We start from the raw sequence: 113,767 nt of genomic DNA, 5'->3' as shown, positions 1-113,767 counted from the left end.
GTGACGGACATGGAGCACGTGGTGACCGGGTATGCCGGGCTGCCTCCCGGCGTACAGCCCACGGAGGCCGGCGTGCTGAAGACCCGCATGCGCTACGTGATGAAGAAGAACGGCAAGCGGTGGGAGATCGTCGCGGGTCAGAACACCGACGTGAAGCCCACGCCCGCGCCCGGGACCTCGCGGCCCCAGGGCACTCCGGCTGGCCAGTAGTCCCCGCCTGGCCATGCGCACCGTCCGCGCGCGCGTGACTACTCGACCCAGTGGACCTTGCCCAGACCAGCGGGGATCAGGTCGCACACGTAGACCATGTGGTCGTACGGGTTGTTGTCATAGACGCCCCGGGCGGTGATGCATCGCGCCGCACCGGGATTCGGGGCGTTGAACTCCGCAGCGAGCTGCTGGCAGTACGCGTTGTCACCAGGGCCACCGCACTCCTCGGTGCAGCTGTCGGCGCTGATCCACGCCGGGTTGTAGAGGGGATACGAGTCCTCCACGGTCCAGCACAGCCCCGTCGAACACTGCGCGTCGGAGGAGCAGCCGGTGCCCACGGCATTCAGGCCCTGCTTCTGCTCCGACAGCACCTGGGCCTGCTCGGAAACCGTGCCACCACAGGCCACGGAGCCGAGCAGGGAGAGTGAGAGGAGGGACACAGACGCCGCGAGGATGTTCCGCATGGAGGAGAACCTTTCCAAGGTGAAGGAAACAGCGGAGGCAAGCACTTCCGCCATGCGGAGCCAAGTCACTTCGTCGTGACTCGACTGGCTCCTCGACACCCTGAGGCTGACATGGGGTCCTCTCGACGAAAGAACGGCGGCCCCCGGAAAGAGGGCCGCCGTCATGAGAACCACGAAGCGCGGAGGGCCTACTGGATGGTGTAGGCCACCGTGCCGCTGCAGCTACCGGTGGAGTAGCACCCGGCGCGGATCTGGTACTTGCCGCCCGCGCCCGCCGGGACGGTGTAGCTCAGGTACGAAAGCCTGCTGCACGAATCGTCGTTGGAGCCCACCTCGGCGCCGGCGGCGGTGAAGAGCCGCAGGTACGTGTCACCGGTGCCGGAGGAGCCCGCCACGGTGCAGGTGCCGAGCTTGAGCGTCTGTCCCGCGGCCACCGTCACGTCGTAGTTGGTGGTGTTGCGGGTGGCGCTCTGGGTGTCGCTGGCGCTGAAGTTGAACGAGCCGGACGTGGGATTGGGAGGCGGCTGGGTCGTCCCCGGGGTGATCTTCCACACCACGGTGCCGCCGCAGGAGCCGCTCGAGTAGCAGCCGGCGCGAATCGCGTAGGTGCCGCCCTTGCCCGCGGGCACGGTGTACTTGAGGTAGGACGAGTTGCCGCCACAGGAGTCGTCGTTGGAGGCGGCCTGGACGCTCGAGCCATCGAACAGGCGCAGGTAGGTGTCACCGGAGGCGGTGGCGCCGGTGAGGTTGCAGGTGCCCACCTCCACCACGTCACCCTCCTTGACGGTGATGTTCTGGTTCACCGTGTTCTGCTGGGCGCTGTTGGTGTTGCTGGCAGTGTAGGTGAAGGACTCGGCGGGAGGCGGGGGAGGAGGAGGCGGCGGCGGAGGCGGCTCGCCGTTGGCGCCCCACGGGTCCGGGCACGCCTCACTGCGGATGGCGCACTGCGGGAGGCTGCTGCCCAGGTGGCTGATGACCGACTGGATGGGCACGCCTCGGTTGGGGCAGTTGGCGCAGTGGTGCAGCGCCACCACCTGGTGGTCGGCGTAGCCGAGCACCGGCGAGCCCGAGGAGCCGCCCTGGGTATCCGCGTAGTAGCCCACGTCATTGGGGCCGCCGCTCTGGCAGGCCGCCGCGTCGAGGCTGTACACCTCGGCGTAGCCGGAGGCGTCAGACGCGGCGGTGGAGGTGACGGCGATCTTCTTGCCGTACGCCGACGGGTGCTGGGGAACGTAGATGCGCTCCTCGAGCACCGCGCCGGTGGAGCGCAGCTGGAGGAAGCCGTAGGTGCCGGTGGGGTTGGTGGGCAGCTGCAGCAGCGTGTAGTCCCGGGGGGCATCCGTCTTGATCAGCGTGGCGCTGGTGGCCACCACCGTGCCCGGGCAGGCGCCCCACGAGGCGCAGCTGGTGGAGCAGGTCGTCCCCTCGGCCATGAACTCGTAATCGGTGTTCTGCGCATCCGCGGCCGCGCTGATGCAGTGGTTGTTCGTCAGCAGGTGGCCCTGGTTGCCCACGAGCCAGCCGGTGCACGCGCTGGTGCCGTTGATGAGCAGGCGCGCCACGGCCCGGGCGTGGTTGTAGATCTGCGCCTCGCTGGTCTCGTAGCAGCGGGCCCAGCCGGAGTCATCCGCGCCACACAGGGCCTCGGTCTCGAAGCTGGCGGTGCCCAGCTCCTGCGCCGCGTAGCCGCGCGCGTACTTGTCGATGCGGTAGCCGTACTTGTTGAGCACACCGCGGCGGTCCACCGCCTTGCTGTGCAGCTCGATGATGGCGGTGTCTCCGGGGATGTGGATGCCCCAGAAGCCATCTCGCGCGCGAGGGTGCGTGTTGTCATAGCGCCAGGAACGCGAGCCATCCGGTGAGCGGACGACGACGTAGTCCCCTTCCTCGAGCTCGAGCGTGGCGAAATGCGGGGCGATGTATGAGGCCCCGGGGTGGGTGATGGTGTCCTTGTGGAGCATCCCCCTCAGGCCACGCTGCTCCACCGCGGCGTACGGGTGCGGGGACTCGAGGCGGCGCACCACCTCCTCGCCCACCTTTCGGATGCTCTGTGACGCCGGTGACGCCTTGCACACCGCTTCGCTCTCCGGCGCCGCGGCCTGCGCGGTGGCGCAGAACGCGAGGCTCACGGCGAGACACGCCAATCGGATGTTCTTCATCAGGGTTCCCGATCTCCCATCATCGAGGAAGTTGTAAGTGCAACAGTAACTGTTGTAACAGATAACCCCGACATTTCCAGATCCTAAAATACCAGGAATAGTCGCGAACCGCTTCGACCTTCGCACGTGGGTCATCTCTCACCCGCCACGCTGCGAGTCGAAAGCAGCACGAACCCGGCTCAATCGAAGTCAACCGGGGCCGATGGGGCGAGCCGATACCCGGTCATGGGAGTTTGATGGGGGTTGGTGAGGGTCGGTCCTGGTGCAGGGTGCTCCGGTACACGACCAGGTCCACGGATGTGGATGGGACCGGAGCGAGCCAAGGGCGGTCCAGGGGCGGGAGGCCGACGCAACAGACCCGGATCGGCCGAGTACGCGCGGTGTGTTCCAGGTCGTCGAGGACGCGCTGGAGCCGGTCTTGGCCGAAAGGACAGTACAGGAAGAAAACAGTGCCGATGGTGATGAAGCGGATCAGGTCCACGGCGTCGCCCTCGACAAAGCGCACGCGACTCAGGTTCAGCCACGCCGCGCGTCCGCGTGCGGCCTGCACCAGTCCAGGCTGGAGCTCGAGGCCGATGCACCCGGCTCCCGTGAGCAGGTGCGTCAGCACGACGGCCCGTCCCAGTCCAGATCCGACGTCCACGAAAACGTCGTCGCTCGTCACCGCGGCTTGCTGCACGGCTTCGAGCACCGTTGCCACGGGACAAGGCAAGTACGGCACGCACCCGCGCGGGAGGAGGGGATCGTCCTCGGGCAGCTCGTCGATGTCCCACAGGAGGTCCAGCCAGGCATCGCGGTCCTCCGCGCGAATCCCGGTCAGCGCCGCCCTGAAGGTCGCAGGCGAGGGCCCGTTGCGCACGAGTGAGCTGCGCAGCACCTTCGCAGCCTCCAGGGCGGTCTGTCGCATCGAGCGGACCATAGCGAAAGAGCTTCTGATTTCAAAGGAGCCCGGAGGGATGGGTCACGACGACCCGGAATCCTCATCAAGGCCGGTGCTTCTCGAGACAAGCGTTCAACGCCTTCTGGGTCTTCTCGATCTGTTTGTTGAGCTTTCTGATCTGTGCGACCAGACCTCCTTTCGAGGTGGTGGCGGCGCCTTGTAACATCTCCTGCAAGCCATCCCGCTCCGACTCCAGCCCGATGAGCGTGTTCTGCAAATCCTTGCATGGCTTTGGAACCAGCGTGCTCACGGTAGACCTCCTTCCTTGGTTCGTGGGTTCTTTTCACCCGGAAGGAGCGGCTGTGTGCTGGATGTGACGGGCAGGCGCCCAGTCCAGTTGGAACAAGTCCTGGGATGCCCTGCTCGCGAAGCTTGCGCGCGGCGACCCCGGTGTCCGCAAGGATTGCGGGGACGCTCCGCCCCCCTCCCCCACTCCGCCTCGAGCGGGCCCCCCACGAAGTGCGCACTCCGCCAAGGGCCCGTTTCTCCTCGGGAATGAGGCCCCTGCCTCTCGGCAGGGCAGACGAGCGGACAGCGGGAAACCCTACGAACCTCTTCTGCTCTCTTCGAGTACATCGAGGTCTTCTACAATCGCCAAAGGCGGCACTCGTCGCTGGGCTACGTCAGCCCAGTGGACTTTGAGCTTGCGGCCTTACCGCCGAAGTTGGCAGCATAACCCTACTGTCCACGTAACCGGGGCAAGCCCACTCCTGGAGCGCTCCCCTCCAGCCCCGAGCAAAATCCAAGAGCCTGGAAAATCCGGACGCAACTTCGCGACGGCCGCCGCGACAATCGTTCAAGGAGATTCCGCATGTCCACCTACCTCATCCGCAAGGGCGACACCCTCTCGGCTCTTGCCTCCCGTTTCAACACCAGCGTCTCGACGCTGGCGAAGCTCAACAAGATCGCCAACCCGAACCTCATCTACGCGGGCAAGACCCTGCGCATCCCCGGCCACAGCCAGAGCGACAGCTTCGAGCCGTCCAAGGGAACGAAGCGTCCCGGTCGCAGCAGCGGTACGAAGGGCGGCAATCAGGTCGAGGAGAGCCGTGGCACCGCGGGTCCGGGCCAGGCGACCGCCGCGATGCGCAAGTTGGCGAGCGCCGGCCGCGCGGCCGCGCTGAGCATGGGCGGATACAACAGCCAGGGCCTGTGCGCCACCGGCGTGAGCAAGGCCATCCAGAACGCCTTCGGCTTCAAGGTCTGGGGCAACGGCAACCAGATCGACAACAACCTGCCGCGCGACAAGTTCAAGCAGGTCAACATGTCACTCGAGCAGGCGCTGAAGATTCCGGGCCTCGTCCTCACCTGGGAGAAGACCTCCTCGCGCCTGGGCAGCATCTACGGCCACACCGCCATCACCACCGGCGACGGCCGCTCGTCCGTGAGCGACTTCATCGAGCGCAACACGCTGGGCGCCGGTGGCCGCAGCGGGTTGAAGATCTTCATGCCGACGATGTAGCGCCCGCCGCACGGCGGAACACCCCGGAGGGAGGACTCCCGCCCTGCTGCGCCGAGGGGCTCCTTCCGGTGGTGATGTGCTAGATGGCCGCCTCCAGGGCGTCGCGCTGGCGGATGCGCTCGCCCACCCGGGCCGCCGCCTCGCGGCACGCCCGCGCGCGCCGCCGCGGCCGTCGTCCCCGCGCCTGCGTGGTGGAAGGCCGCCGCCAGACGCGGGAAGAGCCGCCAATGGGACAGCGGGCCCACGGCAAGGAAGTCCGGGCCCAGGTCCGTGGCTCCCAGCTCCGCCCACCCCGAGGAGAGCACCACCCGGCACCCCACGCGCCGCACCGCCTCGGCGATGAGGCGCGTGGTCCGCTCCGGGTCCGAGTCCGGCATGCTGCCGAAGCCGATGTAGACCAGGGGCTCGCCCGCCGCCAGGAAGCGCTCCAGCTCCGGCGGCAGCGGGCGCTCGTCCGCCAGGCAGAAGGCCCCGAGCTGCGGCGAGGAGATGTCGGGGGGAAGCGGGAAGAGCTCCGGGTCCGCCGCCACCAGCGCGTGCTCCGCCGGGAAGAGGTGCGTCACGGAGTCCTTCACCGGCACGAGCCCCAGCGCGAGGCGCCGCTCGTTCAGCAGGGGCAGGACGAGCGGGTTGTAGAACCACCGCATCCCCCTCCAAGCCAGCCGGTAGAACCAGCGCGGCGCGCGTGTCAGCGGCAGCTGGCTCCGGCGCAATCCAGGGCCGCTTCCTGGATGCCCAGGGTCTCCCCGGCTGGAGTCAGCCCCACCTCTTCGGGCATACCGCCACAGGCGGACAGCATCGAGCCAGACAGCAATGCACAGAAGACAGAGCGGAGCTTGGGGTGGATTTCCAGGATGGAGATGGACTACGGATTCCAGCAGTTCGCGGGCTGATCGCTGATGCGGACCCAGAAGCGCATGTCATCGCGCACGTTGCCGTACGCATAGAAGTTCCACCCGCCGCCGTCGTGGAACTGGGCCATCCGCCAGCCGCTTCCGAAGTTGGCGGCGCAGATCTGATCGGCGACGGCCGCGCTCGTCAGGGTGATTCCCTGGACAGGGGGAGTCGTCGTGATGTGCCCGGACGCCCACCCGGTGTACCAGTCCGGCGGCAGGCCATTGGGCGCGGGCGAGAAGTCCTGCTTGATACAGAGGATCGGCAGCGACGCGGTGCAGGACGTATCTCCAGAGTAGGCATTGCAAAAGATGCCATTGTCGCAGCCCACCCAGTCCGCACCATTCGAGGCGAAGTGACTCCTCTTGATCCACGTCATGCCTCGGCCGCCCGAGGCCTCCGCGGGAAGGGCAAAGAAGACAGCGACCAAAGCTCCAGCCAGCATTCGATTCACGCCAATCCTCCGTGTTGGGGAGGTATGAGATAACACGGGAAGTGACAGGATACAAATGAACTCAGGCAAAACCTCTTCATTCCTGATTTCGGGCAAAATCAGCAGTGACGGGTCGAGGGAGTGTCTACTGCGTTGGCCCCTTCCCAGCCTGCGGCGTCCCGAACGAGTTGCTCGCAGGCCACGACGCGGCGGCGCTCGGCTGGTGGGTGCGCGCCCGCGACCAGGAGCGCTACCTGGCCCTCCACGCGCGCTGGCAACGTCTGGCGCGGACGCGCTGAGTCAGCAGCCCGCGCCCAGCAGCCGCCGCTCCGCCTCGCCCAGCGGGTCCACCACGAAGAAGAGCACCTTGCGCGCAGCGCCCGGGCTCTGCCCGCCGCCCTGCACCAGCGCCCGGTGCAGGCGGTAGCGCCCCTCGCCCAGCAGGGCCCCGGCCAGCGGCGTCCAGACCAAATCCACCGCGCTGGGGCGCTGGTGGAAGGCCTCCAGCGTGTACTCCCACGCCGTGGAGGCCAGGAAGGTGGCCAGGAAGGCCGCCGCCGGAGACTGACCACAGTGGCGGGCACGGCTGTAAATCTCGCTGCCGAAGAGGCCATGGCCCACGGCGTTGAGTAGCCACGGGTCCCCATCCGACTCGAGCAGCGGCAAGTCCCGGTGGAACTCGGGCGGCCGGGTGTAGGCCTCGCGCAGGTGCGAGAACCCCTCGCGCAGCCGGCTCGGGTCATAGTGGCGCGGCCAGAGAAGAGAGAGCGAGGCGCGCATCCCCACCACCAGCCCCGCGGTGTGGGCCAGCGGCACGTCCCAGCGGCGGGCGGGTAACGATGGCACAGGCGATTGCGGCGCGGGCACCTCTGGCGCAGGCCCCCTCATGCCCTGGAAGTTCAGCTGCTGCGCCAGGTGCTCCGAGTAAAAGTCAGAAACTTCGGGTGAAACCTGGATGCCGGTGAGTCCGGGCAGCGCAAGCCGCACCGGTTCGGCCGCGAGGCTCGCGCTTGCGCACAGGCAAGCGGCGAGCACGGTGAGTCGAAACATGGAGTCCCTCGCCCTGATTGGCGAAGACACCTTAGCACTATTGCGTCAGGGCCCGGATGGCGAGCCGGGCGGTGATGAAGCTGTCATGGAAATGGCGCTCAGGCCGGGAGCGGCTGCGGCTGAGCTTGTGACGTCCCTCGGGTCGAGGGGGAAAAATGCCGCACGCGTTCGGCGATGATGAACGCGTAGCAGCAAAGGGCGACGGAGACGTGGTGGTGCCAGCCCGGAAAGCGGCGGCCCTCGTAGTGGTCGAGCCCGAGCTCTCGTCCGCACGTCGAGGTCGCTCCCCGGACACCTTCTTCGTGAACGCGGCGCGCCCATTGACCGGCTCTCTCCACATGTTATGTAGGCACCTACGCATGAGAGGGGTTGGCGATCATGGATTACGTACGAACGAAAGCGGGCGCGGCGCTCGGTGCACGTCTGCGCCGGCTTTCCGAGCGGCTCGACAATGACGCGGCACGCGCCTATGCGGCCCAGGGTGTGGAGTTCGAGCAGCGCTGGTTCGGCGTGCTGAACCAGCTTGCGCTGAACGGGCCCATGAGCGTCGGCGCCCTGGCGGAGGCGCTGGGCATCACCCATGTCTCCGTCAGCCAGACGCGTGTTTCACTGGAGAAGGCCGGCCTCATCCGCCAGGAGCCCGACGCCTCGGACGCCCGTCGGCGCCTCTTGTCCTTGAGCCCCAGGGGCAAAGCCCTCGCGGCCCGACTCGCGCCCTTGTGGGCTGCATTCGAGCAAGCCTCCCTCGCGCTCGACGTGGAGGCAGGTGGCCTCGGCGATGCCCTCGCTCGATTGGAGGCGGCATTGGAGCGGCAGTCCCTCTTCGAGCGAATCACCGCTGCTTACGATGCCAGAGGCAGGCGATGAGGTGGTCGAGACGCGAGCTCATGGCCGCCTCGCTGATGCTCGCCTGCGTTCCGCGGTCCGAGCATCCGGTGCAATCGGCCGTACCGGTTGCCGCGCCCGGAGACTGGCTGGAGAGGTGGCTCGCCGCGTTCAACGATGCGCGTGCGTCGACCTATCCGGACTTCGTGAAGGCGCACATTCCCACCCTGGTCCCGTATCTGGACGACGACCTCGGGCTCCGCGAGGCGACGGGTGGCTTCACCCTGTTGCGTCGAGAGCAGACAGCGCCGGGGCAGGTCACAGCCTGGGTCCGAGATCGCAACTGGGAGCGCTTCTCCAAGGTCGTACTTTCCATCGGCGATGGACGCATCGACGATCTCTCCTTCCTCGGTGCGCCTCCGCCCGACGACTTCGCCATTCGCCGGCTCGGCGAGCACGAAGCGTTGACCCAGCTTCGTCAGAAGCTGCGAGTGGAGGCGGCCGCCAATCGCTTCTCCGGTGCGGTGCTGGTCGCGAAAGATGGGGTCGTTCTGCTTCGGGAGGCTTACTGCTCGCGGGATGTCGAGAAAGGACTCGCCGCGACGCCTGCCACACGCTTCTGCATCGGCTCGATGGGCAAGATGTTCACGGCCGTTGCCGTCCTGCAGCTCGTACAGAACGGCCGACTTCGCCTGACCGACACGGTTGCGTCGCTCCTGCCCGCCCATCCAGACACGGCGCTCGCGCGGCAGGTGACGGTGCAGCACCTCCTGACGCACACCGGCGGCACGGGGGATTTCTTCGGTGCCGATTACGATGCGCATGCCGCGGAGCTCCATACTCCGTCCGACTTCATCCGGCTGTTCGGGACACGGCAGGCCGCATTTCCACCCGGCTTGCGCTGGGGCTACAGCAACTTCGGCTTCATCCTGCTCGGCGCGATCGTCGAGCAGGTGTCGGGTCTGGCATGGGATGTCTATCTGGAGCGGAATGTCTTCCGCACCGCGGGCATGTCGTCGACCTCACCCCTGGCGTCCGCCGGTAACACGGCGTTGCCCTATACCGGCGCCGCGCGGACGGGGCTCAAGCCGCTGCCGTTCTACGTCGGTCTGCCCGCCGGTGGTGGCTACTCGACGATTGACGATCTGCATCGCTTCGGCACCGCGTTGAGGGAAGCCCGGCTGCTCGACGCCAGGCACCTCGCCATGCTCACGACCGCCAACGTCCAGGCAGGGAATGCGCAGTGGTCGCTCGGCCTGCGCGTGGCGGTTCGCAACGGTGAAGCATGGTACGGCCACGGAGGCAGCGCACCGGGCGTGAACGCCGACTTCGCCATCTATCCCCAATCGGGGTACGAGGTGATCGTGCTGGCCAATCGCGGGCATCCTCACGCCTTCAATGTCGCGGACTTCATCGGCACCCGGCTGCCGCGCGTGAATCGTTAGAAGCCGAGCTGGGCCAACAGCTGAAGGTTCAAGGCGGCCCTCGGTGTGCCGAATGGCCTCAATCCAAGGTGAGACTCTTGATCAGGAAATCCACCGTCGCGCGGACGCCGGGCAACTGGCCGCGCCGGTGGGGCATCAAGAGGGTCGTCGTGACGGTCCCCGCATCCCACTCGGGTAGCACCCGGACCAACTCGCCCGATCGCAGGGCCGCACGACAGAGGCTCTCGGGCAGACAGGTCACGCCGAGGCCGGCCTTGGCGGCTCCCAGCAGCACGGTCGATTCGTTGGCCACCATGACGGTGATCGGGCTGAGCTCGACGCGCTCGCCCGCGGAGCCGCGCAGGCGCCAGCCGGTCGAGCCCGGCGCGGTCACGAGGCCATCATGGCGCCCGAGATGCTCAGGCCGCTCCAGCGGCTCCCGCGCCGCCAGGTAGTCGGGGGCGGCCACGAGGATGATGGGCTCGCTCGCGAGCTGCCGCTGTACCAGAGCCGAGGCCGGAAGCGGTGCGAAGTGGGAGCGCACCGCGATGTCGTATCCCTCCTGCACGACATCCACGAAACGGTCGGTCACATCCAGATGCACCTGCAGCTTGGGGTAGGCGCGCGCGAGCTTCGGCAGTTGCTCGGCCAGGTAGAGCTGTGCCGTCGGCACGCTGGCGGTCAGCCGAACGGTACCGCTGGGCTCGGCGACGCGCCTGCGCACCACCTGCTCGGCGGCCTCCGCTTCGATCAGCACCGCGCGCGCGTGCTCGTGGAAATCACGCCCGACCTCGGTGAGCGTGAAGCTGCGCGAGGTGCGGTGGATGAGCCGGGCATCGAGGCTCGCCTCGAGCTCCGCCACCCGCTTGCTGATGGTCGCCTTCGGCACGCGGAGACGTCGCGCCGCCGCCGCGAAGCCGCCGTGTTCGACTGCTGCCACGAAGAGAGCCAGGTCGTTGAGGTTGAGCATCGAGGTCCCAAAGTACACAGGCGTAGACGCTGAGTCACCGCTCCGGCCTCTACCCGGTCGAAGTCCACGGCAACAGAGTGATGGCACCCGAATCAACGGGCTTTCGACCACGGAGAATCTCGTGACCCCCATCCTCTTCTACGGTGTCCCGTCAGGCTGCTCGTTTGGCTCCATCGTCGCGCTCGAGTGGCTCGCGCGGCCCTATCGGCTCTGCCGTATCGAGATGCCGAGCGTCGTCACGAGCGACACGTACAAGCACATCAACCCCGTCGCGGAGACGCCCTCCCTGATGAAGGCCGACGGCAGGGTCATCAACGAAACCATCGCCATCATGAATCACCTCGGCACGCTCGGCATCGACCGGCGGCTCGCCTTCCCCCAAGGCACCCACGACTTCGACCGCTGGAACCAGATGTTGGCCTTCCTCAACACGACCTTCTTCGGCTCGTTCAGCCCGCTCTGGTATGCCTACGAGCACGAGCTGGAGCCGGAGGCGAAGAAGACACTGACCGACTACGGTCGGGCCAGGGTCCAGAAGGCCCACGCCAGGCTCGAGGCCCTGCTCGGCGACGGCCCATGGCTGCTCGGCGAGCACCGCACCCTGGTGGACGCCTACTTCATCGGCATCGCCCGCTGGACCGAGTACCACGACGTGGTCGACCGCCGTGCATTCCCGAACCTGCAGCGGCTCGTCGAGAAGCTCGAGGCCGATCCGGCCGTGAAGTTCGCCCACGCGATCGAACAGCAGCGGCCGGCCGTCTCGGCGGGTGGCTTCGAAGGCGAGGTTCGTCTCGAAGAAGCGGTGGCGTCCATCCGACGCGCGGCTGCCTAGGACGAGCCGTCAACTCCGCCGCGCCTTCACCGCGTCCGCCAGCAGTTTCACGGCCTCATTTGTCGGAGTGAGAACAGCCGCGCACCGACAGGACGGCGGGGGGCGAGTGTCATGTTTATCTGCCCCCCGAGAAAGCCCCATGCACACCTTCCTGAAGACCTTGATCTGTGCGGCCCTCCTGTCTGCCTCGGGGCAGGCATCCGGCCAGAGCCCCCGCCCCGCCTCGGACCAGAGCGGGAACCTTGCCCCCGACCGCGCGGGCGACAGCCAGCAGTCGGTGCCGCGCAAGGGGCCCAACCCTCGAGGCGCTCCGGTCGAGACGGCTCCCCCCAACGTGCCCGAGTTCAAGCCGGCCTTCCCCGGGCAGACGCGCGCCCCGGCCGTCCAGACACGCACGGCCTTCCAGGTCACCGAGGTGGCTTCCGGCTTCAACAAGCCCTGGGCCATCGCCTTCTTGCCGGATCGTCGCATGCTCGTGACGGAGAAGCCGACCGGCTCCCTCTATATCGTCACACCCCAGGGCGCGAAGTCCCCGCCCGTCGCGGGTCTGCCACCCGTGGATGGCCGCAATCAGGGCGGTCTGCTCGACGTGGAGATCGGTCCGGACTACGCCCAGAGCCGCCTCATCTACTGGACCTATTACGAGCCGCGCGAGGGCGGCAATGGTCTGGCGGTGGCTCGCGCGCGGCTCGTGGAGGGCGAGAAGCCGCGCGTGGAGGACGTGAAGGTCATCTTCCGCATGCAGCCCACGCTCGAGTCGACCCTGCACGCGGGTGGACGCCTCGTGTTCACGCCCGATGGCAAGCTGTTCGTCACGCTCGGCGAGCGCTCCATCCGCGAGGGCCGGGTCCAGGCGCGAGATCTCAAGAGCCACTTCGGGAAGATCGTCCGCATCAACCCCGATGGCTCGGTGCCCAGGGACAACCCGTTCGTCGGTCGCAAGGATGCCCGGCCGGAGATCTGGTCCCTGGGACACCGCAACGTGCTGTCCGCGGCGCTGGACAAACAGAAGCGCCTCTGGGTGGTGGAGATGGGGCCCCGCGGTGGCGACGAGCTCAACCGCCCCGAGGCCGGCAAGGACTACGGCTGGCCCACCATCGGCTATGGCGAGGAGTACTCCGGCGAGCCCATCCACGAGTCCACCCAGGGCCCGGGGATGGAGCAGCCCGTGTACTACTGGGATCCGGTGATCTCCCCCTCGGGGATGGCCATCTACTCCGGGGACCTCTTCCCCGAGTGGCGTGAGAACATCTTCATCGGAGGCCTGTCCAGTCAGGCCCTGGTGCGGCTCGTCATGAAGAATGACCGCGTGGTGGGAGAGGAGCGGCTGCTCACCGACCTGCACGCGCGCATCCGCGAGGTCGTCCAGGGCCCCGAGGGTGCACTCTACCTGCTCACCGACGCCGACAACGGACGGCTGCTCAAGCTCACGCCGCGCTGATCCGCCCCGGGCCCGACAATCGAGACAGAAAGGATGCGCGGGCGGAACGCGATGGCTAGCCTGCGCGCACTCACACCACACTGGAGGATGAGATGTCGCGTCATGGGATGGCGGTACTGGGACTCGTAGCGGCGCTGGGCACGGCGGGTACGGCGGCCGCCAAGGAAGCGGAGCCGACCGGTCAGGTGAAGGTCTTCCTGCGCGGCGGCGTGGGCAACTACACGGGCACCCTGGGCGACATCGCCAAGACGGGTCCGAGCTGGGGCCTGACGGTGAACCTGCAGCCCATGCGCTTCCTCGGCTTCGAGCTGGGCTACGAGGGCGCGCACAACGTCATCAGCGATGCGGGCGTGTTCGACCTGGCCCTGACGCGCCATGGAGGCTCCGCCCTGGTGAAGCTGTCCCCGCCCTTCTTGGAGACCGTGCGTCCCTTCGTGGGCGCCGGCTTTGGCGGCTCGTACGTCTTCGCGGAGGGCACGCTGCTGGGCGGCTACCAGTCGGGCCTGGTGGGCGAGGTGCCGCTGGCCGCGGGCGTCGAGTTCAACGTGGGCAAGTTCACCGCGGGAGCCCGGGCCACCTACCGGCTGCTGCTGGACGAGGATCTCTCGGAGCAGCTCGACAATCCCAGCGGCGGCTTCTTCGACGTCGTCGCCACCCTGGGCCTGCGCTTCTAACCAGAAGGGGAGCGCGGGCCTGAACGTCCTCCAGGCCCGTGCTACGGGCCGTCCGCGGCCGGCGGGATGGCGGCCGCATCGGGGACGACCCGGCAGGGGAACATGTTCCCGCGGTCCCCGGTCGTACACACCAGTCCGGGACGCGTCGGTGCGCCGGGCGCGAGTGGTACGGTGTCCGAGTCCCATTCACAATCTGGGGCATCCGCGCGACTCCAGTCGCAACGCCCCCGGGGCGGAGCTTCCACCGGACCCCACGTGGCACGGCGCGTGGCCTTTTCATCACAGAGTGGCTCCTCCTCGGAGACGCCCGTACACGTCATGCGGGCCCCATGCCCCAAGGGCTTCAGGGTCAGCCGCTCACACCTTCGCCGGAGCACGCGCTGCTCGCAGGCCTCTTCCGCTCCGAGGTACGGCCGCTGCACGAGCTGGAACGCCCGCCCGTCCAGGCCCACACCGAAGACCCTCCGATCCTTCCAGGTGTCTTCTTTCACCGCGATCTCCCAGAAGGGGCGGCCCTCGCGCAGGGCGTCTTCCGAGGTCTTCCCGTTGCTCGGCTCACAAGGCACCTTGCTACCGCACACCAGGGTTCGCGCCACGGCCTCCACCTCGCACCGGGTGCAGCTCAGGTGCTGTCGCCGCATGGCCACGGGGCGGCGGGGGAGGATTCCCGAGCGCAGGGACTCCATCTCGACGGAGGCCCCACGCACGGGCTGGGTCCGCGTGCAGACGGAGGTCCCGAGTCCCTTCTTCTCGTCTCCGTACGCGTAGACGAGGTACTCGACGCCCTTGTCGAAGCCGTACTCACACATGATCTCGGACTGGTCGAAGACCTGCTTGGGAGCGGCCTTTCCCTTGAACGTCTCCAGCACCGTGAGCGTCACCCGGCGGACGTACGGACCCTGCTCGTCCTTGCCGAAATCCTCGTGGATGTCGTCGACCCGGCCACGGAAGATGAGAACCGCCTCCTCACGTGCCTCCTTCAGGGCATCACGGACATCCAGCTCCAGGGGACAACTGCACGCCCATGCCCCCGAGGGCCAGGCCAGCAGTCCGAGGACGAGCAGCACCGCGATGCGTGAGAGCATGTGCAGAACGTACACCCTCAGCTTATACGTGAGGAGAAATGATGAGGCCCCGCGCCGTGAGCGGCTCGGGGCTCATGCGAAGAGGATTGATCCGACGCGACCGTCATGGATCGAAGCGCAGCTTCGCGGTCAGCGGCGCCCCCGGGTCACGGCGTGTACAGCTCGACGGAGGACAGGGCTCCATCGGGGCCAGCAAAGCCACCCGTGATCAGCACCTTCCCCTTCGTCGGCAACATGCTCGCCGTGTGCCACGCACGACCTTTGGCCATGCACCTGGCCGTGTCCTCGGGCGTGCACGGCAACGTGGACCAGCGATCCTCGACAAGGTCGTAGAGCTCGGCGGTGTTGCGGTATTCGGTGGGTCTGCCGATGCTCTGGAAGATCCCTCCCAGGACGAGGATCCTCCCATCCGGGAGCTCGGTCGCCGTGTGACCCCGACGCCCATACGTCATGGTGGTGCCCGTATCGCCGCCCGCCGGGACCGTGGAGCCGTCACGACCATCGCCCTTGGCACCATCGTCGACATCGAGATCGGTGGGATCGTACAGCTCCGAGGAATTCAAGTCGTTGGACAGCGCATCCCGGCCACCCGTCACGAGCACCTTGCCAGTCGACAGCAACGTCGCCGTATGGCCCACGCGCTCGGTTGACAGGGGCGAGAGCGAGGTCAACCTGCCCCTCGGGGCCGACGTGTCTTTCTCGTAGAGCTCCACGCTGGCGACGTTGTTGTAGAAGCTGTTCCCCCCCATGATGACCACCCTGTCTTCCGACAGCAGCGTCGCCGTGTGACCGGAGCGAGGCGTCGCGAGGTGTATATTCTCGAGCAACGTCCAGGTCCCATTCCCGATGTCGTAGATCTCCAAGGTGCCCGTGTCATCGCCATACGCCCGTCCGCCCACGACCAGCACCTCGTCTTCGTTGATCAGCGTCGCCGTATGACCCGCCCGGGCGCTGTTCATGGAGCCTGCCGGAGTCCATCTAGACCCTTCAGGACTCGTCGGGTCGTAGAGCTCAGCTGTACTGTCGGTGTAGCCGTCAGTCTCTCCACCCGTGATCAGCACCTGGCCAGTCGGCAGAAACGTCGCGGCATGATCATACCGGGGCGTGCTGAGCGAGCCGGCCGCGGTCCAGCAGCCGGTATCCGGATCGTACAGCTCCGCGCTGGAGAGGGGCGTGCCGTTACTGTCCACCCCTCCCACCACGAGCACCTTGCCATCCCCGAACACCGTCACCGTGTGATGGTGACGAGCGTTGTTCAGGGAACCGGGGGTGCTGCATACCTCGAGCGTCTGCGTCTGCCGGAGGGAACCCAGGGACCGGACCGCCTCTTCAGGCCGCGAGTCGCATCCGGACAGCGCCACGGAAACAAGGCACAGCAGGATTTGTGATGTCTTTTGATACATGTCTTCCTCTGTTTGAAGAGCCAGCGCACGAGACGCACGATGGCGAAAGATGAGGGTGAGGTCTGTTCAATCTCTGAGAAGGTGTGAATCCATCCCAGCGTCAGTCACACTTCGTCTTGTGGTTCGAGCGGATTTTTTCTTTGAGATGCCTTGTCACGTCCGCCCGTGGTGGATTTTTGGGTGGTTTGTGCCAGCGAGAGACTCATCCACCAGGGGCCGCCTCCTGGACGAAAAACCTAAAGTTGCCCGAGTGACTGATGCGTGACTGGCGCCCCAGCTCGGAAGCATGCTGCGCCTTCGCGAGGAGTGATTCGAAGACGCATGGAGCACGACGACGAAACCGGGACGGGCTGGAGGCTGGAATTGCTCGGCGGCGCGCGCCTCGACGGACCGGAGGTACGGCTGGAGCGGTTGGAGCGAAAGACAGCCGCGCTCCTGGCCTATCTGGCGCTGCGAGGCGCCACGGCGCGCGCCCCGTTGGCCGAGCTGCTGTGGCCCGACTCCAAACGCGAGACGGGACGCAACAACCTGCGCCAACTCCTGCGCCGTCTGAGGGAGGCCGCTGGCACCGGGCTGGTGGATACCTCGCAGGACACGCTGCGGCTCGTTCCCCGGCTCACCTGCGACGCGGCCCGGCTGGTGGAGGTCTTCTCCAGCGGACGCTACGCCGAGGTCGCGCGCCTGGAAGGAGAGTTCCTCCACGGCTACACCTATGACGACTGCGACGAGCTGAGTGGCTGGGTGCGCGGCCAGCGCGACCACCTGCGCGAGCTGCGCCTGCACGCTGGCGAGGAGGAGGCGGCGCGGCTCGAGCGCGAGGGCCAGCAGCGCGCCGCCCTGGAGTGGAACCTGCTCGTGCTGGAGAAGGAGCCCACCCGCGAGTCCGCATGGCGCCGCTCGATGCGCCTGCATTGCCTGCTCGGCGACCGCGCTTCCGCGCTGCGCGCCTACGCCCGCTGCTGCGCCGTGCTCGAGCACGAGCTGGGGATGTCCCCCATGGAAGAGACGCAGGCGCTGGCACGGGACATCGAGAGCGGCGCCCCAGCGCTCCTCTCGGAACGGCCCGTGCGGCGGGAGCTGCCCCTCTCCGTCCTGCATCCGCGCGTACTGGCCGGACGGGCGCGGGCGTGGGCACAGCTGGAGACGGCGTGGAAGGCACGCATCCCGGCCTTCGTCGTGGGCGAGCCGGGTCTGGGCAAGACACGGCTGCTCACCGAGTTCGCCGCCACCTGCGGCCGGCCCCTCCTCTTCTCCTCGCGGCCGGGGGACACCACCGTGCCCTTCGCCACCCACGCGCGCTTCTGGCGGCGGATGCTCGCGCAGCGGCCAGACGTGGTGCTGCCGGCCTGGGTCCGCCGCGAGCTGACGTGCATCCTCCCGGAGCTGGAGGACGGGAGCTTCACCCCCACCGGTGAAGTGGACAAGGTCCGCCTCTTCAGCGCCATGCTGGAGCTGCTGCGTCTCACGGGCGAATCCTTTGGCTCGGTGGTCGCTGACGACCTCCAATACATGGACGCGGAGAGCTTCGAGGCCGTCTCCAACATGGTGTCCGCCGCCATGGACGCCGGGATGATGCTGCGGTTGCCCCACCTGGTGGCGGGCCTGCGCCGCGGCGAGGCCCCGCAGGCCGAGGCCCTCATCCGCCGCATGGTGGAAGCCGGGCTGGCGGTACGCGTGGAGCTGGAGCCGCTCTCCACGCCCGAGGTGGCCGAGTTGCTGGGCGGCGTGGACGTGCCCGAGGCCTCGGGACTCGCCGAGCCCCTGGCGCGCTTCACCGGGGGCAACCCCCTCTTCATCATCGAGACACTCAAGAGTCTCATCGAATCCGGCGAGCTGACCCAGGGCCTGCCCCGAGCGCTCCCCCCTGCGGGCCGGGTGGGCGCCATCCTCGAGCGCAGACTCGAGCGGCTGTCCGCGCGGGCACTCCAGCTCGCGCGGACGTTGGCGGTGGCCCGGCAGCAGTTCTCGCTGGAGCTGGCCGCGCAGGTGCTGGACGCGCATCCCCTGCACATCACGCAGGGGTGGGAGGAATTGCTGGCCGCGCAGCTCGTGCGCGACCACTGGTTCACGCACGACCTCCTCTACGAGGCCGTGCTCCAACACCTCCCCGCTCCGGTCGGGGTGTGGTTGCACCGGCGCGTCGCGGAGCACCTCTCCACGCTGAAGGTTCCCGCCGCCCTCCTCGCCCACCACTGGCGGGAGGCGGGAGACGCCGCACGGGCCGCGCTGTTCGACGAACGCGCGCAGCAGGAGGCGCTGGTCGTACGCGCTTCCTGAGCTGAATGGAGGCGGTGGGCCTTTACCTTCGCCTCCAATGGGGGCGAGCGAGGGTCCGCGCGAGCCCTGCACGGCATCCCTGGTGAATCAGGCATCGGAAATTCACCGGTGATAATGTCAACCGCGCCACGCGGTGTTCCGCCGGACAATTCCCAGCAGGGACTCCATCGCGTTGGGCTCAGGGTCTCGCCACGGGCACCGCAGGTCGAATCCTCTCATGCCTCACACGTCTCCACCCCGCGCTCCCCTCGCCCGATCGACGCTCCTCAAGATGGGCGCACGCATCGCGGTGGTCATCGTCCTCTCCACGCTTTTCAGCTACCTGCACATGTTCCGCATGCTGCGCACCGAGGCGCTGGAGAGGTTGGAGCGGCACGTGGTGGAGCGCACCACCCGGGAGGAGGCCATCTTCCTGCTCGCCCAGGACAACCACGCCGCCTTCAATCGGGCCTTGGAGGAGCGCATCCGCTCCCTCTCCCAGGAGGAGGTGGACGCTCGCTTCGAGCGCTTGTTCGCTCGCCTTCCCGACGGCAGCATCCGCAACCGTCCCGAGAGCTTCGATGGCACGCGTCAAGTGGGACTGTTCGTTCCCCGAGGCGTTCCCATGGATGGCTGGATGCGCCGCCGGCTCGTGGCCGGGTATGAGGTACTCAGCCAGTACGGGCCCGCCTTTCGCGTCCGCTTCAAGAGCACCTTCATCACCCTGCCCGAGCAACCGGGCCTCATCTACTGGCCCGAGCGCCCCACCTACAGCCAGGATGCCCCGGCGGATGCCTCGGTGGCTTCCGCGGAGTACTTCCTCGGCAGCCTGCCCGAGAACAACCCGCAACGGGAGACGCGCTGGACCAGCGTCTACCAGGAGCGCATCAGCTCCAAATGGCTGACCACGGTCACCACGCCCCTGGACATGGATGGGCGGTATGTCGCGGCCATCAGCCACGACATCCTGCTCGAGGAGTTGATGGCCCGCACCCTCGGAGACCATCTGCCCTCCGCTTACAACGTCCTCTTCAGCGAGGACGGCGAGATCATCGCCCATCCCAAGGTGGACCTGAAACGCCCCCCCGGACAGAGCAACGCCGAGGCGCAGCAGGTCCACCTGCGCGGCATCCTCGAGCGCATGAAGACCCAGGGGCCCGGGCAGGGCGCATTCGCGCTGCCGGAGTATGGCGAGTATGTCGCCGTGTCACGCATGCGTGGCACCGGGTGGTTCTTCGCCACGATCCAGCCCGAGCACGTAGTGACCCAGGCCGCCCTGCGCGCGGCGCGCATCGTGTTGCTGCTCGGTGTGCTGTCGCTGATCATCGAGCTGGCCCTCATGTACTGGGTCCTCCGCCAGCAGATCACCCGTCCCCTGTCTGGTATCACCCAGGCCACGGCGCGCATCGCGGCTGGCGAATTCAAGGTCGAGCTGGACATCCAGCGCCAGGATGAGCTGGGACAGCTGGCCCGGGCCTTCCGCGTCATGGCCGATCGGATCCAGCACCGCGAGGAGGAGCTGCGCATGGCCAATGAGGGGCTGGAGCAGCGGGTGGAAGAGCGCACCCGGGAGCTGAAGGACGTCCACCAGCAGCTCGTCCAGACGGCACGGCGCACGGGCATGGCGGAGATCGCCACCAACGTCTTGCACAACGTGGGCAACGTGCTCAACAGCGTCTACACCGCGTCCCAGGTCGCCAAGGAGCGGGTGATGAAGATGCGCGTGGAGCATGTGACCCGGGTCGCCACCATGCTCCAGGACCGACAATCCGACCTCGCCACCTTCCTCCAGGAGGAGCGTGGACGCCACCTGCTGCCCTTCCTGGACAAGCTCGGCGAGAACCTGGTGGACGAGCGCCGGGAGGTGGTCTCCCTGCTCGAGGATGTGGGCCGTCACGCCGAGCACATCGGGGAGATCGTCAAGGTGCAGCAGGATTATGCCCGGCAGCCCAGGATGCAGGAGCCCGTCCTCCTGGAGCAACTGGTGGAGGACTCGCTGCGCATCAACTCGGCGGGGCTGTCACGGCATCAGGTGAAGATCGAGCGGCAGCTGGAGTCGCTACCGCAGGTGCTCACCGACAAGCACAAACTGCTGATGATCCTGGTCAACCTGATCAGCAACGCCAGGTACGCCATGGACCACGTGCCCGCGAATGAGCGGCTCCTCCGCATCAAGCTGGAACGTGCCACCCACGACCGCGTCCGCATCGAGCTGCACGACAATGGGATGGGCATCGCCCCGGAGATGCGCACCCGCATCTTCCAGTTCGGCTTCACCACCCGTGCGGAGGGACACGGCTTCGGGTTGCACTCCAGTGCCCTGGCGGCCCAGGAACTGGGGGGCACCCTGATGTGCCACAGCGACGGCCCCGGCAAGGGCGCCACCTTCACGTTGGAAATCCCTTATCAGCCTGCTCAGGCGGGGGCCTGAGCACGCCCTTCGCGTTACAGGAGGGACACACGCCGTCTTCTAGGCCCGGCTCGCCTCGACGGCCCTGACGGTGCCCCGCAGCCGCGCAATGAGCCCTCGGACGGCGGCCTGGAGCACCCAGCCCAGCGCCACCAGCCCGGAGAGCAGACCCACCAGGTCCCCGATGCGCGCATAGAGCGTGGGCACCCGCCCCACCGGCAGCTCCGCGCGCAGCACCCGCTCCTCCCCCGCCGTGAAGTGGTCCAGCTCGCCGTACACGCGCCCGTAGCCATCCACCGCCACCGAGAGCCCCTGGTTGACCTGGCGCACCATGCTGAAGCCCCGCTCCACCGCGCGGAACACCGCCTGCCGCGTGTGCAGCGGGCTGATGCCCTTCCAGTCGCTCGACGGCAGCAGGAGCAGCTCGAGCCCTCGCGCCGAGGCGTCGGCGAACACCGCGGGGAAGTCCCCGTCGAAGCAGATGGCTCCCCCCAGCATCCCCACTCCCTGGGCCTGGATCACCGGCAGCTCCGTGCTGCCCGGAATGGAGTGATCCGCCTCCCAACCCGGCACCGGCCGGGACTTCACGTAGCGCCACGCCACCGCCCCGTCCGGCCCCACCAGGATGAGCTCGTTGCGCAGCATCCGCTCCACCGAGGGCGTGAGGCTCGCCACCGACATGCCGAGCCACACGCTCCGCTCGCGCGCCAGTGCGCTCCCCCGCGCGATGAGGGCCTCCAGCTCCCCGGCCAGCACCACCGCGTTCCCCTCGGACCAGAGGATGAGCTTCGCCCCGCTCACGGCCTCCCGCTCCGACAGGCGCAGCAGCTCCTCGTTCACCGCGCGCGAGGCCTCGGCGAAAGCGCGCCAGTCCTCGTCGCCGAAGGCCTCGCCCTTGATGAGCCGGGACAGCCCCGCCTCGCGGCCCTTGGCTACCTCCCCCGCCACGGTGATACCCGCCACCCGGACGCGCTCGCCCACGCTCCCCGCCCCCGCGAGCCGCAGCGCGCCGAAGGCGAGGATGCCCATCAACACTCCCGCGTACACCGCCACCCCGGGCAGGACGCGGCGCCACGTGTCCCGGTGCTCGAAAGCCCAGTTGGCCACGGTGGCGAACCACGCCATGACGAACGTCAGGCCCCACAGCCCCGTCACCGACACGAGCTGCACCAGCACCGGCGCCCGGGCCTGGGTGTAGGCCAGCACGCCCCAGGTGCCGAACGGGTTGCCCATGCTGCTGAAGAGCTCCAGCCCCGTCATCGCCGCCGGCAGGAAGAGCGTCCCCAAGAAGGACGCCCGCGGCCCCACGATGAGCCGGTCCGCCAGGTACACCAGCGCGACGACCACGGCTCCACCGAAGGCCATCCCGAAGGCGCTCGCGGCGGAGCCCGGGAACACCTGCAGGTTCGCCACGCCGACGGCGACGGTGTTCGCCACCAGGAGGCTCACGAAGCCAACCGCCGGACGACGCTGCCGGGAGAAGAGGAGAAACAGGGCTCCCATCAGCCAGCCGGGCAGCAGGGCCCACTCCGTGTTCAACAGCATCAACGACCCGGTTCCACCCAACAGGGCGAGCCACGGCACGAACGCGGGCAGGCGCCGCGAGCCTTCATCCGGATGACCACTCATCGCATTCCCTCTTCTCTCGTCGAAACCTTCGTCCGGGCGAGCCGCTGGAGCGCTTCGCGCGCCTCGTCACACCAGCGCAGGTGCGCCTCCAGCCCGAGCAGCCCCGCGCGGATGGACAGGTGGCTGTAGAGCAGCTCCGGGTGGCCCTCCCGGGAGTGGCGGACGTCCTCGTCGATGCGACGCAGCGCCGCCAGCAGCCCCTCCGCCTCGGCGCGGCTGCGCTCCACCTGGGCCAGTGAGTCCTCAGGACCCACCTGGGCCCCGAAGAAGAGCTTGAGCAACAGCTCATTGCGCTCGACGTGGGGAAGCACCGGCCGCCTCAGCCACTCCGCGAGCGCCTTCCGCCCCTTCGCCGTCACCCGGTACACCTTCCGCACCCGTCCGCCCCGCGAGTGCTCCTCCCGGTCGAGCTCGACCAGGCCCTCCTCCTCCATCCGCTCCAGCGTCGGGTACAGGTTGCCGTAGCTCTCCTGCCAGAAGTGCCCCACCGACTGCTCGATGGCACCGCGCAGGTCGTATCCACTCATCGGCTCCCGGCACAGCATCCCCAGGATGGCGAACTGACAGGTGCTCTCTCTCGCCACGACTGCCTCCTCCCCCCCTATATATCAGGCTGATATATCGGTGGCTACCCCCATCGGTGGCCTGGGGCTGGCGGCGGTGCGTGGGCCCAGCGGGTTCTCCGAGCCTCTCAGCGCGCTCCGACATGGAAGCGGCGGGAATCGAACCCGTGCCTTGTGCTGGGTCGGTTGCAGGGGACCTCTATATCTTGGGCCTGCCTACCTCTTCTCAACACCCTCTAACGTGCCCACACGAGGAACCGCTCCTCGCCGTCCAGCGTTGGAGTCTCCTGATCCCCCTCATGCGGTTCAAAGTGTCCACCATGTCCTGGCGCGTGGTCTTTGTCTTCTGCGTCCTATCGTTGCTGCCCCCCCAGGCGGTGGCCCAGGAGGCGCGTCCGGCTGGAAAGTCCGTGCTCCTGCTCATTCCCGAGGATACGGCGCTGCCCGCCATGGCGACGCTCGTCGCCAGTCTCCGCTCCTCCTTGTGGGAGGCCCAGGACGGCCCGATCACTCTGGATGTCGAGAGCCTGGATCTGGGTTGGGCCCGCGGGCCTGCCTACACACACGCCCTGTACACCTGGTATCTGGCCAAGTACCGGGAGCGTCGGCCGGATGCCCTCATCGCCTTCCGCTCCGACGCCGTCCAGTTGGCCCTGCAGCTGCGCCGGGAGCTATGGCCGGATATCCCGATGATCGTCCTCTCCGAGGACGAGCGGCTCTGGGAGCAGCAGCCTCGCCCGGAGCGGGTGGCGGGCCTCTGGCTGCATTATGACATGCGGGCCACCGCGGAGCTGGCCCTGCAGCTGCTGCCTGGCACCCGGAGGCTGGCGCTCGTCAACGGCTCCAGTCCCTGGGAGCGCGCTCAGCAGGAGCAGATGGTGCGAGAGCTGCAACCGCTGCTGGCGCGGCGAAGGCTGGAGTTCATCGACCTGAGCAACCTGCCGCTGGCCGAGCTGCTCGAGCGCGCGAGGACCCTGCCCGACGACACCACTGTCCTCACCTTCACCTTCATGACCGATCCCAGCGGGAGACCCTTCGTGGGGCGCGAGATCGCACGCATGTTGCTCTCCGCCAGCAATCGGCCCTGCTTCGCCCTCCACGACACCGTCCTGGGTCTGGGGTTCGTCGGCGGAGCGCTCGTCAGCTACGAGGCCGTGGGCCAACAGCTGGGCATGCTCACCTCCCGCGTGTTGCGCGGAGAGCAGGAGGAATTCCTCGCGCCCCTGAAGCCGGCACCCGTGGACACGCTGACGGTCGATGCCCGCGCGCTGCGGCGCTGGGGCATCCCCCGCGATCGGGTGCCTCCCGGGGTGCGGCTCGCCTTCGACGAGCCCACGCTCTGGGAGCGCTACCGCTGGTGGGTCCTGGGGGCCCTGACGGTCAGCGGCCTGCAGGCGCTGGTGGCCGGGGGGCTCGTGGTGGAGCGCCGCCGCCGCATGCGTGCCCAGGCCGAGCTCCTCGAGCGCCAACGCCTGGAGAAGCTCGCGGAGATGGAGGCGCGTCGAACCCTGGATCAGCTGGCCCACGTGAGCCGGGTGGCCGCCCTGGGCGAGCTGGCCGCCTCACTGGCTCATGAGCTCAACCAGCCCCTGGCCGCCATCCTCAGCAACGCCCAGGCCGCACGCCGCCTGCTGAACGCCACCCCCGCGCAGCTGGACGAGGTGCGCGAGGCCCTCGGGGACATCATCTCCGACGACAAGCGCGCGGGCGAAGTCATTCACCGCATGCGCGCGCTGCTCAAGCGGGGGGAGCCCCGGCAGGAGCTCCACTCGCTCAATGACCTGGTGCGCGAGGTGGCGCGCCTGCTGGCCAACGACATGCACCTGCGCGGCGTGACCCTGCAGCTGGAGTTGGCCCCGTCGCTGCCCGCCGTCCAGGGGGACGGAATCCAGCTCCAACAGGTGGTGCTCAACCTGCTCATCAACGCCATGGATGCCATGGCCGATGTCCCCGCGGGCCAGCGCCAGCTGCGGGTCCGCACCGCCTCGCCAGGCCCGGGGCAGGTGGAGCTGAGCGTGCAGGACTCGGGAGGAGGGATCGAGCCGTCGCGGCTGGCCCTCATCTTCGAGCCCTTCTACTCCACCAAGGAGCACGGGCTGGGCATGGGGCTGTCCATCAGCCGCTCCATCGTCGAGGCGCACGGCGGCCGCTTGCAGGCCGAGAGCCCTCCGGCGCAGGGGGCTCTGTTACGGTGCGTGCTTCCCTCGGCGCACACGGAGTCCTCGCCATGACACAAGCCCCCGCCACCATCTTCCTCGTGGACGACGATGAGTCCGTGCTGCGGGGGCTGGTGCGGCTGCTACGGGCCGCCGGTTATGCCACGAAGCCCTTCGCCTCGCCCTCCGAGTTCCTCGCGCAGCTGTCCGGGGACACGCCGGGCTGCGCCGTGCTGGACCTGCGGATGCCGGGGCTGAACGGGCTGGAGCTGCAGCAGTCCATGGAGTCCAAGGACTGCCACCTGCCTGTCATCTTCATCTCCGGCCACGGGGATGTACCGGCCAGCGTCAGGGCCATGAAGGCCGGCGCCGTGGACTTCCTCCTCAAGCCCTTTGATGAGCAACAACTGCTGGGATCCATCTCCCAGGCCTTGCTCAAGGACGCGGCGGCCCGCGCTGGCCGCGCCGAGACAGCCGCGCTGCATGCCCGTCATGCCGACCTCACTCCCCGCGAGCGCGAGGTATGCGCGCTGGTGGCCCAGGGGCTGACCAACAAGGAGGTCGCCCAGCGGCTGGGCACCACCGAGAAGACCATCAAGGTGCACCGCGCCCGCGTCATCCAGAAGCTGGACGTGGACTCGGTGGCGGAGCTGGTGCGGTTCGTGGACCGGCTGGGCCAGGGCTGAGCCCGCGCTGTGTAAGCACTAGGTCCAATATCCATGACCTGGCACTCGGAGTAGAGATGGCCGCGCCGACATGAACGCGGCACCTCCTCTGGCTGCTGGCCGTCTGGGCCTTTCCCACCATGGACCCAGGGCCACTTCGCATGAAAAACCTACCGATCTCCCTTCTTGCCTTCTGCTTGACGCTGGCAGTCACTGGCTGCCACTGCTCTTCATCTCCATCAGACGATTTCTCGATCCGTGTCGTCCTCGCGGAGACCCGCATCTCCGCGGGTATGACGACCACCGCGAAGGCCCAGCGGGTCCATGACGATGGCCGCGTCGTCGACCTCGACGCCTCCATTTCACGGCAATGGACATCGTCCGCTCCTCGAGTGGCCTCCGTCGAACCGCAACCGGACGGCACCGTCAAAGTGACGGCTCTCGAGCCCGGTAGCGCCATCATCACAGTCAACGCGGACGAAGCCTCGGGCGAGGCAACCCTCGAGGTCACCGCCGCTCGCCTCCTCACCTCCATCACGCTCACCCCCACGACGGCTTCGGTAATCCAGGGCTCGACACAGCAGATCACCGCTCGAGGCAGCTACAGCGACGGCACCACGGGCGACGTGACGAGCAGCGCGACGTGGACGACGAGCAACACCGCCATTGCCACCGTGAGCAGCACGGGCCTGGGCACCGGCGTGGCCGGGGGTGGGCCCGTCACCATCACCGCCACCCTGGGTGACGTGAGCGGCACGGCTCAACTCAGCGTCACTGGGTGGACGTCCGCGGGGTCCATATCCACGAGCCGCTACAACCACACCGCCACGCTGACCGACTCGGGCCGGGTGCTCATCGCTGGGGGGCGCAATGGGACGACCACCCTGAGCAGTGCGGAGTTGTACGATCCAGCGACCAACGCCTGGTCTCCAGCCCGTGCCATGTCCAACGGCCGCTTCGCTCACGCCTCCCTATTGCTCCCCTTTGGTTACGTGCTCGTCAGTGGGGGGACCAATGGGACGACCCCCCTGCGCGCTGCGGAGGTGTACGATGCAGCGACCGACTCCTGGTTCAACGCCGGTTACTTCTACGTGGGCCGCTACGATCACACCATGACGTTGCTCCCCTCGGGCAATGTGCTCGTCACCGGCGGCACCGATGGCACCAACGCTCTAGCCACTGCGGAGGTGTACGACCCGCTCGTCAACCGCTGGGATAAGGCCAGCCCCATGAGCACCGCCCGCTTCAACCACACCGCCACATTGCTCCCCTCGGGCAAGGTCCTCGTCTCAGGGGGGTCCAATGGCTCCGGGAGCTTGAGCAGCGCCGAGGTGTACGACCCGGACACCAATACGTGGGCTCCAGCTGCCTCCATGGTGACGGGCCATGGCCTTCACGCGGCCACGCTGCTCCCCTCTGGCAAGGTGCTCATCTCAGGGGGTCAATCGCTCACCGCTCCCTCTTCCTCTGAGCTGTATGATCCAGGCACCAACAGCTGGTCCGCGGCTGGCGCCATGGTCGAAGGCCGCTCCCGCCACACCGCCACGCTGCTCGCTTCGGGCCAGGTGCTCATCGCGGGGGGCGACGGCAGCAGCGATGACAACACCGCGGAGTTGTACAACCCAGCCACCTCTTCCTGGTCCGCGACCGCCTCCATGGCCGCGCCCCGCGGAGCTCACACCGCGACGCTGCTTCCCTCAGGCAGGGTTCTCGTCGTGGGTGGCGAAGATGGCACCCGCCCACTTGCCACGGCGGAAGTGTACGTGCCCTGAGCGCAAAGCCTCTCTGAGGTTGCATTGAACCCGCGGGCGAGTGATTTATCGACTGCCCTTCAGAGGCCAGATCGAAAAAATGGGTAGGGCCGATGGAACAAGTTGAGGCCCTTCCCCAACCGAAGCACCGCAGTGACGCGACACTTCAACACCTACACAGAGGAGAAGAGTCCACATGAGCAGCCAGTCCTTCAACCCGTCAACGATCAATTCCTACATCCTTTTCAACCACAACTACAACGTCATCCCAGTGAAAATCCGGCTGAAGGATGCATCGGACCCTGGCGCCATCAATCTGGGGCCGAGCCAGAGTCTAACGTTCGAGGTGAGATATTCGGGCGGAAAGGCCAAGTTCTACTATACCAACAAAGAGGTGCAGCAGATCGACCTCAACAACGGCAGCTCATCCGACGACCTGAATACGCCCAACTCGGACAACAACGGTTACAACACCCTGCGTTACGTTCCTAGCAATCGTCAGGGCGCCTCGGATATAATCAATTTCGACGTCAACACCTTTGAGACGCTCTTCACCGACAATGACGGCATTGCCGGGGGCGGGACGGCCATCTTCACGCAGGCCATTCAGGGCTCTGCCATCCGGACTGCGCTCAGCAGCACGTAACTACTCGTCGGCCCCCGCGGCGGGCCCATCCCCCCCGGGCCGTCTCCCGTCGTGGGCTCCCGCGCTGTCGGCTTCAGCGGAAAAAGAAAACCCCGGCTCGCCTGATGGCGACCGGGGCTTTGCTATACCTCAACAGGGCCCCCATCCCGCCTATACACTAGCGCGGCTTCTGGAGAGAGAGTCCAAGCTTCTTCTTCAATACCTCTCCAATCCGCGCGAGCTCACTGGCATCTCGAGAACCTATCGAGACGCCCATTCCTTGTTTCTCGAACTGCGTAATACCAATTGCCGTGTCGCCGCGCTCCGCGCAAACACAGATGCTGTCGGAGAACCATTCTTCCTCGAAGCCAAGCTCGAGAATGACGCGGCGGGCCTCATCCACTCTGTTCATCAATCCTAGCGCTGCATAGGACGAAGCATAGAAGGCATAGGAAGGCCGGGTGTACAGCCGAAATCCAAGAAAGGCATTTCTGAACAAGAGCCCCATCAATGATTCTGCGTAGAGGCCATAGACCTTGTTGCCTTCCGTGAATACGACGCGTGGCTCTCCTGTGGGGACGATTTCCAGGCAGATGTCAGATGAGATGCTTCCGGTCCCGATGACGATGCAATGGGGCGGGAACCCTTCGTCCTCCGACAAGGAGTCGCGATAGTAATCAATCATGGCCGAGATGTCCGTCGTGCCATCCATCCCCACGTCCAGATCTCCGTCTCCATGACCCATGCGCGCGAGGAAGGCCTCGTAAACCCCGGGGAGGGGGAGTCCCGTCAGACGAGCCAGCGCCTGAATCTCCTGAGCGGTCGCACCGCGGATTCGCGCTGGGAAGCCTGGATCCCACTGCGATGCACGCGCGATGAACTCATCCATGGATACATTCATGCCAGCTCAGGGCTCGCAGAAGCCGCCGCGCACCCACTCGTTGGCGACGTCTCTGTTGAACTTGAAGGTCACGGGCACGCGATGCTTCGCGACGGTCGCGCCAGTGTCGTCGATGGCGGAGAGCAGCGCGTGGGGCTCATACTCATCGGCCACGATCTCGAGCCGAACCTCGTACCAGCGGCCCTCCCAGGCGATGGAGAGCTTCTTGGTCATGGCCTGGTCGCGCTGTCGCGCGGAGCGGTCCAGGACCTCCGAGGCCGTTTTCACGAAGGTCGCGAACGCCGTCGCATCGAAGGGCTTGGGGTTCTTCTTGTCGCGGCCCATCACCCACGGACTGATGAGGACAGGCTCGGCGAGCCCCTGCTTGCGGATTTCCACGGCCCAGCCGTCGTCCTCCTCGTTCTTGATGACCCTGGCCGTCCAGCCGTTCTTCCGCCAGAACGTGGGCTCCATGACTTCGGGCTCGGCAGGCGTGCGCTCGTCGCTCATGGGCGTTCCTCATACCCTGCGATTGCCATTTTCCAGAGAAGTATCTGCCCCCTGCACATTGCCCCCGTTCCTCTTATGCGCTTCAAATCCCCTTGCTCGACAAACGGTCTTCCCTACTCTCCTCCGGGCACCCGATCCACGGGAGCGCGAAGCCCGGAGGAAGTAGCCCGATGAAGTCCCTGCGTTCGTCCTTGTTGATGCTCGGATGGCTGTCCCTGTCCCTGGGATGCCAGCCCGAGGAAACCCTTCTAGCGCCCGGCAGCGGGCTGGAAACCCGGGGCGAGTCCCTGTCCGATCTGGTCGGGAGCTGGTCCACCACCGCGTCCTCGGGAGGCCCGTTCCAGGTGGCCACCTTGATGCGTGGCACGGGCGATGTGCTGACCCAGTATTGCGGCATCGCGTACGTGTACAACCCGTACACGGACACGTGGCGGTCGTCGGGGATGATGAGCTCGCTGAGCCGTTGCGCCTACACCTTGACGGAGCTCCCCTCCGGCAAGGTGCTGGCTGCCGGCGGAGACATCGGCCCGAAGTACTCGGCCAGCAGGACGGAGCTGTACGACCCCGCCACCTCCACGTGGAGCACCCTCCCGAGCACCTTGAGCTCGCCCCGCTACCGGCACACCGCGACGCTGCTCGACTCGGGTCAGGTGCTGCTGGTGGGCGGCTACGGCTACCGGGAGCAGCGGACCATCCAGGGCACGGAGCTGTACACCCCGGAGACGGACACGTGGAGCATCGCGGGCAGCACCCTCATCCCCCGGTCGTCGCACACCGCGACGCTGCTCTACTCGGGCAAGGTGCTGGTGGCGGGGGGTGAAGCCTCCTCGCTCGAGTCGCACGCCTCGGCGGAGCTCTACGATCCGGCCACGAACACCTGGACGCTCACCGCCAGCATGGCCCGGGCGCGCAAGTACCACCTCGCGGTCCGGCTCTACTCGGGCTACGTGATGGTGCTGGGCGGCGCGCATCCTACGGAGACCTCCGTGGAGATGTTCGACCCGTACAACGAGCGGTGGTTCGCGGGCCCGACGCTGCCGTTCAGCGGCCCCTACTCCGCGACGATGCTCTTCTCGGGTGAGGTGCTGGTGACGGGCAGCTCCGGGCGGGCGGCTGTGTACGACCCGTCGACGAACACGTGGCTCCCCGCCGCGACCATGAACCAGATCCGCGGGGCGGCCGTCCCGGTGCTGCTCCACACCGGGCAGGTGCAGGTGTTCGGCCCCAACGGCCTGTCCGAGCGCTTCACGCGCTGACCCCGCGAGAGGTCCGGCCGCCCAGTCATCTTCCAGTCACGCTTCGCGTGCAACCCGACGCGAAGCGCCATGGCGACCACCGAGAGGAAAGTCCGATGACCCTCCTCTTGTCCAACCTCCTGAAGTTCGCGGTCCGCTGCGGGGTTACTGCTTCGTGGTGTAGTTGGCCGGGACGTAGACGTAGCCCTTGCCCTCGGACCTCACGTGGCCGAGGCCCGGGAACGAGACGTGGGCCAGGCCCACCCAGTAGCCCTGCTTCGCCGCGTCGGCGAGGGCCTTCTTGCGCTGGGCCGCCGCCGCCTTCGAGTCAACGTCGAACTGGACGGTCACCGACGGCTCGGGGAACTGCACCGCCGCCACGTGCAACAGGTCTCCCCACAGCATCAGCTTCTGGCCCTTGCTCTCCACGGCGTAGGTGCTGTGACCGGGGGTGTGGCCGGCGGCCGTGATGGCCTTGATGCCAGGCACCAGCTCGGTGTCACCCTCGAAGGGCTCGAGCTTGCCCGCCGTGGCGTACGGGGTCAGCATCGCCATGGCGTTCTGGAACCCCGACTGCGCCTCCGCGGGCGCCTTCTTCATGTTGTCGGCGCTCATCCAGTAGTCCGCCTCGGCCTTGGCCAGGTGCACGGTGGCGTTCGGGAAGCTCCGCTTGTCCCCGGTCATCAATCCGCCCATGTGATCCGGGTGCAGGTGGGTGATGAGCACGGCGTCGATCTGCTCCGGCTGATAGCCGGCCGCCTTCAGGTTCGCCAGCAGCTTGCCGAGCGTCGGGCCATAGAGGTTGCCAGCGCCCGTATCCACCAGCACCAGCTGGGAGCCGGTGTTGATGAGGAAGGCATTGAACGAGCTCTCCACGGGCGTCTTGAGGAACGCGCGCGCGAACGCCTTCTCCACCTGGGCGGGCTTGACGTTGGTCAGCATCTTGTCCAAAGGCAATTCGAGGGTGCCATCGGACAGGGCGGTGATCTCGAAGTCGCCCAGCATCATGCGGTAGTAGCCCGGCGCCTGGGTCTTGACCTGGGGCGCGGCGGCCTGCGCGGTGGTGGGCACGAGCGCGGCACCGCTCGCGGCGGTGAGGACCGCGGCGACCGCGGCACGCCAGGGGAAGGTACGCAGCTTCATCGGGAGTCTCCGGATGGGGGGTGGATCCGCCAGCGTTATGCTTCAACTTCCGCCTCGCCCCAAATTCAGTTCAGCCCCTCCAGAGTCATGCTGACAGGCGTCTCTCACCACCAAGTGCTGAAGCAAGGACCCCGCTCCACCGGGAAGGGGAAAAGAAAACCCCGGCTCGCCTGATGGCGGCCGGGGCCTTGCTACATCCAATGGAGGCGGCGGGAATCGAACCCGCCGCCTGGCACGCCCAGAGCGGGGCTGGCGGAGTTTCGTGGGAGCCTGGCAGTAGCCTACCCGTCAATCACTCACCCTGTCACGGGACCACGCCCGGGAGCGCGGCGGCCTGACGGATCCACGAGGTAAATTGCGCCTCGTCGAATTTCCCCTCGTAGATGTCGTAGTAGCGGACGTCCTTCACCTTGGACGCGCCGGGGGGAAGCGGCTCGAGCGACGTGCCCCGGAAGAAGGTCACCTTGACGTACTTGTCGAAGCAGTGAAACGAGGTGAAGTAGCCCACCTCGCCGACGCCGAAGAACGGCGTGTTCCACTTCACCGCCTTCCTCACGCCCGGGACGGTGCGGACGATGATCTCGTCGATTCGGCGGCCGATGTCGCGCTTCCATCCGGGCATCGCTTCGATGAAGGCCCGCACCGGCGCGTCGCCCTCGCCCTTCGGAATCTGAGGGTTGCCGCCTGACAGGAGCTTCGGCTTCGCGGCGCGCGGAGCGCCGCTGCTGGCGGTTCGAGACCGTCCCGACTTCATCGCGGTCTTCCGTGGCTTCGAGGGCGACTTCGCAGGCATCGTCCTTCACTCCGTCACGCGGCGACTGACACCACCGGCTTGAGTACGTAGCGACCATACGCCACGAAGGCGACCAGAACACCCATCACGAGCGCCCAGATCATCGGGTTCTCGGGCGTCATCTTCGTCGAATGACGCGCGTACAGCGCGGCGAGCGCGAACGTCTCGAGCGTGAGCACCGCGGCCGCGTGCGCGGTGAGACCAGGCATCCACTTCAACGCCGCCGGAACGATCAGCAGCACGCCACCGGCCATCTCGAGGAAGCCGAGCGCCTGCCATACCCCGTGGGGGACCTCGCTGAACTGGCTCGCGAGTTGCTGAAACGAGAACGCCTTGTACGACCCGCCCGCGAGGAACAGCAGCGCGAGGACGGCCTGAAGACTCCAGAAGACGATGTTCATATGTGGTGGCTCGGTGATCAGGCCTTGAGGGCCGGGTTGTCGCTGACAGGAGAAGGCAGAGCGGCGCCGCCCGACGCCTTCTCGAGCGTCTTGGCGAGCTTTCCGTGCATCATCTTCCAGCCGAACTCGGCGCCGTGGAACGCCTGGTCCTCCTTGAAGCCGGAGTGCTCGAAGAGCACGCGCGTTCCATCGCCATCGGCCTCGAGGCGGTAGCTGACGCGCGTATCCAGCCAGCCCTCGCCAACGACCCACGTGAACTCGAGCTCGGACGGAGGAAGGCACCGGAGCACCTCGCAGTGCACGACGAGACCATCGAACCTGGCCCGAGGGTCTGGAGGCACGCGGAACGTGAAGCGATGCCCGACGCGCGGCTCGAAGTCGTTCGGGTACATCCAGTCGGCGAGCGCCTCGCTGGTCGCGAGCGCGCGCCACACTACGGCGGGCGACTGGGTGAACTTCAGCTCCCGTCGGATTGTCTTCGTCATCATCGCTCGTTGCCCTTCTCGAGGTGCCGCCGCAGGCGGGTGAAATTGTCGTCCCAGAACCGCTCGTAGTGAGCGAGCCAGTCGCGCACCGGCTCCAGTCGCTCCGGCACGAGGCGGTACCGCCGTTCCCTGCCGTGCCGTTGCTCGGTGACGAGACCCGCATCGAGGAGCACGCGCAGGTGCTGAGACACCGCCGGGCGGCTCATCTCGAAGTTCTCGGCGATCGCATTCACCGGGCGGTCGCCGTCGACCAGCAGGTCGAGCATGCGGCGCCGCGCCGGATGGCTGATCGCTCCGAACACCCCGGGTTCCGTGTGCATCATCGCCCGCCGATAATGCGTAAGGAGATGCTTACGTGTCAAGCGGCTAGAACGTCGTCACCACTCCCTGATTTCTTGGAAAGTGACAGGTCTTGTTCAGGCGAGATCACGGCGCCGGAGCACCAGGACTCCCGTGGTACCCAGGGCCGCGGCCAGACCTGTCAACACCAGCAGAGGGGTGACAGTGAATGCTCCGCCCGAGAGGATCCGCGGAAGGTGGTGGAAGGGGATGGCCTGATTCGCCACGGCGTACTCCAGGCCGAGAATGGGACCGAGGACCTCCCCGAAGACGTTGATGAACAGGAACGCCGCCCAACTGATGGCGGAGGCGAAGCGCGGAACAACACCGTACGCGAACACCGCGACCCCAGCGACCACCCAGACCGCGGGCACCTGGATCAGCGCACCCGCGAGGCTTCGGGAGAGCTGGAGCGCCAGTTCACCCGTGTTGCTCCCATGAACGAGCCCGAGGGCGATGCCGCTCGCGGCCATCACCGCCACGGGTCCCAGGACCACGAAGACCAGGTGGCTGGCGGCCCAGCGCACCCGCCCGACGGCGGTCGATAGCACCAGCTCGGCGCGGCCCTGCTCCTCCTCGGAGCGCAGACGCAGCGTCACCAGGATGGGATGGAGCGTGGCGAGGTATCCCAGGCTGAGCAGGAGGACCCATGCGAGGAGATCGCTGAAGCGGACGTTCGGGCCACCGCCATAGCGGTTGACGATTTCCCGCCACCAGGGGTTCTGGCTGCCGACCTCATTCAATCCCTGGAGCAGGCCGCCCACGAAGGCGCCGAGCAGGGCGAAGGCGCTCATCCACCCCAGCAACAGCCCTCGTTGCAGACGCCAGGCGAGCGCCAGCGGGCTCCTGAGTCCGGGAGTGTCCTCGGGGGCGGGTCGTGAAGGCAGCACGCCCGAGCCCAGGTCCCGGCTCGCCACCAGCACATGCGCGACCCCCGCGAGGACGAGGGTCACGAGCACGGGCAGACCGAGGACCCACCAGCGACGGTCCGCGAACGGCTCGGCCAGATGGCTCCATCCCTGAGGCGACAACCATCTCAACCAGAGCTGTCCGCTTCCATCCGCCACGAAGCGCAGCACGTACCCAGCTCCGAGCGAGGCGAAGGCCATCCCCGCCGCCATGCGCGTACTCGCGCCCAGTTGTGCCGCCAATGCCGCTACCGCCGCGAAGACGCACCCCGGGGCCGCCAGCGCGCACCCGAACGCGAGCGACCCAACGGGCTCGCACCCCAGGGCGATCCACCCGAGCGCACAGAGCAGTCCGGTCAGCACGCTGGCTCCGCACGCCAGGAGGAGCGTCGCGGTCAGCGGGGCGAAGCGCCCAATCCCTCCCGCGGCCAACAACTCGAGCCGCCCGCTCTCCTCCTCGGCCCGGGTATGCCGGATGACAAGCAACGCGGTCATCAGCCCCAACAGGCTGTAGAGGATGTCTCCAATCTTCCAGGCCGCGAGTGACTCGAGGCGGGCGTTGGAGAGCTGCCCACCGAACGCGAGCGTCAGGGTGTTGTGGCGGACGAACTCCGCGAAGTCCTGGCGCAATGGCTCGGTGGGGAAGACGCGCGCGTAGTGGAGCACCGTTCCCACCACCATGACCACGAGCAGGAGGAGCCACGCGGGCATGGAGAACCGCTCGCGCCGCAGGAGATGCCGCAGCAACAGGCCCGTTCCCTCCCAGGCGCTCACGGGGACACCGCCTCGGAGGTGCGCGTGGGGACAGCTTCCGCGGGTCCTTGCGTCTGGTAGTGCCGCATGAACAGCTCCTCGAGGGTGGGGGGCTGGCTGACGAGGCTGCGCAGGCCCAGGGTGGTGAGGTGCCGGAGCACAGCATTGAGCTCGGTGGCGTCGACCTCACAGCGCAGCCGGGTGCCATCGACCTGCACCGCATGCACGCCCGGCCATCCCTCCATCCCGGACGGAGCGTTCCGCAGCTCCGCCGACAGCGTGGTCCGGGACAGGTGGCGCAGTTGCGCGAGGGTGCCGCTCTCGACCGTGCGCCCGTTGCGGATGATGCTCAAGCGATCACAGAGCGCCTCCACCTCGCCGAGGATGTGGCTGGAGAGCAGCACGGTCCGCCCCTGGCGCCGCTCCTCGAGGATGCACTCCTGGAACACGCTCTCCATCAAGGGATCGAGCCCCGAGGTGGGTTCGTCCAGGATGAGCAACTCCACGTTGGAGGCTAGCGCCGCGATGAGGGCGACCTTCTGCCGGTTCCCCTTGGAGTAGGTGCGCCCCGGCTTCCGGGGATCCAGCGCGAAGCGCTCCTGGAGCTGCGCGCAACGACGGGTGTCGAGTCCTCCACGCAGCTGGCCGAGCAGGTGGATCACCTCACCGCCCGTGAGGTTTGGCCACAGAGACACGTCTCCCGGCACATAGGCGAGCCGTCGGTGCAGCCGGGTGGCGTCCTTCCAGGGATCCCCGTCCAGAAGCCGGACCTCGCCCGCGTCCGCCCGCATCAGCCCCAGCAGCACCCGGAGCGTGGTGGACTTGCCCGCTCCATTCGGGCCGAGGAAGCCGTGTACCTCGCCGGTTCGCACGGACAGCTCGAGCCCATCGAGCGCCCGTGTCTGGCCGAACGACTTGATCAGGCCCTTGATCTGGATCGCGATTGACATGGGGTGAAGATATCGAGTTTTCACAAATTTGTGAAAACATTAATGATTGTGGGAGTTTCGCGGATGTTGGAGAACAAGGAGGGAGGATGTGGCCATGGGGAAGAGAGCGGGGGCGAAGCGTGACGAGGTGGCCGTGAGCCGGTTCGTCGAGCGTTTCGCCCTGGCCCTGTCGGACAATGGGTTCCCACGCATGCCCGCCCGGGTGTTCGCGGGTCTGCTGACCGCGGAAAAGGAGACTCGAACGGCGGCCGAGCTGGCCCAGCAACTCCGGGTGAGTGCGGCGGCCATCTCCGGGGCCGTGCGCTATCTGGAGCAGGTGGGCCTGGTGGAGCGCGGGCGAGAGCCGGGACAACGCAGCGACCACTACCGGGTCGTCTCCAACGCCTGGTACGAGGCGCTCGCCCGGCGCGACCAGATACTCCTGCGGTTCGAGCAGGTGCTGCGGGAGGGGATCGACGCGGTGGGCGCGGAGAGCCTGACCGGTCTCCGGTTGGATGAGACGCGGCAGTTCTTCGAGTTCATGCGGAGCGAGATGCCGCGCTTGCTGATGAAATGGCGGGAGCAGCGCTCCGCGAAGAGCCAGGGCTGAACGTGCGACTCCGGCCCGGTGGACACTTCCAGAGAGGGCCGGCCCCGCGAGCTCAGGCGGGGAACATCAGGTGGGTGTTCCCCTCTGGGATCTGGAAGTGGTGGAAGCTGACCGACGCACTGACGTCGAGCGCGCGCACCCAGTGCCACCAGCCCACCGGGATGAAGATCATCTCTCCCGGCTCGAGCACCACCTCCACCATGTCCGCTTCCTGGAAGGCGGGATGGCGCGTGGTGTCCGGGTTGGAGACGTCCACGTGACTGAAGGTGCCGTGGCGCGGGTATACCCGGTGGGGCTGGAAGGAAGGAACGAGCTTGAAGTGTTTGCGGCCGAGGACCTGGGACAACAGGATGTTCATGTTGTCATGGTGGAGCGGAGTGAGGGTGCCGGCGGGACCGAGCAGCAGCGTCATCATCATCGGATCGAGCGCCGGGTCGATGATGCCGCTGGGGGCACGGACGTCCTCACGCAGGCGGCGCAGGCCTTCGCGCGACCAGTTCTCGTTGCGCGGCACCATGTAGAAGTCGTTCGTCTCGCCCGCCTCCTGAATCATCCGGAGGAACTCCGCCAGCCGGACGGTGGCACGGTGCCGATCGTGCTCGAAGGCGTGGTTCGGGTTGGCGTTGCGGCCGGACATGATCTCCACTTCGACTTCGCCGCAGTGCTCACGGAAGTAGTCGAGAGACCAGCGGCGCAGGGCGGGCCAGTCCTCCATGAGCCCCTGCAACACGACGGGGCGGTGGCCGAAGTAGTAGTGGGTGAAGAACTCCTCGGCGGACAGCCCGGCCCGCTTCTCCACGCCGTGATGATGCCCTGACTGGCGATGGAGCTCGCTGTAGAGGTCCATCAGCGCCTCCATGCGCGCGTAGCGGCGGGCGATGTTGCGCCCCGCCAGCACGAAGGGGTGTTTCTCGGCGGCGGCGATCTCCTCGCGTGCCACCTCCTCGCTCACCCCGGCTGCGCGGAGCGCGGTGGCGATCTCCTCGGGAGTGGCTCCCTGGGCGAGGTTCTCCGCCAGCCACTGTTGCCATTCTGTTGCCAGACGGTGGGTTCCTGTATGCATGTTGATTCCCGCGGGCGGGTCTGGAAGGTTGGAGTACTCTAACAGGCCTCAAAGGAGTGAAGGCGATGATGACCCCAGCCGAGAACTCGCAGCACACCGCCACCGAGGTGGACGATGTCAACGTGAAGAACAACTACGTCGATTGCTGGAAGCGCGGCACGAAGCCCCAGCGTCGGCCGCTGCTCCCGACGCCTCAGGTCCCCCCTCTCGTCCGAGAGAGCGAGCGTTCGTAGAGCGGTTGGTCCCCGCCAGCGCTCCGTTCGTCCCAGGGGGCGTGGCGACCGTCCCGAGCGTTTCGCTAGCCTGCCGGCCCATGGACGAGCAGGACGAAACAATCACCGAGCCCGAGGAGGTCCCTCCCCTGCCCTCCTGGGCACTCTGGAGCGGGGCCCTGGGCTGGTGGCTGGCGGACGCACTGGTCACGGTCAGCCAGGTGCGACTGCTGCAATACGCGGGAGAGGCGCCCACCAGCGAGGGACCGCTGTGGCGCATGGCCCTGGGCAGCTCGCTGCTGTGGGTTCCCATCACGGTGCTGTGTCTGCGTTTGTCCGAGTGGTTTCCACTCCTCCGCCCCCGGTGGAGGCGCGCGGGCGCCGTGCACCTCGCCATGCTCGCCACCGTGGTGCTGGGGCGTGCGCTGTTCGTCGTCCTCACCCAGGACGTCTTCGGCTGGTACGCCCGCCCGCCAGGCTTCGGTACCGTGCTGGCGCAGAGCGTGGTCAACAATGTGTTGCCCTACGTGCTGATGACCGCCGGGGCCCACGCGCTGGGGCTCGCCCGCCGCGCCCACGTGCGCCAGCAGCGCGCGTCGCGGCTGCAGGCCCGGCTCGCCGAGGCCCGGCTCCAGGTGCTCACCTCGCAGCTCCGGCCCCACTTCCTCTTCAATGCCCTCAACGCCGTGGCCGCCCTGGTGCACAAGGACCCCGACGCGGCGGAGCGCATGCTCGCGCGGCTGGGAGACCTGCTGCGCCATGGCCTGGAGTCCTCCGGACGCCAGGAGGTGACGTTGCGCGAGGAGCTGGACGCGCTCGCGCCCTACCTGGACATCGAGCGCACGCGCTTCGGCGAGCGGCTCGCGGTGGAGTGGCGGCTCGCCCCCGACGTGCTCGACGCGCGCATCCCCCACCTGGCGCTGCAACTGCTCGTGGAGAACGCCATCCGTCACGGGCTCGCGCCCCGGGCCGAGCCCGGCCGGGTGCTCATCAGCGCCGCGCGGGACGGGGACTCGCTGCACGTGCAGGTGCGGGACGATGGCGTGGGCCTGCCTCCCTCGGGACTGCCCCGGCATGGCCGGGGCGTGGGCCTGTCCAACCTGCGCGCGCGCCTGGCCGCCCTCCATGGCACTCGCGCCACCCTGGAACTGAGGCCCGGGCAGCCTCGTGGCACCGTGGCCGAGCTGCGTCTGCCGTTGCCCTCGCGGGGCGGTGAGGTGGCTGCGTGAGCGGGGGCACCTCGGAAGAAGCCCCCTTGCGCGTGGTGGTCGCCGACGACGAGCCCCTGGCCCGCGAGCGGCTGCGCACGTTGCTGGCGGGTGAGCCCGGAGTGGCGTTGGTGGCGGAAGCGGCCAGCGGCGCGGAGACGGTGCGCGCGGTGCTCTCCACCACCCCGGACGTGCTGCTGCTCGACATCGAAATGCCGTCGGGCGACGGCTTCGAGGTGCTGCGGGCGCTGCCGCCCGGCCAGACGCCGGTGGTGGTGTTCGTCACCGCCTGGCAGCGCTACGCGGTCCAGGCCTTCGAGGCGCGGGCGTTGGACTACCTGCTCAAGCCCTATGACCGGGAGCGCTTCCGCGCCGCGCTGCTGCGGGCCCGTCAGCACGTGCGGCTCGTGCGCCGGTCGGAAGCGCCCCCCCACAGAGTGGAAGAGATGCTCTGCGCGCTCGCCCAGGCGGAAGCACCGCCACGGCGGTTGCCCGTCAAGGCGGACGGCCGCATCCGCTTCGTGGACTGCGCCGCCATCACCCACGTGGAAGCCGAGGCCAACTACGTGCGCGTGCACGCGGGCGGCGAGCAGTTCATCATGCGCGAGACGCTGACACACCTGGAGGAGCGGTTGGACCCGCGCCGCTTCCTGCGCGTCCATCGCTCGGTGCTGGTCAACCTGGACCACGTGCGCGAGCTCGAGCCGCTGTCCCAGGGCGAATACCTCCTGTCCCTCCCGGGCGGCGTCGCGCTGCGCACCGGCCGCGGCCACCGCGCCCGCGTGGAGCAAGCCCTGGGGCTGGAGGGGGACTGACGTCCGCCGCGTCCGTCCCCGCGCCCGCGCACTTCGTCCCGCGCCGCGCGCGCTTCGTCCCCACCTCCCGGACAACCCCTCGCCAACACGCTACCTCCATGTCCGTGGCGAGCGGAGAGAACCCCGCTCCGCCGCCCAACCCCATCTCAGGAGGAGTCTGTCATGTCCGTGTCTTCCCTCGTCCGTTCCCCGATGCTGCTCTCGCTGCTCACCCTGGCCACGCCCGCCCTCGCCCAGGAGACCGCCGCGCCGTGCGTACCGGAGGTGCTCGCCCCCGGCTTCGTCTCGTTGCCGGACCAGGAGGAGTACCGCATCGTCTTCACCCCCGACGGGCGCACCGCCTTCTGGGGCGTGAGTACCGGCTTCTTCCCCAGCTCTCGCCAGTCCACCATCGTCTTCTCCGAGTGGCGCCACGGCCAGTGGAGCGAGCCGCGCGTGGCGCCCTTCTCCGGCGAGTTCAGCGACATCGATCCGTTCGTGTCGCCGGATGGCCGCTCTCTCTTCTTCTCGTCCATCCGGCCGGTGGATGGCGTGGCCCGCGAGGACGCCGAGCTGTGGGTGGTGGAGCGCCAGGGCACGGGCTGGAGCGAGCCGCGTCACCTCGGCGCCGCCGTCAACAGCACCTCGGACGAGCTCTACCCCAGCGTGGATGCGTGGGGCACGCTGTACTTCGGCTCGGACCGGCCGGGCGGCTTCGGGGGCTGGGACCTCTGGCGCTCGCGCCGGCGGGCCAATGGCTCCTACGGCCCCGCGGAGAACCTCGGTGCCGCGCTCAACACCTCCTACTGGGAGTTCAACCCCACCGTGACGGCCGACGGGAACACGCTGCTCTTCGCCTCCATCAACCGACCGGACGGCTTCGGCTCGGGAGACCTCTACGTGGCCAGGCGCCAGCGCGATGAGTGGAAGCCCGCGCGCAACCTGGGCCCTGTCGTGAACACGGAGAGGGATGAGTACCACCCCTCCCTCTCCGCAGACAGGCGCACCCTCTTCTTCGTGCGCCATCAGTACGAGCCCTTCCTGCCCGGCGACCTGTACCACGTGAGCGCCCATGCGGCGGGCGTTCACTCCTGGGGGTATTGAGGCTCGAGCCGGACCCGTGCCTCAGATGCCGGGTCCTGGCGCCGTTGAGCTGGGGCGTCTGCTCACTTCCCCTCGCCTGATTGGAGGACGTAGCCATGCGTTTCCGAGCGTGCTTCGCACTTCTGCTCTTTGTCGCAGCCCGCGCTACGTCAACGCCGAGCCCACGAGAGCCAACGGCCCGGGACCCGAGGCTCGCCAACCTCCAGCTAGCGGCGACGCTGCCCTGGACGGACGGAGGGCGGTGCGCCGTCCGCGAAGCTTCCGAGCCCTGGCCCGTGCTGGTGGAGAGGTGCTTTCATGCCCTCGATCATGACCGGCTCGAGTTTCATGACACAACAGGACGATGCGCGGTGGCCTCGGTGGGTGCCGGTGCAGCGGGAATCGGGCTGTGCGTCCTGGCGGCCCCGGAGCTCATCGTGGGAGCGGTAATCGTCGCGGGCGTGGTGGTGGTGGGATTCGCCATCAAAGAGGCCCTGGATGCGTATGAGCTGAAATGGGCCGATCCCGAGGACGCAAGGCCCGCGCCTGAAACGCGGCCCGTGCCTGAAACAAAGCCCACTCCGCAGAACCCCTCACCGAAACAAAGGCCCACGCCGGAGCCAAGAGGGCCGGATTTCCCTCCCATTGGGCCAACCGAAACCTCGGAGCGAGATCGCAGCAGGTGCGAGCCCGTCCCGGTGAAGTACCACCTCGGCGGTAATAAACTGCACGACAAGTGCGCCAACAGAATTCCGAACAACAGTTTCCCCGGCGGGGATGTGTTCGTGAATGGGAAAAACTTCGACGCGCTACAATTGGCCACGCGCACGCTCTGGGAAGTCAAGACCGACAACTTCGACACGTACACGGAGGCCCTTCAAGAAATTGTGATCACCGATCAGGTGGCGAAGTTGCTGCGCGAACTCGAACTCGCCAGAGCCTGCGGATTTGCCTTCCGCGTCGGTGTGCGCAGGGAAGCGCACAAGGAAGCACTGGAAGATGCGGACCCAAGACTCAGGGGCCTTATCGAGGTCATGGACTGGTGCTGAGATGACGGACAAGCGAAAAAAGATGACCCTCATCGTCTACGCGCCCGCGCTCGTGGGCGCCGACGGCCGCCCTGTGGCCGTGGTTCATGGAATGGAGCGTGCGTTCCCTGGCCTGCGCCTGGGTTGGAGGATTTCTGAAACGGGGCAGTTCATCCCATTGCCGCAGCGCGACGCGACGGTCGCTCAAGAGCGGCCGAACGGGGGATTTCCGCTCCTCAGCAACGGCAATGAGAGCGCCCTCGTGACGGTGACGGGATGGGAAAGCCCGGCGGGCATCTCGCCGGGCGGTCAGGCCCAGCTCGAGGTACATGCGAGGCTGCCCCTGACGCCAGAGGCCATCGCGGCAGCCGCAGACGTGCTGGAGGCCGTGGCAGAAGCCGCGCGCGCGTACTGGGGGCATGCCACGCCGTTCAGGGCAAGCGTGGACATCGCGCGCCAGACGAAGAATCGGCCAGACGACCTGGAGCCTCCTCCTCGCGGGCTGCCGGTGATCAAGTCCCCTGGTGCCATACGCTCGCCTGAGATTCCGCATCGCCTCGGGTGGCTCAATTACTGGTCGGCCGCCGCCGCGCAAGCCATCGGTTTCCCGGACCCGGCCCGTGATGCGGATCTGCTCTCGCGGGCGCGGCGCACGGCGACGGACGGGTGGGTTGTTCAGCTCACGGAGGTGCCGCTCGACTTGGACAACCCCGCCCACCTGGACGCGCTCAAACGGGCCTACGAGCGCTTCCCGGAGATCGGCGGGCGCTCCATCCCTTGAGGCTCGGCACTGCGCCCACCACGACGGCGCCCTTACCATTCGGGGGAACGGGCGCCTCCTGCCACGTGACGAGCGCCACCTCTTCCCCCGTCAAGTCCACCAACACCGCTCCAGCCATGCGGCCTCCATGAGCCCGTCTGGTCCCTCACGCTCGGCCATAAGCCGCGCCTTGTCCTCCTGGCATTGGCAACAGCGGGTGCTGGGTGGAGCTTGCCCGGCGCCCGCCCTGCATCGAGGACCAGGCCGAGTACCAGGGCAAGTGCTACCTGCCAGTCTCGAAGGACCGGGGTCGGCCGCCCCAGTCCCTCCACCCGTGAGCGCCGAGTCGCCGGGTGCGGCACGCTCCTCCTTTCGCATCCGTGAGCGTGCGGACTACGGCGCGAAGATCTTCACCGATGACATCTTGTCGTTGGCGTCCTGAGAGAATGCGTTTGGCATGCAGGTCCTCCGCGAAGAGTGACTCCAGGAACGCGTGGACCTGCTGGTCATTGAGAAATGAGGGGATGGCTCAGCTGACCCACACGACCGCGGTGAGTGAGCCCGAGCCTGTGCCGCACTCGGGCCCTCTCTTCGACCCCTTCCTGAGGCTCAGTTCATGCAGAAGAAGGAGCCATCAGGGTACGCGGCCAGCGTGCCATCGGGAACCACGCGGAGGTTGGCCCAATCATAGTCGGCGGGGTTCTGGATGACGGACTTCTGGCCAGCGGCGTTGAAGATATAGATAACCCCACTGGAGCGCTCGCGGAGGCGGGTCCCGCAGTCAGGCTTGGTCTTCATGCTGGACATGCTGCCCGCCGGCACATCCCTCACCTCGATCCAGCCGCCGTAGTAAAACACATCCGCCTCGGTGGGGACCCAGAACCTGGCGTTTCCAAAAATGACATAAACCGCAGCGGTGTTGTGCTCACGCACCAGGGTTCCGGGCCGCGTCAGATACATCCAACTGACGAAGGTACTCTCGGGAACGGTGCGGATGGCGCCGACCCCGCCGTAATACTCGAGCTCCTGCGCGTCAGGGATGTGCCACTTCCGGCCGCCAAAGATGACGTAGACCGCGTGGTCTCCCCGCGCCTGCAGTACCGTTCCGTCCCTGGGCGAGTTGGTGATGGCTTCGACTTCGCTCTCCGAAACGTTGTAGGTATGCGGAGAGGTGAAGTAGCTCTCCTCGCCAACGCCGATCCGGAACTTCGCGCCACCGTGGATGACGTGGCGCACGTCGATGATGCTGCCGCCAAAATTGACCTGATGGATCAGGATGGTTCCATCGGGGTAGTTGGCATAAACCTGGGCACGCGCCGGAGTGCTGCTCAGCAGGGCCAGAGCGACCGCGGCGAGCGCGCCCTTGATGAGATGGGTATTCATGGACTTCCTTATCAGTGATTGAGACCAGACACGGGTGTTCGCCCGTGTTGGCTGGTGCTTATCTTGAAAAAATCCATGTATGTCAATTCGATTCTGGGCGGTTCTGGTTTTTGTATTTTGCCCGATTCTGAGCAGGAAAAAGAGGGATCCTCTCAAGGAACGGTGGGCTGGCGCCGCGGCGGTGATCAGCGAATCAACCTGGCTGAAGAGGTGTGATTGGCGGCGTGGGTGGTAGAGAATGGTCGATGTCGATTTTCCAGACTCCTGGACTCTCGTGAAATGAGTTGTGCAAGTGGCTATACACACACTGGCCTGACACTTCATGAGTTGACCATTCCGTGGGGTGCTGGAAGCACCTCCACTCCGCCCGACCACCTCCACGTCGAAAGAGGCGGCCTTGTACCCGGATGGAGTCGGCATACCTTCCATCAATCCGCCAACCAGTTGTGTCTGAGCGCCAGGACTGCGCCGGAATCCACGGATGAGGTCGTCTGCCCTACGAACTCCCGCCGCCCATGCATGACGGCGGGAGTCGTAGCTCGGAGAGGGTCTGTTCCCCGGAGTCCGGTCCCGTGCCGGGCAGCCGGGCGGGCGAGGGCCGGCCCGGCGGGTCCTGACTCACCGAGCGCCCGAGGCCTCCCCACCCTCTGGGGACGACGGAGGAAGGGAATGCAACCGGAATCGGTGCCTGGCGAACGTTGGCTGGAGAAACCCGAGCGGCACCAGGAGCGTCACGCGGCGAAGGTCGAGCGGATCGCTCGGCAACTGCGCCAACGCACGAGCACCCGGCCCGTGTCCCTCAAGAAGAAGACGCCGCCTCACCAGGTCCCCAAGCGCAACGACCGGCGGCGCAGCGACGAGAAGATCGACCTGAGTGACCTCGATCAGATCATCGAGATCGATCCCGTGGGGATGACCTGCACGGTCGAGCCCGCCGTCACCTTCGACGAGGTGGTCCGCACGACCCTGCCCTACGGGCTCATTCCCATCATCGTCCCCGAGCACAAGACCATCACCCTCGGCGGCGCCGTCGCGGGCTGTTCCATCGAGTCCATGTCCTTCCGGTACGGGGGCTTCCACGACACCTGCCTCGAATACGAGCTCATCACCGCCAAGGGAGACGTGCTGCGCTGCTCCCCCGACCAGCACCCGCTCGTGTTCCAGATGATCCACGGCTCGTTCGGGACGCTCGGCATCCTCTCGAAACTGAAGTTCAAGCTCGTGCGCGCCGCGCCCTACGTGCACGTGACGTATGAGACCTACTCCACGCTCGAGGCCTTCCAGCAGGCCATCTGGCGCCACTTCACCGCCCAGGACGCGGACTATCTCGACGGGCAGATCTTCTCACCGACGAAGCACGTGCTGTGCGTGGGCCGCTTCGCGGAGCGCGCGCCCTATGTGAGCCGCTATGACTGGCTCAAGGCGTATTGTGAGAGCATCCCCCGGCTCTCCGAGGACTACCTCACCGTCTATGACTATCTCTTCCGCTACGACCGGGGTGTCACCCACGTTACGCCGAGGAGCCTCGTCGGCCGGGCACTGTTCGGCAAGCTGGTGCACTCGGACAGCGTGCTGAGGGCCGCGGACCGCTTCCACCCCTTCCTGCCCACGAAGAACCCGCAGGTCATCGTGGACGTGTTCGTCCCCTTCTCGCGCACGGCCGAGTTCATGGACTGGTACCACCGCGAGATGCACTTCTACCCGGTGTGGTGCGTCCCCTACCGCCGGATGCGGGATTACGAGTGGCTCACGCCCCAGTGGTGGTCCGGCGTGAAGGATCCGCTGTTCCTCGACCTCGCGGTCTACGGGCTGCCGCAGCGGGCGGGCCGCAACATCTACAAGGAATTCGAGGACGAGCTGCTGCGCGTCAACGGCACCAAGACGCTCATCTCATACAACTACTACGACGAGCAGACCTTCTGGAGCCTCTGGAACAAGGAGACCTACCAGGCCGTGAAACAGCTCACCGACCCGGACAACATCTTCCGCGACCTCTACACGAAGACGTGCCGGGCGGCGCTCGGACTCGAGGAACAGGCGCCCGGCGCCGGGACCACCGTGCACTAATCAGGGTTGGCCTGTCTTCCTGTCTTCAGGAGCACGACAAGCCGAATGCCAACTGATATCCAGGGGCCGCCGCAGACGTTGGGAAGAGGGCCGGCCCGTGACACAGCAGCAAGTCGGGAAGTATCAGTTGGTGCGCAAACTGGCCTCGGGCGGAATGGCCGAGGTGTTCCTCGCCAAGGCCGCGGGGCCCATGGGTTTCGAGAAGACCCTGGTCCTCAAGCGCATCCTGCCCGAGTTGGCCGAGGAGCCCGCCTTCGTCCAGATGTTCCTGTCCGAGGCCCGGCTCGCCGCCCGGCTCACGCACCCGAACATCGTGCAGATCTTCGACTTCGGTGAGTCCGAGGGCACCTACTTCCTGGCCATGGAGTACATCGACGGGCCCAGTCTGCGCACGCTCATCAAGCGCGCCGCGGCCCAGGGGTTGACCCTACCCCCCACCGTGTGCGCCCGGCTCATCGCCCACGCCTGCGATGGGCTCGCCTTCGCCCATGACTTCACCGACCCCGACACGGGCGAGCCGCTGGACCTCATCCACCGCGACATCAGCCCGGACAACATCCTGCTGTCCCGCCAGGGCGCGGTGAAGGTGGTGGACTTCGGCATCGCCAAGGCCGCCGGTCAGAGCCACAAGACGGAGAGCGGTGTCATCAAGGGCAAGCTCGCGTACATGCCGCCCGAACAACTGCGTGCGAAGGCGCTCGACCGGCGCGCGGACGTGTACGCGCTCGGAGTGGTGCTCTTCGAGCTGCTCACGGGCCAGCGGCCCTTCGCCGCGACGTCGGACGCCGGGCTGATGCAGGCCATCCTCTACGAGCAGCCCACGCCCGCGGCCCGGCTCCGCCCGGATCTCCCCCAACCCCTGCGGCGCATCCTCAGCAAGGCGCTCGCCAAGGAGCGCGAGCAACGTTACCCGGACTGCCATGCCTTCCAGGCCGACCTGGAGGCGTTCATCGTCTCAGTGGGCAAGCCCGTGATGACGCAACAGGTGGCCCAGCTCATCCACCAAGCCGTCACGAACCCGGAGATCCCCGCCCTCTCGCTGCCCCCCGCACCGGCTCCAGCGCTCACGCCCCCACCCCCGGCGGCCACTCCGCCCTCGGAACCCCCGTTCCTCGTCAGGAAGCGTCCCGCCCCGTCCCCGAACGAGGCGGTGACAGCGAAGCAGCGCGGGCCCCTGTTCCCCAAGAACGAGGAGGAGCCCAGGGCCCTCGTCACGCCTCCACCCCGGCAGCGAGAGCCGATGACCCTCCAGGCGCGGGTTCCCGCCGCGTCCCGCCGGCCCACCCCGCCTCCCGTCGACGTGGAGCCCCGGGAGCAGCGGCCGGCACAGGCGGAATCCCCCGTGCGGCGCCCCGTCATGTCGGCGGAGAAGCCCCGGTCCTCGAACCGGTGGGCACCCGCCCTGGTGGGGGGCCTGATGCTCGTGGCGGGCGTCGGCGTGGTGTCCTCGAAGACGTGCTCCCGGCCGGAGATATCGGGGTCCGCGCTCGCGGCGGAGAGCCCGCGGCCCCAGCCCGTGGCGGAGAGCCCGCGAGTCCAGCCGGCGGAGGTACCCGCCGAGCCGCCCGAGTCCCCTCCCCCGGCAAGCCCCGAGGCCGGTGCGCCCGGCGCGGGGCTCGCGGCGGCCCCCGTGGTGACCCCCGAGCCGGTGCCCGTGGAGCCACCTGCCCCGGAGCGCTCGCCCTCCAAACCCAGGCCCTCCGCTCCGGGCACGGCCAGGGTCGCGTACAAGGGTACCCTGGAGCTGCGCGTCCGGCCCTACGCCATCGTCTACGTGGATGGCAAGAAGGTGGGAGAGACCCCCCTGACCCCCCTGCAGTTGCCCGCGGGACCTCACACCTTGAAGTTGGTCAACGCGAAGATTGCCAAGGAGAAGCAACTCACCATCGACATCAAGGCCGGACAGACCAGCCTCCACAAGATCAATCTGCTGGAGGAGTGAGCGGGGCGGCGCCCCCGCCAGCAGGGGCCACGGCGTCCGCCTCGATCCACTTTCCCGGCCAGGCGTCGATGTCGTCCGACGCATCCGCCAAGATGTCACTGAAGCCAGCCTCCCGGATCCTCTGACCCAGGAGGAACAGCTCCTTCCTCGCGGCCTTCCTGTTCGCGGCATTGATGCCGGGGAGCTGATTCTGGAGGAGGAGCAGCCGCCTCATGAGCCGTTCACACTCGATGGCGACAGCCGCCTGGCACCCGAACAGATTCGCCGGTCCTTGCTGGCCCGAGGCGCTCACGAGCAGGGGGATGGGGGCTTCGGGCAGCGGCACGTCCTGATCTTCGTCTCCGAGCTCCCAGAGCTCTTCCGGCACGGAGGACTTCTCCATGCGCCAGGCCTCGTTGGATGGGTAGACGGCGTACTGGTGCGCGATCCGGTCCATGGCCTGAGCGACGCGCATCCATTCGGTGCCCGTGCCCGCCTCCATGACCTGGGTCTTCAAGGCCGAAAAGGTCTCGGCCACCTTGCCTCCACGAATCCCTTTCACACACAACATCCGTTCCATCACGGCCAGGCGCCACGACTGCTGTGCTTTCAAGGTCCTACCCCTGACCTCGATTCGCAAGGGCGGGCAATCCGCCGAGCCGGCCGCCGCCCTGGCACCGCCCGCCCCGGGCTCCGGGCGAGCCTCGGCCGCGGAGACCAGTTCCTCCTGGATCCTTCGTCGAAAGGCCTCGAAATGACTCTCGATCTTGGGAGCGACCTGCTCGGGAAGCTTCGCGTCTTCCCGGATCAGCAGCGCCATCTGGAAGGCATCTCCAGACTCCACGTGCTTTCCCATGTCATACAAGATGATGCCCTCGTAGAGGGACAGGACCACCAGCTCGGACGTCCCCAACGGGCTCTGACGCGCGACCTGGATTTGATCGAACGCCTGCTCGTACTCCATCTGCCGGTAGAGACGGCTGATCGTGCCGATCGTGGTCCTGAAACTGGCGACCCCTTCCTTCCTGGGGGGGACGACCGCCTCCCCCTTCCCCTCCCCTTCCGCATGCGCGGAGAGCAATGGCATCGAGGCGAGGAATACGACGACGGGGACGACTCTCTTGTGGAACAGGGTACGCACGTGACGACTCGTCTTGTGGGCGAGGAGGGGGGGCTTCGCCCCCGAGTAAAGGGTCAGATCCTCCTCGTGCGCAACAAGTCACCACCCGGGATGAAACCTACCTTTCGGACGCCTCGGCTGCGGCGCGACGCATTGTCCGGCCCCGGCCCACCCGCAGCACGAACAGGACGAGCGCCATGGCCCCCAGCGCGAAGAGTGTGTCGCCGGGCACGCGCATCCAGCGCAGTACGTTCATCACGGGCGTCTGGAGGAACTCGGCGCTGCGCGCATACCAGTAGCCGTGCTCCACCGAAGCCCACGTCTGCATCAATCCCACCGGCAGCAGGCTGAGCACCACCATGGTCATGAGGCCCGCGTTGATGGCCCAGAAGGAGAAGCGCACCAGCCGCTCGTTCCACTCCTGCACCGGATCGAGCGCGCGCAGGGAGAAGAGCATCAGCCCGATGCCCAGCATGCCGTAGACGCCGAAGAGCGCGGCGTGGCCGTGCACGGGCGTCGTGTTGAGTCCCTGCATGTAATAGAGCGCGATGGGCGGGTTGATCATGAACCCGAAGAGGCCCGCGCCCACCAGGTTCCAGAAGGCCACCGAGACGAAGAAGTAGATGGGCCAGCGGTAGTTGCGCACCCAGGGAGAGGTGCGCGTCAGCTTGAGGTTGTGCCACGCCTCGTAACCCACGAAGAGCAGGGGCACCACCTCCAGCGCGCTGAACACCGAGCCGAGCGCGAGCACCACCGTGGGGGTGCCGGAGAAGTACAGGTGGTGCAGCGTGCCGATGATGCCGCCGGCCAGGAAGATGGTGGCGGACAGGACGGTGGCTTCACCAGCCGTGCGCAGGCTCAGCAGCTTCAGGCGCGCGAAGAGGAAGGCGATGACGACGGTGGCGAAGACCTCGAAGAAGCCCTCCACCCACAGGTGCACCACCCACCAACGCCAGTACTCGGCCACCGCGAGGTTGGTGGTGCGCCCGGCCCCGAGCGCCGCGAAGTAGAAGCCGGCGATGGCCGCGGAGCTGATGAGGAAGAGCGTGAGGATGGGGCGCTGCTCGTCCTCGCGCCGCAGCGCCGGGCGAATCGCGCGCACCACGAGGAAGAGCCAGAGGAAGAGCCCCACCAGCAGGGCCAGCTGCCAGAGCCGGCCCAGGTCGATGTATTCGTAGCCGCTGTGGCCCAGGTAGAACCAGGCATCCCCGGTGCCCAGGTAGCCCATGACGCTCAGCCATTGGCCCGCCATGGAGCCCAGCACCACCACCAGCAACGCGCCAAAGAGCACGTTGACACCCAGCCTCTGGCCCCTGGGCTCCACCCCGCCCACCGCCGGGCCGATGTAGAGGCCCGCGGCGAGCCACGCCGTGGCGATCCAGAAGATGCCCAGCTGGGTGTGCCACGTGCGCGTCACGCTGTAGGGCAGCACCTGGTCCAGCGGAATGCCGTAGAAGCCCGAGCCCTCCACCCCGTAGTGCGCCGTGACGACGCCCAGGAGGATTTGCAGCAGCAAGAGGCCCGACACCACCCAGAAGTACTTCACCACGCTGAGCTGGGAGGGCGTGGGGCGCAGGGCGAGCAGCGGATCATCCGCTGGCACCTCGCCCAGTGGCTCCTCGGCGGGACGGGAGGCGTAGTAGAAGGCCATGGCGCCAATGCCGGCCAACAGCAGGATGATGCTCACGCCCGTCCACACCACGGTGTCGCCCGTCGGGACGTTTCCGATGAGCGGCTCGTGGGGCCAGTTGCTCGTGTAGGTGACGCGGTCGTCCGGGCGCTGGGTGCCCGCGGCCCAGGCGCTCCAGAAGACGAAACCCGAGAGGAGCCGCAGCTGGGCCGGGTCCTTCAGGGCGCCCGAAGGGATGGCGTACTCGGGGCGCCCGCGGGTGAAGACGTCCGCGAGGTGCGCCTGGTTGGCCGCGAAGGCACGAGCGCGCACCGGGTCGAGCGTAAGAGTGCCGGTGGCGGCGTCGTAGGTGTTGGTGCGGATGAGGACGGTGAGGCGCTCGCGCAGCGCGGCCTGCTGGGGCCGGTCCAGCGCGTCGTAGCGTGCGCGGTGCTCGGCCAGCGCCCAGGCATCGAGAATGAAGAGGGCCTCGCGATGCAGCCAGTCCGCCGTCCAGTCCGGAGCCACGTAGCTGCCGTGGCCCCAGATGGAGCCCACCTCCATGCCACCCATGGCCTGCCAGACGTTCTGCCCGGCTTGGATTTCCCCGGGCCCGAGCACCTGCTGTCCGTCCGTCGTCACCACCCGTTGGGGAACGGGAGGCGCCTGTTGGTAGACGCGCACGCCTACCCAGCCCAGCACGGCGAACGAAGCGATGAGAACGGCGGCAAAGGCAACCCAGAGCTTCTTCATGTGAGGCAGGCTCCTGTTGGGGGGCACCAGCGATGAGCCAACGTAGGGACGCTCGTGTCGGAAACGCACCCCATTCCCTCCGGTGGCGTGAGGCCAGTGGTGACAGCAGTCACCAGGGCGTGACAGCAGTCACCAGGTTCGCGGCCCTCCGGAGGGTGACGGCAATCCCCAGGATCCGCCCCTTCCGAGAGGGATTCGAGAGGATCGCGGGCCCTGGCACGCCTCCTGCTTCATGGCCGCTCACATCCACTTCGCTCCCGAGGAACTTCCGCCATGGCGCTCTCCCCCATCTCCAGGTCGCCCGTCTTCACCCCGAGCACGCCCAGCACCGAGCCGGTCTCCCGCTGCGCGGGCAAAGGGGTGTCGGAACTCCAGAGCACGCAGCAGAGCAGCCCCCTGGGACAGTTGTTCCAGGCCGACGGCTTCGACTCCCCGCTGAACCCGACGAAGGCGGGCGGTGTGGACCCGATGGACCAGCTGCTCGAGCAGGTGGCGCAGCAGATGTTGACCCTGTGCGAGGACCTGCTGGGCGACCTGAACGGTGAGGTGCCGGAAATTGGCGCCGAGGACAGCGCGGCCCCGGGCCTCCAGGCGCTGGTCCAGGGAGCACCCCAAGCGGCTGACGCGACGAAAGCCCCGAGTGCTTCGAGCACCCCGAGCGCGCAGGTCTCCCAGACGGAGGGAGTCACTTCGGCGGGCAATGCTCCGAAGAAGGGAAACACGATGACCTTCACCAACGATGGCAAGTCACCCATGACCATCAAGTTCACGCCCAACGCCGGTGAGAAGGAGCTGCCCCCCCTGACGCTGCAGCCCGGCAAGGCCCAGACCGTGGAGTTCCCCCAGGGCTGGTCCGGCAACTTCCGCAGCACGTCCGGCGATGGGGCCGCGGCCACGCTCGGTGAGGTCAAGTTCAACGGCGGCGGCAACCAGACCTATTACGACGTGAGCTACATCGAGGGCGACAACGCCGCCATGACCATCAAGCCGCAGAGCGGCGGCAAGCTGTCCGGCACGATGGACAACCTCCTGGCCTCCGCCCCCGATTCGGTCAAGGCCAGGAACGCCGATGGCTCGGTCTACGGCATCAAGAAGACCACCACGTCCAACGTCCAGGATCCGGGCGTGGTGGACTTCTACCGGAAGCATGTCGGCGCCGATCAGGGCTACGTCATCCCCACCGATGACCTGAGCACGCTGGGCACCGCGGATACCCACCTGGATGTCCACCTGCGCGATCTGGCGTGACGGGAGGACGGCTACTCCACCCGGATGACGACCTTGCCGAAGTGCGCTCCGCTCTTGAGATAATCGAAGGCGGCGCGCGCCTCGGCGAACGGGAAGACCCTGTCCACCACCGGGCGGACGCCGTGCAGCGTCAACGCGCGGTTGAGGGCCTCGAAGGACTGGCGGTGGCCCACGAGGATGCCCTGCACGCGCAGGTTCCCCATGAGGATGGGCGTGACGGGCACCGCGCCCGCGCCCCCGCTGAGCACGCCAATGACGGACACCGTCCCTCCAATCCGCACGGCGCGAAGGGACTTCTCCAGCGTGCCGGCGCCGCCCACCTCCACGACGTGATCCACGCCAACGCCGCCAGTGAGAGCCCGCGCCGCCTTGTCCCAGTCCGGGGTCGTCACGTAGTTGATGCCCTCGTGGGCGCCCAGCGCGCGCGCCCGCTCCAGCTTGTCGTCCCGGCTGGAGGTGAGGATGACGCGCGCCCCCATCATCCGGGCGATCTGCAGCGCGAAGATGGAGACGCCACCGGTGCCCTGTAGCAACACGGTGTCTCCCGCCTTGAGCCCCCCGTGCGTGACGAGCGCGCTCCACGCGGTGACGGCCGCGCACGGCAGCGTGGCGGCCTCCTCGTCCGACAGGTGCGGAGGCGTGAGCACCACGCCGTCCTCGTGGAGGATCATCGTGTCGCCGAGCGCACCATCCAGGGGTCCGCCCAGCGTGCTGCCCTGCGCCGCCCGCGAGGGCTCTCCCCCGAGCCAGGCCTGCGCGAAGATGCCCATCACCCGGTCCCCCGGCTTCACGCGGGTGACGCCCTGCCCCACCGCCTCCACCACGCCCGCTCCGTCCGAGTTGGGCACGAGGGGCAGCTTCTGCTTCGGGTTGTAGCGCCCCTCCACCATCATCAGGTCCCGGTAGTTGAGGCTCGTGGCCTTCACCCGCACCCGGACCTGGAAGGGGCCCGGCTCGGGATCCGGCCGCTCACAGGGCACCAGCTTGTCCAATCCGAATCCGCCGCGAATCTCGTAGGCTTTCATGGCACGGGGTTCTAGCGCCCCCAGGCCCGGCCGGGGAGCGAGCAGGAAGCCGCATCCGGCGCCTCTGGCAAGGGGTGGACACGAGGCCTCCGAGCTCCCCCAGCGAGCAGCCATTCGCGGGCAAAAATTCAAGGAAGTCAGGAACTTGAGCGACCTGCCGGGCACATGGTACGACCCCTGGCAGCCTGAATCATCTCGGCACGATTCCCCTCACGGAGCCGACGTCCCCATGAGCGAGCGCAACGATCTGCCCAGGATCCAGTCCTGGTCCTCCCCCGGTGTACCCGTGGCCTCCGTCACGCAGGGAGGAGCCCCCACCCGTCCGGGCGGCGGCGCCACCGATTCACTCGCTTCCAACCTCGCCACCTTCCCCGCCGCCCCCGCCAGCCCCGAGCAGGAGGCCCGCGAGCGCATCGCCTCCCTCGAGCGCGAGGCCCGTGCCCTCGGCGCGGATCCCCAGGCCGCCCTCCTCTTCCACGAGATCGGCCGCCTCTACGAGGATCCCCTCAAGAACCCGCGCAACGCCGCCATGGCCTACAACCAGGCCTACCGGCTCGCCCCCCGGTTCGTCTCCAACATCCGCGCCGCGCGCCGCCTCTTCGCCGACGTCGGCAACTGGCAGATGGCCGTGCAGCTGCTCGACGCCGAGCTGAACGCCACCGAGAACCCCGCCGATCGCGCCGCCCTCCTCTTCGAGAAGGGCACCCTCCTGGAGGAGCGGCTGTCCCGCGAGGCCGATGCCTCCTCCGCCTTCCGGATGAGTCTGGAGCTCGAGCCCCAGGATCTGGCGCTCCTCTCCCAGCTCGAGACGATCTTCGCCGCGCGCAATGACTACCCCTCGCTCGTCCAGGTGTACCGGCTGCTGGCCCGGACCCTGGAGAAGCCCTCCCTGCGCGCCCACTACCTCACCGCCGCGGGCCTCGTGCTCGAGGAGCGCATCAAGCGCGCCGACCTCGCCGCCACCTGCTTCCGCGAGGCCTTCGCGATGGACCGCGAGGACCTGCTCCTGCTCAACGCCCTCAAGCGCGTCGCCGTGCGCGAGGGCCGCGCCGAGGAGCTGCTCGAGGTCCTCACCGCCGAGGCCGAGGTGCTCGGGCCCCAGGGCGCCCCCGCCTGGCTCCAGCTGTGCAAGATGTACGAGCGGCTCGGGCGCAAGGAGGAGGCCCTCGCCGCCCTGATCGACGCCCGCCGCGTCAGCCCCCACGAGCCGCTCGTCCTCTCCGCGCTCGCCAACATCTACGAGACGCGCCAGCGCTTCGAGGAGCTCGCGGACGTGCTGCTCGTCTGGGTGGGCAGCATCAACGACGAGGGCGAGCTGGTCGCCATCAACCTCCGCCTCGCCGCCCTCTACGAGGAGGAGCTCAAGCGCGACCCGGACGCCATCGCCCGCTACCAGGCCATCATCGCCCGCATCCCGGGCCACGCCGCCGCGCTCGCCGGCCTGGGCAAGCTCTACTACCGCACCCAGAACTGGGAAGGCCTCGTCTCCGTCTTCGACGCCGAGAGCGCCGCCGCGCAGGATCCCAAGGAGAAGGCCGCCCGCATGTTCAAGGCGGCCGAGGTCCTCGAGGAGCGGCTCGGCCGCCAGGAGGAGGCCATCCAGCGCTACAACGCCTGCCTCCAGCTCCAGCCCGGCTACCTCCCCTCGCAGAAGGCCCTCACCCGCCTCTACGAGCGCCAGAACCGCTTCGCCGAGCTCGTCGCCATGTACGAGCAGGACCTGCTCCAGACGCAGGACCGCGATCAGATCATCACCACGCTCAACAAGGTGGCCCTCATCCACGAGGAGCGCCTGAACGACCTGGACCACGCCATCGAGTGCATGCAACGCATCCTCGACCTGGCGTCGGACCACCTGCCCACCATCCGCAACATGTCGCGGCTGCTCGAGCGCGCCGGGCGCTTCCAGGAGCTCATCCGCAACCAGGAGCTGGAGGCCTCGCTGGTGGGTGACACCAAGCAGGTGCTCTCGCTCTACCACCGCAACGCGGAGATCCTCGACGAGCACCTGAAGGACCGCGCCGGTGCCATCAGCGCCTACGAGCGCGTGCTGACGCTCTCGCCCTCGTACCTGCCCGCGCTCAAGGCGCTGGGCCGACTGTACGCGCAGGAGAGCAAGTGGGAGCAGCTCATGCGCATGTACCGGGCGGAGGCGGAGTTCGCCCCCACCCCCGAGGCCGCCGCCGCGCTCATCTACAAGATCGGCGAGCTGTGCGAGCACCGGCTCAAGGACGTGCACCAGGCGGTGGCCTCGTACCAGGAGGTGCTGACGCTGGCGCCGAGCCACTTTCCAGCGCTGCGCGCGCTGGCGCGGCTGTACAAGTCGCAGGGCGCCTGGGAGAGCCTCATCGAGGTGCTGCGCGCCGAGGCCGCCAACCGGACGGATCCCATGGAGCGCGCCAACGCCCTCTACCAGGCGGCCACCATCTGGGAGGACCAGCTCAAGCGGCCGGACATGGCCATCGGCGTCTTCCAGGAGGTGCTGCGGCTGGCACCGGGCCACACCGCCACGCTGCGCGCCCTGGAGCGGCTGTACCTGGCCGACGAGGACGTGAAGGAGCTGGTGGCCCTGCTGGATCGCGAGACGCAGGTGGGCCACACGGCGGGCGCCAAGGTGGCCGCGTACATGAAGCTGGCGCGGCTGTACCTGGACCACTTCCAGGAGCCCACGCGCGCGGCCCAGTGCTGCGAGGCGGTGCTGGCGCTGGAGCCCGGCCACCTGTCCGCCCTCAAGACGCTGGAGCGCATCCGCGCCGGAGACAAGGCGCGCCGCGGCGAGCTGCGCCTGCGCCTGTCCGAGATCGTCCCGGACGCGCGCCTGGGCACCGCGCTGCGCGTGAACGCCGCCACCGACCTGGACAAGGGCACCGACCTGGAGGCCCTCAAGCGCTCCGTGCTGGAGAACCCCCGGGACGTGCGGCTGGCCTTCGCCCTGGAGCGCGCCCTGCGGCAGGCGGGTGACGCGGCCGGGCTGTCCGAGCTCTACATCCGCCGCCTCTCGGTGGTGTCCGAGGAGTTGGAGCGCGTGGAGCTGATGCTGCGCTGCGCGGAGCTGGACGAGACGCGGCTGAACAACTCCACCCGCGCCGAGCAGGCCTACCGCGCGGTGTTGCAGGTGCAGCCCCAGTGCCTGCCCGCGATGCAGGGCCTGCGCCGCGTGCTGACCCGCCGCGGGGATGCCAACTCCGCCCGGCTGCTGCTGGAGACCGAGGCCCGCGTGAGCAGGGATTCGCGCGGTGCCATCGAGGCCTTCATCGCCGCGGCGCGGCTGGCCGCGGGACCGCTGCAGGACAGCGAGGGCGCCATCTCCCTGTATCGCCAGGCATTGGAGCGCGATCCGCTGGACGCCACGGCGACCGCGGGCCTGGAGGAGCTGCTGGCCTCGCGCGGAGGCGCGGTGGATCTGGCGGCGCTGCAGGAGCGGCGTGGCGAGGCCCGACAGGCCCAGGGCGATGCGGCAGCCGCCGCGGCGGCCTTCCTCGGGGCGGCGAAGACACACCTGTCCTCGCTGGGCAATCCGTCCCGCGCCCTGGAGCTGCTGGCCCGCGCCCTGTCCCTCCAACCGGCGAACCCGGAGGCCCTGGAGCTGCGCGCCCAGCTGCTGCTGGAGGAGCGCCAGTACGCCGAGGCCGCCTCGACACTCGCCCAGCGCATCCAGCTCGGCGGCGAGCCGTCCGCCCTGGCCCAGATGCACCTGACGCTGGGCTCGCTGTACCAGGACCACCTGTCCGAGCCCAGCCGCGCCGCGGTCCACCTGCACGCCGCGCGCGAGGGCATGCCCCAGAACACCGAGGCGCTGGAGCGCATGGCCACCCTCTTCCAGCAGGTGCACAACTGGGCGGGCGCGGTGGACTGCCTGCACCGGCTGCTCGAGCAGGAGCTCCCGGTGGCCGAGCGCGCGCGCCACACCGTGACGCTGGCGCAGATCCACGAGCAGGGGCTCGGTGACGGCGCCTCCGCGTCCACGCTGTACCGCCAGGCGCTGGAGCTCACCCCGGGCGACGCCACCCTCGTGGATCGGCTGGTGGACCTCTACGAGCGCGCCGGCAACCTGCCGGACCTGGCGCGGATGCTGGAGGCCCAGGCCGCCCAGGCGCAGAGCAGTGGGGACCTGAAGCGCGCGGCCTCGCTGCGGCTGAAGGTGGCGGACCTGTTCGCCGGCCCCCTGGAGGAGCCCGGGAAGGCGGTGACGCTGTACCGGCAGCTCGTCGACCTGGACTCGACGAACGTCCAGGCGCGCGCCTCCCTCGCGGGCCTGTACATGCGCGACGCGGCCTCGGCGCAGCTCGCCATCGAGGAGCACCGGCACATCCTCCGGTTGGATCCCACCCGGGTGGACAGCCTGCACTCGCTCTTCCGGCTGTGGGAGGGCCTCAAGCAGAACGACAAGGCCTTCTGCGCGGCGGCGGTGCTGCACTTCCTGCGCTCGGCCAACGAGGTGGAGGCGGCCTTCTACACGGAGGCCCGCAGCAGGTTGCCCCAGGAGACGCAGGAGCGGCTGGCCATCGCGGACGTGGACACGGGCCTGATGTACCCCACCTCGCGCGGACCGCTGCTCGAGGTGCTCCGGGCCGTGGGCGACCAGCTCGGCAAGATGTATCCGCCGCAGTTCGAGCTGCTCGGGGTGGACCGGAAGACGGACAAGCTCAAGCCGGACCACGCGGTGTTCAAGGCCGTGCGCGCCGTGGCGCAGGTGTTCGGCGTGGAGGAGTTCGAGGTGTACCAGGCCCGCCGCGGCCTCATCGCCCTGGAGACGGCCGAGCCGCTGGCCGTGTGCGTGGGCCAGGACGTGGTGCGCCGCTTCAACGTCCGCGAACAGAAGTTCCTCATCGGCCGCGCGGTGCTGGGCCTGCTGAACAAGACGGCGGTGCTCTCCAAGCTGTCCCGCGGTGAGACGGCGGATTTGTTCGGCAACTCGGTGCGCATCTTCGCCCCGCAGTTCACGGCGCTGGGGCGCAACAACGAGGAGCTGGTGCGGCAGTACCGCCGGGCCTACTCGCGCAAGGCGCTCAAGGCGCTGGAGCCGGCCGCCCTGGAGCTCGGACCGCAGTCGAAGGTGGAGCTGGAGCCCGTGGTGGAGGGCCTCGGCTACTCCGCGGACCGGGCGGGCCTGCTGATGTGCGGAGACGTGTCGGTGGGTCTCACCCTGGCGCTGCGCGAGGATCCGAACTTCGCCAACGTGCGCGTGGACCACGCCGAGCCCCTGATTCAAGCCCTGCGCGAGCGCACCGACCTCCAGCAGCTCCTGACCTACGCGCTGTCCGACGACTTCATGCGTCTGCGCCAGCGCCTCGGCTTCACGGTGTAGCCGGCGAGGAGGAGCAGGTTCCGTCCGGGAGGCTGTCCGCTTTTTCCGGGGGTATTCGTTGAAAGAGACGAATGCTCCAGGAGCTACCGTGCAGCCTCACCTCGTTCCCCTTCCGCCCCACCATGAGCGCGTCGTCCCCTGAGGGCGCGGCGGCCACGGTGACGGCCGCCTACCGGCAATACTTCCCCCTGCTGCGGAACAAGTGTTCCCGGGCCCTCGGCGACATGGCCGAGGCGGAGGAGGTGGCCCAGGAGACCTTCATCCGCCTGTGGCGCTCCGGCCTGGCCCTGCGCCCCCCGGGCGAGGTGGTGGCCTGGCTGTACTGGGTGAGCACGCGGCTGCTCATCGACAAGCTGCGCGCCCGCCAGCGCCGCCAGCCGGCGGAGATGTCCGCCGCATTGCAGGACACCACCGCCCACCCCGCCCCCAGCATCGAGTCCGTGCTCCAGGTGCGCCAGCAGCTCCAGGCCCTGGCGGCGAGCCTGCCGGCCGAGGAGCTCGAAGTGGCGCTGCTGCACCGGCTGGACGGCCTCACCCAGGCGGAGATCGGTGAAGTCACCGGCCTGTCGGATCGCACCGTGCGCCGCATCCTCACCCGCCTCGAGGCGCGGCTGGGGCCCTGGCGCGAGGAGGAACGATGAGCGCGCCCCACCCTTCCTTCCTGGCGCTGGATCGCGCCGCGGCCGGAGACATGACGGAGGAGATCCGGGCCCACCTGGCCAGCTGCCCTCGCTGCGCCGGGCACGTGGACGCCATGGGACGGCCTCCGCCGGTACCGTCCTGGGTCACCTCGCTCGCCGATGAGCCCCGGCGGCCCTCCCCTCTCCTCCGTTGGGTCCCCTGGGGCGCCGGCGCGCTGGCGGCGGTGCTCGCGCTGGTGCTCTGGGTACCACGGGGACTCGAGGAGACCCCGTCTCCGATGACGGGCATCCGCGCCAAGGGCGGCCCGGCGGTGGCCCTCTATGTGAAGCACGGCGACTCGGTGCGGCTGTGGGATGGCACGTCCCCGGTGGCCCCGGGAGACCTGCTGCGCCTCAAGGTGATGCCCGAGGGATTCACCTGGCTCACCGTGGCCGCGCCCGAGGGCGGCTCCTGGCAGGTGCTCCACGAGGGCCCGCTGAGCGCCCAGGGAGAGACCCTGCTGCCCACGAGCTGGCGCGTGGAGCCCGGTGACCAACCCGAGCGGCTCCTCGTCGTGCTCGGTCACGAGCCCCTCGCTCCCGAATCCCTGTCGCGCCTCGACACCGAGGCGCCCCGCACCACCGAAGTCTGGGTCCTTCCACTCACCCTCACCCAAACCTCCGTCCCATGAATTCCTTGATCGCCCTGTCGCTCGTGGCCCTCACCGCCGCGACTCCCACGCTCCCCGACTCCGCCAGCGTGAAACGTCTGGCGGTGGTGGTGGGCGCCAACCGCGCCGCTCCGGGACGTACCCCCCTGCGCTTCGCCTACCAGGACGCGCACGCGCTCGCGTCCGTCCTCGTCGATGCCGGACAGTTCTCCTCCGAGGACATCGTGGTGCTGGAGGACCCCGACCCCTCGCGTGTCCTCGCGGAGCTGGATGCGCGGCTGGCGCGGCTCGGGGCCGCCAGGGGTGAGGGGATGCTGCTCTTCTACTACTCGGGGCACTCGGACGAGCGGGCGCTCTACCCCAACGGCCAGCCGCTGGAGCTGAAGGCGCTCCGGACGCGGCTGGAAGACGGGCGGGCCGCGGTGCGCATCGGCATCCTCGATGCGTGCCAGGGCGGGAGCTGGACGCGGGCCAAGGGACTCAAGGCCGCGGAGCCCTTCGCGGTGGAGATGCCGATGGGCCTGACCAGTGAGGGCTCGGTGCTGCTGGCCTCGAGCACGGGCCAGGAGGCCTCGCACGAGACGGATGCGCTGCGGGGCTCCTTCTTCACCCACCACCTGGTGGCGGGTCTGCGTGGCGCGGCGGATCAGGGCGCCGACGGGCAGGTGACGGTGGGCGAGGCCTTCGCCTATGCGCGGCGCCTCACCATCCGGGACACGGCGATGCTCGGCGAGGCGGTGCAGCACCCCAGCTTCGACATGAAGCTGCGCGGGCGGCAGGATCTGCCCCTCACGCAGCTGGCCAGCGCGGGCAGCGCGATCGAGGTGCGGCAGCAGACGGGCCCCCTCCAGGTCATCCAACTGCAGACGGGCCTGGTGGTGCTGGAGTCCCCCGAGGGCCAGCGCGCCCTGCGCCTGGCGCTGCCGGTGGGCTCCTACCTGGTGCGCCGCAAGTCTCCGGAGGGGACGTTCGCGCGCGAGGTGGAGGTGAAGCCGGGCCAGGTGGTGACGGTGCACGAGGAGAACCTGGAGCTGGTGGGCGCGCCGGAGCTCGCCACCAAGCGCTTCTCGAAGCCGCTGGCCGCCACGCTCACGACGCTCCCGGCTGGCAACCACGCGGTGAGCCTGGGCGTGTACGTGTCGTATATGGGGAGTGGCCCCTGGGGCAGGACGATCGATCGATTCGAGCCCCTCCTGATGCCGACCTGGCGCGTGGGGCTGACCGACCGGCTGGAACTGACCGCACTGGATCTGCCCGCGTTCGGGCTCTCCTCCGAGAGGCCCCGGGTGAACCTGCCCACGCTGCGGCTCGCGTACCGCCTCGGCGAGGCGGGCCGATTCGAATTCGTGCCTCGGGTGGGAGTGCAGCCCTACACCCTGACCCCCAACCACTGGCCCACCTTCCTCGCGCTGAGAGCAAGCCTCGACACCCGGTGGTGGCTGTCGGGCTCCAGCAGCCTGCACGTAGGGCTGGGAGCGGCACACCCCATCCCCGTGCACTGGGACACGGTGGACCCGGACAGCACGCTGCTGACCCACGAAGGTCTCTCCGTGAACGTCGGCTACTCCATCACGCTGGCGGAGACGGTGACACTGGGGGCCGGCGTGTCCGTCCAGCACAGACCGACCCGGGTGCCCGATGGCTACGTACTGCCCCCTGGCGTCGACAGGGACCAGATCGCCAGAGGCGGGCTCCAGGTGACGCTGGGCGGCACCGCGACGGGCTTCCCTCTCGTCTCCGTCCACATCAACGAGCGATGGAGCGTCACGGCGGACGCCAGCGTGGGCATCACGAGTAGCGCGGTGTACAACAGCTACAGCGCCGGGGTGCTCGCCATCTTCTGACACCGGCGCGCCGGACCCGGAGCGCGCGCAAGCGCTCGTTGACGCTCGCGGGTGACGTCACTAGGGTCGCGCCGCCTCCCAGGAGCGACCCGATATGACCGTTTCCGCCATCTTCAATCCCGCGCGCTGGCGCGAGGTGGAAGGCTTCAAGTTCGAGGACATCACCTACCACCGCGCCGTGGAGCACGGCACGGTGCGCATCGCCTTCAACCGGCCCGAGGTGCGCAACGCCTTCCGGCCCAAGACGGTGGACGAGCTGTACACCGCGCTGGACCACGCGCGCATGACCACCGACGTGGGCTGCGTGCTCATCACCGGCAACGGGCCCTCCCCCAAGGACGGCGGCTGGGCGTTCTGCTCGGGCGGAGATCAGCGCATCCGCGGCAAGGACGGCTACAAGTACGAGGGTGACGAGGCCGGCAAGCCCGACGTGGGCCGCCTGGGCCGGCTGCACATCCTCGAGGTGCAGCGGCTGATCCGCTTCATGCCGAAGATCGTCATCGCCGTGGTGCCCGGGTGGGCGGCGGGCGGTGGGCACAGCCTGCACGTGGTGTGCGACATGACGCTGGCGAGCAAGGAGCACGCGCGCTTCAAGCAGACGGATCCGGACGTGGCGAGCTTCGACAGCGGCTATGGCTCGGCGCTGCTCGCGCGGCAGGTGGGCCAGAAGAAGGCGCGGGAGATCTTCTTCCTGGGGCTCGACTACACGGCGGATCAGGCCGCCGCCATGGGAGCCATCAACCTGTCGGTGCCGCACGAGCAGCTCGAGGACGTGGCCCTGGAGTGGGCGGGCATCATCAACTCCAAGAGCCCCACGGCGATGCGCATGCTGAAGTACGGCTTCAACCTGCCGGACGACGGCATGGTGGGCCAGCAGCTCTTCGCGGGCGAGGCGACGCGGTTGGCCTATGGCACCGAGGAGGCCCAGGAAGGCCGCGACGCCTTCGTGGAGAAGCGCGAGAAGAACTTCAAGCGCTTCCCCTGGCACTACTGAGGGCCGGGCTCCAGCCATCCACGGGTGGATGACGGGGGCGGAGACCCACACCCCCACCCACACCCACAGGGGGAGGGGGGGGGTGGGTACCCTCACCCCGTCCCTCTCCCGAAGGGAGAGGGACGGGGGGCTCAGGCTTGCGCGATCTGCCCGAGGTTGCTCTTCGCCTTCTCGATGTCTCCCTCGTGCTTCAGCACCAGGTTCAATGTCGCCGCCACCAGATCCGGTGTCAGTGACTCCGCGTTCAGCAGCGCCAGGCTTTGTACCCAGTCCAGCGTCTCGCTGATCGACGGCGATTTCTTCAGGTCCAGCTTCCGGATCGCCGCCACCGCCTCCACCACCTGCTCCGCCAGCGTCCTCGACACCTCCGGCAGCCGGCTCCGGATGATCCGCAGCTCCCGCTCTCGATCCGGGAAGTCGATGTGCAGGTGCAGGCACCGCCTCTTCAAGGCGTCCGACAGCTCCCTCGCGTTGTTCGACGTCAGCACCACCCGCGGCACGTGCTTCGCCTTGAACGTCCCCAGCTCCGGAATCGTCACCGCGTTGTCCGACAGCACCTCCAGCAGGAAGGCCTCGAACTCCGGATCCGCTTTGTCGATCTCGTCCACCAACAGCACCGCCGGCTTGTCCGACAGCAGTGCTTTCAGCACCGGTCTCGGCAGCAGGAACCGTTCCGAGAAGAACACCGCGTCGCTCGTCGCCAGCCGGTCCGCCGCCTCGTTCAGCGTCCCCGCCCCCTGCACCATCTCCCCGATCTTGTCCTTCAACAGCTGCGTGTAGAGCAGCTGCTTGGCGTACTCCCACTCGTAGAGCGCCTTCGCCTCGTCCAGGCCCTCGTAGCACTGCAGGCGGATGAACTCCCGCCCCAGCGCCTGCGCCAGTGCCTTCGCCAGCTCCGTCTTTCCCACCCCCGCCGGGCCCTCCACCAGGATGGGTTTCTCCAGCCGGTCCGCCAGGAAGCTCGTCGTGGCGATCTCCGGTGAGGGCAGATATCCCACCTGCTCGAGGCGCTTCTCCGCGTCCTCCACGCTGCTCAGGGGGCGCGATTCGATCTTGGGGGAGGGGGTGCTCACGCCCCTGAACTTAACCGAAGGGATTTCAGCCCTCTGCGGCAAAAATGCCAGACCTGCCGCCTTTTCCCCACGTCCCTTCCGGTCGCTCTCTGTCCAAGTGACCGGAACGACTTTGGAATTTATTTACACACCGTGGGCATACGACGTGCAATAGAGCGCCGCGTTCAGTCCTCGGAGGCGGCGGTCATGTCCTGGTTGTGGCGGATGATGTTGGTGGTGGCGGTGGCCCTGATCCCCGGAGCCTTCGTGCTGCTGCTGGCCTATGTCGCCTCGAGGACCCTGTGTGAGCGCTGGCGGCTGGCCCAGGTGCAGGCCCAGTCCAACGGCACCCCCATCTCCTTCCGCGACGTGGTCGCCACCCTCGAGCTCAAGGACCTGGTCCGCCAGGCCCGGGCCGCGTTGTAAGGCGCGGGGCTCGTCGGCAGGGGCGCTGAGACGACACGGCCGCGCGCGGCTCGGAAGCCACGCGCGGCCGGTGAACCTCACCTGTCGAACCTCACCTCAGGACTTGTCCAGCTCGTCCACGAGCGAGGTCCAGTCCGCCTCGTCCGAAGCCGCGGCCGGCTCCTGCGGAATCTGCATCACCACGGTGCGCTCGGAGACCTCCTCGACGGGAGGAGGCGCCGCGGTGCGCTTCACGGTGTTCTTCGCCGCGGCCGGACGCGCGGCCGCACGGGCCGGTGCCGGAGCGGCGGGCGTGACGGGGTTGAGCTGCGTGGTGACGAGGCTCTCGTCCTCCTCGGCAGGAGCGGCCTTCGCGGCACCCGCCTTGGCGGCCGGGGTCCCCGGCGTGGACGTGGGCGACTTCGTCTTGTAGCGGGCCAGCTCCAGCTCGGCGACCTTGAGGGCCTTGCTCTTCTCCTGCACCGACTGCTGCAGGCGGGTGATCTCCTGGGCCTTCAGGGCGTCGCGGCGCTCCAGCTCCGCCTTCTGACGGGCGGCCACTTCCTCGAGCTCCTTCTGCTGCCGGGCCTCCAGCTCCTTGCGCTCCTTGGCGGCGGCGGCGAGCTTCGTCGCGGCCTCGTTGGCCTTGGCGTCCGCGGCGGCCAGCTTCGCGTTGAGCTCCTTCTCCGCGCGTGCCTTCGCGCCCGCCGCGTTCTCCACGGCCATCTCGAGCTCCTGGATCTTCTTCGCGCGGGCGGTGAGCTGGTTCTGCGCCTCCTTCACCTTCCCGTCGGCCTCGGCCACGCGGGCCTGGGCCTCCTGGTTGGCCTGCGCGATGCGGGCCTCGGCCTGCGCCAGCTTCTTCGCCAGCTCGTCCGTCGCGCGCTTCGCCTCGGCGCGCTCCTGGGCCTGGGCCTGCTGGAACGCCTGGAGCTGCGCCTGGGCATCGCCGAGCTGCGCGGCGAACCCATCCCGCTCGGACTGCAGCTTCGCCTGGGCGTTGCCCGCGGTGCGCAGCTGCTCTTCCCGCGCGGCGATCTGCTTGCGCGCGTTGTCCAGCTCCGAGTTGAGGGCGCCGGCCTGACGGGTGAGCTCGTCGAGCTGACGCTTCGCCTGCTCCGCGTCCTGCTGGCGGCGGGCATCGAGCGCCTTGAGCTGCTCGTTGCGCGTGGTCAGCTCGCGGGACAGGGAGTCGCGCTGGCGCTCCTTCTCCTGGGTGACCGTGTTGAGCTTCTCGAACGTGTCCGACAGCTCGCGCTGCTTGGCGGCCGAGTCCTTCTCCAGGAACTCGATGCGGCGCTGCGACTCCGCGGTGAGCGCGTTGAAGCGCTCCTCCAGCCGGTGGCGCTCGTCCTCGGACTCCGACAGCTGCGAGCTGAGCTGGGTGACCTCGGCCACGCGGCTGCCCAGCTCCTGCTTGGTGAGGAAGAGCTGCTCCTCGAGCTCCTGGCCCTGATCGCGCGCCTGGGCGAGCTGGGCCTCCAGCTCCGCCTGGGTGGCGGACGCCTGCTGCTGCGTCTGCGCGTGGGCAGCCTGCTCGCTGGCGAGCGCGTCGCGCGTGGCGGCCAGGCCTCCCTGCGTCTCGGCCAGCTCGTTGCGCACCAGGCTGAGCTGCTCGGAGAGCTCCTCCTCCATGGCGGCCTTGAGGGCCTCGGTCTCCTGCAGGACACCGTTGACGCGGGTGATCTCCTGCTGCGCGGCCTCCAGCTCGCCGCGGGTGGAGGCGAGGGCCTCCTCGGTGCGAGACAGCAGCCCCTGCGTCTCGACGAGCGACTGGGAGGTGGCCTCCAGCTCGCCGCGGGTGGTGGAGAGCGTCTCCTCGGTCGCGGCGAGCGTGTTCTGCGTCTCGGCCAGCGTCTGCGAGGTGGCTTCCAGCTCGCCACGGGTGCTCGCCAGGGCCTCCTCGGTCGCGGTGAGCCGGCCCTGCGTGTCGGCCAGGGTGGCCTGCGTCTCGGTGAGCGTCTGGGTGGTGGCCTCGAGCTCGCCACGGGTGCTCGCCAGGGTCTCCTCGGTCGCGGCGAGGCGGCCCTGCGTGTCGGCCAGGGTGGCCTGGGTGTCGGCGAGGGTGCCCTGCGTCTCGGCCAGCGTCTGGGCGGTGGCCTCGAGCTCGCCACGGGTGGAGGCCAGGGCCTCCTCGGTCGCGGCGAGGCGGCCCTGCGTGTCGGCCAGGGTGGCCTGCGTCTCGGTGAGCGTGCCCTGCGTCTCGGCCAGCGTCTGCGAGGTGGCGTCCAGCTCGCCGCGAGTCGTGGCGAGCGTCTCCTCGGTCTGGGCGAGCGTGCTCTGCGTCTCGGTGAGCGTCTGCGAGGTGGCGTCCAGCTCGCCGCGCAGGTTGGAGATCTGCGTGTCGCGGTCGGCGACGGCCTCGTTGAGCGCCTGGATCTGGCCGTTGAGCTCGGCCTCCAGGGCGTCCTTGGCCGCCTCCAGCTCGTTGCGAGCCTGGGTGAGGGCCTCGAGCTCGCCCGTCAGCTCGGCCTCGCGGTCGGCCAGGTGGGCCTTGAGGGCCTCGACCTCGCCCTCCAGCTCACCGACGCGCTCCATCTGCTGTTGGATGCTGGCGTTGAGCTCGGCCTCGTGGTGCTCGTTGCGGGCGATGGTCTCCTGCAGCTCGCGCTCGAGCGTGGCGACCTTGGCCTCGCGCTCCTCCAGCCGCTGGGTGAGATCGCTCTCCAGCGCGTCCTTGTCCTGCTGCAGCTGGTCGCGCTCGCCCGTCATGCGGGCCAGATCCGACTCCAGGCCGGCGATCTGCTCGTTGAGCCGGGCCTCGAGCGCGTTGCGCTCGTCCGTGATGCGGACGATCTCCGCGTCGGCCTGGGCGCCGTGCTCCTCGGCCGCGGTGGCGCGCGCCTCGAGGTTGCGCACCGTGGTGTCGCGCTCCTGCTCCGTCTGCGCCAGCCGCTCCTGCAGCGCCTGGATCTCCCCGTTCAGCTCGGCGTAGTGCTGATCGCGCGCGCTGATGGTGTGGGCCAGCTCGCCCTCGAGACCCTCGATGCGCTGGTGGCGGCGGGCCAGCTCGGCCTCGTGCGCCTGCACCGTCTCGGTGAGCTTCTGCTCCTTGACCTCGAACTCGAGGGTGACGATGCCCAGGTGCTTCTCGAGCTTGTCGTACTCCTCGCGGGCGTGATCCAGCTCCTGCGCGCGGCGCGACAGCTCGTCATCGCGGCTGGACACCTCGCGGCGAAGGACGTTGATGTCCTTCTCCTTGGAGGCCACCACCTCGATGAGATCCTTCTCCGCGGAGAACTTCTGCAGGAGCAGGTCGTCCACGGTCGCGCCGTGCTCGCGCTCCTTCTGGAGCATGCCCTGCTGGGCCTCGTTGAAGCGCCGCAGCAGGTCATCCACCTGCATCTTCAGGCCCTGCAGCTCCACGTCCTTCTCGTGGAGCCGGTCCTCGACGGACAGCAGCTCGCGCTCGCGGACGTTCCAGATCTCCGAGATGCGGGCGATCTGCGCCTCGCGCGTCTTCAGCTCGTCGCGCAAGAGCTGCACCTTGCCCTCGGGCGTGCCCATCAGGTCACGCCGCGGAGGCGGGCGCTTGAGCTGACGCGACTCGGCGAGCAGCTCCGCCTTGCGGTCCGCGATGGACTGGAAGGAGCGCTCCAGGAAGCCGCGATCCTCCTCGGTGATGGCGCTGCGGCGCTCGCGCTTGGGCAGCCGGGGCGGGCCGCCAGCGGGATTGGGAGCACCCTTCAGCGGCGGCGGCATGGCCGGCGAACCGTCACCCGGGCCCGCGGCCTGCTGCGGTGCGTCTTCCTCCGGCGGCACGATGCCGACGCTCATCGAGGCGAGCTCGCCCATCTCGAAGGGAATGAGGAGGTAGCCATCCGCGGCACCCGGCGTCTGGCGGTGCTGGTTGAGCCCCTCCATGCCCGTATCCGAGGACAGCAGCAGGACGCGGAGGTTCTGCCCCCACTTGCCCTTCTTGATCTGCCCGCAGAGGGTGAAGCCGGATTGATCCGGCAGCTCAGCCCGGACGACGACGAGATCCGGCTTGCGCTTCTCCATCTCGCGCTGTGCGTCAGCGGCGGTTGCCGCCATGGCCGTTTGATAACCCGCGCTCTTGAGCACGGTGGCCATGCTGAGGGCGAAGTCGTTCTGGTTTTCGACGATGAGGACCCGGCGCTCCATGCAGCCCTTTGACCCAAGAAAAGTGCAATGAAAACCGGCACATCCTAGGCACGCGCGGCGAGGCTTGGAAAGTTTCCATGCCAAGCTCGGTTGGCTGCTGCACGAGTTTCAACTCATGAGGGCTTGGTACGGACACTCCCCTGGGCCTTCGGAGCGGGTGGGGGAGTGGGCTCCTCGTCGCGTCCGGGCATGGTGGTGGGGGGTGTATGTCGGGCGAAGTGGGTGCCCTCGGGAGGGCAGTACCCATGGGCCAGCTGGGCGAACCACGGGCTCAACCGCGACTCCGGCGGCTCTCGCGGGGGCGCTTCCGGGGTCTCGGCCTCGTGGATCTCCGCGCTGCTGATCTCCTCCAGATCCTCCAGGGGTTGTGCCTGAAGAGGTGTCGCAGCGCCCTCTACCTCCTGGATCTCCTCGGCCTCGGCCTCGGAGATCTCCTCGGGCTCCTCGACCGGGGCTGGGGCACGCGCGACCCGGGGGGGAAGGGCGGGGGCATCCACCGGCGTGAGGAGCGGTGGAGGCATGGGACGGGAGCCGCTGGGCGGGCGGGCCCGTGGAGGCAGCGGGGGGATGGCCAGAGACGGACGTGGAGGCAGGCGCGGGGGCCCCTCCACGGGCAGGAGCACGGGAGGCTCGGCGGATTTCGAGGCGGGGCGCTCGTCCTTGCGGGGAGGCAGCGCGGGAGGCCGCGCCGGTGCGGCTTCGGGCGCGGTGGCGGGCCGGTTCTCGGAGGACACCGTCCGGGTGAGCAGGCTCGCGCGGGGCGGGAGGGCGGGCGGAGTCGTCACGGGCGTCTGCTCGGAGGAGGGTGGGCGCGAGCGTTCGCTGGCGGGAGCGGGGGCGGGGGCGGGAGCGGGGGGCTCGCGCAGGGGAAGGCCCAGCACCACGGGGGGCTCGGTCGAGCGCACCTCCTGCTCGGTGAGCGCGCTCTCCGAGGTGGAAGAGGGCTCGCGCAGGGGAAGCCCCATCACCACGGGGAGGTCGGGCCGCCCGGCCGCGGGCTCGGTCTTCACCAGGCGCGTGTCGACGCCCGGCTCCTGTTCCTGGAGGATGTGGCCCGCGACGAGCGGCAACTCCTCGCGGGCGGGGGCGTGGTTCGGGTCCGTGTCCGGGACGGGCTCGCTCACGGGGTGCGGCTCGCGAGGGGCCTTGGGGGCGGGCTCCGGCTCCGCGCTCACCGTTCCCTCGAGCGCGAGGACGCGGTTGGTGGGCGTGCCCGTCATCATCGTCAGATGGATTTCGGGCTCGGAGGCGGCCCCCGGCGTCACCGGCCGCTTCCCGAGCAGGCCGTCATAGATGTCCAGGAGCTGGCCGCGGATGAGCCCCGCGTCGAGCCACTGCTCCGCGTAGGTCCGGGCCTGCTTGCCGAGGGCGACGCGCCGGGGCACGTCGCGGGCCAGCTCGATGATGCGGTCGGCGAGGGCCTGGGGATCCCCCGGTGTGTAGAAGACGCCGGCGGCGGCGGGGACGAGCTCGCGGGTCACCGGCAGGTCGGAGGCGAGCACCGGGCGGCCGGCGGCGAGGTACTCGGACACCTTGGAGAGCGCGCCGCCCTGCACCCGGTTGCGGTCCACATCATCGAGCGGCAGCACGCCCACGTCCGCGAGCGCGAGCAGCTTGGCCACGTCGTCATGGGCCACGGGGGGTTGGAACTCGACGTGCTTGCCGAGCCCCAGCTCGGAGACGAGGTCCTCCAGATGGGGCTGCCAGTCCGGGTGGCGCGCGCCCACCAGCGTGAGGCGCACGTCCACCTCGCGCACCGCCAGTGCGAGTCCCCTCATGAGCCCCGCCAGACCCTGCCAGGCCACCTGGCTGCCCAGGTACATCATCCGCATGGGCTCGCTGCCATCCGGCGCCCCGAGCGCCTCGGGCGCGTAGGGCCCCAGGTCCACCGGCGCGCGCACCACACGCACCGACTCCTGGCCCACGCCCAGCGAGTGGATGAAGGAGCGCGTGGTGGGTGAGCCGGTGATGACCAGGTCCGCGTTCATCAGGCAGAACAGCTCCTGACGGCGGGCCTTGGAGAGGAACTTCTTGTCTCCCTCGAGCTGCGGGTGCGTGTAGCGCAGCTCCTGGGACGGGAAGCCCTGGGCCTCGTAGACGAGGCGGTAGCCGTAGTCCCCCTTGAGCTCGCACAGGGCGTAGCCGCCGAAGGGATCCGTGAAGTGGACGAGCGCGTACTCCTCGCTCTCCAGCTGACGGCGCACGGCGCGCTCGAAGGCCTGGATGCGCGAGGCGATGTCCCCCGAGCCCACCGGCACGCGGAGGAGGCGCGCCCCCTGATATTTCTCGATGTGCGAGTGGTCCGGCGTCTTGACCGAGAGCACCACCACCGAGAACCGATCGGGCAATGCCTTCAAATACTCGGTCACCCGGCGCGAGGAACCAGACGGGCCGGGGATGACATCGAAGCTGCACAGCAGGAGTCTGGGCAGGTCGCTCAAGGCGGACCGGAGGATACAGAGGCGGCTCCCGGCTTGTCACTGTCCCCCCGCCTCCACCTGGGGTACGACCAAAGAACAGAAGTGAAATCGTTCGTTGACCCTCGCGGCCCTGTCGACCTAAGCCGGAATCCGCCTATGGCCGACCTCAAGAGCGTCACGGTGGAATACCTGCGGGAGCTCGCGCGCAAGCATCTGGGACGCGGGCATAGCAAGCTCAAGACCAAGAAGGACCTCCTCGATGCACTGGCCAGGCTGGTGCCGGGGCTCGCGAAGCGCGCGGGCGGCGAGGAGTCGGAGACCGCGAAGGCGGACGGGAAGGCGGGGCGTTCCTCCGCCGGGCAGTCCGTCAGGAAGCAGGTCCAGGAGAAGGTGGAGCGGGCCCGGGAGAAGGTGAAGGAGACCCGGGAGAAGGTGAAGGGGGCCCGCAAGGCCCCGGGGGCCGTCTCGGCGGCCTCTCGCACCGAGAAGCCCGAGGAGCGTCCGGCGCAGCCCATCGCTCCGGAGCGGGCCCTGCCCGGGGACGACGACGAGAAGACGCCCATCCACCCCACGCCCCGGCCCGCCGAGGTGGTCAACTTCCCGCCCAAGCCCAAGCCCTCGGGGGGCCGGGCGTCGAGGGACGACGAGCCCACCCTCACGAGTCCTCCGGCTCCCTTCCTTCCCCCACCCCCCGTCCACGCGGAGCCGCCCGCCCACGCGGAGCCGCCCGCCCACGCGGGGCAGCACGCCGCGGAGCCGCTGGTGGAGGGCTTCTTCGTGGCGCGCATCGCGGGTGAGCAGGAGGCCTTCCGCCACCACCTCACCGAGTCGCAGCGCCGCCGGCCCGTCGAGGCGCTCGGCTCGCCGGATTACGACGAGCGGCTCGGCGATCTGTCGATGGACTACGAGGACGACACGGCCCTGCTGATGCCGCGCGATCCGCACACGCTCTTTCTCTGCTGGGACTTCAGCGCCGAGGCCCGGCGCCGGGCCCTGGGCGGGCTGGAGTCCCCGCGAGCCGTGTTGCGCGTCTACGACGACGGCGACGTGCTGGTGCGGGTGATCGACGTCGCGCTCGAGTCGCGCAGCTACTACATCCACGGGCTGCCCCCGGGCAGGCCCTACCGCGTGGAGGCCCACTTCGTCGGCGCTTCCGGCCGCTCGCGCCGCATCGGGCACTCCTCCAACCGCGTCTTCCTGCCGCCCGCGGGTCCGTCCGAGGACACCTCGGTGCGCTTCCTGCGCATGCCGCCCGTCACCGCCCCGAAGGTCAGCGTGGAGGCGGTGGCCGCCACCGCGCCCACCCGCACCGCGGACGTCGAGGAGCGCGACTACATCACCTGGCGCCGCGTGGCCCTGCCGGGCAGCGGTGGCTTCGAGGACATCCCCGAGCGTCACCGGGAGCGCGTCGGTCCCGGTGGCCCCGGCGCGCCGGGCGAGGGTGCGCCCCAGCAGGAGTACATGGACGTCGTCCGCCGCGCCGAGGGCTCCTCGGAGCAGTGGGCGGGGCTGCGGGACATGGTGGGCTCCTCCGAGCAGCGGGCCTGGTCTTACGGCGTCGGGGCGTCCTCCGAGCAGCGGACGTGGTCCCAGGGTCCCGGTGGTTCCTCGGATCAGCGGACGTGGTCCCAGGGCGGCGCGGGTGGGTCCTCCGAGCAGTGGGTCTGGGCGTATGGACCGGCGGGGGCTGTCTCCGAGTCGTGGGCGTGGTCACGCCCATCCTCCTCGGGTCAGGGCCGATAGGGGAATGACATGAGCATCGGCTCGCTCGCCATCGTCCTCCACGCGCACCTGCCGTTCGTCCGGCATCCCGAGTACGAGGACTTCCTCGAGGAGGACTGGCTCTACGAGGCCATCTCCGAGACGTATCTCCCGCTGCTGCTCGTCTTCGACCGGCTGGCGGAGGAGAACGTCCCCTTCCGCGTGACGATGACGCTCACGCCCACGCTCGTCACCATGCTGCGCGACGAGCTGCTCATGGAGCGCTACGCGCGCAGGCTGGATCAGCTCTGCGAGCTGGGCGCTCGCGAGGTGCACCGCACGCGGAACGACCCGGTCTTCGGCCGGCTGGCCCACTTCTACCGGGACCACTTCGAGTCCCTGCGGAGCGCCTTCCGCGAGCGCTACAAGCGGGACCTGGTGGGCGCCTTCCGCCGGCTCCAGGACGCCGGGCACCTGGAGATCATCACCTGCAACGCCACCCACGGCTTCCTGCCGCTGATGCAGCAGACGCCCGAGGCGGTGCGCGCGCAGATCTCCGTGGCCGCCAACCACTACCGGCTCACCTTCGGCCGGGACGCGCCGGGCATCTGGCTGGCCGAGTGCGGCTACTTCCCCGGGGTGGAGAAGTACCTGGCGGCCGAGCGCATCCGGTACTTCTTCGTGGACACGCACGGCGTCATGGACGCCACGCCCCGGCCGCTGCATGGCCCCTTCGCGCCCATCTACACGGAGGCGGGTGTGGCGGCGTACGCGAGGGATCCCGAGAGCAGCCAGCAGGTGTGGAGCTCCGAGCACGGCTACCCTGGCGACCCCGTCTACCGCGAGTTCTACCGGGACATCGGGTGGGATCTGGACCTGGACTACGTCCGGCCCTTCATCCAGCCCACCGGGGACCGCAAGAACACCGGCTTCAAGTACTACCGGATCACCGGCAAGACGCAGGACAAGCAGCCCTATGATCCGGACGTCGCGCGCGAGCGCGCCGCCACCCACGCGGGCAACTTCCTCTTCAACCGGGAGAAGCAGTTCGAGTGGCTCGCGGGGAAGATGGGCGGCCGCAAGCCGGTGGTGGTGGCCCCCTACGACGCCGAGCTCTACGGCCACTGGTGGTTCGAGGGGCCGTGGTTCCTCGACGCCCTCATCCGCAAGGTGGCCTTCGACCAGAAGACGTTCCGGCTGGTGACGGCGTCGGATGACCTGGCCGAGAACCCGGAGAACCAGGTGGCCACGCCGCCCCTGAGCTCCTGGGGCGCGGGCGGCTACGCCAACATGTGGCTGGATGGCTCCAATGACTGGATCTACCGGCACCTGCACCACTGCGCCCGCCAGATGGCGGCCCTGGCGAAGGACCACCCGGACGCCCCCACGCTCCAGCGGCGGGCACTCAACCAGGCCGCACGCGAGCTCCTGCTGGCGCAATCGTCGGACTGGGCGTTCATCATGAAGACGGGAACCATGGTGGACTACGCCGTGCGACGCACCAAGGAGCACATCCTGCGCTTCCAGCGCCTGCACGACCAGATCCGCGATGGGAACATCGATGAGGGCTGGTTGTCCCACATCGAGGGCAAGAACAACCTCTTTCCCGAGATAGACTACCGGGTCTACCGACCGTGAGTTCCACGCTGCCCAAGCACAAGGCCGTCAAGCTCTACGAGAGGGCCCGCACCCTGCTGGCCCGCGAGGAGTTCAGCGAGGCCGAGAAGATCCTCCGTGACCTGGCGGCCCATGACAGCCTGGGCCGGCCCGAGGTGCCAGCGGCGCTGGGAGACGTGCACCTGGGCCGGGGCGAGTACGACGCGGCTGCGTCGGCCTACCGCGAGGGCCTGTCTCGCTTCCCGGGCAACAGGGATCTGACGGCCCGTGTCGGGCTGGTGCTCATCCGCCAGGACCGCTTCGAGGAGGCGGTGGCGCTGATGGGGCAGCTCGAGCTGAAGGGGCTCGGGCCGGATCTGCTCATGCAGTACGGCTACGCGCTGGCGCGGCTGGAGCGCTACGCCGCCGCCGAGCGCATCTTCGCGCGGGCGGTGGCCGGAGGCGCCGGGCCCGAGGCGAGGATGTTGCTGGCGCGCGTGCGCGCGAAGCTGGGCCGCTATGAAGAGGCGGCCAACATGTGCCGGAGCCTCGTCGAGGGTGATGCGCCCGCGGAGGTGCAGTCCGAGGCGAAGGGGCTGCTGGCCGACTGCCTCCTCATGGAGGGACAGGCCGCGCCCGCGCTCGGGCTGTGGAAGGAGCTGCGCGCGGCGGGCGAGCTGCAACCGGAGCAGCTCGGGCACATGGCGTACGCGGCGCAGCTGGCCGGGGAGCCGGGCCTGTGCGACCAGCTCATCACCGAGCGGCTGGGCTCCGTGCCCACGGCGGAGGATCGGCTCCTGTTCGCGCAGATCGCCAACCTGCGCAACCGCCCGGAGGACGCGCTGGAGCACCTGACGGCCGCGGAGGCGGCGACGGGCGAGCACTACAAGGGCTTCATCTTCGAGCTGGAGGCCACCCGGGGCCGCGCGCTGCGGTTGCTGGGACGGCGCCAGGAGGCGCGTGAAGCGCTGGCGCGGGCCTCGGAGCACCCGGAGGCCCAGGGCAAGCTGGGGCCCCAGCTGCAGGTGGACCTGGGACACCTGTCGGCGGAGGAGGGTGACTTCGAGTCCGCCGAGCGGTCCTTCCAGGCGGCGCTCGCGATGGACCCGGACGAACCCGAGGCGCAGCGGGGCCTGGAGCTGACGCGGCGCCGGGAGGCGTGGCGCACGCAGTTGCAGGCCAACGTGGAGGCGCAGGTGGAGGCGGCGAAGGCCGAGTCCGATGCCTTGCGCCGCCGCTTCGTGGCCCGCGAGAACGAGCTGGAGGCGCTGCGCCGCGAGCTGGAGACGCTCCGGGCGGCCCAGGCGCAGGCCGAGGAGAAGGCTCGCCGGGCGGAGGAGGAGGCGAGGTCGGCGCAGGCGGTGGCGCGCGCGGAGCAGGCCCGGCGCACCCGCGAGGAGCTCGAGCAGCGCGAGACGGAGATCGATGCCAAGGCCCGCGAGAACGTGGAGCGGGGGCTGGGCAAGGCGCTGGCCACGTGCCCGCCGCCACTGCTGCAGGCGATGATGGTGGCGGAGCGCACGTTCCAGAAGGCCCTCTACACGGACCTGCCCGCGGCGGCGGTGGCGGTGCTGTTCGCGGGGGCGCTGGAGCGCGCGCTGTACACGCTCTTCGTGGAGCGCTTCCGCCAGTGGCTGGAGGCGCGGGGCCAGCTCAAGGACTTCCTCCAGGCGGCCACGCGCGAGAAGCGTGGCCGGAAGGTGGAGTACTTCGACAACTTCGCCGCCGCCTTCGATCCCGAGCGGCCCGGCCGTCCGCCCTCCATGGGCGAGGTGGCTCGCGTGCTCCAGCGGCGCGAGGAGCCCTACCTCCACCTCTTCCTGGCCTTCCTCATCGAGCGCTATCCCCTGCCGGGACGTCTCCTGGACGTGCTGGCGGACTTCGTCATCCAGGCCAAGGAGCGCCTGAGGGATCCGGTCGCCCATGGCCGCGCGGTGGAGATGGGCTACGAGGAGCTGAAGGTGCTGCGCGAGCGGCTACTGTTCACTCTCGAACCAGGCCAGCCCGGGGCGCTCGCCCTGCTGCTGGGGGTGTAGCTCCTACACGCCCCCTGTCCCTGCCGGGAAGAGAACGGGCGCCACACTGTTCCCCAGTCGCGCGGGCAGGGCATGTCTGCCTTGCCTTGAAGTCTTTCCGTCTTATCTCGGGACAGACCATGACCAAGCGACTGAATCCCCAGAAGAGCGCCCTCGCCGGTGCTCTCGTTCTCGCGCTGCCGCTCCTGGCGCCCGCCCAGCAGACGGCGGCAACGTCCTCCTCCCCCCTGCAGCCCGCTACCCGGGAGGCGCAGGCCCTGCCCTCGCTGGCCCCGCTCGTGGAGTCGGTGAAGGGCGCCGTCGTCAACGTGGATGTGCAAGCCAGGGGCTCCAGGTCCGAGGGCTTCGGACAGGAGAATCCCCTCTTCGAGCGCTTCTTCGGAGGCGGAGGCCAGGGCCAGCGGCGCGAGCAGCTCCGCCAGGGAGCGGGCTCGGGCTTCATCATCGACCCCAAGGGCCTGGTGTTGACCAACAATCACGTCATCGAGGGCGCGGTGACGATCCGTGTCCGCATGGATGACGGGCGCAGCTTCGACGCGAAGATCGTCGGGAGGGATCCGCTCACCGACGTGGCCCTGCTCCAGCTCCAGGGCAAGGTGGAGAACCTGCCCTCGGTGAAGCTGGGAGACTCGGACGCGCTGCGCGTGGGGGACTGGCTGGTGGCCATCGGCAACCCGTTCGGGCTGGCCTCCAGCGTGAGCAGCGGCATCCTCTCGGCGCGGGCGCGTGACATCCACTCCGGCCCCTATGACGACTTCCTCCAGACGGACGCCGCCATCAACCCGGGCAACTCGGGTGGCCCGCTCTTCAACATGAAGGGCGAGGTGGTGGGCATCAACACCGCCATCGTGGGCGGGGGCACGGGCATCGGCTTCGCGGTGCCGAGCAACATGGTGAAGGCGCTCCTGCCGCAGCTGGAGAAGGACGGCGCGGTGACGCGGGCGTGGCTGGGCATCGGCATCCAGGATCTGACGAGCGACCTGGCCAAGGCGATGTCGCTGCCGGTGAACGAGGGCGCCATCGTGTCGCAGGTGAACGACAACTCCCCGGCGGGCAAGGCCGGCATGAAGGCGGATGACGTCATCGTGGCCATCGACGGGCGGAAGGTGGGCTCGGGCGGAGAGCTGACGCGCACGGTGGCGCTGAAGAAGCCGGGCACCACCTCGGTGCTGGACGTCTTCCGGGACGGCAAGCGGCAGGAGCTGAAGGTGCAACTCGGGACGCGGCCGGACCTGGAGGGGCTGAGCGTGCGCCAGCGCCGTGGTGGCGAGGAGGAGACCGAGCAGTCCTCGAAGGCGCGCGTGGGCGTGTCGCTGAGCAACGTGGATCAGCGCCTCGTGGAGCGTACGGGGCTGACGACGAACCAGGGCGCGCTGGTGACGGACGTGCTGCCGGGCTCGCCGGCGGAGCGCGCGGAGCTGGCTCCGGGCATGTTGGTGGTGGAGGCGGATCGCAAGCCGGTGCGCAACGCGGAGGAGCTGGCGAAGCTCATCCGCAAGGCGGCCCCGGGCAGCACGCTGCTGCTGCGCGTGGAGGTCCCGGGAGTCGGGCGCTACCTGCGCGCCCTGCGGGTGCCCTGAACCCGCTCAGATGTTGATGCGGGAGCTGATCGTCCTGACGTCCAGGCCCAGCGCCGCGAACTCGGCGGCGTGGGCCCGGAGCAGCTCCACGAGTCGTGGATGCACGTCGTCCTCCTCGTTGGCCAGGAGGAAGCCGTAGTTGGTCTTGGACAGCATCCAGGAGATCCACAGCATCTCGGTCGCCTCGTCCGGAGGAGGGGCGACGTCCGGATCCTCCTCGGTCTCCGGGAGTCCTCCTCCCTTGCCCCAGCGGAGCCCCAGGCTGGAGTAGAGGACCTCACCGGCGTCCTCCCACTGGAGGTTGTTGGCCCAGGCGTGCCGGAAGGTCGCGAAGAAGATGACGTAGCGGCACAGCTGCTTGAGCGCGTCCAGCTCGCCGGGCTGGGGGACGTCGGTGTGGGTCACCGCGCTGACGGCCTTGGGCGGTGGCTGGGCGGCCTTCTCGTCCAGGTCCATGCGCTCGGACCGCACGAACCACGGAGCGTCCTTCCCCGGCACCCGCGCCCGGAGATAGCGGCACACGAAGGCGGGCACCGAGTGGGCCACGAGGTCGTCCGAGAAGCGGCGCACCTCCTGCCACTGTGCCTCCACGGCGCCGCCGTGCTCGGCGAAGAAGGCGTCGACGTGTTCTCCGAGCACCCGCCAGAACAGCTGCGCGGCGCGGGCGTAGCGGTGGCCCTCGCACACAGGGGCCGCGGGCGCGAAGCCCCGCCAGTCGTAGCTGCCCATCAGGTGGAGCAGCCGCGCATCGACGCTCCGCTCGGTCAACGCACTGGCGCGGGTGATGTAACCGGTTGGCCCGACCAGGAACCCATTGGCGGAGTGGTTGATCAGGACCACCTCCCGCAGGTGGGGCATGAGCAGCCAGCGGAGGGGGTTGCGCCGCAGGTTGCGGTGCGCGGCGATGGCGTACTGCTCGACGTTGAAGTGGCACTGCCCGAGGTGGTTGCCCAGCTCGGTGTCCAGCGTCGCGCTCACCCGGGCGATGCGCTTGGCGGCCTCCCAACCGGCGCCATCCTCCGGTGTGAAGGTCCGGCGTGTGATGGGCGAGCCGGGCGCCGTTGCTCCCGGCTCCCGGAGTCCCAGGATGATGCGCACGGGCAGTACCCGGCCCTCCACCAGACGCAGCCGCACGTCGACGTCGGGGAGGCAGTGGAGGCCGTCCTGTTCGTAGGCGTTCCAGGGGAAGTAGAGCCGGAAGGCATGGGGATCGCCGGGCACCTCGGGATCGCGGTCCATGACCGTCGCGAACATGCCGTTGAGGAGGCGTTCACCGAAGAAGGCGTCACTGCGTGAGGAGCCCGGCGCCTCCCGCTCCATGCGGACCGTCATCGGCTCGGGGTAGTCGGCCTGCAACTCGGCCACATTGGGGGCCCGGCCGAGGCGGATCCGCAGCAGGTGCTGACGCTTGATGAGCTCGATGGGCGCAACCGCCTTCAGCATCGCCAGCGAACGCCCCGGGGCGTAGGCCGTCGGTGGAGTGCCCTGCTCGGTGACGAGCAGCCGGGCCAGGGGCGTCGCCGGATCGTATTCCCAGTACGGGAGCCGGAGGGTGCCGAAGTCGTAGTGGAGTCCACCATGGTCATCGGGGCCCCGTTGCGCGCCGATGCGCCGCCAGGACTCCACCACCCGCCCGTCCTTGCGGAAGGTGTGCTGGGGCTCGAAGAAGCGAAGCTCCAGGTCCGGCAGGTCTCCCGCGCCCGCGTCGGCGGGGTCATAGCGGATCGCGAAGTGCCCTGCGTCGTCGGTGAAGCCCTCGCCCAGGAAGTCGTCAGGAGCGCCGGGATCCCGGTCCCACAGCTCGACCTTGAGGTGGTGCAGCGGGATGGGCCCCTGGGGACCATCTTGCTCGAAGACCAGGCGGCCGGTGGCGACGGCGGGCAGGGTGGCGGGGTCCCGGGTGGTCCGGGGAGCGCGGACGCGCGAGGCCAGCTCGCGGCTGACGGCAGCGCGCTCGTCGGGGCTCAGGCTCGAGTACCACCTGGCCAGCTCGGCGGGTTCGAGGAGGTCTGAGGGGTCGTCTCGATTCTGACGGCCCAGCGTGGACAGCAGGCGGCGCAGCGGTGCGAGCATTCGGGGAGGGTTCCAGGGAGACCGGGAGGTGCGTCTCGCGCCGGGTCAGGCCTTGGCCACGGACGGAGTGGGCGAGGAGGGATCGTTGGGGCGGGAGAGCCCGCGCTCGCGGCCCGGGTGGAGCTCCATGCCGGATTCGTAGCAGGTGACGCGGTTCCGCCCGCCGCGTTTGCTGGCGTAGAGGGCGGCGTCGGCGCAATCCACCAGGGTGTCCTGGATGGAGGCGTCGGCGGGGATGCTGGCCACGCCGATGGAGACGGTGATGTGGCCGCCGGGCTGGGTGGGGGCGGCGAGCTGGGGGGCCTCGGCCACGGCGCGCCGCAGCTTCTCGGCCACCTCGTAGGCGTCCTCCTTGGACACCTGGGACAGCACCAGCATGAACTCCTCGCCGCCGTAGCGCGCGAGCGTGTCCACCTTGCGCACGCGGGCGCGCAGCACGTCACACACCCTGCGCAGCGTGTCGTCACCGGCGCGGTGGCCCGCGGCGTCGTTGAGCTTCTTGAAGTGGTCGATGTCCACCATGAGGATGGACACCGGCGAGCCGAAGCGCTGCGCGCGTGCCACCTCCAACTCCAGCCGCGCGAAGAGGTGGCGGCGGTTGGGCAACCCGGTGAGCGGGTCCGTCATGGTGAGCTTCACCGCCTCGGCGTGGAGCATGGCGTTCTTCACCGCCGTGGCGACCTGGTCGGCCACCGCGCTGAGCAGCTCCAGCTCCTCGGGGGCGAAGCTGGCCACCTCCGGGCGGCGGAAGTTGAGCACGCCCAGCACCGAGTTCATGTGCACCATGGGCACGCACAGCAGCGCGCCGACCTCGTGCCCCGGCAGCAGCGCTCGCCGGGCGAACACGCTCGAGGGGTCCGTGACGTCCGGCACGTACACCGCCCGGTGCGTCTCCGCCGCGCGTCCGCACGCGCCCTCGCCGATCTGGAAGGTCATCCCATCCAGGGCCGGGTCCGCCGGGAAGGTGCTCTTGATCTCCAGCACCCCGTCCGGGTTGACGAGCATGGTGGAGAAGTGCGGGATGTGGAGCCGCTCGGGCACCATCTGGGTGATGCGCGAGAGCAGCTCGGACAGCTCGATGGTGGAGTTGACCGAGCGCGCCACGTCGAAGAGCAGGGCCAGCTCGGCGATGCGCTCCTCCAACTCCTCCTTGAGGGACAGCTTCCACTTCGTCACCTGGAGATCTCGGTGGGTGTCGATCTCCTCGGCCTTCATGGAGGTGATGCGCGCCAGCATGGCGTTGAAGGCCGAGCCGAGCCGGGAGATCTCATCCGTGCCCCGCACCTCGGCGCGCACCAGGAAGTCTCCCTCCTCGGCGCGACGCATGGCGGCCGTGAGCCGGCGCAGGGGCCGGGTGAGGAAGAGGTGCAGCGACACCCCGGTGGCGATGATCAGCATGGTGCCCAGCACCAGCACGGCCACCAGCCCGCCGCCGAGGGCCTCGGTGAGCTCCCGGTGGACCACGGGCTCGGTCACCCGCAGGTGCAGGACTCCCAGGGGACGCATCGCCGCGCCCACGTGGCACCCCTCACACTCCTTCCCTCCGAGTGGGCGGATGACCTCCGTCGCATGGGCGTCCGAGAGGCTCCGCTCCGGACCGGACGCCGTCAGCAGCGCGGCCTGGGGGTGGCGGGTGCCCACTTCCTCGGGCCGGGCGGACCAGAGGATGCGCCCGTCCGGCGACACGATGTTCAGCTCCGCCGTGGCGCGCAGCAGCCGGGTCTCCGAGCGCAGCAGCTCCGCCACGGGCGAGTGGGGCGGCAGGCCCTGGGGAGTCGGCATCCGGAAGTGGGTGCCGATGAACTCCGAGAGTGCCAGGGCTTCGCTCTGGGTGGCATTCCGGGCAGCCTGATGGGCCTCACGCCAGAAGTAGCCGATGCCCAGGATGGCCGCGAGCAGCCCGGGCAGGGCTACGCTCCACAGGAGCTTCCTGCCTACGGTATCGAGACCCAATGCCATGTCCGTGGAGGCAGGAACCGCCGGCCCGCTGCCGTCAACCCCCGTGTCATTGATGGATTGTCAGATCGGCTGACGCACACTGTCAAACGGACTCTGTTGGAAATTATTCGTGAGGGCGGATGTCGAGGAAGTAGATGTTGCCTGACGCACCGCGTAGTGTGCTGGGATCGGCTCCACCATGTCCGCCTCTTCTCCTTCCTTCGTGCTCTCCTCGTTGATCCCCGTGCCCCATGGTTTCGCCACGCGGGCGGGTGGGGTGTCGGAGGGGCCGTATGACTCCCTCAACCTGGGCTTCGCGGTGGGTGACCTGCGAGAGCGGGTGGAGGAGAACCATCGCCGGCTGGCCGCGGCGGCGGGCGCGGCGCTCGATGCGCTGCACCGGGTGAGCCAGGTGCATGGAGATCGTGTGGTGGAAGTAGGGGAGGGTGAGGGCACCGGAACGCTCCGGCCGACGGAAGGCGAGGCGGACGCGCTCTGGACGGAGCGGCCGGAGCACTGGGTGGCGGTGGGCACGGCGGACTGCGTGCCAGTGCTGCTGGTGGATCCGGAGGGGCGGCGGGTGGCGGGGGTGCACTCGGGGTGGAAGGGCACGGACGCGCGCATCGTGGCGCGGGCGGTGGAGTCCCTGGTGGCGAGGGGCTCGCGGCCCGAGCGGCTGCTGGCGGCGGTGGGCCCCTGCATCCAGCGCTGCTGCTACGTCGTCTCCGAGGACCTGGGCGAGCGCTTCACCGCGGGCTTCGGGCCGCAGGTGGTGGTCCGCGAGCGGGGCGAGGTGCGGTTGGACCTCTCACGGGCCGTGCGGGAGACGTTGCTGGGCGCGGGGCTGAAGCAGGCCCATGTGGACGTGCTGCCCCACTGCACGGCGTGTGACGCGAGCCGATTCTTCTCGCACCGCCGTGACGCTGGGCGGACGGGCAGGCACCTCAATTTCGTGGTGCACCGGTTCTGATCGGCCTCCGGGCCGATTTCTTGACGGTCTCCAGCACCCCTTCCTATCCTCAGGGTACCCCCGTCACCGTGTTGGAGCGCCGCATCATTCGCCGACTGCTTGCCCTCGCGCCTCTCTGCGCGCTGTCCGCCTGTGCCACCACCGGCTCCGCCCAGACGTCGGAGCTGGCGGAGCTGAAGGCCGAGGTGCGTGCCATGCGCGAGACCCAGGCGCGCCTGGAGAAGCGTCTGGAGCGCATGGAGCTGCACACCAGCGTCACCCAGGCCCGTGCCACCGCTCCGTCCAAGGGGACCTCTTCCGCGCCAGCCGCCGCCGAGCCCGAGAAGTCCTTCACCACGCCCGAGCTGGCGGTGGTGAAGCTCAAGCCGCGCAACGAGCCCGCGCCCCCGCTGCCCACCCGGGTGCCCGTCGTCGAGCCCGCGCCCGAGGACATGGAGATGTTCATCAGCTCCGCGCCCGAGGGGGACAGCGGCCCTGGCGCCAGCGCCGAGCCGAAGGAGCAGCTGGACGCCACCATCCTGGATGCCGAGTTCGAGCAGGCGGTGGCGGCGTTGCGCACCGGCAACGTGGAGGGCGGGGTGGCCCGCCTGTCGCGCTTCGCCGAGGACAACCCCCGTCACCCGCGCGCGGACAACGCGCTCTACTTCAGCGGGCTCGGGCAGATCGGGCTGAAGGACCACGAGGCCGCCGCGAAGACCTTCGAGCGCCTCATCTCCAGCTATCCCGCCGGAGATGCCGTGCTGGACGGCATGCTGCGGCTGGCCGAGTGCCGGCTGCGGCTCAACCAGAAAGACGATGCGCGGGCGCTCTACACCCGCATTCTCACCCAGTTCCCGGGGACGGCCGCCGCCACTCAGGCGGAACAGCGGCTCGCGTCCCTCTCGCACTAGCAGTCCGAAAGGAAGTCATCCGATGCGCTCGCGGATCCTCTCCTCGCTCCTCCTGGCCACAGTGCTCGTGCCGCCCGCCGTCTGGGCGCAGAACGCGGAGGAACAGGAGCCCGAGGCCGGCGACGAGACCGAGGGGTCCGAGGTCGTCGATGAGCAGCAGCCTCCTGGCCGGCCCGGCAATGTCGTCATTCCCCCGGGCCAGGGCGGCCGCGAGTCCGCGCCCGGCGAGGTGCACACCGTGGAGCGGGGCGACACCCTGTGGGACCTGTCCCAGAAGTACCTGGGCAGCCCCTGGTACTGGCCCAAGGTCTGGTCCTACAACCCGGAGATCGCCAACCCGCACTGGATCTACCCCGGCAACAACGTGCGCTTCTTCCCGGCGGGCGAGGAGGTCCCCTCGCGGGTGGAGGCGGGCGTCGGTCCTGCCCCGTCGGAGATGGTGGCGGAGACGGGGGACATCGCCGAGGGCTCCGAGATGGACACCTCCGGACCGGCGGTGGAGGTGACCGGCAAGCTCACCTTCGAGCCCAAGGCCTCGCGCACGGTGATGACGCATGGCTTCGTCACCACGCGGGAGCTGGAGGAGGCGGGCCGCATCGAGGGCGCCTCCACCGAGGCGACCATGCTGTCCTATCCGGACAACGTCTACGTGCGCTTCAAGCGCAAGGCGGATGCGAAGGTCGGGGACCGGTACGTGGTGTTCCACACCGTGGAGAGCGTGAAGCACCCGGTGACGAAGAGGCCGGTGGGCTTCCTCACCGAGTTCGTCGGCACCCTGCGGGTGGTGCAGCTGGGTGACCACTTCGTCACCGCGCAGGTGATGGACACGTGGGACGCCATCACGCGTGGCGACCTGGTGGGCCCGTTCGGCGAGCGGCTGGTGGAGCAGGTGGTGACGCGGCGCAACGAGAAGGAGGTGGCGGGCGTCGTCATCACCGCGCTCGTGCCGTACCTCACCCTCATCGGCGAGCACCACTTCCTGGTCATCGACAAGGGCAGCAGCGACGGCGTGCAGGTGGGCAACACCTTCACCATCACGCGGCAGGGAGACCCCGGCGTCGGACACGTCCTCGAGCTGGACCTGCCCATCAAGAAGCGCAAGCCGCAGCCGATGCCGACGGAGAACATCGCCCTGTGCCTCGTCACCGAGGTGAAGGACCGCACCAGCAACTGCGTCCTCACGTATTCCATCCAGGAGGTGGCGTCTGGGGCTCGCGCGGTGATGCGCGTGGGCCAGCAGCCCACCGCCCAGCGGTAGGTGGGGCCCGGCACGCCGCCGGATGACCCCTCGAATGGGGCACGGAACCCCTTGGATCGGCTCGCCTGGCCCCTACTGCAGGGGACGTGCCGCTTGACCACCGCCAGTCCGGTGTTTATGTGTCCCGCCCCTTTCCGTCGGACCCATCTTCTATATAGGTGGGCCCAGGAGGGGGTCGGGCATGGTGGAATTCACGACGAACAGCTCCTCGGAGGAGCAGCGCGCGCTCCTGGCGCTCTGGGCGGTCCCCGGCTTGGGCCCGAGGGCCCTGAGTGCCCTGCGTGCGTTCACCCAGGGAGAGCTCACCCGCCTGCTCGCCTGCCCGGTGAGGGAGTGGCTGGGCGAGGCCCCCGTCCCGATGCCCGTCCGGCGCAGGTTGGCCGAGGTGCCAGACCTGGGCCTGTTGGCCGAGCGCGTGCTGGAGCGCTGCGCGGCGGTGGGCATGGGGGTGACCTTCGCGGGAGAGAGGGCCTACCCGGCACGGTTGGTGGAGGTGGACGACGCACCGCCGCTCCTCTTCTACCGGGGAGAGGTGGGGCCGCCGCGCCGCCGGGTGGCCATGGTGGGCAGCCGGCACCCGGACCAGGGCTTCCTCCCCTTCGCGCGGAGCTTCGCCCGTCAGGTGGCGGAGGGTGGGGTGGGCGTGGTGTCCGGAGCCGCCGCGGGCGTGGACAGGGCGTGCCACTGGGGGGCGATGGACGCGGGTGGGGAGACGTGGGCCTTCCTGGGCTCGGCGCTGGACGAGCTGGATCCCGCCCAGGCGAAGCTGCTGCCGCACTTCCTGGCCCGGGGCGGCGTGTTCTTCAGCGAGCTGCCGCCGGGGGTCCGTGCGAGCACGACGACCTTCCCCCGGCGCAACCGGCTCATCTCTGGCGCGTCGGATGCGGTATTGGTCCTGCGCGCCGGGGTGGACTCCGGCAGTCTCTACACGGCGGAGGCCGGCCGGCTGCAGGGGAGGCCCGTGCTGGCCCTGCCCGGTGATGTGTCGAACGAGGGAGCGGCCGGGTGCAACGCGCTCATCCGGGACGGACACGCCCGGGCGTGTCTCTCGGTTCATGAAGTCTGGCGGGCCGTGGGCATCCACCCCGACAAGGCGGTGCCGCCAGGGGAGGGCTCCTCGTGGACGGAGCTCTCGGTGGAAGCGAGGGGGGCCTACCAGGTGTTGGACAGGGTTCCCAGGTCATTCGATGAGGTGCTGGCCGGCAGCCGGCTCTCGCCCGCGGCGCTCTCGAGCGCCCTGGTGGAGCTGGAGCTGTCTGGGCTCGTCATCCAGCATCCTGGAAGGTTGTACGAGAAGGTTTGAGGAGAATCATGGCGACGCGCACGAAGAAGACGGCAACGGCGGGCGAGACGGAGGTCGAGGAGACGGCGACCGCCGAGACGGCGACCGCCGAGACGGAAGCCAAGAAGCCGGCGGCGCGCAAGAAGACGGCCGCCAAGAAGAAGACGGCCAAGAAGAAGGCCGCCGCCAAGAAGACGGCCGCCAAGAAGGCCTCCTCGCGCCGCAAGGGCGGTGACGGGGCCCTGGCCACCGTGGAGGCCTCCGCCGAGGAGGCCGAGGACACCGAGACCCCCAGGCGGGGCAAGGGGCCGCACTACCTCGTGGTGGTCGAGTCGCCCGCCAAGGCGAAGACCATCAAGAAGTACCTGGGCTCCGGCTATACGGTGAAGGCCTCGGTCGGCCACATCCTCGACTTGCCCAAGAGCAAGATGGGCGTGGACATCGAGCACGACTTCGAGCCCCAGTACGAGGTCATCAAGGGCAAGGAGAAGGTGCTCGGCGAGCTGAAGAAGGCCGCCCAGGGCGTGGACAAGGTCTTCCTCGCGACGGACCCCGACCGCGAGGGCGAGGCCATCGCCTGGCACATCCACCAGCAGCTCGGCCACGAGAACGCCTACCGGGTGATGTTCAACGAGATCACCAAGAAGGCCATTCAAGAGGCCATCGCCCAGCCGCGCCAGCTCAGCCAGGAGAACTACGACTCCCAGCAGACGCGGCGCATCCTGGACCGGCTGGTGGGCTATCAGATCTCCCCGCTGCTCTGGAAGAAGGTACGCCGGGGTCTGTCCGCGGGCCGCGTGCAGTCCGTGGCCGTGCGCCTCATCTGCGAGCGCGAGGATGAGATCAAGGCCTTCGTCCCGCAGGAGTACTGGACGCTGGACGCGCTGCTGGAGGGGCCCGCCGGACCGCCGCCCTTCAAGGCCAAGCTGTCCAAGGTGGACGGCAAGAAGGCCGACCTGAAGGACCGGGCCTCCACCGAGACGCTGGTGGAGGAGCTCAAGAGCGCCGCCTTCGTGGTGTCCAAGGTGGACAAGCGCGAGCGGCGCCGCAACGCGCCCGCTCCGTTCATCACCTCCAAGCTGCAGCAGGAGGCGGCCAACCGGCTGCACTTCACCGCCAAGAAGACGATGGCGCTCGCCCAGCGGCTCTATGAAGGCGTGCCGCTCGGAGAGGAGGGCCAGACGGCGCTCATCACGTACATGCGTACGGACTCCACCCGTCTGTCCGACGACGCGGTGACGGCGGTGCGCGGCTTCATCGGCACCACCTACGGCGCGGACTACGTGCCGGAGGCGCCGGTGGTGTACCGCACCAAGAAGGGCGCCCAGGACGCGCACGAGGCCATCCGTCCCACCTCGCTCGAGTACCCGCCCTCGAAGGTGAAGCCGTACTTCGACTCGATGAACGACGACATGGCCGCGGACATGTTCCGCCTGTACGAGCTCATCTGGAACCGCTTCGTCGCGTGCCAGATGATGCCGGCCGTGTATGACCAGACGAGCGCGGAGATCACCGCGGGCCGGGCCCTCTTCCGGGCCTCGGGCTCCACGCTGAAGTTCCCCGGCTACCTGGCCGTCTACGGCGCCAGCCTCACCCCCGAGGAGGAGGCCGCCCAGGAGAAGGCTCGCGCCGCCGGCGAGGACACCGACGAGGACGGCGTGGGCGAGCTGCCCTCGCTCAACGACGGGGACAAGCTGGGCCTGCAGAAGCTGCTCGACGAGCAGCACTTCACCCAGCCTCCGCCGCGCTTCTCCGAGGCCACCCTGGTGAAGGAGCTGGAGGAGCGGGGCATCGGCCGTCCGTCGACGTACGCCGCCATCCTCTCCACCATCCAGGAGAAGAAGTACGTGGAGAAGCTGGAGGGCCGCTTCCGTCCCACGGACCTGGGCGTCATCTGCAACGAGCTGCTCGTCAAGCACTTCCCCCACGAGCTGGACGCCGCCTTCACCGCCAGCATGGAGGAGAAGCTCGATCAGATCTCCGAGGGCGAGGCCAACTGGAAGGCCGTGCTCAAGGACTTCTACGCGCCCTTCAAGGAGACGCTCGAGAAGGCCGAAGCGGAGATGCGCGACGTCAAGCGCGAGGAGATCAAGACCGACGTGGCGTGCGAGAAGTGCGGCAACGTCATGGTCATCAAGTGGGGGAAGATGGGCCACTTCCTCGCGTGCTCGAACTACCCCGAGTGCAAGAACACCAAGGACTTCAAGCGCGACGCCGAGGGGAAGATCGTCATCATCGAGGAGGAGACGACCGACGAGAAGTGCGAGAACTGCGGCAAGCCCATGGTGGTGAAGCGCGGCCGCTTCGGCCGGTTCCTCGCGTGCTCGGGCTACCCCGAGTGCAAGACGTCCAAGCCCATCTCCATCGGCGTGAGCTGCCCGGACTGCAAGCAGGGCTACCTCACCGAGCGCCGCAGCGGGCGGGGGAAGATCTTCTTCGGCTGCAACCGCTACCCGGACTGCAAGTTCGCCGCCTGGGACCGGCCGCTGCCGGAGTCGTGCCCCAGCTGCCAGTCGCCCTACCTGCTGCAGAAGTACTCCAAGCGGGACGGCCCGTACGTGGCCTGCCCCAACAAGGAGTGCGACTACCGCCGGCAGATCGTCGAACCGGAGGCCGCCGCGGCCAACGGCAGCACGGCCTCCTCGGCTGCCTGAAAGGCTGAAAGTCCAAGGATATCAGGGGCATGGCCTGCCCCTGGCTTGACACCTCCGCAGTGGGTCCTCTAGAAGTTCAGTGCCCGCCCCCAGGGTAGGCACGGTCGTCGAAAGGACCCACTTCGCGATGATTCCCATGGTGAGCGAGCTGCTGGACGTGGTGCTGACCCAGGCCCCGGCGGCAGCGGAGGCCGTGAAGGCGGCGCCGGCCAAGCTCGGCGTCGTGGACTCCACCATCAAGTTCTTCAAGGACGGCGGTCCGTTCATGTTCGTCAATCTGTTCTGGCTGGCCGCCGCGCTCGCGGTGGCCCTGGAGCGGATCGTCACGCTGATGTTCCGCTACAACCTCAACGCGCCCCCCTTCATGGAGCAGGTGACGAAGCTGGTGATGACCGGCAACGTGGACCGCGCCGTGAAGCTGTGCGCCGCCGCTCCGCACTCGCCCCTGGCGAAGATCATCCGCGCCGGCCTCACCCGCGCCAACCGCGGGGAGATCGAAGTGGCCAAGGCGGTGGAGGAGTCGCTGGTGGAGCAGAGCCCGCACGTGGGCGCGCGCATCCCCTGGCTGTGGTCCCTGGCCAACATCGCCACGCTGGTGGGGCTCGTCGGCACCATCTTCGGTCTGATCGGCACGTTCCAGGCGCTCGGCAACGTGCCCGCCGAGCAGAAGCAGGCCCTGCTGTCCGACGGTATCTCCAAGGCCATGAACAACACCGCGTTCGCGCTCTCCATCGCGGTGCTCTGCATCATCTTCCACCTGTTCCTGACCTCGTACGCCAAGAGCATGGTGGAGACGATGGAGCTCTACGCGCTCAAGCTGGAGAACCTGCTGGCGCGCAAGGCCGCGGGCGAGTCCACGGCCTCCGACGAGGTCCGGGCCGCCTGAGGGCGCTTCCATGGCGTTCTACTACTCCAGGCGCAAGCTCAAGCCGCGTGAGGAAGAGGAGTCGGGCGAGCTCAACATCGTCCCGTACCTCGACATCCTCATGAACCTCATCCTGTTCATGCTGCTGTCCATCAACGGGCTGGCGGCCTTCGGCATCGTCAACGTGAGCGCGCCCAGCTACGGCGGCCCCAGCACCTCGGTGGCCCCGGAGCAGAACCCGGATCAGCCCAAGCTGACGCTCAGCGTGCTCATCAGCAAGAAGGGCCACTTCGTCAACAGCGAGAACACCATCCTCGGCAAGGAGGGTGAGCCCACCATCCCCCTCAAGGCGGATGGCGCGTACGACTACGCCGCCCTCAACGCGCAGATGGTGAAGATCAAGAGCGCCTTCCCCACCGAGACGAAGGTCATCGTCGGCGCCGACCCCGAGACGCCCTACGACGCGCTCATCCAGACCATGGACGCCGTCCGCGAGACGCAGGACAAGACGCACCGCGTGCTCTTCCCGGACGTCACCCTCGGAGCCATGTAGATGTCGACGCCGGGCGAGAGTTCCCTCCAGGTTCCGTCGGATGAAGAGCGGCTGCAGCGCATGCGCTACCGCAAGGCGCTCGCGCGCAAGAAGCGCAAGGAGCGCGAGGCGGCCGGGGAGATCAAGGAGCTGAACATCACCGCGATGATGGACATGATGACCATCCTCCTGGTGTTCCTCCTCAAGTCCTTCGCCTCGTCCTCGGCGGCGCTGACGGCCAGCGAGGACGTGCGGCCGCCGGTGTCCTCCACGCGCGCCACGCCCAAGGACACCGTGGCCGTCACCGTCACCCCCAAGAACATCCTCGTGGGGGAGAAGGAAGTGCTGCGGCTCACGGGTGGGCAGATTCCTCCCGAGGCGCTCCAGGGCCGGCTGGTGGTCTCGCTGGACGCGCAGCTCAAGAAGGAAGTGGAGAAGCTGAAGTACATCGCCGAGCGCAACCCGTCGGCGCCGTTCAACCGGGAGCTGTCCGTCATCGCGGACAAGGCCATCCCGTACGACATGCTCCTCACGGTGCTCTACACGGCGGGCCAGAACGAGCTGGAGAACTACCGGTTCGTGGTCCTCCAGGACGAGGGCAAGCCCCAGTAGGGCGCCCCGGCCTCCAGGGCGCCCCACCGGACGTACGTCAGAGCGTCGGCACCGCCTGGTGATGGCCGCCGCGCATGTCCAGCTCATGACGCGTCGCGTCTTCCTCGCACCGGATGGCGAAGGGCAGTGCCTCCAGCCGCTCGATGGGGATGTCGAAGCCGCAGTCCACGCAGACGCCGAACACGCCCGTGTCCATCCGACGCAGTGCGGCATCGATGAGCATCACCTCGCGCCGCTGCGCCTCCATCAGGCTGGACAGGGTGTAGTCCGCCAGCTCCGCCTGGGCATTCTCCTCGTACTCCGGATCCCGATCCTGATCCTTCAGGGCGCTCAGCTCGCGCTGTGCGCCCTGAGTGGCGTGCAGGATGTCCCGGCGGCGGCGCTGCAGGAGCTCGCGAATCTTCAGAAGGTCGCTGTCTCGGTTCATGGCTTGTCGCTCCATCCAATGGTGCACTGCGTCGCCCGGACCGACTTTCCCGCGCGATGAACGGGGAAAAGCTAGGAGCCACGGGGAGGTAGGGAAACTGTTTCTGTTTCTCCTACTTGTCGCAGGGCCGAGGAGGAGGCGGGCAGGCAGGGGACTGGTGCTCCGGGAGTGGACATCCATGCGCGGGAGTGTGGGAAAGGGCGGGGTGGTCCTGCTAACAGTTGCCGGACGGGCCAGGACTGGCCCCCGGAGAGTGTGATGCAGGACGTGAAGTTTCAGCGGGTGACGGTGATTGGCGGTGGACTGGCGGGGAGCGAGTGCGCCTGGCAGCTGGCGCGGCGCGGGGTACCGGTGACGCTGCGCGAGATGAAGCCGCACCGGCGCTCGCCAGCGCACAAGACGGACCAGTTCGCGGAGCTGGTGTGCTCCAACTCGTTGCGCTCGGACAACCCGGAGAGCGCCATCGGCCTGCTGCACGCGGAGCTGCGGACGCTGTCGTCGGTGATCCTGGGGTGCGCGGACACGCACCGGGTGCCGGCCGGTGACGCGCTGGCGGTGGAGCGGGAGGCCTTCTCGGCGGCGGTGACGCGCTCGGTGCGCGAGGCCCCGGGCGTGGAGGTGGTGACGGGCGAGGTGGACCAGCTGCCCGAGGGCCTGGTGGTGGTGGCCACGGGCCCCCTCACCTCGGACGCGCTGACGAAGGACCTCGAGCGCTACGTGGGGGAGAAGCTCTACTTCTACGATTCGATCGCCCCCATCGTGGCGGGGGACTCCATCGACATGAACATCGCCTTCCGCGCGAGCCGCTACGGCAAGGGCGGGGGAGACGACTACATCAACCTGCCGATGAACCAGGAGGAGTACTACCGGTTCATCGCCGAGGTGAAGGCGGGGCAGAAGCTGCAGCCGCACAGCTTCGAGGAACCCAGGTACTTCGAAGGGTGTCTGCCCATCGAGGTGATGGTCGATCGAGGCGATGAGACGCTGGCCTTCGGGCCGATGAAGCCGGTGGGGCTGAAGGATCCGCGCACGGGAGAGGAGCCCTACGCGGTGGTGCAGCTGCGCATGGAGGACAAGGCGGGCACGTCGTGGAACATGGTGGGCTTCCAGACGCGCCTGACGTGGGGCGAGCAGAAGCGCATCTTCACCACGTGCATCCCGGGCCTGGCCAACGCCGAGTTCCTGCGGATGGGGCAGATCCACCGCAACACCTTCATCGACTCGCCGCGGCTGCTGGGGCGCGACTTGTCGCTCAAGGCGGAGCCGCGCCTGTTCTTCGCCGGGCAGATCACCGGTGTGGAGGGGTACGTGGAGTCGGCGGCGTGCGGGTACATGACGGCGCTGGCGGTGTACGCGCGGCTGACGGGGCGCGAGTTCGTCCCGCCACCGGCCACCACGGCGATGGGCTCGCTCTACCGTCACGTGACGGGCGAGGCACACCCGCCGGACTATGACTACCAGCCCTCGAACGTCATCTTCGGGCTGTTCCCGCCGCTGCCGGGGCGGGTGAAGAAGGCGGACAAGCGGACGAAGTACGCGGAGCGGGCGCGGGCGGACATGGCCGCGTGGCTGCCGAGTGTGCCTCCCGCGCAGGAGCTCCAGAGGACCGCATGAGACGAACCGTGATGGCGGGAGCGCTGATGGTGCTCGCGCTGGTGGGGTGCAAGCGCGACGGGAACAAGGCCGGGGGAGGGAAGGGGAGTGCCCGGGCCGGAGCGGTGGTGGGCGGAATGGGCGTGATGCTGGCCGAGGGGGCGGCGGAGGATCTGCGCGTCACCGAGGACGGGCAGTTCGCCACGTACCTGCGCAAGACGCGCAAGCCGACGGTGGAGGGCATTCCGCCGCAGATGCGGCTGGGCGAGCTGTACATGGTGCCGGTGACGGGCGGCGTGCCGCGCAAGCTGGGCGATGGGGTGACGAACGTGCCCGGGGGGCTGCTCTTCACCCCGGACTCCAAGCACGTGCTGTACCTCACCGGGTACAACCTGGCGAACCAGTCCGGCGCGCTGCACGTGCTGGCGCTCAGCGATCCCAGTGCCGAGCCCCGGAAGCTGGGCGACGCGGTGACGTACTTCCTGCCGAGCCCGGATGGCACGCAGCTGGCCTTCGTGGACGGAGGGGTGCTGAAGCTGGGAGCCCTGCCGGCCGGGCCCTTCCGCCAGGTGGGCGGCGAGGTGTCCACCGCGGGCTTCTCCCCGGACGGCACGATGCTCTTCTTCAAGCGGCGGCTGACGGCGGCCGGCGGGCTGCTGGCGGTGCCGGTGGTGGAGGACGCGGCGAAGAAGGGCGAGCCGCTCAAGCTGGCGGACCAGGTGGGCGACTTCGTGCTGTCGCCGGACTCCAAGCGCGTGGCGTACCAGGTGCGCACCCCGGCGACGCCCGGCATGTATGACCTGTACCTGGCGGACGTGCCGGAGCTGAAGGGCCGGAAGGTGGCCTCGGGCTCGACGGCGTTCGCCTTCTCGCCGGACTCGAAGTGGCTGGCGCGCAACGATGGGGGCAAGCCGGAGGTGCCGGGCGATCTGTTCGTGGGCCCGGCCTCGGGCGAGCCGGGGCGCAAGGTGGGCGAGCGCGTGAAGGAGCTGGCCTTCTCGCCGGACTCGCAGGCGCTGGGCTTCCTGGCGAAGTACGACCTGTCGGCGGGCGCGGGGCTGATGGGCGTGGTGGCGCTGCCGGACGGCGAGCCGAAGCTGGTGGGCAGCCGCGTGCCCAACTTCCTGTGGGGCAAGGACGGCAAGTACGTGGCCTTCCTCTCGCGCTTCCTCAAGCCCATCTACTCGGTGGACCTGATGCTGTACCAGGTGGGCGCGGAGAAGGCGGAGAAGGCCCACCCGGGCGTCTTCGGCTACGGCTTCGCCCCCGAGAACAAGGCGCTCGTCTTCCGCGCCGGCTGCATCCGCGAGGGCCGTGCCTGTGACTTCAAGGCGCTGACGCTGCCTCGGGCCGAGCAGACCCAGCCCCAGACGTGGCTGCAGGGCATCTACAGCTACAAGCTGTCCGGGGATGGGAACCGGATCCTCGCCACCTCGGCGCGGATGGACTCGGACACGTTCGACGTGGCCGTGTACGACGTGAAGACGCAAGCGCGGAAGACGCTCGACCAGGGCGCGCAGCTGCCGGCGTACTTCGCGGGCCCGGATGATTCGCTGGCGGTGTACGTGGTGAAGCAGGGGCCGAACCCGGGCGTGTACGTGGCGCCGGCCCAGCCGTGAGAAGCTTGCGGGCGGCCCGGTTGCGTCTACGCTGGAGCCGCCCATGAGCACCGCCGAGCTGTCGCCGCTGCTGGAGAAGTTCCGCGCCCACCTCGAGGACGAGAAGGGCGCCAGTCCGCACACCGTGCGCAACTACCTCATCGACCTGGTGGACTTCGAGCGCTACCTGGTCGAGCGGATGAAGCTGACGCTGCTGGCGGCCACGCACGCGGCCATCCGCGGCTACATGGGCACGCTGGCGGTGGACCATGCGCCGTCCAGCCGGGGGCGGCGGCTCGCGAGCATCAAGAGCTTCTACAAGTACCTCGTGCGGCAGAAGCTGCTGCCGGGCAGCCCGGCCAAGCTGGTGAAGAGCCCCAAGCTGCCCAGGAACCTGCCCAAGGTGCTCCCCGTGGACGAGGTGTTCGCCATCCTCGACATGCCGTCACAGAAGACGGTGCTGGGCCTGCGGGACAGGGCCATCCTGGAGATGCTGTACGGCGGCGGCCTGCGTATCAGCGAGCTGTGTGGGCTGAATCTGCTGGACGTGGACCGCAGTGGGCGCATCGTTCGGGTGATGGGCAAGGGCAGCAAGGAGCGCTTGGTGCCGGTGAACGCGCAGGCCATCCGCGCGCTGGATGCGTATCTGGCGCGGCGGGGCGAGCTGCTCGCGGTGCCTCGCCCGGAGCAGGACGCGGACGCGGTGTTCCTCAACTACCGCGGAGGCCGGCTGACGCCCCGGAGCATCGCGAGGCACCTGGACACGTACGTGGTGCAGTGCGCGCTGCAGCGCAAGGTGAGCCCGCACGCGATGCGTCACTCGTTCGCCACGCACCTGCTCGGAGGCGGGGCGGACATCCGCAGCATCCAGGAGCTGCTGGGCCACGCGAGCCTCTCCACCACCCAGCGGTATACGCACGTGAGCTGGGAGCAGCTCCAGGCCGTCTACGACGCCGCGCACCCGAGGGCGTGAGTCCCTCTGCAGGGTGCGCGTCGGGGTAGGGGCGCGGCCTCAGCTCGCTGGCTCATCCAGCACATCGGAGAGATGGGTGGCGTTCAGGGCCCGGTCGAGCCAACGGTCGAGGGTGGCCACGTCCGCGCATGCGAGGATGCGCTGCTGCGCCTCATCACCGACGTGCACGCTCCGGGCAGCGAGAATTCGAAGCAATGACTCGGCTCGCCCTCGCAGTCGCCCTTCAGCCAGTCCCTCCGCCCGACCCCGTTCCAGTCCCCTCCTTATCCCCCGTTCGATGAGCACCTCGCCATGGCTCCGCATCAGCTCCTCCACTTGGGGTTCATCCATCATCGAATGTAGCACCCGCTTCGTGACTTTGTAGGTGGTCTTGTCCCCGACCCAGAGGAGGTAGCGGATGACCACCACCAGATTCTCGGTGCCATCAGGGTCGGCCCGCACTTGCGCGAAGAGCGCCGTCCACTCCGGGAGACGGTGAGCCAGCTCCTCGGTGCGTCCGTAGCGCAATACGAGCCACGCCAGCCGGGCCAGGGGTGGGCCAGGGCGTGACCGCAACGCCTCAGCCCGCTCGGCCGTCAGGTCATCCAGCAGGTACTCGAAGCGCGGCACCAGCGGCGGTGAAGAGCAGGTCGCTCTCGGTCTCCCGCAGCTCCGGGTCCACGACGGAACCGGGCTCCCGCCGCAGGGATGACCAGTCCACCTCGGAGACGACGTGCGGAGGCAGGACGGCGCGCAGCTCGGCCGCGGCCCGCTCGGGATGGCCGAAGGTGAAGCGTGCGAAGAGGTCATGGGGTCCAGGCATGGCGAGCCGCGCCGGAAGCATGCGGCGGGCCAATGCGTCGCCCCTCTCAAGGCGCGCTGAACGGCGCTTCACGCGGGGCTACTGCGCCAAGGGTGCGAGGGCGAACAGCCAGTCCGGGAACGATGGAATCGCCCGCTTCCACTTGTTAAACCCCTCTCCATGTTCCACGGCACCACCATCCTCTGCGTCCGCCGCGAGGGAAAGGTCGTCATCGCGGGCGATGGTCAGGTCAGTCTCGACAAGACCATCATGAAGAACACGGCGAAGAAGGTGCGCCGCATCGGCGAGGGCTCCGTCATCGCCGGCTTCGCGGGCAGCACCGCCGACGCCTTCACCCTCTTCGAGCGCTTCGAAGCCCGTCTCAAGGAGCACCAGAAGAACCTGGCCCGCGCCTGCGTGGAGCTCGGGAAGGACTGGCGCACCGACCGCTTCCTCCGCCGCCTGGAGGCCCTGCTCGTCGTGGCCGACCGCGAGAAGACCTTCATCCTCTCCGGCTCCGGCGACGTCATCGAGCCCGACTACGGCATCGCCGCCGTGGGCAGCGGTGGCTCCTACGCGCTCGCCGCCGCCCGCGCCCTCATGGCGCACACGCAGCTGTCCGCGCGCGAGGTGGCCACCCACGCCATGCAGATCGCCGCGGACATCTGCATCTACACCAACACCAACATCTCCATCGAAGAGCTCTGAGGGGGCGCCGCCGTGAGCAACGCACGAAAGAACCCCGCCTTCACTCCGCGCGAGGTCGTGGGCGAGCTGGACCGCTACATCGTCGGGCAGAACGCCGCCAAGCGCGCGGTGGCCATCGCCCTGCGCAACCGCTGGCGCCGCCAGCAGGTCCCCGAGGATCTACGCGATGAGATCCACCCCAAGAACATCATCATGATCGGCCCCACCGGCGTGGGGAAGACGGAGATCGCCCGGCGTCTGGCGAAGCTCGCCCAGGCGCCTTTCGTCAAGGTGGAGGCCTCCAAGTTCACCGAGGTCGGCTACGTGGGCCGCGATGTCGAGTCCATGGTGCGCGACCTGGTCGAGGCCGCCATCGCGCTCGTGCGCGACGAGGAGATGGAGAAGGTGCGCGCCCGCGCCCTCGAGATCGCCGAGGACCGGCTGGCGCAGCTGCTCTCCGGTCAGGGGCCCACCCCGCGTCCCTCGGGGGGCATTGGCTTCATGGCGCCCCCGCCGCCGCCCTCCGCGCCCCGGCTCGGGGATCTGGAGCGCGAGAAGCTCCGCGCCCAGCTGCGCGCCGGCACGCTCGATGACCAGGAGGTGGAGCTCGAGACCACCGAGAGCGGTACCCCCACCTTCCTGCGCAACTTCTCCGGCCAGGGCATGGAGGAGATCGGCGTCAACCTGCAGGATCTCTTCAAGAACATGCCCGGCATGAGCCGCTCGCAGCGGCGCAAGGTGCGCGCCCCCGAGGCCCTGCGCCTGCTGGAGCGCGAGGAGGCCGCCAAGCTGGTGGACAGCGACCGCGTCAACCGCGAGGCGCTCGTCCGCGCGGAGACCAGCGGCATCATCTTCATCGACGAGATCGACAAGATCGCCAGCCGCGAGGGCGGAGGCAAGGGCGCCGGCCCGGACGTGTCGCGCGAGGGCGTGCAGCGCGACATCCTGCCCATCGTCGAGGGCTCCACCATCAACACCAAGTACGGCCAGGTGAAGACGGACCACATGCTCTTCATCGCCGCGGGCGCCTTCCACGTCTCCAAGCCGAGCGATCTCATCCCCGAGCTCCAGGGCCGCTTCCCCATCCGCGTGGAGCTGGAGCCCCTCACGGGCGAGGACCTGGTGCGCATCCTCCGCGAGCCGCGCAATTCCCTCATCCGCCAGTACACCGCGCTACTGGCCACCGAGGGGGTTCAGCTGAAATTCTCCGACGATGCCATCATGGAACTGGCGCGCATCGCACAGTCCGTGAACGAGCGCACCGAGAACATCGGTGCACGGAGGTTGCATACGGTTCTGGAGCGGTTGCTGGACGAGGTATCCTTCAACGCCAGCGAGCAGGGCCCGAAGGACCTGCAGATCGATGCCGCGTACGTGCGCGAACGCCTCGCCTCCGTCGTCCAGGACGAGGATCTGTCGCGCTACATCCTCTAGCCTACCCCGGGAGTCCCCGTGCCTCTCACCACCCCGACGAAGAACACCCACCCCGAAGCCGCCTCGAAGGCCGCCTCCACCGCCAGCAAGAACGAGCAGTGGATGGAGAAGGCCAAGGCCCACCTGCTGCAGAACTACAAGCAGCAGCCCATCGTGCTGGAGCGCGGACTGGGCTCGCGCGTCTGGGACGCCGAGGGCCGTGAGTACCTGGACCTGCTCGGCGGCATCGCCACGTGCGGGCTCGGCCACTGCCACCCGGAGGTGGTCGCCGCCGTGCGCAGCCAGCTGGAGAAGCTCTGGCACGTCTCCAACGTCTTCTACAGCGAGCCGCAGATCGAGCTGGCCGGCCGGCTCACCGCCGCCTCGGGCCTGCAGCGCGCCTTCTTCTGCAACTCGGGCGCGGAGGCCAACGAGGCCCTCATCAAGCTGGCCCGCAAGGTCCAGAAGGATCGCGGCAACCCGGACCGCTTCGAGGTCATCACCTTCGAGAACTCCTTCCACGGGCGCACGCTGGCCACCGTCACCGCCACCGGCCAGACGAAGTACCAGAAGGGCTTCGAGCCGCTCCCGGCCGGCTTCCCCCACGTGCCCTACGGGGACCTGGAGGCCGTGAAGAAGGCCGTGGGACCCAACACCGCCGCCATCCTCGTGGAGCCCGTCCAGGGCGAGGGCGGCGTGCGCTCGGCGCCCGAGGGCTTCCTCAAGGCCCTGCGCGCCCTGTGCGACGAGAAGGGCCTGCTGCTGCTCGTGGATGAGATCCAGACCGGCATGGGCCGCACCGGCAAGGTCTTCGCCTACCAGCACGAGGACATCCTCCCGGATGGCATCAGCCTGGCGAAGTCGCTCGGCAACGGCCTGCCCATCGGCGCCATGCTGTGCACCGAGGAGGCCGGCAAGAGCCTGGTGCCGGGCACCCACGGCTCCACCTTCGGCGGCAACCTCATCGCCGCCACCGCCGCCAACGTCGTCATGCGCAAGGTGACGGATCCGCAGATGCTCCGCGACGTGACGCAGAAGGGGGATTACTTCCTCTCCCGCCTGCGTGAGCTCCAGGGCCGCCTGCCCGCCCTCGTCAAGGAAGCACGCGGCCGCGGCCTGCTGATCGGCGTGGAGCTCTTCCAGGACGCCGCGCCCTTCATCTCGAAGTGCCGCGAGCTCGGCCTGCTCCTCAACGCCGCCGGCGAGAAGACCCTCCGCTTCGCCCCGGCCTACACCGTCACCCACGACGATCTCGACCAGGGCGTGCGCCTCCTCGAGCGCGCCCTCAAGTCCTGAGGCACGAACTCTCCGGAACTCAAGGGGTTTGTTCGAGGCTCTAGAGTTCTGTCGGTTTGGAAAAATCCGCCAAATCTGTTTGACGCGGTCCTGGCGGGGACTTAGGATTTCTCAAGTTCTTGAGCTTTCCTGAGTTCCCCTGGGGGGACTCCTCCGTTCAGGAGGTCCCGATGATTGCCCCACACGCCTCATTCGGTAGCGAGCCGGGCCCGAGCCGCGACGCCATCCGGGCCAACCAGCTCCTCGAGGCGGGGCTCTGGCTGCGCCTCGGAGGCGACACCGAGGGCGCCCAGCGCCTCTTCGTGCGTGCGCTGGCGCATGATCCCGCCAACCCCCGCGCCCGGGAGTGGCTCGCCAAGAGCGGCAACGCCGCGGCCGCGAGGCCTCCGCCGCCCCCCGTGCGTCCCCTGGCCGCCGTGCCCCGTCCCGTGGTGCCCCAGCCCGCGCTGGAGGTGAGTGTCATCCTGCTGGACGAGGAGATGGAGGTGGCGCCCTCCGCCGCCGCGGCTCAGCAGGGCAGCCACATCACCGCCGACGTGCTGGCCTTCCTCTCCGAGACGCCGCTCGAGGAGGCGCCGGTGGTGGAGGCCCCCCGGCGGGTGGAAGCGCCCCGTCCGGCCACGCCCGCCCGTGCGATCACACCCGCCCCCGTGCCCCAGATGGCTCCGCGGACGGACGTGGTCACGCTGCTTCAGGGCGTGGAGGAACTGCTCTCGCTGGGAGATCCGTCGAGCGCCATGGCGCTGGTGCTCAAGGCCGAGGCACTCGCTCCGGGCGACGCTCGGCTGGTGATCGCTCGCGAGCGCTGTGCGCGCGCGCAGCAGGCCGCCTTGGAGGCGAAGCTGGGGGACCTGAAGCGGGTGCCCGTGCTGAAGCTGAGCATGGCGGAGCTGATGCGGCTGCACCTGGATCCGCGTGCGGGCTTCCTGCTGTCGCGGATCGACGGGCGGCTCAACTACGAGGCGCTCTTCTCCGTCTCTGGCATGTCCCGGCTGGACACGCTGCGTGTCCTGGCCCACCTGCTGGACCAGGACATCATCACCGTGCGTTGACCGGGCCGTGGCCTAGTAGCGGAACAGCCGGAAGGCGTAGCTGCCCGGCTCGGCCAGCGGCGAGTAGAGGTTGAGGTAGACCCGGGTGGTGCTGCCGGCGGTGATGTCCACGTACGCGGCGCGGGCGGTGCGGAACGGGTTCTTCACGTCCTCGCGGGTGAAGGCGGCGAGCGCGGGCAGGAAGCGGCTGGTGTCGAACTCGATCCGGTACGTGGTGCCCTGGGTGACGTCGAGGGCGATCCAGTCCTCGTCCTGGCCGTATTCGAAGCGCCCGTAGCGGGCGGTCGGCGTGTTGGTGCCGCCCACGTCCGGGACGAAGAGGGTGGCCTCGGTCGCGATGTCGCCGTAGTCGTCCTTGCCCACCAGGCCGGAGGTGAGGGCGTAGGCGCCGGTGGCGGCGGAGGGATCCATCGGCGAGTGGCTCACGCGCACGTAGTAGGGCGCGGTGGCGCGGGCCTTGAAGCCCACCTGGGCCTTGGGCCTGCCGTCGTGGGAGCTGATCCACTCCCCGCCCTGATCGAACACGTCCACGCGCGGCATGAGCGAACCGGGCCCGGGCTCCACGGTGACGGTGTAGACGTTGTCGACGGTGCCGTCGATCTTGAAGAAGTCGTAGTCGCCGACGGGCTCGATGCTCTGCTGGCGCTGGACGTTGGTGGCGAGCGGGGCGGCGCGCAACAGGCAGTCATCCGGCTCGGAGGTATCGCCGCCGTGCTCGGGGCAGTTGACGGCGGTGACGGCTTCGCAGGCGCCGCTGGGCCGCAGGACGGTGCCCGGCTTGCAGAGGCAGCGCGCATCGCCGTCCTCGTTCACGCACTGGGTCTTGTCGCCCTGGGTGCAGGGATTGGGATCGCACGGGTTCTTCTCGACATCGGGGCCCGTGTTCACGAAGCAGCCCGTGCCGAGCACGGCGCCGAGCGGAAGGACGAGGAGGCGGGAGAGGGTGTATCGCATGATTAGCGGCTCCGACGAGCGGCGGCGCCCGTTTCTTCATCCGGGACGGAGGGGGTGCGGTCCAGCGGATCCTCGACCTCGGCGGCCTGCTCGCGGCGCTGGCGGTACTGATCGCGCACGTAGGCCACCAGCTGATCCAGATACGAGGAGAGGGGAGGGCAGCGGATGCCGGTGCCGTCCAGCAGCTCCAGGGTGTTGTGGCAGTTGTAGATGGCCAGGTGGTTGACGTAGTTGAGCGCGGCGCGCTGGGGGCGGGCGAGCTTCTCCAGCACGGGCAGGCGCATCATCACGTCCGCGGCCCGGGCGCTCAGGTTGAAGCGGGGCAGCTTCTTGTGGGCCTTCTCCGCGATGAGCTCGTAGACGCGGCGGGCGCTCATGGGGTTGGGGTCCACCAGGTGGAAGGTGCGGCCCACGGCGCGCTCGTCGTGCGACAGGGCCCACACCGCCCGCACCACGTAGTCCACGGGCACCACGTTGAGCGGGGCCACGCCGTTGCCGGGCAGCGGCAGGGGCACCACCAGCGGGCTCGTCACCAGGAGGATGCCCAGGTAGTAGGGGCCCTCGAAGCGATCGATCTCCCCCGTGCGCGAGTCCCCCACCACGCTGCACGGGCGGAAGATGGTGACGGGCATGTTGGAGGCGGCGGCGCGCTGGACGAGCCGCTCCGCCTGGAACTTGGTCTCCTCGTAGACGTTGCGGAAGCCCTGGCCGCAGTCCAACTCGTCCTCGGCGATGACGCCCACCCGGTCCCCGGAGACGTGGCAGGAGGAGAAGTGGTTGAAGCGCTTGAGGTGCTCGCAGTCGCGCGCCAGCTCCAGCACGTTGCGGGTGCCGTCCACGTTGATGCGCCAGGCGGTCTCCTTGGGGACGCCCAGGTAGAAGACGGCGGCCAGATGGTAGATGTGCGTCACCCGCTCGCACAGCCGCTGATACTCCTCACCGGACAGGCCGAGGTGCATGTCCACGACGTCACCGGTGAGCAGCTCCAGCGTGGCCCCGCTCCCCTGGAGCCGGGAGGCTATCTGCTGGGCCTCCTTGAGGTGCTTGGGCTGCACCAGGGCATAGACATGGGCCTTGGGCTCCTCCCGGATGATGTGCTCGACCAGCCGCTTGCCGATGAAGCCCGGGAAGCCGGTGATGAAGTACGTCCCGGACTTGCCTCGGGGCTCCTTGCGCTTCTCGCTCATGGGCGGCGGAGCATACCCGTCCCTCAGCCGCGCGCGAGCATGGCGCGCCACACCTCGTCTACCCGGGCCCGGGTCGCCCCCAGTTCCCCCGAGTTGTCCACCAGCCAGGTCGCATGCTGGCGTTTCTCATCGAGTGGTAGCTGGGCGGCCAGGCGGGCCTCCGCCGCCGCCTCGTCCAGGCCGTCGCGCGCCATGAGCCGGGCCTTCTGCACCTCTCGGGGCACCCACACCAGCACCACCCCGTCCATGCCCTCGTGGAGCCGGTTCTCGATGAGGAGGGGGGCGTCATAGATGATGCGCTCCGCCCCCGACCGGGCCAGCGCATGGGTCCGCAGGAGGAATTGCTGGCCGATGAGCGGGTGGAGGATGGAGTTGAGGGCGGCCCGCTCCTTGGGGTCTCCGAAGACGCGCGCCCCCAGCTTCGCCCGGTCCAACCGCCCCTCCGCATCCAGCACGCCCGGGAAGCGCTCGGCCACGGCGGCCAGGCCGGGAGTACCGGGCTCCACCACCTCGCGGGCGATGACGTCCGCGTCCAGCACCTGGGCGCCCAGCTCCGTCAACATCCGGCTCACGGTGCTCTTGCCGGAGGCGATACCGCCAGTCAGTCCGTAGATTTTCAAGTGGGGCCTACTTCGCGGCCTGCTGGGTGGTGAAGATGAAGGAGTGCACCGTCTTGCCGTCCTCGTTGAGGAACACGGCCAGTCCCAGGCGGGAGTAGAGCATGTAGGTGCGGAAGTCGTCGGTCAGCTTCTTCACGTAGCAGGGAGAGGGTGGCGCCTTGCCGCTCGCCGGGCAGAGGGGCCCGTAGGTGCCCTCCACCGACTCCTTGTCGATGACCGGTCCGGGGAAGACGTCGATGCGCTCGACCAGCTGCGTGCCCGGATCCACCTTGAACTGAACCTGCTTGGTGCCCTTGATGGCCTTCTGATCGAAGTAGGCGATGATCTCCTTGCCCTCGGCGGTGACCACGCGGGAGGGCTCTCCGAACTTCTGGGTGATCTGCTCCTTCTTGGACTGTCCGGGTTCGATCCCCTGCCACGGCTTGGCCACGGCGGGTGCGGAGGCGAGGAGCACGGCGACGATGGCGATGGTCTTCATCCCGTTCAGGTGTAACGGATCCGCCCGCACCCTCTCAAGAACCCCCTCCGTCAGGCAGGTCACATGACCCCCGGGTTTCGCACCTGCGCCTTGCCCCCTCCGGGTGCGTCTGCTAGTGACCGGGCCGATGCGCGCTCGTGGCCCCTGGATCCTCCTGCTCGTCCTCGCCTTCGTCCTGCCCGGAGCCGCCGGGGCCGCCGATTTCCTCGGCCCGGAGAGCTGCAAGGGCTGTCACCCGGCCGCCTACGAGGCCTGGATGCAGTCCAAGCATGCCCGCGCCACGGACTCGCTCTCCGAGGCGCAGAAGAAGGACGCGCGGTGCCTGTCGTGCCACGCGCCCGACCAGGCCTCCCAGAGCGTCTCCCACGTCACGTGCGAGACCTGCCACGGCGGCGGCCAGTACTACGCGCCGGCCTACGTGATGAAGGACGCCGAGCTCGCCCGGCTGGTGGGCCTGGTGGATCCCTCGGAGAAGGCCTGCCGTACCTGCCACGACGCGTCCTCGCCTTCCCTCAAGCCCTTCAATTTCGTCGAGGCCCTCAAGGCCATCGACCACTGGTCCGCCGAGCGCACCGCGGGCAAGCAGCCCCGCGCCGAGAGCGCCTCGCCCGAGCCGGCCACAGCCAAGAAGAAATAGCGTGATCAAGATCCTCGACGCCCGCTTCCTCACCACGGCGGTGGAGCCCAAGGGCTACCCCGCCGGAGTCGCCACCCCCGAGGTGGCCTTCGTGGGCCGCTCCAACGTGGGCAAGTCGTCCATGATCAACGCGCTGGCGGGCCGCAAGAAGCTGGTGCGCGTCTCCAACACCCCCGGGCGCACCCGGACGATCAACTTCTTCGACGTGGACGTGGAGGGCGAGGGCAAGCGCCACACCGTGCGCTTCGCGGACCTGCCCGGCTACGGCTTCGCCAAGGTGAGCAAGACGGAGCGGGCCAGCTGGCAGTCGATGATCACCACCTACCTGGAGAAGCGGCGGGACTTGAAGGTGGTGGTGAGCATCATCGACGCCGAGGTGGGGCCCACCTCGGACGACTTCCAGACACTCGACTATCTCCAGGAGGCGAAGCGTCCCATCCTGGTGGTGGCCACGAAGATCGACCGGCTCCCCAAGGCGCGCCGCAAGCCGCGCCTGCAGGCGCTCGCCGAGGAGCTGTCCCTTCCCCGCGAGGCCGTGCTGGCCTTCTCCGCGACGGAGAAGCTGGGCCTGGACGAGGTGTGGGACGCGTTGTTGAACGCCGTGAGTTGAGCCCTGCTTCCACTCCCGGCCCGGGAGGGGCTGTGGTAGGCACGCGCCGTGTCGAACGGCAAGGGAAACGGAAGCAGTGGGAATGGAAGTGACACCCAGCGCGCGCTGAGCGCCGTGCGCCGGCAACTCGCGTCGCTGCCCGCCCGGAGGCGGCTCGATGCGCTCATCGAGTCGCGCGACGCGCGCGCCCTGGTGCGCTCGCTGCCCGCGGAGGACCTCTACTTCACCATCATGGAGGTGGGGCTGGCGGACTCGACCGAGCTCGTCCACCTGGCGTCGCCGGAGCAGTTCCGCACCTTCGTGGACCTGGGCGGATGGAAGAAGGACAAGCTCTCGCTGCACGAGGTGCTCACCTGGCTGCGTGCCGCGCGCGGGGACGAGCCCGAGGACTTCCTCCAGAAGCTGCGCGGGGTGGACACGGAGGTGCTCGAGTCGCTGCTGCGCGAGTTCACCGTCATCCACGACCTGGAGGAGAACCCGGACGTCAACCCGGAGGGCGTGACGATGGAGACGCCCGAGGGCCGCTACCTGGTGGAGTTCAAGGGCGTGGAGGGTCCGGAGCTGGCCGGGATGCGCTCCCTGCTCAACGATCTGATCGCGGACAACCCCTTCGAGGCGGTGCGCTTTCTGGAGGCCACGCGCTGGGAGGTGCCCGGAGAGCTGGAGGAGACGGCGCACCGCTTCCGCACGGCGCGGCTGCAGGATCTGGGCTTCCCGCCGTTGGAGGAGGCGGTGAGGCTCTTCAGCCGGGTGGACACGGGGCCGGCGCCGGCGCCGTCCGCGGGCACGGCGCTGGTGGCGGGGCAGGGCCAGCCGGACTACCTGGAGGCCGCCTTCCGGGGCCTGGACGAGCTGGAGCGGGAGAACCTGGAGACCGAGCTGCGCTACCTGGCCAACGCCACGCTGGTGGCCGAGGTGGAGGAGCCGGGCGAGCTGGATGCCATCCGGCGCGTGGGCGAGATGGCGCGCGACTACCTGCTACTGGGATTGGAGCACCTGACGGGAGGAGATCCGTCGCGGGCCACGCAGGTGGTGCGCGACACGGAGATGCGGCGCGTCTTCCAGGTGGGCTTCTCCCTGACCCTGGAGCTCAAGTTCCGCGCGGACCGGCTGATGAAGCAGCCGCTGGCGCAGGTGGAGGGCATGCCGCTGCTGTTCCCGGAGGAGGCCGCGGCCATCGAGGCGTTGCGCCGCAAGCGCCCGCGCCGCGCGTTGAAGGTGCCCGGAGCGGAGGCGGTGCCCTTCCGCTCGAGGCGCGAGCTGGCCTCCAGCGGGGAGGTGCTGGCACGGGCGGAGGCGCAGGTGGCGCTGTTGGGTGCGCTGCTGGGTGGCTCGCAGAAGCAGGCGCGCGAGGTGCTGGCCCGCTTCGGCGTGGAGCCGAACACCCTGGGGGCGGAGCACCTCTTCGCCGCCGTGGTGGCCCTGGCGCTGCTGGAGGGAAGGGTGGACCCGAGGCCGGTGCCCTCGGGGCGGGGCGATGAGCTGGGGGCGCTGCTCTTCGAGGGTACTCCGGAGGCCCCGCGCCTGCGTGCGGGCGTGGTTGATCGCGCGGTGGCGGTGCTGGAGCCGGCGGTGCCCGAGTCGGCGCGGCCCGAGCTGCGCCGCATGGTGAAGACGACGCTCGCCCGCCTGCTGGAGGAGCTTGCGCCCTCGTTCCTCCAGGAGGGCAAGTTGAACCCGATCGCCTCCGTTCTGCTGCCCATGGAAAGCGGAAAGCCGTAATCCTTTCAGTCCCACCTTTCCGCCCCAATGGCTAAGCACTTGGATCCACGGGACTTCGCCCTCCGGGGCGGTTGGCATATCGCCTGCTAGCGAACTGCTCTCGAATGAGGGTCCCGGTGTGCGCACCGGGGTGCTCGGTCGGGAGGAGGACGGGATGGTGGTGGGCGACACGGCGGAGCGTCGGGATGTGGTGGCGTTCTATGCGCTGACCGCCTTCGCGGCGCTGATGTACATGGTGCCGCAGGCGTGGATCCCGGCGCTGGCTCCATTGCGGCTGGCGCTGCTGACGTCGGGGGTGGCGGCGGGGTTGATGGCGCTGAGGAGGATGGGGCGCGCGGAGCCGCTGTACTTCGACGGCGCGCGAGGCCTGGCGCTGCTGGCCTTCTCGGGGCTGGCGCTGGCCTCGATGACGTGGTCGGTGAACCCGGAGGTGTCGCGCTTCACCGCCATCGAGCTGCTGAAGCTGACGGCCATCTACCTGACGCTGGTGAACGTGGTCACCACGCCGAAGCGGCTGGCGGTGCTGTGTGGGGCGGTGGTGCTGGCGTCGATCGTGACGTCCCACGGGGTCATCACCACGTACCTCACCGGAACGCCCGAGACGCTGGTGGAAGGCTACCGGGCGCACTGGGTGGAGGTGTACGCGGACCCGAACCGCTCGGCGATGAACCTGGCGCTGGTGGTGCCGCTGGCGGTGGCCTTCCTGGCGCGCAAGGAGAGCGGCTGGGTGTGGCGCATCGCGTGCGCCGTGGCGGTGGTGCTGGCGGTGGTGGCCATCGTCTTCACCTACTCGCGCGGCGGCTTCATCGGCCTGTCGGTGGCGATGGCCATCTGGGCGATGCGCGAGCAGCGCAAGCTGCGCTCGGTGATGATCGGCACGGCGCTGGCGCTGGGCCTGGCCATCTTCGCGCCCAAGAGCTTCTGGCAGCGCAACGAGACGGTGGCGACGTTCCACGAGGACGCCTCGGCCATGGGCCGCGTGTACGCGTGGCAGGTGACGTCGCGCATCAGCCTGGACAAGCCGCTGCTGGGCGTGGGGGCGGGAGCCTTCCGCCACGCGTGGCCGCTGTACGCGCCGCCCGAGGCCACCCGCGCGTACGTGGCGCACAACATCTTCCTGGACGTCATCGGGGAGCTGGGCTGGGTGGGCCTGCTCTTCTTCCTGGTGTTCGCGGGGGGCGCGACGGGCGCCGCCTTCGAGGCCTCGCGCAGCGCGCGGGTGGGGTGGTTGGCGCGAGGGCTGTCGGCCTCCATGGCTGGCTACCTCATCTGCGACCTGTTCTCCGGTTACATCTTGTCGGCACATCTCTACGTGTTGTTCGGACTGGCGGCGTGCGCGCAGCGCATCGCCCGGGCGCAGGAGTCGGAGGAATCGGTGAAGGTTCCGGTGGTGAAGGGGCAGCTGGCGGCGAGCTGGGAGGGCTCGAACAATGCGGCGTGAGGAGGCGCGCATGGCGGAGGAACCCCTCCGCCTCTTGCAGTTCACCAAGTCGTTCCACATCGGCGGCACGGAAGTCCAGGTGGTGGAGCTGTTGAGGGGCCTGCCCTCCAGCTACCGGGTGCAGCTGGCGGTCCTGCAGGACGTGGGGCCGTTGATGGACTCGGTGCACCGGCTGGGCTTCACGCCGGAGGTGTTCCCGCTGAATGGCTCGCTGGCGCGGCCCAACTCGGCGGTGCAGGTGGTACGGCTCGCGCGCTGGCTGCGGCAGCAGCGGGTGGAGCTGGTGCACGCGCACGACTTCTACTCGACGATGCTGGTGGTGCCCGCGGCGAAGCTGGCGGGGACGAAGGTGATCGTCGGACGGTTGGATCTGGCCCACTGGCACGGTGCGGCCAGGCGCGAGGTGCTCAGGGGCCTCACGCGGATGGCGGACCACGTGGTGGGCAACGCCGAGGCCATCCGCCAGATGCTGGTGGAGGAGGAGGGGCTGCCGCCGGAGCGGGTGTCCGTCATCCCCAATGGCCTGGATCTGAAGCGCTTCGGCGCGCGGGTGCGCGAGGGACTCAAGGCGCCGCTGCCGGACACGAAGGGCGCGCCGGTGGTGGTGCACGTGGCGAACATGAACCACCCGGTGAAGCGGCAGGAGGATCTGCTGCAGGCGCTGGCGATGCTGCGCCGCGAGGGGCACGTGCCGCACGCCTTCCTGGTGGGGGATGGCCCCCGGAGGCCGGAGATGGAGCGGCTGGCGGGACAACTGGGGCTGTCGGACACGGTCCACTTCCTGGGCCACCGTTCGGACGTGCCGGCCATCTACGCCCGGGCGGACTTCGGGGTGCTGTGCTCCACCGCGGAGGGCATGTCCAACGCGGTGATGGAGGGCATGGCCGCGGGGCTGCCCATGGTGGTGACGCGGGTGGGAGGCAACCCGGAGCTGGTGGCGGACGGCGAGCGGGGCCTGGTGGTGCCGCCCCTTCAGCCCGAGGCGATGGCCGGGGCCTTCCGCCGGCTCCTGGCGGACCGGGAGCTGGGCAAGCGCATGGGGGCGGAGGCGCGCACCTTCGTGGAGCGGGAGCTGTCCCTGGAGCGGCTGGTGCGCCGTCACGACGCGCTGTACCGGCGGGTGGCGCGAGGCGGGTGAAATCGTTTCCCGGGTGACTCGTAGGGGAGGGCGACAACCTTCTTCCCTACGAGGCATCTCCCATGAATCTCGCCCTGCTCCTGGTCCTGGCCGCCGCACCCGCCTCGCAGTCCTGGAAGTTCGAAACGGATGGCTCGCCGAAGGTGAGCATCTCCAACGTCAGCGGCTCCGTCCGGGTGGAAGCGGCGGACGGGAAGACGGTGTCGGTGGAGGTGAAGCAGGAGGGCGACGAGGCCGAGCGCGCCAGGTTCCCCGTGGAGGTGGAGCAGGATGGGGACGAGGTGTCGGTGCGGCTGTGCTGCGGCGACGCCTGCGGGACGCTCCGCGGCTGCAAGGATCCGGTGGCCACGCACTTCGTGGTGAAGGTGCCGCGCGACTCCTCGCTGGAGGTGAGCTCGGTGGAGGCACCGGTGAAGGTGTCCGGCGTGGCGGGGGAGCAGGAAGTGTCCGTGGTGAGCGGCGACGTGTCGATCGAGGGCTCGCGCGGGGAGCTGGAGGTGGCCGCGGTGAGCGGGAACGTGAAGCTGACGCCCGAGGTGCTCGCGGACACCGAGGTGAGCACCGTGTCCGGTGACGTGAAGCTGAAGCTGCCGCGCGGCGCGGGCGCCAACGTGGAGTACTCCTCGGTGGGCGGCCACTTCAACGGGCGCGGGGTGAGCCTGGGCTCCTCCAAGCAGCGCTACGGCAACGGGGAGCACGACGTGGCGGTGAGCTCCGTGAGTGGTGCTCTGGACGTGCAGTCCGACGACAATCGGTAGTAGAATACCTTCACGTGCCGTGCAGGTACGGCACTGTGAGGGGCCTCGCCGGTTGCACTCCAAGGATCCGGCGAGTGCCCCGCTTTTATCTCGAAGGACTCAGGCCTGGGGGCGCGCGGCCTCGCGCTCGGGCACGGCGGACGGCGGCGGGACACGGTGGTCGGCGCCGATGGCCTCGCGCACCGAGCGGAAACCGTCCCGGGCCAGCAGCGGACCCAGGCCCTCGAGCAGCCGGCGCACCATGCCCGGGCCCTCGTAGATGAAGCCCGTGTACACCTGCACGGCCGAGGCTCCGGCACGCAGCTTCTCGTACACGTCCTCGGCGGTGAAGACGCCGCCCACGCCGATGAGGGGCAGGGCTCCCCCGCTGCGAGCGAAGGCCCGGCGGATGACGGCGTTGGCCGGCTCGCGCGCGGGTGCTCCGGACAGACCGCCGGCCTCCTTCGCCAGCGGGTGCTCGAAGGGGCGGGCGATGGTGGTGTTGGTGGCGATGAGCCCGTCCAACCCGCATGCGAGGGCCACGTCCACCACCTCGTCCACGGCCTCGGGGGTGAGATCCGGGGCGATCTTCAGGAACAGGGGCTTGCCCGGGGCCACCCGCGAGAGCCGCTCCTTCACGGCACGCAGGAGCGCGGTGAGCTGCTCGGGCTCCTGGAGCTTGCGCAGGCCGGGGGTGTTGGGCGAACTGGCATTGACCACCACGTAGTCCCCGAGCGGGGCCAGCGTGTCCACGCACGCGACGTAGTCGTCCACGGCCCGCTCCAGGGGCGTGTCCTTGTTCTTGCCGATGTTCACCCCCACGGGGGCGGGGTGCCACGAGCGCGCGCGGAGGTGCTCGGCGGCGTTGGCGGCGCCGTGGTTGTTGAAGCCCATGCGGTTGATGAGGGCGCGGTGCTCGGGGATGCGGAAGAGGCGCGGCTTCGGGTTGCCGGGCTGGGGCCTGGGGGTGAGGGTGCCCACCTCCACCGCGGAGAAGCCGAGCGCCAGCAGGCCGTCCACGGCCTCGGCCTCCTTGTCGAGGCCCGCGGCGAGCGCCACGGGGTGGGCGAGCTCCAGGCCCGCCACCTTCACCGAGGCGTCATAGGTGACGGAGCCGAGCGTCCGCGCGCGCATGCCGCGGCACATCCCCGGCAGGTGCCCGAACCATCGCAACAGGGTCATCCCCAACCGGTGGGCGCGCTCGGCGGAGAGGAGGAAGAGGAGGGCACGGGCGATGCGGTACATAGACCTCAAGCGGGGATGAAGGAGTACTGACGGGCCCAGGCGAGCGTCTGGTCCACCTGCTCGGGGGTGAGGATGCCGTTCTTCTCGACGAGCTCCACCTCGCGGGCCATGTCCGTCTCGAGGAGGTAGGTGCCGTCGGTGTTGAGGGTGAACTTGACGCCGCGGTCCCAGAAGGTGCGCATGATGTGCTTGAGCTCGTCGAGGCCCTCCACAGCGCGGGTGTGGATGTTGGAGGTGGGGCACAGCTCGAGCACCACGTCGTTCTCGCGGAGCATCTTCATGGCCGTCTCGTCGTAGGCGGCGCGGATGCCGTGGCCGATGCGGTGGGGCTTGAGGCGCTCCACCACGGCCATGACGCCCTCGGCGCCGGTGCCCTTGGTCTCTCCGGTGTGCACGGTGCACTTGAGGCCGGCCTTGCGCGCGCGGGCGAAGAGCTCCTCGTACTGGGGCACCATGGTGGGCTCCAGCTCCAGGGCGTTCTTCTCCGTGCCGGCCAGGTCGATGCCGTACACGCCGCGGTTGCGGTACTTGATGGCCTTCTCCACGACGATGCTGTTGAGCCGGTGATCGAACTCGCGGGCGAGGCAGAAGATGAGGCCGACCTTCACCCCATACTCGAGCACCGCGCGGTCCATGCCCCGGAGCGCCGCGTGGATGATGTGGTCCAGGTCGAGCTCCGAGTTGAGGTTGCGCTTCATGGGGTTGAAGCGCAGCTCGATCTGGGTGACGCGGCTGCCGCGGTACTCCTTGCCGATGATCTCGTAGATGGAGCGCTCGATGGCCATCGGCGAGCTCTGGATCTTCTCCGTCCAGGTGTGGAGGATCTTCAGGTAGTCCTCGAGGCTTCCCACCTTGCCGGGGCGTGAGGTGATGAGCTCGACGAAGTCGAAGTAGTTCTTGACCGGGAGCTTGAAGCCCTGCTGGTGCGCGATGGACCAGAGGATGTGGGGGGCGACGGAGCCACCCACGTGGATGTGCAGATCAATGAGATCGCGTGCCATGGCGGCATGTATGCACAGAGCCGCCCGGGCGTCCAGCTAACGCCGGAGCAACACGTAGACGGCACCGGCACCACCGTCCTGCGGACGTGCGGTAGCGAACGCGAGAACGGTCTTGCCGATGCTCTTCTGGTTCAGCCACACGGCGATCCGCTCCTTGAGGACGGGAATCT

Annotated in this window: 96 protein-coding genes and 2 pseudogenes (2 of these 98 cut by a window edge); 57 read left to right on the top strand and 41 right to left on the bottom strand. The window is 68.8% G+C overall.

Annotated elements, in window-relative coordinates; all coding sequences use genetic code 11:
* Positions 1-210: the 3' end of an SgcJ/EcaC family oxidoreductase gene (locus tag NR810_RS27115; protein ID WP_257456546.1), read on the top strand. Its footprint begins 339 nt before the window's first position; only the last 210 of its 549 coding nucleotides appear in the window; its start codon lies off the left edge, out of view; the stop codon is at positions 208-210.
* A 38-nt stretch (positions 211-248) separates the two neighbouring features.
* Here the strand turns inward: NR810_RS27115 and NR810_RS27110 are convergent, their stop codons facing one another.
* The 4 genes from NR810_RS27110 to NR810_RS27095 form a co-directional block, all read right to left on the bottom strand.
* On the bottom strand, positions 249-674 hold the full coding sequence (locus NR810_RS27110) for a hypothetical protein (protein WP_257456540.1): 426 nt from the start codon (positions 672-674) through the stop codon (positions 249-251).
* Between the two features lie 188 nt (positions 675-862).
* Complete coding sequence (locus NR810_RS27105; protein ID WP_257456538.1) at positions 863-2,833, bottom strand: serine protease; 1,971 nt, start codon at positions 2,831-2,833, stop codon at positions 863-865.
* A gap of 223 nt (positions 2,834-3,056) precedes the next feature.
* Positions 3,057-3,752: a class I SAM-dependent methyltransferase gene (locus tag NR810_RS27100; RefSeq protein WP_257456536.1), complete on the bottom strand. Its 696-nt coding sequence runs from the start codon at positions 3,750-3,752 to the stop codon at positions 3,057-3,059.
* 64 nt (positions 3,753-3,816) lie between these two features.
* Positions 3,817-4,023, bottom strand: a complete 207-nt coding sequence (locus NR810_RS27095; protein ID WP_257456534.1) for a CBS domain-containing protein — start codon at positions 4,021-4,023, stop codon at positions 3,817-3,819.
* 309 nt (positions 4,024-4,332) lie between these two features.
* Here NR810_RS27095 and NR810_RS27090 point away from each other — a divergent pair.
* Together NR810_RS27090 and NR810_RS27085 are read left to right on the top strand one after the other, a co-directional pair.
* Positions 4,333-4,449: pseudogene (locus NR810_RS27090) on the top strand (IS3 family transposase); the annotation flags it as partial.
* A gap of 135 nt (positions 4,450-4,584) precedes the next feature.
* On the top strand, positions 4,585-5,235 hold the full coding sequence (locus NR810_RS27085) for a LysM peptidoglycan-binding domain-containing protein (protein WP_257456533.1): 651 nt from the start codon (positions 4,585-4,587) through the stop codon (positions 5,233-5,235).
* 865 nt (positions 5,236-6,100) lie between these two features.
* On the opposite strand, the gene NR810_RS27080 is transcribed toward NR810_RS27085, so the two are convergent.
* From NR810_RS27080 to NR810_RS53040, 3 genes and pseudogenes are all read right to left on the bottom strand, one after another.
* On the bottom strand, positions 6,101-6,508 hold the full coding sequence (locus NR810_RS27080) for a flagellar hook-length control protein (RefSeq protein WP_257456531.1): 408 nt from the start codon (positions 6,506-6,508) through the stop codon (positions 6,101-6,103).
* Between the two features lie 354 nt (positions 6,509-6,862).
* The gene (locus NR810_RS27075) at positions 6,863-7,612 is read right to left on the bottom strand and encodes a DUF3943 domain-containing protein (RefSeq protein WP_257456530.1); all 750 of its coding nucleotides are present in this window, start codon (positions 7,610-7,612) and stop codon (positions 6,863-6,865) included.
* A gap of 98 nt (positions 7,613-7,710) precedes the next feature.
* Positions 7,711-7,875 (bottom strand): annotated as a pseudogene (locus tag NR810_RS53040) (IS701 family transposase); the annotation flags it as partial.
* 115 nt (positions 7,876-7,990) lie between these two features.
* On the opposite strand from NR810_RS53040, the gene NR810_RS27065 reads away from it, so the two are divergent.
* Positions 7,991-8,479 carry a MarR family winged helix-turn-helix transcriptional regulator gene (locus NR810_RS27065; protein WP_257456711.1) on the top strand — a complete coding sequence of 163 codons (489 nt, stop codon included), beginning with the start codon at positions 7,991-7,993 and terminating at the stop codon, positions 8,477-8,479.
* Positions 8,480-8,499: 20 nt separating this feature from the next.
* Positions 8,500-9,882: a serine hydrolase domain-containing protein gene (locus NR810_RS27060; RefSeq protein WP_257456528.1), complete on the top strand. Its 1,383-nt coding sequence runs from the start codon at positions 8,500-8,502 to the stop codon at positions 9,880-9,882.
* A 58-nt stretch (positions 9,883-9,940) separates the two neighbouring features.
* On the opposite strand, the gene NR810_RS27055 is transcribed toward NR810_RS27060, so the two are convergent.
* Entirely contained in the window at positions 9,941-10,831 is an 891-nt protein-coding gene (locus NR810_RS27055) for a LysR substrate-binding domain-containing protein (protein ID WP_257456527.1), read from the bottom strand.
* 121 nt (positions 10,832-10,952) lie between these two features.
* Here NR810_RS27055 and NR810_RS27050 point away from each other — a divergent pair, with 121 nt between their 5' ends.
* The 3 genes from NR810_RS27050 (at position 10,953) to NR810_RS27040 (ending at position 13,778) form a co-directional block, all read left to right on the top strand.
* On the top strand, positions 10,953-11,663 hold the full coding sequence (locus tag NR810_RS27050) for a glutathione S-transferase family protein (protein WP_257456526.1): 711 nt from the start codon (positions 10,953-10,955) through the stop codon (positions 11,661-11,663).
* Positions 11,664-11,802: 139 nt separating this feature from the next.
* On the top strand, positions 11,803-13,104 hold the full coding sequence (locus NR810_RS27045; protein ID WP_257456524.1) for a PQQ-dependent sugar dehydrogenase: 1,302 nt from the start codon (positions 11,803-11,805) through the stop codon (positions 13,102-13,104).
* A 92-nt stretch (positions 13,105-13,196) separates the two neighbouring features.
* Positions 13,197-13,778 carry a hypothetical protein gene (locus NR810_RS27040; protein WP_257456523.1) on the top strand — a complete coding sequence of 194 codons (582 nt, stop codon included), beginning with the start codon at positions 13,197-13,199 and terminating at the stop codon, positions 13,776-13,778.
* A 41-nt stretch (positions 13,779-13,819) separates the two neighbouring features.
* Here the strand turns inward: NR810_RS27040 and NR810_RS27035 are convergent, their stop codons facing one another.
* Entirely contained in the window at positions 13,820-14,863 is a 1,044-nt protein-coding gene (locus tag NR810_RS27035) for a hypothetical protein (RefSeq protein WP_257456522.1), read from the bottom strand.
* Between the two features lie 146 nt (positions 14,864-15,009).
* Positions 15,010-16,266 carry a Kelch repeat-containing protein gene (locus NR810_RS27030; RefSeq protein WP_257456521.1) on the bottom strand — a complete coding sequence of 419 codons (1,257 nt, stop codon included), beginning with the start codon at positions 16,264-16,266 and terminating at the stop codon, positions 15,010-15,012.
* 321 nt (positions 16,267-16,587) lie between these two features.
* Here NR810_RS27030 and NR810_RS27025 point away from each other — a divergent pair, with 321 nt between their 5' ends.
* Both NR810_RS27025 and NR810_RS27020 read left to right on the top strand, forming a co-directional pair.
* Positions 16,588-18,543 carry a BTAD domain-containing putative transcriptional regulator gene (locus NR810_RS27025; protein ID WP_257456520.1) on the top strand — a complete coding sequence of 652 codons (1,956 nt, stop codon included), beginning with the start codon at positions 16,588-16,590 and terminating at the stop codon, positions 18,541-18,543.
* 271 nt (positions 18,544-18,814) lie between these two features.
* Positions 18,815-20,953, top strand: a complete 2,139-nt coding sequence (locus NR810_RS27020; RefSeq protein WP_257456518.1) for an ATP-binding protein — start codon at positions 18,815-18,817, stop codon at positions 20,951-20,953.
* Between the two features lie 39 nt (positions 20,954-20,992).
* Here NR810_RS27020 and NR810_RS27015 read toward each other — a convergent pair whose 3' ends face one another.
* Both NR810_RS27015 and NR810_RS27010 read right to left on the bottom strand, forming a co-directional pair.
* Positions 20,993-22,561: a nitrilase-related carbon-nitrogen hydrolase gene (locus tag NR810_RS27015; RefSeq protein WP_257456517.1), complete on the bottom strand. Its 1,569-nt coding sequence runs from the start codon at positions 22,559-22,561 to the stop codon at positions 20,993-20,995.
* Positions 22,558-23,145: a PadR family transcriptional regulator gene (locus tag NR810_RS27010; RefSeq protein ID WP_257456516.1), complete on the bottom strand. Its 588-nt coding sequence runs from the start codon at positions 23,143-23,145 to the stop codon at positions 22,558-22,560. Before NR810_RS27010 ends, NR810_RS27015 begins: the two co-directional genes overlap by 4 nt.
* A gap of 299 nt (positions 23,146-23,444) precedes the next feature.
* Here NR810_RS27010 and NR810_RS27005 point away from each other — a divergent pair, with 299 nt between their 5' ends.
* The 4 genes from NR810_RS27005 to NR810_RS26990 all read left to right on the top strand — a co-directional run bounded on the left by NR810_RS27005 (position 23,445) and on the right by NR810_RS26990 (position 28,342).
* A complete protein-coding gene (locus NR810_RS27005; protein ID WP_257456515.1) occupies positions 23,445-25,355 on the top strand; it encodes a sensor histidine kinase in 1,911 nt (636 codons plus the stop codon).
* Complete coding sequence (locus NR810_RS27000) at positions 25,352-25,966, top strand: response regulator transcription factor (protein ID WP_257456514.1); 615 nt, start codon at positions 25,352-25,354, stop codon at positions 25,964-25,966. Before NR810_RS27005 ends, NR810_RS27000 begins: the two co-directional genes overlap by 4 nt.
* Before the next feature lie 272 nt (positions 25,967-26,238).
* On the top strand, positions 26,239-27,717 hold the full coding sequence (locus NR810_RS26995) for a kelch repeat-containing protein (protein ID WP_257456513.1): 1,479 nt from the start codon (positions 26,239-26,241) through the stop codon (positions 27,715-27,717).
* Positions 27,718-27,892: 175 nt separating this feature from the next.
* Positions 27,893-28,342, top strand: a complete 450-nt coding sequence (locus NR810_RS26990) for a hypothetical protein (protein ID WP_257456512.1) — start codon at positions 27,893-27,895, stop codon at positions 28,340-28,342.
* 157 nt (positions 28,343-28,499) lie between these two features.
* On the opposite strand, the gene NR810_RS26985 is transcribed toward NR810_RS26990, so the two are convergent.
* Positions 28,500-29,210 (bottom strand): SMI1/KNR4 family protein, encoded by a 711-nt coding sequence (locus tag NR810_RS26985; RefSeq protein ID WP_257456511.1) that lies wholly within the window; start codon positions 29,208-29,210, stop codon positions 28,500-28,502.
* An 18-nt stretch (positions 29,211-29,228) separates the two neighbouring features.
* Entirely contained in the window at positions 29,229-29,711 is a 483-nt protein-coding gene (locus NR810_RS26980) for a hypothetical protein (RefSeq protein WP_257456509.1), read from the bottom strand.
* Between the two features lie 170 nt (positions 29,712-29,881).
* Between NR810_RS26980 and NR810_RS26975 the strand changes: the two genes are divergently transcribed.
* Positions 29,882-30,967 (top strand): Kelch repeat-containing protein, encoded by a 1,086-nt coding sequence (locus NR810_RS26975; protein ID WP_257456508.1) that lies wholly within the window; start codon positions 29,882-29,884, stop codon positions 30,965-30,967.
* 144 nt (positions 30,968-31,111) lie between these two features.
* On the opposite strand, the gene NR810_RS26970 is transcribed toward NR810_RS26975, so the two are convergent.
* From NR810_RS26970 to NR810_RS26940, 7 genes are all read right to left on the bottom strand, one after another.
* Positions 31,112-32,089, bottom strand: a complete 978-nt coding sequence (locus NR810_RS26970) for an MBL fold metallo-hydrolase (protein ID WP_257456506.1) — start codon at positions 32,087-32,089, stop codon at positions 31,112-31,114.
* Positions 32,090-32,393: 304 nt separating this feature from the next.
* Complete coding sequence (locus tag NR810_RS26965) at positions 32,394-32,882, bottom strand: DUF1801 domain-containing protein (protein ID WP_257456505.1); 489 nt, start codon at positions 32,880-32,882, stop codon at positions 32,394-32,396.
* A gap of 14 nt (positions 32,883-32,896) precedes the next feature.
* The gene (locus NR810_RS26960) at positions 32,897-33,283 is read right to left on the bottom strand and encodes a DoxX family protein (protein WP_257456503.1); all 387 of its coding nucleotides are present in this window, start codon (positions 33,281-33,283) and stop codon (positions 32,897-32,899) included.
* Positions 33,284-33,300: 17 nt separating this feature from the next.
* Positions 33,301-33,771, bottom strand: coding sequence for an SRPBCC family protein (locus NR810_RS26955; RefSeq protein ID WP_257456501.1), 471 nt, complete (start codon positions 33,769-33,771; stop codon positions 33,301-33,303).
* Positions 33,768-34,070, bottom strand: a complete 303-nt coding sequence (locus NR810_RS26950) for an ArsR/SmtB family transcription factor (protein ID WP_245814537.1) — start codon at positions 34,068-34,070, stop codon at positions 33,768-33,770. Before NR810_RS26950 ends, NR810_RS26955 begins: the two co-directional genes overlap by 4 nt.
* Before the next feature lie 114 nt (positions 34,071-34,184).
* Positions 34,185-35,789 carry an ABC transporter permease gene (locus tag NR810_RS26945; protein WP_257456497.1) on the bottom strand — a complete coding sequence of 535 codons (1,605 nt, stop codon included), beginning with the start codon at positions 35,787-35,789 and terminating at the stop codon, positions 34,185-34,187.
* Entirely contained in the window at positions 35,786-36,718 is a 933-nt protein-coding gene (locus tag NR810_RS26940) for an ABC transporter ATP-binding protein (protein WP_257456496.1), read from the bottom strand. Before NR810_RS26940 ends, NR810_RS26945 begins: the two co-directional genes overlap by 4 nt.
* A 94-nt stretch (positions 36,719-36,812) precedes the next feature.
* Between NR810_RS26940 and NR810_RS26935 the strand changes: the two genes are divergently transcribed.
* Positions 36,813-37,307, top strand: coding sequence for a GbsR/MarR family transcriptional regulator (locus tag NR810_RS26935; RefSeq protein WP_257456495.1), 495 nt, complete (start codon positions 36,813-36,815; stop codon positions 37,305-37,307).
* A 52-nt stretch (positions 37,308-37,359) separates the two neighbouring features.
* On the opposite strand, the gene NR810_RS26930 is transcribed toward NR810_RS26935, so the two are convergent.
* On the bottom strand, positions 37,360-38,370 hold the full coding sequence (locus NR810_RS26930; RefSeq protein ID WP_257456491.1) for a cupin-like domain-containing protein: 1,011 nt from the start codon (positions 38,368-38,370) through the stop codon (positions 37,360-37,362).
* Between the two features lie 65 nt (positions 38,371-38,435).
* Between NR810_RS26930 and NR810_RS26925 the strand changes: the two genes are divergently transcribed.
* From NR810_RS26925 to NR810_RS26900, 6 genes are all read left to right on the top strand, one after another.
* Entirely contained in the window at positions 38,436-38,603 is a 168-nt protein-coding gene (locus tag NR810_RS26925; RefSeq protein WP_257456490.1) for a hypothetical protein, read from the top strand.
* Between the two features lie 80 nt (positions 38,604-38,683).
* Positions 38,684-39,811: a sensor histidine kinase gene (locus NR810_RS26920; protein ID WP_257456488.1), complete on the top strand. Its 1,128-nt coding sequence runs from the start codon at positions 38,684-38,686 to the stop codon at positions 39,809-39,811.
* Between the two features lie 32 nt (positions 39,812-39,843).
* Positions 39,844-40,605, top strand: coding sequence for a LytR/AlgR family response regulator transcription factor (locus NR810_RS26915; protein WP_257456691.1), 762 nt, complete (start codon positions 39,844-39,846; stop codon positions 40,603-40,605).
* Positions 40,606-40,767: 162 nt separating this feature from the next.
* Positions 40,768-41,688, top strand: coding sequence for a TolB family protein (locus NR810_RS26910; RefSeq protein WP_257456487.1), 921 nt, complete (start codon positions 40,768-40,770; stop codon positions 41,686-41,688).
* Positions 41,689-42,038: 350 nt separating this feature from the next.
* Positions 42,039-42,716: a DUF6310 domain-containing protein gene (locus NR810_RS26905; protein WP_326522520.1), complete on the top strand. Its 678-nt coding sequence runs from the start codon at positions 42,039-42,041 to the stop codon at positions 42,714-42,716.
* Between the two features lies 1 nt (position 42,717).
* The gene (locus NR810_RS26900) at positions 42,718-43,476 is read left to right on the top strand and encodes a DUF5953 family protein (RefSeq protein ID WP_257456484.1); all 759 of its coding nucleotides are present in this window, start codon (positions 42,718-42,720) and stop codon (positions 43,474-43,476) included.
* Between the two features lie 588 nt (positions 43,477-44,064).
* Here NR810_RS26900 and NR810_RS26895 read toward each other — a convergent pair.
* Entirely contained in the window at positions 44,065-44,838 is a 774-nt protein-coding gene (locus NR810_RS26895) for a hypothetical protein (RefSeq protein ID WP_257456483.1), read from the bottom strand.
* Between the two features lie 63 nt (positions 44,839-44,901).
* On the opposite strand from NR810_RS26895, the gene NR810_RS26890 reads away from it, so the two are divergent.
* From NR810_RS26890 to NR810_RS26880, 3 genes are all read left to right on the top strand, one after another.
* A complete protein-coding gene (locus NR810_RS26890; protein ID WP_257456482.1) occupies positions 44,902-45,054 on the top strand; it encodes a hypothetical protein in 153 nt (50 codons plus the stop codon).
* A gap of 453 nt (positions 45,055-45,507) precedes the next feature.
* Positions 45,508-46,905, top strand: coding sequence for an FAD-binding oxidoreductase (locus NR810_RS26885; protein WP_257456481.1), 1,398 nt, complete (start codon positions 45,508-45,510; stop codon positions 46,903-46,905).
* A 154-nt stretch (positions 46,906-47,059) separates the two neighbouring features.
* Positions 47,060-48,847 carry a protein kinase domain-containing protein gene (locus NR810_RS26880; RefSeq protein WP_407653839.1) on the top strand — a complete coding sequence of 596 codons (1,788 nt, stop codon included), beginning with the start codon at positions 47,060-47,062 and terminating at the stop codon, positions 48,845-48,847.
* Here NR810_RS26880 and NR810_RS26875 read toward each other — a convergent pair.
* Positions 48,828-49,967 (bottom strand): hypothetical protein, encoded by a 1,140-nt coding sequence (locus NR810_RS26875; protein WP_257456475.1) that lies wholly within the window; start codon positions 49,965-49,967, stop codon positions 48,828-48,830. The two genes, NR810_RS26880 and NR810_RS26875, sit on opposite strands and share 20 nt — an antisense overlap.
* A gap of 97 nt (positions 49,968-50,064) precedes the next feature.
* Entirely contained in the window at positions 50,065-52,308 is a 2,244-nt protein-coding gene (locus tag NR810_RS26870; protein ID WP_257456474.1) for a nitric-oxide reductase large subunit, read from the bottom strand.
* A gap of 273 nt (positions 52,309-52,581) precedes the next feature.
* Here NR810_RS26870 and NR810_RS26865 point away from each other — a divergent pair, with 273 nt between their 5' ends.
* Positions 52,582-53,556 carry a glycoside hydrolase 64/thaumatin family protein gene (locus tag NR810_RS26865; RefSeq protein WP_257456472.1) on the top strand — a complete coding sequence of 325 codons (975 nt, stop codon included), beginning with the start codon at positions 52,582-52,584 and terminating at the stop codon, positions 53,554-53,556.
* 11 nt (positions 53,557-53,567) lie between these two features.
* On the opposite strand, the gene NR810_RS26860 is transcribed toward NR810_RS26865, so the two are convergent.
* Positions 53,568-54,581 (bottom strand): zinc-dependent alcohol dehydrogenase family protein, encoded by a 1,014-nt coding sequence (locus NR810_RS26860; protein ID WP_257456471.1) that lies wholly within the window; start codon positions 54,579-54,581, stop codon positions 53,568-53,570.
* Between the two features lie 229 nt (positions 54,582-54,810).
* Here NR810_RS26860 and NR810_RS26855 point away from each other — a divergent pair, with 229 nt between their 5' ends.
* The 5 genes from NR810_RS26855 to NR810_RS26835 all read left to right on the top strand — a co-directional run bounded on the left by NR810_RS26855 (position 54,811) and on the right by NR810_RS26835 (position 64,018).
* Positions 54,811-59,889 carry a tetratricopeptide repeat protein gene (locus NR810_RS26855; RefSeq protein WP_257456469.1) on the top strand — a complete coding sequence of 1,693 codons (5,079 nt, stop codon included), beginning with the start codon at positions 54,811-54,813 and terminating at the stop codon, positions 59,887-59,889.
* A gap of 71 nt (positions 59,890-59,960) precedes the next feature.
* The gene (locus NR810_RS26850; RefSeq protein ID WP_257456468.1) at positions 59,961-60,530 is read left to right on the top strand and encodes an RNA polymerase sigma factor; all 570 of its coding nucleotides are present in this window, start codon (positions 59,961-59,963) and stop codon (positions 60,528-60,530) included.
* Positions 60,527-61,201, top strand: coding sequence for a zf-HC2 domain-containing protein (locus tag NR810_RS26845; RefSeq protein WP_257456467.1), 675 nt, complete (start codon positions 60,527-60,529; stop codon positions 61,199-61,201). The genes NR810_RS26850 and NR810_RS26845 overlap by 4 nt, the downstream gene beginning before the upstream one ends.
* Positions 61,198-63,024, top strand: a complete 1,827-nt coding sequence (locus NR810_RS26840; RefSeq protein WP_257456466.1) for a caspase family protein — start codon at positions 61,198-61,200, stop codon at positions 63,022-63,024. Before NR810_RS26845 ends, NR810_RS26840 begins: the two co-directional genes overlap by 4 nt.
* Before the next feature lie 94 nt (positions 63,025-63,118).
* Positions 63,119-64,018 carry a 1,4-dihydroxy-2-naphthoyl-CoA synthase gene (locus tag NR810_RS26835; RefSeq protein WP_257456464.1) on the top strand — a complete coding sequence of 300 codons (900 nt, stop codon included), beginning with the start codon at positions 63,119-63,121 and terminating at the stop codon, positions 64,016-64,018.
* Positions 64,019-64,149: 131 nt separating this feature from the next.
* On the opposite strand, the gene NR810_RS26830 is transcribed toward NR810_RS26835, so the two are convergent.
* Positions 64,150-65,091 carry an AAA family ATPase gene (locus NR810_RS26830; RefSeq protein ID WP_257456462.1) on the bottom strand — a complete coding sequence of 314 codons (942 nt, stop codon included), beginning with the start codon at positions 65,089-65,091 and terminating at the stop codon, positions 64,150-64,152.
* A gap of 186 nt (positions 65,092-65,277) precedes the next feature.
* On the opposite strand from NR810_RS26830, the gene NR810_RS26825 reads away from it, so the two are divergent.
* Entirely contained in the window at positions 65,278-65,496 is a 219-nt protein-coding gene (locus NR810_RS26825; RefSeq protein WP_257456461.1) for a hypothetical protein, read from the top strand.
* 96 nt (positions 65,497-65,592) lie between these two features.
* Here the strand turns inward: NR810_RS26825 and NR810_RS26820 are convergent, their stop codons facing one another.
* Entirely contained in the window at positions 65,593-69,600 is a 4,008-nt protein-coding gene (locus tag NR810_RS26820) for a response regulator (RefSeq protein WP_257456460.1), read from the bottom strand.
* Between the two features lie 113 nt (positions 69,601-69,713).
* On the bottom strand, positions 69,714-72,041 hold the full coding sequence (locus NR810_RS26815; RefSeq protein WP_257456459.1) for a glycosyltransferase: 2,328 nt from the start codon (positions 72,039-72,041) through the stop codon (positions 69,714-69,716).
* 135 nt (positions 72,042-72,176) lie between these two features.
* On the opposite strand from NR810_RS26815, the gene NR810_RS26810 reads away from it, so the two are divergent.
* From NR810_RS26810 to NR810_RS26795, 4 genes are all read left to right on the top strand, one after another.
* Complete coding sequence (locus NR810_RS26810; protein WP_257456457.1) at positions 72,177-73,763, top strand: DUF4912 domain-containing protein; 1,587 nt, start codon at positions 72,177-72,179, stop codon at positions 73,761-73,763.
* A 9-nt stretch (positions 73,764-73,772) separates the two neighbouring features.
* The gene (locus NR810_RS26805; protein WP_257456456.1) at positions 73,773-75,359 is read left to right on the top strand and encodes a glycoside hydrolase family 57 protein; all 1,587 of its coding nucleotides are present in this window, start codon (positions 73,773-73,775) and stop codon (positions 75,357-75,359) included.
* Positions 75,356-77,353 (top strand): tetratricopeptide repeat protein, encoded by a 1,998-nt coding sequence (locus NR810_RS26800; RefSeq protein WP_257456455.1) that lies wholly within the window; start codon positions 75,356-75,358, stop codon positions 77,351-77,353. Before NR810_RS26805 ends, NR810_RS26800 begins: the two co-directional genes overlap by 4 nt.
* A gap of 119 nt (positions 77,354-77,472) precedes the next feature.
* Positions 77,473-78,933, top strand: a complete 1,461-nt coding sequence (locus tag NR810_RS26795; protein WP_257456453.1) for a trypsin-like peptidase domain-containing protein — start codon at positions 77,473-77,475, stop codon at positions 78,931-78,933.
* A 6-nt stretch (positions 78,934-78,939) separates the two neighbouring features.
* Here NR810_RS26795 and NR810_RS26790 read toward each other — a convergent pair whose 3' ends face one another.
* Together NR810_RS26790 and NR810_RS26785 are read right to left on the bottom strand one after the other, a co-directional pair.
* Complete coding sequence (locus NR810_RS26790; RefSeq protein ID WP_257456451.1) at positions 78,940-81,006, bottom strand: lipoxygenase family protein; 2,067 nt, start codon at positions 81,004-81,006, stop codon at positions 78,940-78,942.
* Positions 81,007-81,051: 45 nt separating this feature from the next.
* Positions 81,052-82,965, bottom strand: coding sequence for a GGDEF domain-containing protein (locus NR810_RS26785; RefSeq protein WP_257456450.1), 1,914 nt, complete (start codon positions 82,963-82,965; stop codon positions 81,052-81,054).
* Positions 82,966-83,143: 178 nt separating this feature from the next.
* Here NR810_RS26785 and pgeF point away from each other — a divergent pair, with 178 nt between their 5' ends.
* The 8 genes from pgeF (at position 83,144) to NR810_RS26740 (ending at position 92,007) form a co-directional block, all read left to right on the top strand.
* Positions 83,144-83,914: a peptidoglycan editing factor PgeF gene (gene pgeF / locus NR810_RS26780; protein ID WP_257456444.1), complete on the top strand. Its 771-nt coding sequence runs from the start codon at positions 83,144-83,146 to the stop codon at positions 83,912-83,914.
* Between the two features lie 68 nt (positions 83,915-83,982).
* Positions 83,983-84,804 carry a tetratricopeptide repeat protein gene (locus NR810_RS26775; protein ID WP_257456688.1) on the top strand — a complete coding sequence of 274 codons (822 nt, stop codon included), beginning with the start codon at positions 83,983-83,985 and terminating at the stop codon, positions 84,802-84,804.
* Between the two features lie 22 nt (positions 84,805-84,826).
* Positions 84,827-86,062 carry a LysM peptidoglycan-binding domain-containing protein gene (locus NR810_RS26770; protein WP_257456441.1) on the top strand — a complete coding sequence of 412 codons (1,236 nt, stop codon included), beginning with the start codon at positions 84,827-84,829 and terminating at the stop codon, positions 86,060-86,062.
* Between the two features lie 181 nt (positions 86,063-86,243).
* A complete protein-coding gene (locus tag NR810_RS26765; protein ID WP_257456439.1) occupies positions 86,244-87,365 on the top strand; it encodes a DNA-processing protein DprA in 1,122 nt (373 codons plus the stop codon).
* 8 nt (positions 87,366-87,373) lie between these two features.
* Entirely contained in the window at positions 87,374-89,998 is a 2,625-nt protein-coding gene (gene topA / locus NR810_RS26760; protein ID WP_407653836.1) for a type I DNA topoisomerase, read from the top strand.
* Positions 89,999-90,125: 127 nt separating this feature from the next.
* On the top strand, positions 90,126-90,884 hold the full coding sequence (locus NR810_RS26750; protein WP_257456437.1) for a MotA/TolQ/ExbB proton channel family protein: 759 nt from the start codon (positions 90,126-90,128) through the stop codon (positions 90,882-90,884).
* Between the two features lie 10 nt (positions 90,885-90,894).
* Positions 90,895-91,416 (top strand): ExbD/TolR family protein, encoded by a 522-nt coding sequence (locus NR810_RS26745; RefSeq protein WP_257456435.1) that lies wholly within the window; start codon positions 90,895-90,897, stop codon positions 91,414-91,416.
* Positions 91,417-92,007, top strand: a complete 591-nt coding sequence (locus NR810_RS26740) for an ExbD/TolR family protein (RefSeq protein ID WP_257456434.1) — start codon at positions 91,417-91,419, stop codon at positions 92,005-92,007.
* A gap of 37 nt (positions 92,008-92,044) precedes the next feature.
* Here NR810_RS26740 and NR810_RS26735 read toward each other — a convergent pair whose 3' ends face one another.
* Positions 92,045-92,434 (bottom strand): TraR/DksA family transcriptional regulator, encoded by a 390-nt coding sequence (locus tag NR810_RS26735; RefSeq protein ID WP_257456433.1) that lies wholly within the window; start codon positions 92,432-92,434, stop codon positions 92,045-92,047.
* A gap of 258 nt (positions 92,435-92,692) precedes the next feature.
* On the opposite strand from NR810_RS26735, the gene trmFO reads away from it, so the two are divergent.
* The 3 genes from trmFO to NR810_RS26720 are packed head-to-tail and all read left to right on the top strand — an operon-like array spanning position 92,693 to position 96,598.
* Positions 92,693-94,048, top strand: a complete 1,356-nt coding sequence (trmFO, locus tag NR810_RS26730; RefSeq protein WP_257456432.1) for a methylenetetrahydrofolate--tRNA-(uracil(54)-C(5))-methyltransferase (FADH(2)-oxidizing) TrmFO — start codon at positions 92,693-92,695, stop codon at positions 94,046-94,048.
* Positions 94,045-95,646, top strand: a complete 1,602-nt coding sequence (locus NR810_RS26725; protein WP_257456430.1) for a gliding motility protein — start codon at positions 94,045-94,047, stop codon at positions 95,644-95,646. The genes trmFO and NR810_RS26725 overlap by 4 nt, the downstream gene beginning before the upstream one ends.
* 43 nt (positions 95,647-95,689) lie before the next feature.
* Positions 95,690-96,598 (top strand): tyrosine recombinase XerC, encoded by a 909-nt coding sequence (locus NR810_RS26720; protein ID WP_257456429.1) that lies wholly within the window; start codon positions 95,690-95,692, stop codon positions 96,596-96,598.
* A gap of 39 nt (positions 96,599-96,637) precedes the next feature.
* Here NR810_RS26720 and NR810_RS26715 read toward each other — a convergent pair whose 3' ends face one another.
* Positions 96,638-97,207, bottom strand: a complete 570-nt coding sequence (locus NR810_RS26715; protein ID WP_257456428.1) for an RpnC/YadD family protein — start codon at positions 97,205-97,207, stop codon at positions 96,638-96,640.
* Positions 97,179-97,400, bottom strand: a complete 222-nt coding sequence (locus tag NR810_RS26710) for an Rpn family recombination-promoting nuclease/putative transposase (RefSeq protein ID WP_257456426.1) — start codon at positions 97,398-97,400, stop codon at positions 97,179-97,181. The genes NR810_RS26715 and NR810_RS26710 overlap by 29 nt, the downstream gene beginning before the upstream one ends.
* A gap of 159 nt (positions 97,401-97,559) precedes the next feature.
* Here NR810_RS26710 and hslV point away from each other — a divergent pair, with 159 nt between their 5' ends.
* The 4 genes from hslV to NR810_RS26690 all read left to right on the top strand — a co-directional run bounded on the left by hslV (position 97,560) and on the right by NR810_RS26690 (position 101,827).
* Entirely contained in the window at positions 97,560-98,087 is a 528-nt protein-coding gene (gene hslV, locus NR810_RS26705) for an ATP-dependent protease subunit HslV (protein WP_257456425.1), read from the top strand.
* A 12-nt stretch (positions 98,088-98,099) separates the two neighbouring features.
* Positions 98,100-99,500: an ATP-dependent protease ATPase subunit HslU gene (gene hslU / locus NR810_RS26700; protein WP_257456424.1), complete on the top strand. Its 1,401-nt coding sequence runs from the start codon at positions 98,100-98,102 to the stop codon at positions 99,498-99,500.
* 102 nt (positions 99,501-99,602) lie between these two features.
* Positions 99,603-100,775 (top strand): aspartate aminotransferase family protein, encoded by a 1,173-nt coding sequence (locus NR810_RS26695; protein WP_257456670.1) that lies wholly within the window; start codon positions 99,603-99,605, stop codon positions 100,773-100,775.
* 170 nt (positions 100,776-100,945) lie between these two features.
* On the top strand, positions 100,946-101,827 hold the full coding sequence (locus tag NR810_RS26690; RefSeq protein WP_257456422.1) for a hypothetical protein: 882 nt from the start codon (positions 100,946-100,948) through the stop codon (positions 101,825-101,827).
* A 12-nt stretch (positions 101,828-101,839) separates the two neighbouring features.
* Here the strand turns inward: NR810_RS26690 and NR810_RS26685 are convergent, their stop codons facing one another.
* Genes NR810_RS26685 through NR810_RS26670 form a run of 4 tightly spaced genes read right to left on the bottom strand, consistent with a single transcriptional unit; the run spans position 101,840 to position 105,066 of the window.
* Positions 101,840-102,781: a hypothetical protein gene (locus tag NR810_RS26685; protein ID WP_257456420.1), complete on the bottom strand. Its 942-nt coding sequence runs from the start codon at positions 102,779-102,781 to the stop codon at positions 101,840-101,842.
* Positions 102,782-102,783: 2 nt separating this feature from the next.
* Positions 102,784-103,968, bottom strand: coding sequence for an SDR family oxidoreductase (locus NR810_RS26680; protein ID WP_257456419.1), 1,185 nt, complete (start codon positions 103,966-103,968; stop codon positions 102,784-102,786).
* Between the two features lie 23 nt (positions 103,969-103,991).
* Positions 103,992-104,588 carry a dephospho-CoA kinase gene (gene coaE, locus NR810_RS26675; protein WP_257456418.1) on the bottom strand — a complete coding sequence of 199 codons (597 nt, stop codon included), beginning with the start codon at positions 104,586-104,588 and terminating at the stop codon, positions 103,992-103,994.
* Positions 104,589-104,595: 7 nt separating this feature from the next.
* Positions 104,596-105,066, bottom strand: coding sequence for a hypothetical protein (locus NR810_RS26670; RefSeq protein WP_257456417.1), 471 nt, complete (start codon positions 105,064-105,066; stop codon positions 104,596-104,598).
* A gap of 127 nt (positions 105,067-105,193) precedes the next feature.
* Here NR810_RS26670 and NR810_RS26665 point away from each other — a divergent pair, with 127 nt between their 5' ends.
* The 6 genes from NR810_RS26665 to NR810_RS26640 all read left to right on the top strand — a co-directional run bounded on the left by NR810_RS26665 (position 105,194) and on the right by NR810_RS26640 (position 111,372).
* A complete protein-coding gene (locus NR810_RS26665; RefSeq protein ID WP_257456416.1) occupies positions 105,194-105,703 on the top strand; it encodes a cytochrome c family protein in 510 nt (169 codons plus the stop codon).
* Position 105,704: 1 nt separating this feature from the next.
* On the top strand, positions 105,705-106,313 hold the full coding sequence (yihA, locus tag NR810_RS26660; RefSeq protein WP_257456415.1) for a ribosome biogenesis GTP-binding protein YihA/YsxC: 609 nt from the start codon (positions 105,705-105,707) through the stop codon (positions 106,311-106,313).
* Positions 106,314-106,361: 48 nt separating this feature from the next.
* Complete coding sequence (locus NR810_RS26655; RefSeq protein WP_257456412.1) at positions 106,362-108,035, top strand: DUF6178 family protein; 1,674 nt, start codon at positions 106,362-106,364, stop codon at positions 108,033-108,035.
* A gap of 154 nt (positions 108,036-108,189) precedes the next feature.
* Positions 108,190-109,476, top strand: coding sequence for an O-antigen ligase family protein (locus NR810_RS26650; protein WP_257456666.1), 1,287 nt, complete (start codon positions 108,190-108,192; stop codon positions 109,474-109,476).
* Entirely contained in the window at positions 109,466-110,614 is a 1,149-nt protein-coding gene (locus NR810_RS26645; protein WP_257456411.1) for a glycosyltransferase, read from the top strand. The genes NR810_RS26650 and NR810_RS26645 overlap by 11 nt, the downstream gene beginning before the upstream one ends.
* Positions 110,615-110,676: 62 nt before the next feature.
* Positions 110,677-111,372, top strand: coding sequence for a DUF4097 domain-containing protein (locus NR810_RS26640; protein WP_257456409.1), 696 nt, complete (start codon positions 110,677-110,679; stop codon positions 111,370-111,372).
* A gap of 99 nt (positions 111,373-111,471) precedes the next feature.
* On the opposite strand, the gene NR810_RS26635 is transcribed toward NR810_RS26640, so the two are convergent.
* The 3 genes in view from NR810_RS26635 to NR810_RS26625 are tightly spaced (at most 36 nt apart) and all read right to left on the bottom strand, a layout consistent with a single transcriptional unit that may run on beyond the window.
* Positions 111,472-112,596 (bottom strand): quinone-dependent dihydroorotate dehydrogenase, encoded by a 1,125-nt coding sequence (locus NR810_RS26635; protein WP_257456407.1) that lies wholly within the window; start codon positions 112,594-112,596, stop codon positions 111,472-111,474.
* 5 nt (positions 112,597-112,601) lie between these two features.
* Positions 112,602-113,597, bottom strand: coding sequence for an amidohydrolase family protein (locus tag NR810_RS26630; protein WP_257456406.1), 996 nt, complete (start codon positions 113,595-113,597; stop codon positions 112,602-112,604).
* 36 nt (positions 113,598-113,633) lie between these two features.
* A protein-coding gene (locus NR810_RS26625) for a Smr/MutS family protein (protein WP_257456405.1) crosses the window boundary here: on the bottom strand, positions 113,634-113,767 show its 3' portion. Its footprint extends 550 nt past the window's final position; only the last 134 of its 684 coding nucleotides appear in the window; its start codon lies off the right edge, out of view; the stop codon is at positions 113,634-113,636.

Source organism: Archangium lipolyticum (assembly GCF_024623785.1).
GTDB lineage: Bacteria > Myxococcota > Myxococcia > Myxococcales > Myxococcaceae > Archangium > Archangium lipolyticum.
This window is presented reverse-complemented; position numbering and strand designations above follow the sequence as displayed.

Coding starts and splice junctions, on each gene's coding strand:
- NR810_RS27110 (WP_257456540.1), bottom strand. CDS start 674: ATGCGGAACATCCTCGCGGCGTCTGTGTCCCTCCTCTCACTCTCCCTG.
- NR810_RS27105 (WP_257456538.1), bottom strand. CDS start 2,833: ATGAAGAACATCCGATTGGCGTGTCTCGCCGTGAGCCTCGCGTTCTGC.
- NR810_RS27100 (WP_257456536.1), bottom strand. CDS start 3,752: ATGGTCCGCTCGATGCGACAGACCGCCCTGGAGGCTGCGAAGGTGCTG.
- NR810_RS27085 (WP_257456533.1), top strand. CDS start 4,585: ATGTCCACCTACCTCATCCGCAAGGGCGACACCCTCTCGGCTCTTGCC.
- NR810_RS27080 (WP_257456531.1), bottom strand. CDS start 6,508: ATGACGTGGATCAAGAGGAGTCACTTCGCCTCGAATGGTGCGGACTGG.
- NR810_RS27075 (WP_257456530.1), bottom strand. CDS start 7,612: ATGTTTCGACTCACCGTGCTCGCCGCTTGCCTGTGCGCAAGCGCGAGC.
- NR810_RS27065 (WP_257456711.1), top strand. CDS start 7,991: ATGGATTACGTACGAACGAAAGCGGGCGCGGCGCTCGGTGCACGTCTG.
- NR810_RS27060 (WP_257456528.1), top strand. CDS start 8,500: ATGGCCGCCTCGCTGATGCTCGCCTGCGTTCCGCGGTCCGAGCATCCG.
- NR810_RS27055 (WP_257456527.1), bottom strand. CDS start 10,831: ATGCTCAACCTCAACGACCTGGCTCTCTTCGTGGCAGCAGTCGAACAC.
- NR810_RS27045 (WP_257456524.1), top strand. CDS start 11,803: ATGCACACCTTCCTGAAGACCTTGATCTGTGCGGCCCTCCTGTCTGCC.
- NR810_RS27040 (WP_257456523.1), top strand. CDS start 13,197: ATGTCGCGTCATGGGATGGCGGTACTGGGACTCGTAGCGGCGCTGGGC.
- NR810_RS27035 (WP_257456522.1), bottom strand. CDS start 14,863: ATGCTCTCACGCATCGCGGTGCTGCTCGTCCTCGGACTGCTGGCCTGG.
- NR810_RS27030 (WP_257456521.1), bottom strand. CDS start 16,266: ATGTATCAAAAGACATCACAAATCCTGCTGTGCCTTGTTTCCGTGGCG.
- NR810_RS27025 (WP_257456520.1), top strand. CDS start 16,588: ATGGAGCACGACGACGAAACCGGGACGGGCTGGAGGCTGGAATTGCTC.
- NR810_RS27020 (WP_257456518.1), top strand. CDS start 18,815: ATGGGCGCACGCATCGCGGTGGTCATCGTCCTCTCCACGCTTTTCAGC.
- NR810_RS27015 (WP_257456517.1), bottom strand. CDS start 22,561: ATGAGTGGTCATCCGGATGAAGGCTCGCGGCGCCTGCCCGCGTTCGTG.
- NR810_RS27005 (WP_257456515.1), top strand. CDS start 23,445: ATGTCCTGGCGCGTGGTCTTTGTCTTCTGCGTCCTATCGTTGCTGCCC.
- NR810_RS27000 (WP_257456514.1), top strand. CDS start 25,352: ATGACACAAGCCCCCGCCACCATCTTCCTCGTGGACGACGATGAGTCC.
- NR810_RS26995 (WP_257456513.1), top strand. CDS start 26,239: ATGACGACCACCGCGAAGGCCCAGCGGGTCCATGACGATGGCCGCGTC.
- NR810_RS26990 (WP_257456512.1), top strand. CDS start 27,893: ATGAGCAGCCAGTCCTTCAACCCGTCAACGATCAATTCCTACATCCTT.
- NR810_RS26985 (WP_257456511.1), bottom strand. CDS start 29,210: ATGGATGAGTTCATCGCGCGTGCATCGCAGTGGGATCCAGGCTTCCCA.
- NR810_RS26980 (WP_257456509.1), bottom strand. CDS start 29,711: ATGAGCGACGAGCGCACGCCTGCCGAGCCCGAAGTCATGGAGCCCACG.
- NR810_RS26975 (WP_257456508.1), top strand. CDS start 29,882: ATGAAGTCCCTGCGTTCGTCCTTGTTGATGCTCGGATGGCTGTCCCTG.
- NR810_RS26970 (WP_257456506.1), bottom strand. CDS start 32,089: ATGAAGCTGCGTACCTTCCCCTGGCGTGCCGCGGTCGCCGCGGTCCTC.
- NR810_RS26965 (WP_257456505.1), bottom strand. CDS start 32,882: ATGCCTGCGAAGTCGCCCTCGAAGCCACGGAAGACCGCGATGAAGTCG.
- NR810_RS26960 (WP_257456503.1), bottom strand. CDS start 33,283: ATGAACATCGTCTTCTGGAGTCTTCAGGCCGTCCTCGCGCTGCTGTTC.
- NR810_RS26955 (WP_257456501.1), bottom strand. CDS start 33,771: ATGATGACGAAGACAATCCGACGGGAGCTGAAGTTCACCCAGTCGCCC.
- NR810_RS26940 (WP_257456496.1), bottom strand. CDS start 36,718: ATGTCAATCGCGATCCAGATCAAGGGCCTGATCAAGTCGTTCGGCCAG.
- NR810_RS26935 (WP_257456495.1), top strand. CDS start 36,813: ATGGGGAAGAGAGCGGGGGCGAAGCGTGACGAGGTGGCCGTGAGCCGG.
- NR810_RS26930 (WP_257456491.1), bottom strand. CDS start 38,370: ATGCATACAGGAACCCACCGTCTGGCAACAGAATGGCAACAGTGGCTG.
- NR810_RS26925 (WP_257456490.1), top strand. CDS start 38,436: ATGATGACCCCAGCCGAGAACTCGCAGCACACCGCCACCGAGGTGGAC.
- NR810_RS26920 (WP_257456488.1), top strand. CDS start 38,684: ATGGACGAGCAGGACGAAACAATCACCGAGCCCGAGGAGGTCCCTCCC.
- NR810_RS26910 (WP_257456487.1), top strand. CDS start 40,768: ATGTCCGTGTCTTCCCTCGTCCGTTCCCCGATGCTGCTCTCGCTGCTC.
- NR810_RS26900 (WP_257456484.1), top strand. CDS start 42,718: ATGACGGACAAGCGAAAAAAGATGACCCTCATCGTCTACGCGCCCGCG.
- NR810_RS26895 (WP_257456483.1), bottom strand. CDS start 44,838: ATGAATACCCATCTCATCAAGGGCGCGCTCGCCGCGGTCGCTCTGGCC.
- NR810_RS26885 (WP_257456481.1), top strand. CDS start 45,508: ATGCAACCGGAATCGGTGCCTGGCGAACGTTGGCTGGAGAAACCCGAG.
- NR810_RS26880 (WP_407653839.1), top strand. CDS start 47,060: ATGGCCGAGGTGTTCCTCGCCAAGGCCGCGGGGCCCATGGGTTTCGAG.
- NR810_RS26870 (WP_257456474.1), bottom strand. CDS start 52,308: ATGAAGAAGCTCTGGGTTGCCTTTGCCGCCGTTCTCATCGCTTCGTTC.
- NR810_RS26865 (WP_257456472.1), top strand. CDS start 52,582: ATGGCGCTCTCCCCCATCTCCAGGTCGCCCGTCTTCACCCCGAGCACG.
- NR810_RS26860 (WP_257456471.1), bottom strand. CDS start 54,581: ATGAAAGCCTACGAGATTCGCGGCGGATTCGGATTGGACAAGCTGGTG.
- NR810_RS26855 (WP_257456469.1), top strand. CDS start 54,811: ATGAGCGAGCGCAACGATCTGCCCAGGATCCAGTCCTGGTCCTCCCCC.
- NR810_RS26850 (WP_257456468.1), top strand. CDS start 59,961: ATGCTCCAGGAGCTACCGTGCAGCCTCACCTCGTTCCCCTTCCGCCCC.
- NR810_RS26845 (WP_257456467.1), top strand. CDS start 60,527: ATGAGCGCGCCCCACCCTTCCTTCCTGGCGCTGGATCGCGCCGCGGCC.
- NR810_RS26840 (WP_257456466.1), top strand. CDS start 61,198: ATGAATTCCTTGATCGCCCTGTCGCTCGTGGCCCTCACCGCCGCGACT.
- NR810_RS26835 (WP_257456464.1), top strand. CDS start 63,119: ATGACCGTTTCCGCCATCTTCAATCCCGCGCGCTGGCGCGAGGTGGAA.
- NR810_RS26825 (WP_257456461.1), top strand. CDS start 65,278: ATGTCCTGGTTGTGGCGGATGATGTTGGTGGTGGCGGTGGCCCTGATC.
- NR810_RS26820 (WP_257456460.1), bottom strand. CDS start 69,600: ATGGAGCGCCGGGTCCTCATCGTCGAAAACCAGAACGACTTCGCCCTC.
- NR810_RS26810 (WP_257456457.1), top strand. CDS start 72,177: ATGGCCGACCTCAAGAGCGTCACGGTGGAATACCTGCGGGAGCTCGCG.
- NR810_RS26805 (WP_257456456.1), top strand. CDS start 73,773: ATGAGCATCGGCTCGCTCGCCATCGTCCTCCACGCGCACCTGCCGTTC.
- NR810_RS26795 (WP_257456453.1), top strand. CDS start 77,473: ATGACCAAGCGACTGAATCCCCAGAAGAGCGCCCTCGCCGGTGCTCTC.
- NR810_RS26790 (WP_257456451.1), bottom strand. CDS start 81,006: ATGCTCGCACCGCTGCGCCGCCTGCTGTCCACGCTGGGCCGTCAGAAT.
- NR810_RS26785 (WP_257456450.1), bottom strand. CDS start 82,965: ATGGCATTGGGTCTCGATACCGTAGGCAGGAAGCTCCTGTGGAGCGTA.
- pgeF (WP_257456444.1), top strand. CDS start 83,144: ATGTCCGCCTCTTCTCCTTCCTTCGTGCTCTCCTCGTTGATCCCCGTG.
- NR810_RS26770 (WP_257456441.1), top strand. CDS start 84,827: ATGCGCTCGCGGATCCTCTCCTCGCTCCTCCTGGCCACAGTGCTCGTG.
- NR810_RS26765 (WP_257456439.1), top strand. CDS start 86,244: ATGGTGGAATTCACGACGAACAGCTCCTCGGAGGAGCAGCGCGCGCTC.
- topA (WP_407653836.1), top strand. CDS start 87,374: ATGGCGACGCGCACGAAGAAGACGGCAACGGCGGGCGAGACGGAGGTC.
- NR810_RS26750 (WP_257456437.1), top strand. CDS start 90,126: ATGATTCCCATGGTGAGCGAGCTGCTGGACGTGGTGCTGACCCAGGCC.
- NR810_RS26745 (WP_257456435.1), top strand. CDS start 90,895: ATGGCGTTCTACTACTCCAGGCGCAAGCTCAAGCCGCGTGAGGAAGAG.
- NR810_RS26740 (WP_257456434.1), top strand. CDS start 91,417: ATGTCGACGCCGGGCGAGAGTTCCCTCCAGGTTCCGTCGGATGAAGAG.
- NR810_RS26735 (WP_257456433.1), bottom strand. CDS start 92,434: ATGAACCGAGACAGCGACCTTCTGAAGATTCGCGAGCTCCTGCAGCGC.
- trmFO (WP_257456432.1), top strand. CDS start 92,693: ATGCAGGACGTGAAGTTTCAGCGGGTGACGGTGATTGGCGGTGGACTG.
- NR810_RS26725 (WP_257456430.1), top strand. CDS start 94,045: ATGAGACGAACCGTGATGGCGGGAGCGCTGATGGTGCTCGCGCTGGTG.
- NR810_RS26720 (WP_257456429.1), top strand. CDS start 95,690: ATGAGCACCGCCGAGCTGTCGCCGCTGCTGGAGAAGTTCCGCGCCCAC.
- NR810_RS26710 (WP_257456426.1), bottom strand. CDS start 97,400: ATGCCTGGACCCCATGACCTCTTCGCACGCTTCACCTTCGGCCATCCC.
- hslV (WP_257456425.1), top strand. CDS start 97,560: ATGTTCCACGGCACCACCATCCTCTGCGTCCGCCGCGAGGGAAAGGTC.
- NR810_RS26695 (WP_257456670.1), top strand. CDS start 99,603: ATGGAGAAGGCCAAGGCCCACCTGCTGCAGAACTACAAGCAGCAGCCC.
- NR810_RS26690 (WP_257456422.1), top strand. CDS start 100,946: ATGATTGCCCCACACGCCTCATTCGGTAGCGAGCCGGGCCCGAGCCGC.
- NR810_RS26685 (WP_257456420.1), bottom strand. CDS start 102,781: ATGCGATACACCCTCTCCCGCCTCCTCGTCCTTCCGCTCGGCGCCGTG.
- NR810_RS26680 (WP_257456419.1), bottom strand. CDS start 103,968: ATGAGCGAGAAGCGCAAGGAGCCCCGAGGCAAGTCCGGGACGTACTTC.
- NR810_RS26670 (WP_257456417.1), bottom strand. CDS start 105,066: ATGAAGACCATCGCCATCGTCGCCGTGCTCCTCGCCTCCGCACCCGCC.
- NR810_RS26665 (WP_257456416.1), top strand. CDS start 105,194: ATGCGCGCTCGTGGCCCCTGGATCCTCCTGCTCGTCCTCGCCTTCGTC.
- NR810_RS26650 (WP_257456666.1), top strand. CDS start 108,190: ATGGTGGTGGGCGACACGGCGGAGCGTCGGGATGTGGTGGCGTTCTAT.
- NR810_RS26645 (WP_257456411.1), top strand. CDS start 109,466: ATGCGGCGTGAGGAGGCGCGCATGGCGGAGGAACCCCTCCGCCTCTTG.
- NR810_RS26640 (WP_257456409.1), top strand. CDS start 110,677: ATGAATCTCGCCCTGCTCCTGGTCCTGGCCGCCGCACCCGCCTCGCAG.
- NR810_RS26635 (WP_257456407.1), bottom strand. CDS start 112,596: ATGTACCGCATCGCCCGTGCCCTCCTCTTCCTCCTCTCCGCCGAGCGC.
- NR810_RS26630 (WP_257456406.1), bottom strand. CDS start 113,597: ATGGCACGCGATCTCATTGATCTGCACATCCACGTGGGTGGCTCCGTC.